At 58.2% G+C, this 113,301-nt stretch carries 112 protein-coding genes and 6 tRNA genes (2 of these 118 running past the window's edge); 38 read left to right on the top strand and 80 right to left on the bottom strand.

Going from position 1 to position 113,301, the window contains the following annotated elements:
• The 5 genes in view from KI614_RS08110 to KI614_RS08090 are tightly spaced (at most 46 nt apart) and all read left to right on the top strand, a layout consistent with a single transcriptional unit that may run on beyond the window.
• Positions 1 to 501 carry the 3' portion of an ABC transporter substrate-binding protein gene (locus KI614_RS08110; protein WP_226404367.1) on the top strand. Its footprint begins 492 nt before the window's first position, so 501 of the gene's 993 nt are visible here — the last part of the coding sequence; its start codon lies off the left edge, out of view; it ends in the stop codon at positions 499 to 501.
• On the top strand, positions 498 to 1,313 hold the full coding sequence (locus tag KI614_RS08105) for an ABC transporter permease (protein WP_226404364.1): 816 nt from the start codon (positions 498 to 500) through the stop codon (positions 1,311 to 1,313). Before KI614_RS08110 ends, KI614_RS08105 begins: the two co-directional genes overlap by 4 nt.
• Positions 1,283 to 2,041, top strand: coding sequence for an ABC transporter ATP-binding protein (locus KI614_RS08100; RefSeq protein WP_226404362.1), 759 nt, complete (start codon positions 1,283 to 1,285; stop codon positions 2,039 to 2,041). Before KI614_RS08105 ends, KI614_RS08100 begins: the two co-directional genes overlap by 31 nt.
• Positions 2,038 to 3,288 carry an NnrS family protein gene (locus KI614_RS08095; protein WP_226404359.1) on the top strand — a complete coding sequence of 417 codons (1,251 nt, stop codon included), beginning with the start codon at positions 2,038 to 2,040 and terminating at the stop codon, positions 3,286 to 3,288. Before KI614_RS08100 ends, KI614_RS08095 begins: the two co-directional genes overlap by 4 nt.
• Positions 3,289 to 3,334: 46 nt before the next feature.
• Positions 3,335 to 4,828 carry an NAD(P)H-hydrate dehydratase gene (locus KI614_RS08090; protein ID WP_226404345.1) on the top strand — a complete coding sequence of 498 codons (1,494 nt, stop codon included), beginning with the start codon at positions 3,335 to 3,337 and terminating at the stop codon, positions 4,826 to 4,828.
• Here KI614_RS08090 and KI614_RS08085 read toward each other — a convergent pair.
• Positions 4,794 to 6,275: an FMN-binding glutamate synthase family protein gene (locus tag KI614_RS08085; RefSeq protein ID WP_226404343.1), complete on the bottom strand. Its 1,482-nt coding sequence runs from the start codon at positions 6,273 to 6,275 to the stop codon at positions 4,794 to 4,796. The two genes, KI614_RS08090 and KI614_RS08085, sit on opposite strands and share 35 nt — an antisense overlap.
• 54 nt (positions 6,276 to 6,329) lie before the next feature.
• On the opposite strand from KI614_RS08085, the gene nadC reads away from it, so the two are divergent.
• Entirely contained in the window at positions 6,330 to 7,193 is an 864-nt protein-coding gene (nadC, locus tag KI614_RS08080) for a carboxylating nicotinate-nucleotide diphosphorylase (RefSeq protein WP_226404341.1), read from the top strand.
• Positions 7,194 to 7,272: 79 nt separating this feature from the next.
• On the opposite strand, the gene KI614_RS08075 is transcribed toward nadC, so the two are convergent.
• Positions 7,273 to 7,755 (bottom strand): bacteriohemerythrin, encoded by a 483-nt coding sequence (locus KI614_RS08075; protein WP_226404338.1) that lies wholly within the window; start codon positions 7,753 to 7,755, stop codon positions 7,273 to 7,275.
• 202 nt (positions 7,756 to 7,957) lie between these two features.
• Here KI614_RS08075 and KI614_RS08070 point away from each other — a divergent pair, with 202 nt between their 5' ends.
• Entirely contained in the window at positions 7,958 to 9,091 is a 1,134-nt protein-coding gene (locus KI614_RS08070; RefSeq protein WP_226409186.1) for a response regulator, read from the top strand.
• 33 nt (positions 9,092 to 9,124) lie between these two features.
• On the opposite strand, the gene thrC is transcribed toward KI614_RS08070, so the two are convergent.
• The 3 genes from thrC to KI614_RS08055 form a co-directional block, all read right to left on the bottom strand.
• Positions 9,125 to 10,552 (bottom strand): threonine synthase, encoded by a 1,428-nt coding sequence (gene thrC / locus KI614_RS08065; protein WP_226409184.1) that lies wholly within the window; start codon positions 10,550 to 10,552, stop codon positions 9,125 to 9,127.
• A 32-nt stretch (positions 10,553 to 10,584) separates the two neighbouring features.
• A complete protein-coding gene (locus tag KI614_RS08060; protein ID WP_226409182.1) occupies positions 10,585 to 11,718 on the bottom strand; it encodes a hypothetical protein in 1,134 nt (377 codons plus the stop codon).
• A 123-nt stretch (positions 11,719 to 11,841) separates the two neighbouring features.
• Positions 11,842 to 12,111 (bottom strand): DUF2249 domain-containing protein, encoded by a 270-nt coding sequence (locus KI614_RS08055; protein WP_226409180.1) that lies wholly within the window; start codon positions 12,109 to 12,111, stop codon positions 11,842 to 11,844.
• A 218-nt stretch (positions 12,112 to 12,329) separates the two neighbouring features.
• Here KI614_RS08055 and KI614_RS08050 point away from each other — a divergent pair, with 218 nt between their 5' ends.
• A complete protein-coding gene (locus KI614_RS08050; protein ID WP_226409178.1) occupies positions 12,330 to 12,569 on the top strand; it encodes a hypothetical protein in 240 nt (79 codons plus the stop codon).
• A gap of 48 nt (positions 12,570 to 12,617) precedes the next feature.
• Here the strand turns inward: KI614_RS08050 and KI614_RS08045 are convergent, their stop codons facing one another.
• Positions 12,618 to 12,947 (bottom strand): hypothetical protein, encoded by a 330-nt coding sequence (locus KI614_RS08045; RefSeq protein ID WP_226409176.1) that lies wholly within the window; start codon positions 12,945 to 12,947, stop codon positions 12,618 to 12,620.
• 186 nt (positions 12,948 to 13,133) lie between these two features.
• Between KI614_RS08045 and KI614_RS08040 the strand changes: the two genes are divergently transcribed.
• The gene (locus tag KI614_RS08040) at positions 13,134 to 14,576 is read left to right on the top strand and encodes a PLP-dependent aminotransferase family protein (protein WP_226409174.1); all 1,443 of its coding nucleotides are present in this window, start codon (positions 13,134 to 13,136) and stop codon (positions 14,574 to 14,576) included.
• A gap of 113 nt (positions 14,577 to 14,689) precedes the next feature.
• Entirely contained in the window at positions 14,690 to 15,460 is a 771-nt protein-coding gene (locus KI614_RS08035) for a substrate-binding periplasmic protein (RefSeq protein ID WP_226409172.1), read from the top strand.
• A gap of 46 nt (positions 15,461 to 15,506) precedes the next feature.
• Here the strand turns inward: KI614_RS08035 and KI614_RS08030 are convergent, their stop codons facing one another.
• The 9 genes from KI614_RS08030 to KI614_RS07990 all read right to left on the bottom strand — a co-directional run bounded on the left by KI614_RS08030 (position 15,507) and on the right by KI614_RS07990 (position 19,998).
• A complete protein-coding gene (locus KI614_RS08030) occupies positions 15,507 to 16,034 on the bottom strand; it encodes a hypothetical protein (protein WP_226409170.1) in 528 nt (175 codons plus the stop codon).
• A gap of 258 nt (positions 16,035 to 16,292) precedes the next feature.
• Positions 16,293 to 16,378: transfer RNA gene (locus KI614_RS08025), tRNA-Leu, on the bottom strand.
• Between the two features lie 75 nt (positions 16,379 to 16,453).
• Positions 16,454 to 16,529 (bottom strand) — tRNA-Gly (locus KI614_RS08020).
• Positions 16,530 to 16,580: 51 nt separating this feature from the next.
• Positions 16,581 to 16,656 (bottom strand) — tRNA-Gly (locus KI614_RS08015).
• 7 nt (positions 16,657 to 16,663) lie between these two features.
• Positions 16,664 to 16,737 (bottom strand) — tRNA-Cys (locus KI614_RS08010).
• Positions 16,738 to 16,786: 49 nt separating this feature from the next.
• Positions 16,787 to 16,862 (bottom strand) — tRNA-Gly (locus tag KI614_RS08005).
• A gap of 54 nt (positions 16,863 to 16,916) precedes the next feature.
• Positions 16,917 to 17,495, bottom strand: a complete 579-nt coding sequence (gene pgsA / locus KI614_RS08000) for a CDP-diacylglycerol--glycerol-3-phosphate 3-phosphatidyltransferase (RefSeq protein ID WP_226409168.1) — start codon at positions 17,493 to 17,495, stop codon at positions 16,917 to 16,919.
• A 4-nt stretch (positions 17,496 to 17,499) separates the two neighbouring features.
• Positions 17,500 to 19,311, bottom strand: coding sequence for an excinuclease ABC subunit UvrC (gene uvrC / locus KI614_RS07995; protein WP_226409166.1), 1,812 nt, complete (start codon positions 19,309 to 19,311; stop codon positions 17,500 to 17,502).
• 12 nt (positions 19,312 to 19,323) lie between these two features.
• Positions 19,324 to 19,998, bottom strand: coding sequence for a uracil-DNA glycosylase (locus tag KI614_RS07990; RefSeq protein WP_226409164.1), 675 nt, complete (start codon positions 19,996 to 19,998; stop codon positions 19,324 to 19,326).
• On the opposite strand from KI614_RS07990, the gene earP reads away from it, so the two are divergent.
• The 3 genes from earP to argC all read left to right on the top strand — a co-directional run bounded on the left by earP (position 19,997) and on the right by argC (position 22,769).
• Positions 19,997 to 21,079: an elongation factor P maturation arginine rhamnosyltransferase EarP gene (gene earP, locus KI614_RS07985; protein ID WP_226409162.1), complete on the top strand. Its 1,083-nt coding sequence runs from the start codon at positions 19,997 to 19,999 to the stop codon at positions 21,077 to 21,079. The two genes, KI614_RS07990 and earP, sit on opposite strands and share 2 nt — an antisense overlap.
• Before the next feature lie 39 nt (positions 21,080 to 21,118).
• The gene (gene efp, locus KI614_RS07980; RefSeq protein ID WP_203466583.1) at positions 21,119 to 21,676 is read left to right on the top strand and encodes an elongation factor P; all 558 of its coding nucleotides are present in this window, start codon (positions 21,119 to 21,121) and stop codon (positions 21,674 to 21,676) included.
• Between the two features lie 142 nt (positions 21,677 to 21,818).
• Positions 21,819 to 22,769 (top strand): N-acetyl-gamma-glutamyl-phosphate reductase, encoded by a 951-nt coding sequence (gene argC, locus KI614_RS07975; RefSeq protein WP_226409160.1) that lies wholly within the window; start codon positions 21,819 to 21,821, stop codon positions 22,767 to 22,769.
• Between the two features lie 258 nt (positions 22,770 to 23,027).
• Here argC and nagZ read toward each other — a convergent pair whose 3' ends face one another.
• From nagZ to rpoE, 13 genes are read right to left on the bottom strand one after another with little or no spacing between them, the layout of a single operon-like run.
• Entirely contained in the window at positions 23,028 to 24,047 is a 1,020-nt protein-coding gene (gene nagZ / locus KI614_RS07970; protein WP_226409158.1) for a beta-N-acetylhexosaminidase, read from the bottom strand.
• Positions 24,044 to 24,421, bottom strand: coding sequence for a holo-ACP synthase (gene acpS, locus KI614_RS07965; protein WP_226409155.1), 378 nt, complete (start codon positions 24,419 to 24,421; stop codon positions 24,044 to 24,046). The genes nagZ and acpS overlap by 4 nt, the downstream gene beginning before the upstream one ends.
• Positions 24,418 to 25,173: a pyridoxine 5'-phosphate synthase gene (locus tag KI614_RS07960; protein WP_226409153.1), complete on the bottom strand. Its 756-nt coding sequence runs from the start codon at positions 25,171 to 25,173 to the stop codon at positions 24,418 to 24,420. The genes acpS and KI614_RS07960 overlap by 4 nt, the downstream gene beginning before the upstream one ends.
• Complete coding sequence (gene recO, locus KI614_RS07955; RefSeq protein ID WP_226409151.1) at positions 25,170 to 25,898, bottom strand: DNA repair protein RecO; 729 nt, start codon at positions 25,896 to 25,898, stop codon at positions 25,170 to 25,172. Before recO ends, KI614_RS07960 begins: the two co-directional genes overlap by 4 nt.
• Positions 25,895 to 26,779, bottom strand: a complete 885-nt coding sequence (gene era / locus KI614_RS07950; protein WP_203466576.1) for a GTPase Era — start codon at positions 26,777 to 26,779, stop codon at positions 25,895 to 25,897. The genes recO and era overlap by 4 nt, the downstream gene beginning before the upstream one ends.
• Complete coding sequence (rnc, locus tag KI614_RS07945) at positions 26,776 to 27,444, bottom strand: ribonuclease III (protein ID WP_226409148.1); 669 nt, start codon at positions 27,442 to 27,444, stop codon at positions 26,776 to 26,778. The genes era and rnc overlap by 4 nt, the downstream gene beginning before the upstream one ends.
• 3 nt (positions 27,445 to 27,447) lie before the next feature.
• Positions 27,448 to 27,801: a DUF4845 domain-containing protein gene (locus KI614_RS07940; protein WP_226409146.1), complete on the bottom strand. Its 354-nt coding sequence runs from the start codon at positions 27,799 to 27,801 to the stop codon at positions 27,448 to 27,450.
• 8 nt (positions 27,802 to 27,809) lie between these two features.
• Entirely contained in the window at positions 27,810 to 28,598 is a 789-nt protein-coding gene (gene lepB, locus KI614_RS07935) for a signal peptidase I (protein WP_226409144.1), read from the bottom strand.
• Positions 28,599 to 28,609: 11 nt separating this feature from the next.
• Positions 28,610 to 30,400: a translation elongation factor 4 gene (gene lepA / locus KI614_RS07930; protein ID WP_226409142.1), complete on the bottom strand. Its 1,791-nt coding sequence runs from the start codon at positions 30,398 to 30,400 to the stop codon at positions 28,610 to 28,612.
• 60 nt (positions 30,401 to 30,460) lie between these two features.
• Positions 30,461 to 30,706, bottom strand: coding sequence for a glutaredoxin family protein (locus KI614_RS07925; protein WP_226409140.1), 246 nt, complete (start codon positions 30,704 to 30,706; stop codon positions 30,461 to 30,463).
• Entirely contained in the window at positions 30,696 to 32,114 is a 1,419-nt protein-coding gene (locus tag KI614_RS07920; RefSeq protein ID WP_226409139.1) for a DegQ family serine endoprotease, read from the bottom strand. Before KI614_RS07920 ends, KI614_RS07925 begins: the two co-directional genes overlap by 11 nt.
• Positions 32,115 to 32,135: 21 nt before the next feature.
• Complete coding sequence (locus KI614_RS07915) at positions 32,136 to 32,573, bottom strand: SoxR reducing system RseC family protein (protein WP_226409138.1); 438 nt, start codon at positions 32,571 to 32,573, stop codon at positions 32,136 to 32,138.
• Positions 32,570 to 33,169, bottom strand: coding sequence for an RNA polymerase sigma factor RpoE (gene rpoE, locus KI614_RS07910; RefSeq protein ID WP_203466568.1), 600 nt, complete (start codon positions 33,167 to 33,169; stop codon positions 32,570 to 32,572). The genes KI614_RS07915 and rpoE overlap by 4 nt, the downstream gene beginning before the upstream one ends.
• Positions 33,170 to 33,339: 170 nt before the next feature.
• Between rpoE and nadB the strand changes: the two genes are divergently transcribed.
• Entirely contained in the window at positions 33,340 to 34,917 is a 1,578-nt protein-coding gene (gene nadB, locus KI614_RS07905) for an L-aspartate oxidase (RefSeq protein ID WP_226409137.1), read from the top strand.
• Here nadB and KI614_RS07900 read toward each other — a convergent pair.
• From KI614_RS07900 to KI614_RS07860, 9 genes are all read right to left on the bottom strand, one after another.
• Entirely contained in the window at positions 34,892 to 35,329 is a 438-nt protein-coding gene (locus KI614_RS07900; RefSeq protein WP_226409136.1) for a protein YgfX, read from the bottom strand. The genes nadB and KI614_RS07900 overlap by 26 nt on opposite strands.
• A gap of 26 nt (positions 35,330 to 35,355) precedes the next feature.
• Entirely contained in the window at positions 35,356 to 36,591 is a 1,236-nt protein-coding gene (fabF, locus tag KI614_RS07895) for a beta-ketoacyl-ACP synthase II (RefSeq protein ID WP_203466565.1), read from the bottom strand.
• A 72-nt stretch (positions 36,592 to 36,663) separates the two neighbouring features.
• Entirely contained in the window at positions 36,664 to 36,900 is a 237-nt protein-coding gene (acpP, locus tag KI614_RS07890) for an acyl carrier protein (RefSeq protein ID WP_203466564.1), read from the bottom strand.
• Positions 36,901 to 36,973: 73 nt separating this feature from the next.
• Positions 36,974 to 37,714, bottom strand: a complete 741-nt coding sequence (gene fabG, locus KI614_RS07885) for a 3-oxoacyl-ACP reductase FabG (RefSeq protein ID WP_226409134.1) — start codon at positions 37,712 to 37,714, stop codon at positions 36,974 to 36,976.
• A gap of 2 nt (positions 37,715 to 37,716) precedes the next feature.
• The gene (gene fabD / locus KI614_RS07880) at positions 37,717 to 38,643 is read right to left on the bottom strand and encodes an ACP S-malonyltransferase (RefSeq protein WP_226409132.1); all 927 of its coding nucleotides are present in this window, start codon (positions 38,641 to 38,643) and stop codon (positions 37,717 to 37,719) included.
• 16 nt (positions 38,644 to 38,659) lie between these two features.
• Positions 38,660 to 39,619: a beta-ketoacyl-ACP synthase III gene (locus KI614_RS07875; protein WP_226409130.1), complete on the bottom strand. Its 960-nt coding sequence runs from the start codon at positions 39,617 to 39,619 to the stop codon at positions 38,660 to 38,662.
• On the bottom strand, positions 39,619 to 40,650 hold the full coding sequence (gene plsX, locus KI614_RS07870) for a phosphate acyltransferase PlsX (protein ID WP_226409128.1): 1,032 nt from the start codon (positions 40,648 to 40,650) through the stop codon (positions 39,619 to 39,621). The genes KI614_RS07875 and plsX overlap by 1 nt, the downstream gene beginning before the upstream one ends.
• A 53-nt stretch (positions 40,651 to 40,703) precedes the next feature.
• Entirely contained in the window at positions 40,704 to 40,883 is a 180-nt protein-coding gene (gene rpmF, locus KI614_RS07865) for a 50S ribosomal protein L32 (protein ID WP_203466559.1), read from the bottom strand.
• 18 nt (positions 40,884 to 40,901) lie between these two features.
• Positions 40,902 to 41,465, bottom strand: a complete 564-nt coding sequence (locus KI614_RS07860) for a YceD family protein (protein ID WP_226409126.1) — start codon at positions 41,463 to 41,465, stop codon at positions 40,902 to 40,904.
• Positions 41,466 to 41,501: 36 nt separating this feature from the next.
• Here KI614_RS07860 and KI614_RS07855 point away from each other — a divergent pair, with 36 nt between their 5' ends.
• On the top strand, positions 41,502 to 42,083 hold the full coding sequence (locus tag KI614_RS07855; protein ID WP_226409124.1) for a Maf family nucleotide pyrophosphatase: 582 nt from the start codon (positions 41,502 to 41,504) through the stop codon (positions 42,081 to 42,083).
• Entirely contained in the window at positions 42,083 to 42,790 is a 708-nt protein-coding gene (locus KI614_RS07850) for an SAM-dependent methyltransferase (RefSeq protein ID WP_226409121.1), read from the top strand. The genes KI614_RS07855 and KI614_RS07850 overlap by 1 nt, the downstream gene beginning before the upstream one ends.
• A 4-nt stretch (positions 42,791 to 42,794) precedes the next feature.
• Here the strand turns inward: KI614_RS07850 and KI614_RS07845 are convergent, their stop codons facing one another.
• From KI614_RS07845 to KI614_RS07830, 4 genes are read right to left on the bottom strand one after another with little or no spacing between them, the layout of a single operon-like run.
• Positions 42,795 to 43,757 carry a S49 family peptidase gene (locus KI614_RS07845; RefSeq protein ID WP_226409119.1) on the bottom strand — a complete coding sequence of 321 codons (963 nt, stop codon included), beginning with the start codon at positions 43,755 to 43,757 and terminating at the stop codon, positions 42,795 to 42,797.
• On the bottom strand, positions 43,750 to 44,109 hold the full coding sequence (locus tag KI614_RS07840; protein WP_226409117.1) for a Rieske (2Fe-2S) protein: 360 nt from the start codon (positions 44,107 to 44,109) through the stop codon (positions 43,750 to 43,752). The genes KI614_RS07845 and KI614_RS07840 overlap by 8 nt, the downstream gene beginning before the upstream one ends.
• On the bottom strand, positions 44,088 to 44,738 hold the full coding sequence (locus KI614_RS07835) for an HAD family hydrolase (protein WP_226409114.1): 651 nt from the start codon (positions 44,736 to 44,738) through the stop codon (positions 44,088 to 44,090). Before KI614_RS07835 ends, KI614_RS07840 begins: the two co-directional genes overlap by 22 nt.
• Entirely contained in the window at positions 44,735 to 45,751 is a 1,017-nt protein-coding gene (locus KI614_RS07830; protein WP_226409112.1) for an RluA family pseudouridine synthase, read from the bottom strand. Before KI614_RS07830 ends, KI614_RS07835 begins: the two co-directional genes overlap by 4 nt.
• 396 nt (positions 45,752 to 46,147) lie before the next feature.
• Here KI614_RS07830 and KI614_RS07825 point away from each other — a divergent pair, with 396 nt between their 5' ends.
• A complete protein-coding gene (locus KI614_RS07825; protein ID WP_226409110.1) occupies positions 46,148 to 48,841 on the top strand; it encodes an Rne/Rng family ribonuclease in 2,694 nt (897 codons plus the stop codon).
• A 115-nt stretch (positions 48,842 to 48,956) separates the two neighbouring features.
• Here the strand turns inward: KI614_RS07825 and KI614_RS07820 are convergent, their stop codons facing one another.
• From KI614_RS07820 to uvrB, 3 genes are all read right to left on the bottom strand, one after another.
• Complete coding sequence (locus tag KI614_RS07820; protein WP_226406905.1) at positions 48,957 to 50,429, bottom strand: IS1182 family transposase; 1,473 nt, start codon at positions 50,427 to 50,429, stop codon at positions 48,957 to 48,959.
• 102 nt (positions 50,430 to 50,531) lie between these two features.
• Entirely contained in the window at positions 50,532 to 51,014 is a 483-nt protein-coding gene (locus tag KI614_RS07815; RefSeq protein WP_226409107.1) for a low molecular weight protein-tyrosine-phosphatase, read from the bottom strand.
• Positions 51,015 to 51,020: 6 nt separating this feature from the next.
• On the bottom strand, positions 51,021 to 53,084 hold the full coding sequence (gene uvrB, locus KI614_RS07810) for an excinuclease ABC subunit UvrB (RefSeq protein WP_226409105.1): 2,064 nt from the start codon (positions 53,082 to 53,084) through the stop codon (positions 51,021 to 51,023).
• A gap of 75 nt (positions 53,085 to 53,159) precedes the next feature.
• Between uvrB and KI614_RS07805 the strand changes: the two genes are divergently transcribed.
• A complete protein-coding gene (locus KI614_RS07805; RefSeq protein ID WP_226409102.1) occupies positions 53,160 to 54,365 on the top strand; it encodes an amino acid aminotransferase in 1,206 nt (401 codons plus the stop codon).
• A 59-nt stretch (positions 54,366 to 54,424) separates the two neighbouring features.
• Here KI614_RS07805 and KI614_RS07800 read toward each other — a convergent pair whose 3' ends face one another.
• Positions 54,425 to 55,822, bottom strand: coding sequence for an AsmA family protein (locus KI614_RS07800; protein ID WP_226409100.1), 1,398 nt, complete (start codon positions 55,820 to 55,822; stop codon positions 54,425 to 54,427).
• A gap of 321 nt (positions 55,823 to 56,143) precedes the next feature.
• On the opposite strand from KI614_RS07800, the gene KI614_RS07795 reads away from it, so the two are divergent.
• Positions 56,144 to 56,219: transfer RNA gene (locus KI614_RS07795), tRNA-Asn, on the top strand.
• Positions 56,220 to 56,309: 90 nt separating this feature from the next.
• Here the strand turns inward: KI614_RS07795 and KI614_RS07790 are convergent.
• Positions 56,310 to 56,837 carry a superoxide dismutase family protein gene (locus KI614_RS07790; RefSeq protein ID WP_226409098.1) on the bottom strand — a complete coding sequence of 176 codons (528 nt, stop codon included), beginning with the start codon at positions 56,835 to 56,837 and terminating at the stop codon, positions 56,310 to 56,312.
• Positions 56,838 to 56,945: 108 nt separating this feature from the next.
• Between KI614_RS07790 and moaA the strand changes: the two genes are divergently transcribed.
• Together moaA and KI614_RS07780 are read left to right on the top strand one after the other, a co-directional pair.
• Positions 56,946 to 58,019 carry a GTP 3',8-cyclase MoaA gene (moaA, locus tag KI614_RS07785; RefSeq protein ID WP_413464182.1) on the top strand — a complete coding sequence of 358 codons (1,074 nt, stop codon included), beginning with the start codon at positions 56,946 to 56,948 and terminating at the stop codon, positions 58,017 to 58,019.
• Positions 58,020 to 58,035: 16 nt separating this feature from the next.
• Positions 58,036 to 59,937 carry a putative bifunctional diguanylate cyclase/phosphodiesterase gene (locus KI614_RS07780; protein WP_226409092.1) on the top strand — a complete coding sequence of 634 codons (1,902 nt, stop codon included), beginning with the start codon at positions 58,036 to 58,038 and terminating at the stop codon, positions 59,935 to 59,937.
• A 167-nt stretch (positions 59,938 to 60,104) separates the two neighbouring features.
• On the opposite strand, the gene typA is transcribed toward KI614_RS07780, so the two are convergent.
• The 3 genes from typA to KI614_RS07765 form a co-directional block, all read right to left on the bottom strand.
• Entirely contained in the window at positions 60,105 to 61,946 is a 1,842-nt protein-coding gene (typA, locus tag KI614_RS07775; RefSeq protein ID WP_226409090.1) for a translational GTPase TypA, read from the bottom strand.
• Between the two features lie 70 nt (positions 61,947 to 62,016).
• Positions 62,017 to 62,406, bottom strand: a complete 390-nt coding sequence (locus KI614_RS07770) for a group II truncated hemoglobin (protein ID WP_226409277.1) — start codon at positions 62,404 to 62,406, stop codon at positions 62,017 to 62,019.
• 90 nt (positions 62,407 to 62,496) lie between these two features.
• Positions 62,497 to 64,623: a YgiQ family radical SAM protein gene (locus KI614_RS07765; RefSeq protein ID WP_226409275.1), complete on the bottom strand. Its 2,127-nt coding sequence runs from the start codon at positions 64,621 to 64,623 to the stop codon at positions 62,497 to 62,499.
• A 164-nt stretch (positions 64,624 to 64,787) separates the two neighbouring features.
• Here KI614_RS07765 and KI614_RS07760 point away from each other — a divergent pair, with 164 nt between their 5' ends.
• The 3 genes from KI614_RS07760 to KI614_RS07750 are packed head-to-tail and all read left to right on the top strand — an operon-like array spanning position 64,788 to position 68,223.
• Positions 64,788 to 65,135: an STAS domain-containing protein gene (locus KI614_RS07760; protein WP_226409088.1), complete on the top strand. Its 348-nt coding sequence runs from the start codon at positions 64,788 to 64,790 to the stop codon at positions 65,133 to 65,135.
• Positions 65,132 to 66,094: an MBL fold metallo-hydrolase gene (locus KI614_RS07755; protein WP_226409086.1), complete on the top strand. Its 963-nt coding sequence runs from the start codon at positions 65,132 to 65,134 to the stop codon at positions 66,092 to 66,094. Before KI614_RS07760 ends, KI614_RS07755 begins: the two co-directional genes overlap by 4 nt.
• Positions 66,091 to 68,223, top strand: coding sequence for a CHASE2 domain-containing protein (locus KI614_RS07750; RefSeq protein ID WP_226409084.1), 2,133 nt, complete (start codon positions 66,091 to 66,093; stop codon positions 68,221 to 68,223). Before KI614_RS07755 ends, KI614_RS07750 begins: the two co-directional genes overlap by 4 nt.
• Here the strand turns inward: KI614_RS07750 and KI614_RS07745 are convergent.
• The 6 genes from KI614_RS07745 to KI614_RS07720 form a co-directional block, all read right to left on the bottom strand.
• Complete coding sequence (locus tag KI614_RS07745) at positions 68,210 to 68,794, bottom strand: OmpA family protein (protein ID WP_226409082.1); 585 nt, start codon at positions 68,792 to 68,794, stop codon at positions 68,210 to 68,212. The genes KI614_RS07750 and KI614_RS07745 overlap by 14 nt on opposite strands.
• Positions 68,787 to 69,245, bottom strand: a complete 459-nt coding sequence (locus KI614_RS07740) for a FecR domain-containing protein (protein ID WP_226409080.1) — start codon at positions 69,243 to 69,245, stop codon at positions 68,787 to 68,789. Before KI614_RS07740 ends, KI614_RS07745 begins: the two co-directional genes overlap by 8 nt.
• Before the next feature lie 65 nt (positions 69,246 to 69,310).
• The gene (locus KI614_RS07735) at positions 69,311 to 71,797 is read right to left on the bottom strand and encodes an ABC transporter permease (RefSeq protein WP_226409077.1); all 2,487 of its coding nucleotides are present in this window, start codon (positions 71,795 to 71,797) and stop codon (positions 69,311 to 69,313) included.
• Between the two features lie 39 nt (positions 71,798 to 71,836).
• A complete protein-coding gene (gene radA, locus KI614_RS07730) occupies positions 71,837 to 73,195 on the bottom strand; it encodes a DNA repair protein RadA (RefSeq protein ID WP_203466519.1) in 1,359 nt (452 codons plus the stop codon).
• On the bottom strand, positions 73,196 to 74,290 hold the full coding sequence (gene alr, locus KI614_RS07725) for an alanine racemase (RefSeq protein ID WP_226409075.1): 1,095 nt from the start codon (positions 74,288 to 74,290) through the stop codon (positions 73,196 to 73,198). It lies immediately after the preceding gene.
• Positions 74,287 to 75,189 carry a LysR family transcriptional regulator gene (locus KI614_RS07720; RefSeq protein WP_226409073.1) on the bottom strand — a complete coding sequence of 301 codons (903 nt, stop codon included), beginning with the start codon at positions 75,187 to 75,189 and terminating at the stop codon, positions 74,287 to 74,289. Before KI614_RS07720 ends, alr begins: the two co-directional genes overlap by 4 nt.
• 293 nt (positions 75,190 to 75,482) lie before the next feature.
• On the opposite strand from KI614_RS07720, the gene lplT reads away from it, so the two are divergent.
• Positions 75,483 to 76,748, top strand: coding sequence for a lysophospholipid transporter LplT (gene lplT / locus KI614_RS07715; RefSeq protein WP_226409071.1), 1,266 nt, complete (start codon positions 75,483 to 75,485; stop codon positions 76,746 to 76,748).
• Positions 76,749 to 76,774: 26 nt separating this feature from the next.
• Here the strand turns inward: lplT and KI614_RS07710 are convergent, their stop codons facing one another.
• The 4 genes from KI614_RS07710 to KI614_RS07695 all read right to left on the bottom strand — a co-directional run bounded on the left by KI614_RS07710 (position 76,775) and on the right by KI614_RS07695 (position 79,203).
• The gene (locus KI614_RS07710; RefSeq protein ID WP_226409069.1) at positions 76,775 to 77,581 is read right to left on the bottom strand and encodes a uracil-DNA glycosylase; all 807 of its coding nucleotides are present in this window, start codon (positions 77,579 to 77,581) and stop codon (positions 76,775 to 76,777) included.
• Positions 77,578 to 78,039: a ribosomal protein S18-alanine N-acetyltransferase gene (gene rimI, locus KI614_RS07705; protein ID WP_226409067.1), complete on the bottom strand. Its 462-nt coding sequence runs from the start codon at positions 78,037 to 78,039 to the stop codon at positions 77,578 to 77,580. Before rimI ends, KI614_RS07710 begins: the two co-directional genes overlap by 4 nt.
• Positions 78,036 to 78,725 carry a tRNA (adenosine(37)-N6)-threonylcarbamoyltransferase complex dimerization subunit type 1 TsaB gene (gene tsaB / locus KI614_RS07700; protein WP_226409065.1) on the bottom strand — a complete coding sequence of 230 codons (690 nt, stop codon included), beginning with the start codon at positions 78,723 to 78,725 and terminating at the stop codon, positions 78,036 to 78,038. Before tsaB ends, rimI begins: the two co-directional genes overlap by 4 nt.
• A 148-nt stretch (positions 78,726 to 78,873) precedes the next feature.
• Complete coding sequence (locus KI614_RS07695; RefSeq protein WP_226409063.1) at positions 78,874 to 79,203, bottom strand: DUF3106 domain-containing protein; 330 nt, start codon at positions 79,201 to 79,203, stop codon at positions 78,874 to 78,876.
• A gap of 159 nt (positions 79,204 to 79,362) precedes the next feature.
• Between KI614_RS07695 and ompR the strand changes: the two genes are divergently transcribed.
• Together ompR and KI614_RS07685 are read left to right on the top strand one after the other, a co-directional pair.
• Positions 79,363 to 80,091 (top strand): two-component system response regulator OmpR, encoded by a 729-nt coding sequence (gene ompR, locus KI614_RS07690; RefSeq protein WP_203466511.1) that lies wholly within the window; start codon positions 79,363 to 79,365, stop codon positions 80,089 to 80,091.
• Positions 80,088 to 81,392 (top strand): ATP-binding protein, encoded by a 1,305-nt coding sequence (locus tag KI614_RS07685; RefSeq protein WP_226409061.1) that lies wholly within the window; start codon positions 80,088 to 80,090, stop codon positions 81,390 to 81,392. The genes ompR and KI614_RS07685 overlap by 4 nt, the downstream gene beginning before the upstream one ends.
• Here KI614_RS07685 and KI614_RS07680 read toward each other — a convergent pair.
• The 6 genes from KI614_RS07680 to ispD all read right to left on the bottom strand — a co-directional run bounded on the left by KI614_RS07680 (position 81,382) and on the right by ispD (position 87,984).
• Complete coding sequence (locus KI614_RS07680; RefSeq protein ID WP_226409059.1) at positions 81,382 to 82,224, bottom strand: HDOD domain-containing protein; 843 nt, start codon at positions 82,222 to 82,224, stop codon at positions 81,382 to 81,384. The two genes, KI614_RS07685 and KI614_RS07680, sit on opposite strands and share 11 nt — an antisense overlap.
• Complete coding sequence (locus KI614_RS07675; RefSeq protein WP_226409057.1) at positions 82,221 to 82,541, bottom strand: hypothetical protein; 321 nt, start codon at positions 82,539 to 82,541, stop codon at positions 82,221 to 82,223. The genes KI614_RS07680 and KI614_RS07675 overlap by 4 nt, the downstream gene beginning before the upstream one ends.
• Positions 82,538 to 85,459: an EAL domain-containing protein gene (locus KI614_RS07670; RefSeq protein ID WP_226409055.1), complete on the bottom strand. Its 2,922-nt coding sequence runs from the start codon at positions 85,457 to 85,459 to the stop codon at positions 82,538 to 82,540. The genes KI614_RS07675 and KI614_RS07670 overlap by 4 nt, the downstream gene beginning before the upstream one ends.
• A gap of 24 nt (positions 85,460 to 85,483) precedes the next feature.
• Positions 85,484 to 86,710 (bottom strand): HD-GYP domain-containing protein, encoded by a 1,227-nt coding sequence (locus KI614_RS07665; protein ID WP_226409053.1) that lies wholly within the window; start codon positions 86,708 to 86,710, stop codon positions 85,484 to 85,486.
• 102 nt (positions 86,711 to 86,812) lie between these two features.
• On the bottom strand, positions 86,813 to 87,301 hold the full coding sequence (ispF, locus tag KI614_RS07660; protein WP_226409051.1) for a 2-C-methyl-D-erythritol 2,4-cyclodiphosphate synthase: 489 nt from the start codon (positions 87,299 to 87,301) through the stop codon (positions 86,813 to 86,815).
• Entirely contained in the window at positions 87,298 to 87,984 is a 687-nt protein-coding gene (ispD, locus tag KI614_RS07655) for a 2-C-methyl-D-erythritol 4-phosphate cytidylyltransferase (RefSeq protein WP_226409048.1), read from the bottom strand. Before ispD ends, ispF begins: the two co-directional genes overlap by 4 nt.
• Positions 87,985 to 88,025: 41 nt before the next feature.
• Here ispD and KI614_RS07650 point away from each other — a divergent pair, with 41 nt between their 5' ends.
• Together KI614_RS07650 and KI614_RS07645 are read left to right on the top strand one after the other, a co-directional pair.
• A complete protein-coding gene (locus KI614_RS07650; protein ID WP_226409046.1) occupies positions 88,026 to 89,282 on the top strand; it encodes an MgtC/SapB family protein in 1,257 nt (418 codons plus the stop codon).
• 22 nt (positions 89,283 to 89,304) lie between these two features.
• Positions 89,305 to 89,898 carry a hypothetical protein gene (locus KI614_RS07645; protein WP_226409044.1) on the top strand — a complete coding sequence of 198 codons (594 nt, stop codon included), beginning with the start codon at positions 89,305 to 89,307 and terminating at the stop codon, positions 89,896 to 89,898.
• A gap of 12 nt (positions 89,899 to 89,910) precedes the next feature.
• Here the strand turns inward: KI614_RS07645 and KI614_RS07640 are convergent, their stop codons facing one another.
• Positions 89,911 to 90,099 carry a hypothetical protein gene (locus KI614_RS07640; RefSeq protein WP_226409042.1) on the bottom strand — a complete coding sequence of 63 codons (189 nt, stop codon included), beginning with the start codon at positions 90,097 to 90,099 and terminating at the stop codon, positions 89,911 to 89,913.
• An 18-nt stretch (positions 90,100 to 90,117) separates the two neighbouring features.
• Positions 90,118 to 90,306, bottom strand: coding sequence for a hypothetical protein (locus KI614_RS07635; RefSeq protein ID WP_226409040.1), 189 nt, complete (start codon positions 90,304 to 90,306; stop codon positions 90,118 to 90,120).
• A gap of 140 nt (positions 90,307 to 90,446) precedes the next feature.
• On the opposite strand from KI614_RS07635, the gene mfd reads away from it, so the two are divergent.
• Genes mfd through serB form a run of 3 tightly spaced genes read left to right on the top strand, consistent with a single transcriptional unit; the run spans position 90,447 to position 95,811 of the window.
• Positions 90,447 to 93,884: a transcription-repair coupling factor gene (gene mfd / locus KI614_RS07630; RefSeq protein ID WP_226409038.1), complete on the top strand. Its 3,438-nt coding sequence runs from the start codon at positions 90,447 to 90,449 to the stop codon at positions 93,882 to 93,884.
• Positions 93,885 to 93,887: 3 nt separating this feature from the next.
• The gene (locus KI614_RS07625; RefSeq protein ID WP_226409036.1) at positions 93,888 to 94,961 is read left to right on the top strand and encodes a 3-deoxy-7-phosphoheptulonate synthase; all 1,074 of its coding nucleotides are present in this window, start codon (positions 93,888 to 93,890) and stop codon (positions 94,959 to 94,961) included.
• Positions 94,962 to 94,971: 10 nt separating this feature from the next.
• Complete coding sequence (serB, locus tag KI614_RS07620; protein ID WP_226409034.1) at positions 94,972 to 95,811, top strand: phosphoserine phosphatase SerB; 840 nt, start codon at positions 94,972 to 94,974, stop codon at positions 95,809 to 95,811.
• 46 nt (positions 95,812 to 95,857) lie between these two features.
• Here the strand turns inward: serB and KI614_RS07615 are convergent, their stop codons facing one another.
• The 12 genes from KI614_RS07615 to cysE form a co-directional block, all read right to left on the bottom strand.
• Entirely contained in the window at positions 95,858 to 96,508 is a 651-nt protein-coding gene (locus KI614_RS07615) for a ribonuclease HI family protein (protein WP_226409032.1), read from the bottom strand.
• A gap of 112 nt (positions 96,509 to 96,620) precedes the next feature.
• Positions 96,621 to 97,955, bottom strand: a complete 1,335-nt coding sequence (locus KI614_RS07610) for an FAD-dependent oxidoreductase (protein ID WP_226409029.1) — start codon at positions 97,953 to 97,955, stop codon at positions 96,621 to 96,623.
• A gap of 260 nt (positions 97,956 to 98,215) precedes the next feature.
• Positions 98,216 to 98,410, bottom strand: a complete 195-nt coding sequence (gene iscX, locus KI614_RS07605) for a Fe-S cluster assembly protein IscX (protein WP_203466494.1) — start codon at positions 98,408 to 98,410, stop codon at positions 98,216 to 98,218.
• Entirely contained in the window at positions 98,407 to 98,751 is a 345-nt protein-coding gene (gene fdx, locus KI614_RS07600) for an ISC system 2Fe-2S type ferredoxin (RefSeq protein ID WP_203466493.1), read from the bottom strand. The genes iscX and fdx overlap by 4 nt, the downstream gene beginning before the upstream one ends.
• Positions 98,748 to 100,628: a Fe-S protein assembly chaperone HscA gene (gene hscA / locus KI614_RS07595; protein ID WP_226409027.1), complete on the bottom strand. Its 1,881-nt coding sequence runs from the start codon at positions 100,626 to 100,628 to the stop codon at positions 98,748 to 98,750. Before hscA ends, fdx begins: the two co-directional genes overlap by 4 nt.
• A gap of 3 nt (positions 100,629 to 100,631) precedes the next feature.
• Entirely contained in the window at positions 100,632 to 101,159 is a 528-nt protein-coding gene (gene hscB / locus KI614_RS07590; protein WP_226409025.1) for a Fe-S protein assembly co-chaperone HscB, read from the bottom strand.
• Positions 101,159 to 101,482 carry an iron-sulfur cluster assembly protein IscA gene (gene iscA, locus KI614_RS07585; RefSeq protein WP_226409023.1) on the bottom strand — a complete coding sequence of 108 codons (324 nt, stop codon included), beginning with the start codon at positions 101,480 to 101,482 and terminating at the stop codon, positions 101,159 to 101,161. The genes hscB and iscA overlap by 1 nt, the downstream gene beginning before the upstream one ends.
• A gap of 2 nt (positions 101,483 to 101,484) precedes the next feature.
• A complete protein-coding gene (iscU, locus tag KI614_RS07580; RefSeq protein ID WP_153149973.1) occupies positions 101,485 to 101,868 on the bottom strand; it encodes a Fe-S cluster assembly scaffold IscU in 384 nt (127 codons plus the stop codon).
• Between the two features lie 11 nt (positions 101,869 to 101,879).
• Positions 101,880 to 103,091, bottom strand: coding sequence for an IscS subfamily cysteine desulfurase (locus tag KI614_RS07575; protein WP_226409021.1), 1,212 nt, complete (start codon positions 103,089 to 103,091; stop codon positions 101,880 to 101,882).
• A gap of 25 nt (positions 103,092 to 103,116) precedes the next feature.
• Positions 103,117 to 104,274: a cysteine desulfurase family protein gene (locus tag KI614_RS07570; RefSeq protein WP_226409019.1), complete on the bottom strand. Its 1,158-nt coding sequence runs from the start codon at positions 104,272 to 104,274 to the stop codon at positions 103,117 to 103,119.
• A gap of 5 nt (positions 104,275 to 104,279) precedes the next feature.
• Entirely contained in the window at positions 104,280 to 104,786 is a 507-nt protein-coding gene (gene iscR / locus KI614_RS07565) for a Fe-S cluster assembly transcriptional regulator IscR (RefSeq protein ID WP_226409017.1), read from the bottom strand.
• 56 nt (positions 104,787 to 104,842) lie between these two features.
• Entirely contained in the window at positions 104,843 to 105,598 is a 756-nt protein-coding gene (gene cysE / locus KI614_RS07560) for a serine O-acetyltransferase (protein WP_226409015.1), read from the bottom strand.
• A gap of 140 nt (positions 105,599 to 105,738) precedes the next feature.
• Between cysE and KI614_RS07555 the strand changes: the two genes are divergently transcribed.
• Together KI614_RS07555 and KI614_RS07550 are read left to right on the top strand one after the other, a co-directional pair.
• On the top strand, positions 105,739 to 107,505 hold the full coding sequence (locus KI614_RS07555; RefSeq protein ID WP_226409013.1) for a serine hydrolase domain-containing protein: 1,767 nt from the start codon (positions 105,739 to 105,741) through the stop codon (positions 107,503 to 107,505).
• A gap of 3 nt (positions 107,506 to 107,508) precedes the next feature.
• Positions 107,509 to 107,778: a phosphopantetheine-binding protein gene (locus KI614_RS07550; RefSeq protein ID WP_226409010.1), complete on the top strand. Its 270-nt coding sequence runs from the start codon at positions 107,509 to 107,511 to the stop codon at positions 107,776 to 107,778.
• Between the two features lie 39 nt (positions 107,779 to 107,817).
• On the opposite strand, the gene lexA is transcribed toward KI614_RS07550, so the two are convergent.
• Entirely contained in the window at positions 107,818 to 108,423 is a 606-nt protein-coding gene (gene lexA / locus KI614_RS07545; protein WP_203466483.1) for a transcriptional repressor LexA, read from the bottom strand.
• Positions 108,424 to 108,545: 122 nt separating this feature from the next.
• Here lexA and KI614_RS07540 point away from each other — a divergent pair, with 122 nt between their 5' ends.
• The 4 genes from KI614_RS07540 to KI614_RS07525 all read left to right on the top strand — a co-directional run.
• A complete protein-coding gene (locus tag KI614_RS07540; RefSeq protein ID WP_226409008.1) occupies positions 108,546 to 108,851 on the top strand; it encodes a hypothetical protein in 306 nt (101 codons plus the stop codon).
• Between the two features lie 106 nt (positions 108,852 to 108,957).
• Positions 108,958 to 109,404, top strand: a complete 447-nt coding sequence (locus KI614_RS07535; RefSeq protein ID WP_226409006.1) for a universal stress protein — start codon at positions 108,958 to 108,960, stop codon at positions 109,402 to 109,404.
• Positions 109,404 to 112,181, top strand: coding sequence for a phosphoenolpyruvate carboxylase (gene ppc, locus KI614_RS07530; RefSeq protein WP_226409004.1), 2,778 nt, complete (start codon positions 109,404 to 109,406; stop codon positions 112,179 to 112,181). The genes KI614_RS07535 and ppc overlap by 1 nt, the downstream gene beginning before the upstream one ends.
• Before the next feature lie 107 nt (positions 112,182 to 112,288).
• Positions 112,289 to 113,301: the 5' portion of a CHASE2 domain-containing protein gene (locus KI614_RS07525; RefSeq protein WP_226409002.1), read on the top strand. It continues 532 nt past the right edge of the window; 1,013 of the gene's 1,545 nt are visible here — the first part of the coding sequence; the start codon lies at positions 112,289 to 112,291; its stop codon lies beyond the right edge, outside the window.

The raw sequence follows: 113,301 nt of genomic DNA, 5'->3' as shown, positions 1-113,301 counted from the left end.
TCGCCGCTCGACGCCATGCAATTGCTGGTCAGCCGACGCGTTGACCACGCCCTGCTGGCCGAGCCGGCCGTATCGATGGCGCTGCGCAAGACCCGGTCCTTCCCGGTCAGCCTGATTGCGCCCGAACTGCATCGCAGCGTCGACCTGCAACAGGAATGGGGCCGCCTGTTCAAGCGCGAAACCCGCATTCCGCAAGCCGGTATTGCGGTCATCGGCAAGGCCCTGAAAGACGAGGCGCTGCAGGCGAAGATCATGGCGGCTTACGAACAGTCGCTGCTCTGGTGTCAGAAAAATTCCCTCAAATGCGGCGAAATGGTCGCCAAGCGGATCGACCTGCTCAGTCCTGAGGCGGTGGCCGATGCCATGGCCGTCAGCCAGACGCGACATGTGACGACGGCGCAAGCCAGGCCGGAACTCGAATTTTTTCTCGGCCAGTTGCATGCCCGGAACCCGGCCCTGGTCGGCGGCAAAATGCCGGATGACGCTTTCTACGCCCGATGAGTCAAGCCGGACGTAAAGCAATCGGCGCGTGGCTGGCCGCCACCGGCCACTACCTGTGGAGCGGCTGGGGCTCGCTGGCCAGCTTGTGCATTTTCATGGCGGTCTGGACGTTGACCGCGGAGGCCTTCGGCCCGCTGATCCTGCCGACCCCGCTCGAAGCCTTGAGCACGCTAGGCGGCTTGTTGAACGATGGTCGTGCGTGGACTGAAATCGGCATCACGGCACGCCGGGCGCTGGCCGGTTTCGGGCTTTCGGTCGTGGTCGGCAGCCTGCTCGGGCTTGCTGCCGGGGTTTCGATGACGGCGTCGATGATGTCACGCCCGATTATCACCGTACTAGTCGGCATGCCGCCGATCGCCTGGCTGATCCTGGCGCTGCTCTGGTTCGGGGCGGGCGACGGTACGCCGATCTTCACCGTCTTCATCGCCTGCTTCCCGATCATCTTTGTTGGTGCGATGCAAGGCACGCGCACGCTGGATGGCCAGTTGAAGGAGCTGGCCCGGATGTTCGGGCTGTCGACCTGGATGAAGCTGACCGACATTTATCTGCCGCACGTTGTTTCCTATCTTTTCCCGGCCTGGATCGCGGCGCTCGGCATGTCGTGGAAAATTGTCGTGATGGCCGAATTGCTGTCCACCGAGGACGGCATCGGTGCGGCGCTCGCCGTATCACGCAGCCATCTCGACACGGCGGCGTCGATGGCCTGGATCGTGGCGCTGGTCGGCACCTTGCTGGCCATCGAATATCTGTTGCTCGAACCGGTCAAGCGCAAGGTCGAGTCGTGGCGGGAGTTGGCATCATCAAGCAATTAAGCATTTCGGCGCTGAATCATCGCTTCGGTTACCAGCGCGTCCTCGACAACATCAATCTGACCGTTCATGCTGGCGAAGCCGTTGCCCTGGTCGGCCCGTCAGGTTGCGGCAAGACAACCTTGCTCAACCTGGCTGCCGGTCTGCTGGCTCCCTGGGAAGGCCGGATCGACAACGGTTTTTCACGGCCGGCGATGATGTTCCAGCAACCACGCCTGCTGCCCTGGAAACAGACGCTGGAAAACATCGCCCTCGGCCTCAAGGCCCAAGGCATCGCACGACCCGAGCGAACAAGCCGGGCGCGGCAACTGGCCTTGAGCATGGGGCTGAATGAAGATGATCTCGACAAGTTTCCCGGTGCGCTTTCCGGCGGCATGCAAAGTCGGGCGGCCCTGGCCCGGGCCTTTGCTGTCCAGCCCGATCTGCTATTGCTTGACGAGGCATTTTCAGCACTCGACATCGGCCTGAAAAGCGAGCTCTACGAGCTGCTGGCCAGGGAGCGCGCAGCGCATGCCAGCGCCGTACTGATGATTACTCACGACCTGATGGAAGCGATTCGTCTGGCCGACCGGATCTTGATCATGACCGGCTCGCCGGGTGCCATCGTGGCCGAACACCTTCTTGAAACGCCGGTCACCGAGCGTGATGAAAGCTGGGTCTTCGCCCATACCGCCGAGTTCATCCAGTGGCCGGATGTCCGTGCTGCCTTTTCTCTGGTGGCGCGAAAATGAAATTCAATTTTGGCCATTTTTCGCGGTCGACCGGAGCGAGCGGCGAAACCGCCCCGCTGGCCGCCCTCTGGTGCTGTCCGTTCCGCCCGTTCTTCCTGCTTACCGCGCTCTCCGCCCTGCTCGCCATGAGCTACTGGCTGGGTGTGCTGGGCGGCCTGTTACCGCTGCCCGACTTGCCGGGGGGCGCCATCGTCTGGCATGCCCACGAACTGATCTTCGGCTTTGCCGGTGCATCGATTGCCGGCTTTCTGCTCACCGCCATCATCGAGTTTACCGGGACGGCCCCGGTCCGCCCGAACACCGTTCGCCAGTTGCTCGCGCTGTGGTTTGGTGGCCGCCTGGCTTATCTGCTGGCCGGCTGGGTCGGCGTGATGCCGGCCGCAATCTTCGACCTGGGTTTCCTGGCCCTGCTGACCGCTCGCTTGAGCGGCCCGCTGTGGCGCGCCCCGAATCGCCGCCACCTTGCCTTTTTCCACGCCTTGCTTGGCTTGATCGTCGTGCATGGCGGCTTCTATGTTGCCCTTTTCCGTCAGGCGGATGCGCTGGCCTGGTTGCGCCTGGGCATTGGCTTGATGATGATCCTGATCGTGGTCGCGCTGTCGCGTATCTCGATGCGCCTGGTCAATGACGTACTCGAAGCCCAGGGCGGCATGGCGGCGCCTTATCTGGCCCGTCCGCCCCGCCGCAACCTGGTCATTTTCAGCATTGCTGCCTACAGCGTTACCGAATTTCTGCTCCCCGGCAGCCACGCCAGCGGCTGGCTGGCGCTGGCCGCAGCGGCCGGCATATTCAACCTGCTCAACGACTGGCACGTCGGCCGCGCCCTGTTGCAACGCTGGGTGCTGATTCCCTACCTGGTTTATGGCTGCATGGCACTCGGCTACGCCACGATAGGACTCGGCCTGCTCAACGGCCACAACCTGATCAGCGCCGGTCATCACCTGCTGCTGGCCGGTGCGCTCAGCCTCTCGATCCTCATCGTGATGGCCGTTGCCGGTCGTCTGCACAGCGGATACCGGCTGGATCAGCGCCGTTGGCTGTTGATTTCAGCCGGCTTGCTGCTCAGCGCGGCGCTGATTCGCGGTAGCGCCGGTCTGCCGGCTTTTTCCGCCGCCTATCCCTTGCTCATCCTGCTGGCCGGCGTGAGCTGGCTGGGCGGCTGGCTGCTTTATCTGACTTACGCGTGGAAGGTGCTGGCCGGGCCTCGCCCCGACGGCGGCCAGGGCTGTGATGAAGCAGTGAAATAGGGCTGGCGCAAAATCCTGCCGATTCATTTCGGCTAGAATGAAATCCATGAATACAGCCCTTTACCTGAGCAGCACCCTGCGTCAAATCGAATCCCGCCATCGCGACGAACCGCTGATGCAGCGAGCCGGCGCAGCCGCTGCCGACTGGGCGAACGAACTGGTCAGCGACAATGGACTGCCGGTGCTGGTGCTGGCCGGCCCGGGCAACAATGGCGGCGATGCCTTCGAAGTGGCGCGGCTGTTGCGTCAGCGTTTCTTGAGCGTGTATCTGGTTTTCTCCGGACAAGCCAGCAGTTTGCCGGACGATGCCGCTGCCGCTTTTGAACGCTTCAGTTCGGCCGGCGGCACATGGCTTGAACATATCCCCGAACAACAGCGCTGGGGACTGATTGTCGATGGCCTGTTCGGCATCGGCCTGAGCCGGCCAGCCAGCGGCAGATACGCGGAACTGATCGAAGCGACCAATCGCCTGCGGCAACGGGATAACTGCCCCGTGCTGGCACTCGATTGTCCCTCCGGGCTGAATGCCGATACCGGCCAGGTCTTCGAGCCGGCCATCGAGGCCACGCAGACGATCACCTTCATTTCGGGCAAAGCGGGCTTGTTGACCGCAGCAGGGCCGGATCATTGCGGGGAAGTCCGGGTGGCGACTATCGGCATCGATCCGTCGATCAATTTCCCACCAACCGCCTGGCAACTGGACCGGACGCACTTCGCCGACAGTCTGAAGCCTCGCCGGAAAGACAGTCACAAAGGCAATTTCGGCAGCGCAGGGATACTCGGCGGTGCTCATTCGATGGTCGGTGCGGCCTTGTTGAGCGGACGTGCTGCGCTCAAGCTGGGGGCCGGACGCGTCTATCTCGGCCTGCTCGACAGCGCGGCTCCCGCCTGCGATCTCCAGCAGCCGGAATTGATGCTGCGTACGGGCAAGGACCTGTTGCTCACCGAACTGGCCGCCCTCGCCTGCGGCCCCGGTCTGGGCATGTCGTTGCAGGCCGGCGAATTACTGGAGGCGGCAATCAGCCTCGATCAACCGCTGGTCCTCGATGCCGATGCCCTCAACCTGATCGCCCGCGAAGGCAATCTGCAGGTGGCGCTGGCCAGCCGTTCAAACCCGGCAATCCTGACCCCGCATCCCGCCGAAGCCGCCCGTCTGCTGGCCTGTTCGACCGAAGCGGTGCAGGCTGCCCGCCTCGATGCCGCGTGTGATCTGGCCGAACGTTATCGCTGCCACGTGGCGCTGAAAGGCTGCGGCACGGTGATTGCTGCGGTCGACGGGCGTTTCTGGATCAATTCCACCGGCAATCCGGGCATGGCCACCGCCGGCATGGGTGATGTGCTGACCGGGTTGATCGTTGCCCTGCTCGCTCAGGGCTGGCCGGCGCTTGAAGCCTTGCTGGCCGGGGTGCATCTGCACGGTGCGGCGGCCGACCGCTTGCTCGCCCAGGGCTGCGGCCCGATCGGCATGACGGCCGGCGAAACGATAGCGCCGGCCCGCCAGTTGTTCAACGAATGGGTGGGTACGGGTAGAGCATATTGAGTGAGATGCTCTGGCCGTTGGGCTGAACCATGCGCACGTGCTCCCGCTTGAACTCCCCGGCATGCTTCAGGCCGCAAGCGTGGGCGATCATTTCGATTTCCTTGTTCATGTTGCGCGTGTAGCCGGCCACGCGTTCGGCCTTGTCCTCGACCACCAGGCCGCGCTGCAGACGCGGGTCGTGCGTCGTGATCCCGGTCGGGCAACTGTTCTGATGGCAACGCAGGGCCTGGATGCAGCCGAGCGAAAACATGTAGCCGCGCGCCGTATTGACCAGATCGGCACCACAGGCCAGCGCCCAGGCAACCTTGGCCGGGGTGATCAGTTTGCCGGAGGCAATCACCTTGATCCGGTCGCGCAAACCGCTTTCGATCAGCGCATCGACGACACGGGGCAAGGCTTCGTTGATCGACAGCGCCATGTGATCGGCCAGCGCTTGCGGCGCAGCCCCTGAACCGCCTTCGCCGCCATCGATGGTCAGGAAGTCCGGCGCACAGTAGAGGCCACGTCGACGGACTGCCTCGATCAGTTCATGCATGAATTGCCAGCCGCCAATCGCGGTTTTGATACCAACCGGCTTGCCCGTGATTTCTCGTACCTGGACCACCATGTCGAGCAATTCATCCATGTTCCCGGTTTCCGGGTGACGATTCGGCGAGATCGAATCGACGCCGAAGGTAATGCCGCGGATTCGCGCAATTTCCTCGGTAACCTTGGCTGCCGGCAAGACGCCGCCTTTGCCCGGCTTGGCGCCTTGCGAAAGCTTGATTTCAAAGGCACGCACCGTTTCGTGTGCCGCCATTTCACGCAGCTTGGCCGGGTCGAGCTTGCCCTGGCTGTCGCGCACCCCGTACTTGGCCGTGCCGATCTGAAAAATCACATCGCAGCCACCTTCAAGGTGATAGGGACTCAAGCCGCCCTCGCCCGTATCCATGTAACAACCCGCCATGGCCGCACCGTGCGACAGGGCCTGGACGGCCGGACGGGAAATCGCGCCATAGCTCATGCCGCTGATGTTGATCCGCGAGCGGGCTGAAAATGGCTTGTCGCACCAACCGTCACCAATCAGTACCGCAGGTGTCGGCTGATGTTCGGCTTCGAGCACGGGGAAAGCGGCATTGACGAAAATCAGCGCCCCGGACTGGTTGATGTCGTAAGTCGAACCAAAACCCAGGATGCCGCCTTCGTTCTTGGCCAGACGATAGACCCAGGCCCGGGTGGCCCGGTTGAAGGGCATTTCCTCACGGTCGCCGAGGAAAAAATATTGCCTGAAATACTCGCCCAGGCTCTCGAAAAAGAACCGCAGATGCCCGATGACCGGGAAGTTGCGCAGAACGGTATGACGCTTTTGGGTGATATCGCGCAGATACCAGTAGCTGAGCAGGATGGCCAGGATCAGCGCAACAAGCACGCCGATGCTGACATGAAAAACACCGATCATCTCGGACATGCAGGCTCCTCAAACGGTACAATTCCGCTCCCAGCATGCCGACTCAACGCTTCCATGTCCATCGAATTTGATTTCCCGCTCGCCTCCGAAATTACCCGCAACGTCGATGCCGCCCTGCTTGAGGATATCGGTGCCGGCGACATCACCGCCGAACTGGTTCCCGCCCGGCGCATTGCCCAGGCCACCGTGGTTTCCCGCGAGCCAGGCGTTTTGTGCGGCACGGCCTGGTTCGATCAGGCCATTCTCAAGCTTGATCCGAATGCGACTGTCGTCTGGTGTGCCGCCGATGGCGACCGGATTGCCGCCAATCACGTTCTTTGCCAGATCAGCGCCAATGCCCGTGCCCTGCTTTCGGCTGAACGTACTGCCCTGAACTTCCTTCAACTACTCTCGGCGGTTGCTTCCAAGGCCCGCATCTACGCCGATGCGATCGAAGGCACCAAGGCCCAGGTGGTCGACACCCGCAAGACCTTGCCCGGTTTGCGCATTGCCCAGAAGTATGCCGTTCGCGCCGGTGGTGGCGGCAATCACCGCCTGGCCCTGTGGGATGCCATCCTGATCAAGGAAAACCATATTCACGCCGCCGGCAGCATAGTCGGTGCGTTGACCGAAGCCCGACTGGCTGCCGAACGCGCTGGTTCGCGCTGCAAGTTCATCCAGATCGAGGTCGAATCGATCCGCGAACTGGAAACCGCCCTCGATGCCGGGGCCACGATGATCCTGCTCGATAATTTCTCGCTCGGCATGATGCGCGAAGCGGCCCGGATCAATGCCGGCCGTGCGGTGCTCGAAGCTTCCGGCAACGTCACGTTGGAAACCATTCGTTCCATTGCCGAAACCGGCGTCGACCGCATCTCGGTCGGTGCCTTGACCAAGGATGTCAAGGCGCTCGATCTCTCGATGCGCTTTATTGACTGAAACCCTCCTGGCCTGCAGTTTCTCTGCGGCTTGAAGGCCGCCAGCCTCGTACAGGCGGCGGCCCTGAATTCTCCGGGTTCTAGCGGAAAAAGCGCCCGAGCAAGCCTGAAATGATGCCAGGCTTGCTGCTTTGCACCGGTGCCTGCGGCGTGGCCGCAACCGGTTCGGCATTGACCATCTGCTTGACCAGCATGGCGTAATCCCGGTCTTCGTTGGCAATGTGGTTGAGCAGCCATTTCGCCAGCATGCTGTGCAATTCATCGGCAATGTCTTCACCCTTGGCTGCCCGCATGGTGAATTCGGTAATGCGCTTGATGAACAGTTCATGCACTTTCTTGTGCGGCTTCAAGAATTTGTAGCCAGCCTCTTCCAGCATGGCCTCCTCAAAACCGAAGTGCGACTGGGTGTAATCAATCAACTGCTCGATCACTTCCGTCACCAGATGCCGATCGCCCTTCTGCTTGGCGATTTCCAGATCGTTGATGTAACCGACGATTCTCTTGTGCTGGGCATCGATCACTTCAATCCCGGTATCCAGTCTGCTATCCCATGTAATAGGCACTTTTGTTCCCCTTTGATTCTTTGCCGGTATCAGTCCGGCAATCCTTTAAATCGAGGTAGCAAGTAAATATCACTTTAGTCATGTCACTATTGACCTTAGTCAATCGACTGTTGCATGGCATAAGGAATAGTCCTGATAAAACACAGGTGTAATTTATCAAAAATTACATTTGTGTTAATATTTTCGGATAAAAGGAGAGGCGATGAACAGCAAACACCGGATTGCGATTATTGAAGACAACACGCCGCAACGTGTCATCCTGAGTCGCCTGCTCTGCACCGATTACGAAGTCACGGAATTTGCCGGTGGTGAGGAGTTCCTGGCCTGTCATGAGCAGTTCGATGTTTTACTGCTCGATATCGAGATGCCGGACATCAACGGCTACGACACCTGCCGCTCCTTCCGCACCCGGCCGGGAAGCGGCCACATCCCGGTTATTTTCGTCTCGGCACACGACACGGCACCCGAGCGTGTTGCCGCCTACGAGGCCGGCGGCGATGACTTTGTGACCAAACCGATTGCCGTGCATGAGTTGAAGCACAAGATCAAAGGGGTGATCGATCAGGGCGATCGCTTGCGCCAACTGGCCGATCAGTCTTCAAACGCACAAAAAATAGCCTTTGCCGCAATGACCGGCATGAGTGATCTGGGGGTGGTCATTGAATTCCTGCGCGAGTCCGCCAGTGGTCACAGCTATGACTGCATCGGGCGACAGCTGATTCAGGCCATGAAGGCCTGGGGGCTCAAGGGAGCCGTCCAGATTCGCGGTTGCAATGAACTGCTTGTTCTCTCGACCGAGGGAGAAATGTCGCCTTTGCAATCCTCCGTGCTCGACACGTTGAAGGATATTGGCCGTATTTTTGAGTTCGGCTCGCGGGCGGTGCTCAATTACGCGCATGTTTCATTGCTCGTGCAAAATTTGCCCACCGACAACCCGGAAAAAGTCGGACGTTTGCGCGACAACCTGGCGGTCCTGGCAGAAAGTGCGGATATCAGGATTGGCGGGCTGGATGCCAGCAAGGAACGCGACTTGCAGAAACTGGGCATCGAAGGCGTGCTGGCCGAGTTGCGCGGTGCGCTGGCGCGAATCAATGACAAGTCGCGCGACAATCGCAGCAATGGTCAGCACCAAATGGTCGAAATGATCGAAGGCCTGAGCCGGACCATCGTGACGCTTGGCTTGACTGAAAGTCAGGAAAGCTACGTTGAAGATCTGCTCAAGGAGGCGCTGGATGAAACGCACCATTTCTTCGATCAGGCCATTTCGATCGAAGGCGAGTTCTCGGAAGTTCTTGCCCGCCTGCAGCGGCTGGCCGTTTCGGATTACCGCGTATAAAAAGAAGGGGCCGCAGCCCCTTCTTTCAATCACTTAAACGCGTTCGACCAGGAAGCGCTTGATGGCCTCGACATCGGGCGCCATGACCACGACGTGCTGGGACAGATTTTCGATCCCGGCCAACTCCGCCGGACGCACCGGCTCGGTACCCAGTGCCTCGCGAATGGTTTCCTCAAACTTGGCCGGTTGAGCCGTTTCCAGCACGATCATCGGAAGCCCTGGCTGACGATGCTCCAGTGCCACCTTCAGGCCATCGGCCGTGTGGGTGTCGAGCATGACGTTGTAGCGGCCTTGCGCGAAACGGATGGTATTGATCCGGTCGACATGCGTGCTCTTACCGGAGACAAAACCGAATTCGGGCATTTTTTGCCAGTGGACCGTGGCACTCAGATCGAAGGCTTCGCCCTTGTCGACCTTGGCCCACAGCGCCTTGACGACCGCCGGGTCGCGGCCGACCAGATCGAAGACGAAGCGTTCGAAGTTGGAAGCCTTGGAAATATCCATCGACGGGCTGGAGGTCACGCTGGTTTCGACCGAGGTGCGCGGACGATAGACGCCGGTCTTGAAGAACTCGTCGAGCACATCGTTTTCGTTGGTGGCGAGCACCAGTTGCTTGATCGGCAGCCCCATCTGGCGGGCAATGTGGCCGGCGCAGATGTTGCCGAAATTGCCGGACGGCACGGTGAAGGCAACCTGCTCGTCGTTGTTTTTAGTGGCCAGGAAATAGCCCTGGAAGTAATAAACGATCTGTGCCGCAACACGTGCCCAGTTGATCGAGTTGACCGCGCCGATCTTGTATTTGGCCTTGAACTCGGCGTCGTTGGAGACGGCCTTCACGATGTCCTGCGCATCGTCAAACATGCCGGTGACGGCGATGTTGAAGATGTTGGCATCCTGCAGCGAATACATCTGGGCGCGCTGGAAGGCGCTCATCTTGCCATCCGGCGAGAGCATGAAAACCTTGACGTTATGCTTGCCGCGCATGGCGTACTCGGCCGCCGAACCGGTGTCGCCCGAGGTCGCGCCGAGGATGTTGATCGACTCGCCGCGCTTGTCGAGCACGTACTCGAACAGGTTGCCGAGCAGTTGCATCGCCATGTCCTTGAAGGCCAGCGTCGGGCCATTGGACAGTTCCTGCGTGTAGAGCCCCTCTTCGAGCTTGGTCAGCGGCGTGATTTCAGCTGCATTGCCGCCGTTGCGGGTATGGCGATAGACATCGGCCGTGTAGGTTTTGGCGACCAGTGCCTTCAAATCGGCAGCCGGAATGTCGGTGATGAATTTGGCGAGGATTTCGTAGGCCAGATCGGCGTAAGACAGCTTGCGCCAGGCGTCCAGTTCGGTACGGCTGATCTGCGGATAGCTTTCCGGCAGATAAAGGCCGCCATCCGGCGCCAGACCGCCGAGGAGGATGTCGCAGAAAGCCTGGGGCGCGGCGTGACCGCGAGTCGAAAGATAGCGCATGGCGAAAACCTGAAAAGCGAAAAACAGTGATTTTACCGCGTCGACCGCGAGACGCGCATAGCTTGCAGCAAGCCAAATGCAAAGAGCACTACGCCAGCCATCAAAAACACCCCGGCCAACGCGTCCTGATTGGCCAGAAGCGCAATCGCTGAGAGGATGAACAAGCCGCCCCGCCAGGCGCCACTCGCCGCCAGTTTCTGGCGCATGATCGGCCGGGCCGGCAACATCGGTCCGGGCCAGCGCCAGACGGGCAGCAATTGACTGAGCGCCCCGGTGATCAACGGTAACAGGAAGCCGGCCCCCCAGGCATAAAGGCTGGGCCGCCCCTGCAACAGGCCGGCGCCATGCGCGACGCCGGCAGCAAGCGTCAGCAATAATCCGCAGACTGCGGCGAGCAGTGACGCGGCAACGCCGTCAGCCAGCATTTCGCGCAGGCCGAAACGCCTGGCCCACTGGCCGATCAGGCCGAGAGCGGCGACCAGCAACAGTGCTGCGCCAGGGACGGCAAAAGGCCACAGGATTGCGGTGCCGGAAGCAATGACCAGTGCGCCGCCGGCTACCAGCCAGAGCCGCCGCCGCAACCAGCCGGCGGCTTCGGGGTCGGGCTTGCCGAGTGCCGTTGGCAGCAGGACAGGCAGTGTTCCCAGTGCCGCCAGGCCGACCAGGCCAATGGTGTTCAAATGCAGGTGAAAAAGACGCAAGGCCCGCCAGTAGGCAGGAAAGAATCCGATCAGGATGGCGGCCAGCAAGGCCAGCATCAGGCAGCCGAGAGCGGCGCCGTACCAGCGCCAGCCGGGATGAGGCGACCCCAGGGTTGCTCTTGCCCGTCCGGCAATCCAGTTGAGCAAAATGGCGGCCAGCGCGAGGTCGACCGTGGCAGCCAGATACAGCAGGCTGCGCGGCAGCCAGCCCTGCATCGAGAGCACAGCCACGCCACCAACGATCTGGGCGAGGAATGGCAGGCGGATTATCCAGCGACTGGGGTCGCCCGTGCGGGTCAGCACGGGCACAAAATGGCTCATCGCAGCGAAAATCAGCGGGACGATACCGATGGCAAAAGCCAGGTGTGCCACCGCCAGTGGCGTTCCCCAGCCGGCCAGTGTGCACACGGCACTGCCGAGCAAGGCAAGAAGCGACAAGCCAGCAAGGGCAAGGAGTCTGTTCACGGTGGGGTAAGCGTTGCCGGTCGGTTTTACCGGCTCAAGTCGTCAAGGCGTGCACAGTAACATTGCCCGGGGTCGGGCGGCGGAGGGCCGCCCGCCGGAGAGCAAAGATCAGTTGCCGGGTGTTCAGGCGACAACGGCAAAATCGATCACGATGGCACCCGGTTCACGCTGCTTGTACTCGATGCTCAGACGTGCGCCGTAACGTTGTTGCAATTGGGCCAGCAGCGGCAAGGGATCGTGGTCATTGCAAAAGCGCATCGTCTCGCCCGGCATCAGCGCATCGAGTGCACCGAAGATGGCGGCGTGACGAAAACGCTTGGCGATACCGCGAGCGTCGAACGGATAAAGCGCTTCCGGGGTGGTGTGATTGCAGGCGTGGATGGGTTGCATCATGGTTCCTTTGAAGGGCATGCCGGATTGGCATTCAGGAAGGATTGTGCCGAGCGGCGCAGATCATTTCCTTGATCCGAATCGGAATAAACATGACTGTTGTGGGGGCTTCAATTCGCTCCGATATTTGCCCGGGAAAAACTGCCTGTCGCTTTTCCCGGAGCCTGCTATAAAAAATGAACAAGGGGATTTTTCAACGATCCGGATACAAGGAGCCAGTCATGTTCAGCGAACTGCTCAAAAAAATCGGTTACCACGGTATCGAGGATGCCGTTGAATTCCTGATGTGCGGCATCGCCATCGTTCCGGCCCTCCTGATGCTGTCCGGATTCATGCTTGGCGGCGCGATTTCGATGGTTGTCCTGCTGCTCCTGACCATGCTGGTGGGCATGCAGGCGCCGCCGCTTCCGCCACGAGCTGAGAAGAAGGACAACCGCCCGGACAATTTTCCTCGGCACTGAACAAGCGGGCGATTGTGTCGCCCGCTTGCCAGGCCTCTTGGTGGTCAATTACTTTGCTGCGGTCAACCGCCGGTTTGCGAGCATTTTCTCCAGGCTACGGACCAGTGACGACCACAAGGGCATCGTGTCGGGCGGGAGTACGACAAACTGTGCGGCGCTTCGGCCCGACAGTTCGATCCATCCGCCCTGCTCGACCGCCACACTGCTTTCTGCATCCAGTTGCGTCCGCGTCTGGTGGATGTTTTCTGCCAGCCAGCCAAATGGGCTGCACACTTCCGCGCAGCCGCTCAGCAATAGCAAGGTGCTGCCGCCTTCGACCAGGATCTGCCTGGACTCGCCTGCTGCCAGGTCGATTTTCATCATCTGCTGGTCATCCATGTTGCCACTCCTTGTCGCTATCCCGATCGCCGGGAGATGACACATCGTAGCCAGCCCGACAGATGCAAAACAGTGACAGGAAAGATGTGTCTGAACCGAAGCAGATATGAATTTTTGCAACTGCTATGGTTCAATAAACACTCATCTATATCTGTTCCACGATTTGTCGCCAAGGGATGATCAGGCATGGACAAGCTACCGATTTATCGCCGTCTGGCGAAGCACTACCAGGAAGCCATCGAAACCGGCACCTTGAGTCAGGGAGATCGTTTCCCATCGATTCGGGTGCTCATGGCGCGACACGAGATCAGCCTGTCTACTGCGCTGCAAACCTGTCGGCAACTTGAAAGCGATGGCTGGCTTGAGGCTCGGCCACGCTCGGGTAATTTTGTCCGCCAACCCCGTCGCCTCAGTGCACCATCGCTCGAAGAGCCTCGCCACGGTCAACCGCTCGATCCGGCCCAATATGTCGGCATTCATGCACGGGTCTCCGATTTCGTGGCCCGCGGTCGCCAGTACCCGGTCAAGGTTAATTTTTCCAGTGCCCGCAGCGCCCCGTCGCTGTACCCCGGCGAAGCCCTGAAAAATGCCGCGACACGAGCTTTGCGCCTGAACCCGGATCTATTGGTCAAGCCGGCCCCGGCAAACGGCAATGCGGCATTCCGTACCGTTCTGGCCAAACGGGCGATGATGAACGGCATGCTGCTTGCGCCGGAAGAAATCGTCGTTACTCAGGGCTGTATCGAAGCGCTCAACCTGGCACTGCGCGCCGTGACCCAGCCCGGCGATATCGTCGCGGTGGAATCGCCGACTTTTTATGGCTTGCTACAAGTGCTCGAGACACTTGGTTTGCGGGCACTGGAAATTCCGACCAGTCCGCACACCGGCATTTCACTGGAGGCGCTTGAACTGGCGGCACGGACTCACGAGCACATTAGTGCCATGGTTGTCGTCCCCGTTCTGCAAAACCCTCTCGGTAGCATCATGCCGGATGCCAACAAGGAAAGACTGGTCGAATTCTGTGCCGCACAGGATATTGCCTTGATCGAGGACGACACCTACAGTGCGCTGACCAATGGCGATACCCCGCAGCGTGCACTGAAAAGTTGGGATCGCAACGGGAATGTCATTCATTGCGCCTCGCTGCACAAAATTCTCGCCCCGGGAATGAGGCTGGGCTGGATGAATGCCGGCCGCTGGCACTCCCGGGTGGAAATGCTCAAATACGTACAAAGCCGGAATAACGAAGAACTGGCTCAACTGGTTGCCGCCGAATTCATGGCATCCAGCGCTTACGACCGCCACCTGCGCCACCTGCGCAGCAACCTCAAATCGCAACGCGAACGGAGTGCGGAAGCCATTGCCGCTTATTTTCCGGAAGGCACGCGCCTGACCGAACCGGCCGGCGGACTGGCGCTGTGGGTTGAATTACCTGCCGGCTGTTCGTCGAAGCGCATATTCGATGCCGCATTGGCCGAGGGCATTTTCATTGCGCCAGGGCTGATGTTTTCCAACTCAAACCGTTTTGATGGCTACATTCGCCTCAATTGCGGCGCCCCGTTTACCCGTGAAATCGACAGCGCACTCAAGCAACTGGGAAAAATAATCACCCTCTCCGCGCCTCCCTGATGCGGTAGCAAGTCTGGTAACCAGCCTGGGTTGCTGCGGTCAACACGCCGTTTGGTCATAAAACCGACTCGTCGCTGTTTTATACTCGCAACAACATCACCCGTCGGACTTCCATGAATCTCAGGCATCGGCTTTTCGTTGTTTTGCTCACCTCGCTCGTTGGCCTTGCTCCTGCAAGCCGGCTGGCAGCCGTAGAATTGAGTGCCTTGACGGAGCCCTTGCCGCCGCTCAATTACGAGCAAAACGGCAAGATTGTCGGTTTCTCCAGCGAGTTGCTCGACATGCTGGCGAAAGACTGCGGCCTGACCCTGCACAAAAATATCCTGCCCTGGGCCCGCGCCTATCAAATGGCCCTGCAGCAAAAGAACACCATACTTTACTCACTGGTGCGGACCCCCGAGCGTGAATCCCTCTTTCAATGGGTTGGGCCGATCAGCAAAAGGCGTATCTACCTCTACAAATCAAGCCGGAGAACTGACATCTCGCTGGCCTATATCGAAGATGCAAAACGTTTTCAGATCGGTGCCGTTCAGGAGTCCGCGGCAGTAAAAACCTTGTTCAAGCGAGGTTTCCAGGTCGGCAAGGAACTCGATCTGGCAATTGATGACGATAAAAACATGCGGAAGTTCAAGGCCGGTCGCTTCGATCTATTGCTGTCGCTGGATTGGGCGGCGATGTACAACGCCAAACAAAACAACATGAGTGTCGACGAACTGGAGCCTGCCATCCTGGTTGATGACAGCTCGGAGTACTGGTTTGGCATCAGCCTTGAAACCAGCCCCCAAATCGTTGCCCAACTCAATGGTGCATTGCTGCAGGTAAAAAAAGACGGCCGTTTGACCGCCTTGACCCGGCGCTATCTGCCCGAGAACAGAACCCATTGAACCTCGCCCACCGGGGCTTGGTGTGGCTCTCCGGATTTACAACGAATTATTTTTGTGCGGACACGTCGGCAATTACTTCATTCCAAGCCGAATCAATCGCTCCCATCAGCATGCCTGGGGCGCTACCGCCGAATCCCCCCATCCGCAAAGAACCCTTGGCGTTCTTCGAGGCGATCAGTTTTCCAGACGTGGACTCCACCGCATCGATTGTCACGTCGGCGCTAGCCTTGCCAGCGCCACCAATCCCCCCAATCCACCGCAATGCACGATTGCCTGCATTGAAAAGTGCTTTGGTGTTGATGATTAACAGTCGCTCGTTATTGGAATCGGGCGCTTCCACAACCGTGTAGCCCTCACCCTTGAACCATTTGGCAAGATTTGCAGTTGCCTCTGTTTCCAGGTCTTCGTAATACTTGACCTCATCCGGGCTATTTCGATCCATATCAGCCTCAATGGCCACCCTGGCGACATATACAACCTGGTATCGCTTGCTGGAATCCTGCTCCCCAGACCAAGCGCAACTCATCGACAGGGTTGCTAGGAAAATAATTACAAATTTCATCAACTTGTTCATGAAGCTTGCTCGCAAGGAGAAAAGAGAGGGGGAGATTCTCTACGGATACTCACCAATTCAGCAATCATCCAAAAGTTATAGAGAGCAACCAGAATGAATGGCTTGTCGTCGCAACAAGCACTTGGATGCGGCATTGGTTGGCATCCAAGTGATGCTTGGAACGGTGCCGTGCGTAAAAATGGGGAGTACATGCCGATGCTCCGATGCCAAAAAAAATACGCATTGATGCGGTTTTTCTGGCGTATCGAGTAATCAAGTTGGTGCCCGGAGCGGGAATCGAACCCGCACAGCCATAAGCCGAGAGATTTTAAGTCTCTTGTGTCTACCGATTTCACCATCCGGGCTGGCTGGCCGATTATATCGATCGGTGCCGGGATATGAAAAAGGGAAAGCATGCATGCTTTCCCTTTTTCTATATTTGGAGCGGCAGAAGAGTCTCGAACTCTCGACCTATACCTTGGCAAGGTATCGCTCTACCAACTGAGCTACTGCCGCATATTCTTTCGGTACAACTTTATTGCACCAAAATTCATGCTACTGAATTTTTGGAGCGGCAGAAGAGTCTCGAACTCTCGACCTATACCTTGGCAAGGTATCGCTCTACCAACTGAGCTACTGCCGCATCTTTTTGGAGGCGCGAGCCGGAGTCGAACCGACCTACACGGATTTGCAATCCGGTGCATAACCGCTTTGCTATCGCGCCTTCGCACTACTTTTACTGCTTTGGAAAAGCTGAGCTTTTCCGGTGAAACTGGAGCGGCAGAAGAGTCTCGAACTCTCGACCTATACCTTGGCAAGGTATCGCTCTACCAACTGAGCTACTGCCGCGTCAAACAGAGCGCGCATTATAGGCCAAGGGCGCGCGATGTCAACAGCGTCTTGCTATTTTTCTCCACTACGGCGGGCAATCTCAGGCCAGGCCATGCGCATGTAATACCCCATCGACCACAGAGTCAGCAATGCTGCGATCCACATCAACCAGTTACCCAACTGCTTCACATCCATGCCGAACAGCGGTACGTAGTAAAGCAAAAGTGGAATCGCCAGCATTTGTGCGGCGGTTTTGATCTTGCCGAGCATCGAAACAGCAACGCTCTTGGCTGCACCGATCTTGGCCATCCATTCGCGCAGCGCAGAAATGGTAATTTCTCGGCCGATGATGATCGTTGCGACGATGGCATCTGTTCGCCCAAGCTGAACAAGGATGATCAGCGCTGCGGCAACCATCAACTTGTCGGCAACCGGGTCAAGAAAGGCACCGAAAGCCGAGGTTTGATTCAGTTTGCGTGCCAGGTAACCATCTGCCCAGTCAGTCAGTGCTGCCGCCATGAAAATCAGTGTTGCCGCCACATCCCGCTCACTGAGCGTGGCCCATGGCTCGGGCATGTAATAGACGGCGATAAGCAGCGGTATCGCAAGGATGCGCAGCCATGTCAGCAGGATGGGTAAATTCAGAGGCATGCGTTCAGTGTAGCGCTATATAAATTTTTTCGGCCAATTCCCGACTGATGCCAGGCACTTCTTCCAATTGATCCATGCTTGCCGCCAGCACGCCCGGCAAGCCGCCGAAGCGGGCAACCAGCGCTTTTCTGCGAGCCGGACCAATCCCCGGCAAGCTTTCCAGCGTTGACGTCTTGCGTGCCTTGCTGCGCTGAGCCCGCATGCCCGTAATGGCAAAACGATGGGCTTCGTCGCGAACTTCCTGAATCAGATGCAATGCAGGGTGGTCCGGGGGCAATTGTAGCGGCTCGCGCTGGTCAGGAAAAATCAGGGTCTCAAGCCCGGCCTTGCGCCCTTCCCCCTTGGCCACGCCTATCATCGGCAAGTGGGCCAAACCGAGATCCGCCAGAGCGGCATGTGCGGAAGCCACCTGCCCTTTGCCGCCGTCGATCAAGATCAGGTCGGGAGCCACGCCATCACCATTGGCGACGGCATCATAGCGACGAAAAACAGCTTGTCGCATGGCGGCGTAGTCATCGCCGGGCGTGATGTCGCGAATATTGAAACGACGGTAATCGGCTTTTTTCATCCCGTTACCATAATAAACAACGCACGATGCCATCGTTGCCTCACCTTGCGTGTGGCTGATATCGAAACACTCGATACGGACAATCGCCTCCGGCAGACCCAATGCATCCTGGAGCGCGGCAAGCCGTTGCTCTTGCTGGGCCGTTGCCTGGTTGCGCGCCAGAATCGCCAGCCGGGCATTTTGCCTGGCCATATCGACCCAGGCGCGATGCAGCACGGAACGACCTTCCTGAATCGGCACAGGCCGACCAGCCAGTTCTGCCATGGTGCTTTCTGTTTCAGCGCGCTCTTCATCCTCTGGCAACGGAGATACCAGCAAGCGGGCCGGTGCCGGATGCGCGGCATAGTGCTGATGAATGAAGGCCGTTGTGGCATCGGCGACCGAAGACTCACCTGCGTTACTGGGAAACAGCGGCCTGTCGCCAAGATGTCGCCCACCCCGGACCATTGCCAGATTGACGCATAGCTGCCCGGCTTCCTTCAGGGCAACAATGATATCTACGTCTTCGCCTTTGCTGCTGGAGATGAACTGCTTTTCCTGGACCTGGTGCAAGGACTGGATCTGGTCGCGATAGACCGCAGCCAGTTCGAAAGCCAGTCGAGCCGAAGCCTCCTCCATCGCCGTATTGAGGCGCTTGGTGACTTCCTGCTGCTTGCCGAGCAGGAACATTGCTGCCATCTGTACGTCGCCAGCGTAATCTTTGGGTGAAACATGTGCCACACAAGGGCCGCTGCACCGTTTGATCTGATACAGCAGACAGGGGCGCGAGCGATTGGCGAATACCGTGTCTTCACAAGTGCGCAGCCGGAACATTTTCTGCAGCAGGTGAATGCTGTCGCGCACTGCCCATGAAGAAGGATATGGCCCGAAGTAATCCGCCTTGCGATCCGGGTTGCCCCGGTAAAAACCCAGCCGTGGGTATTCGTCACGCGTCAAAACGATATAGGGGTAGGACTTGTCGTCGCGAAACAGGATGTTGTAACGCGGCGCCAGTGACTTGATCAGGTTGTTTTCAAGCAGCAGCGCTTCGGCTTCGGTACGCGTTGCAGTTGTTTCGATATGGTCGATCTGGCTGACCATGTGCGCGATCCGCAGGCTCGGCAGATTCTCGCGAAAATACGAAGTCACCCGCTTCTTGAGATTCTTGGCCTTGCCGACGTAAAGTACCGTGCCTTCCGCATTGAGCATGCGGTAGACGCCGGGCAATTCCGTCAGGGTGGCCAGGAAGGCCTTGGCATCGAAGCTCATGGAACGATGCGGCTAGCCGAGAAAAGCCTTGATGCCGGCAAAGACGCCTTCGAAGCTCTCGCGCGTCAAGCGCCCGGTCCGCCAGTTGTAACCACTGCAATGGTAACTGGCCACCAGACGACGGCCATCCGGCAACGTGTGGGTGACGTTGTGGCCGAAGGGGTAATCCTTGACTTTCAGACCGTAGGTCCAGAGCAGCGCCTGATGGGCAATGGCCCCAAGAACGATGATCACCTGCAGATTCGGCATGGCTGCCAGTTCAGCCTTGAGATGGCCATTGCACTGGCGAATTTCCGCCGTTGTCGGCTTGTTGGCCGGCGGTAGGCAGCGCACCGCATTGGTAATTCGGCAATCGCTCAGGCTCATGGCCGGATTGGCCCACATATCCTTGCCCAGTGGCTCGCCTGCACTGGCGTAGCCAAAGCGATGCAAAGCCGGGTAAAGCAGTTCGCCGGCCACGTCGCCAGTGAATGGCCGGCCGGTGCGATTGGCGCCTTTTTCACCCGGCCCGAGGCCGACAACGAGCAAGCGGGCATCGAGCGAGCCGAAGGCGGGAACGGGAAGTGCGTGCCACTCAGGGTCACGTCGACGGATATTGGCAAGGTGCTCGGCCAGCCTTGGGCAGGCGGTGCAGTCTTGGGGATCTTTGAACTCAGGCATGGCCGGAATGTTAGCATGGCGCCCCATGAAGCCTCATTGGGACATCTTTTGCCGGGTCATCGACAACTTCGGCGACATCGGCGTGTGCTGGCGTCTTGCCCGGCAACTGGCAGCCGAGCATCATCTGGCGATCCGTCTGTGGGTCGATGACCTGAACAGTCTGAAGCCGCTTTGCCCGATGCTGGATACCGAGCTCCCGGCGCAAAACATCGCCGGCGTCGAAGTTTGCCAATGGGCGGCAGATTTCGCGGTCGACCGTGTCGCCGGGGTGATTATCGAAGCGTTTGCCTGCGAACTGCCGGTTGCTTATATCGAAGCAATGGCTGGGATGACGCCGAAGCCGCACTGGATCAATCTTGAATACCTGACGGCAGAAAGCTGGGCCGACGGTTGTCACGGCATGGCCTCTCCCCACCCTTCCCTGCCATTGGTCAAACATTTTTTCTTTCCCGGATTTTCTGCTGCGACAGGCGGGTTGCTGCGCGAAAAAGGATTGCTCGCCGCCCGCGCCGCGACAGCCGCGAAAAAAACAGCGGATGAATCGCTGGAAATCAGTCTGTTTTGCTACGACAGCGCGCCTGTTGCCGAGTTGATCGACCTAATGGCCGGTTCGACGCAGCCGATTCGCTGCCATGTTTCGCCCGGCAAACCCCTGGCTGCAGTGACGGCACATCTCGGCGGCAGCGGCCCGTGGCAATTGGGGCAACTGTCGATCGAGCCAATTCCGTTCCTGCCCCTGGATGAGTATGACCAGTTGCTCTGGCGCTGCGATATCAACTTCGTGCGCGGCGAAGACTCTTTCCTGCGCGCCCAGTGGGCCGGCAAACCCTTTGTCTGGCAGATTTACGAACAGGAAGACGAGGCGCACCTGATCAAGCTGGAGGCTTTCGTCGAACGCTACACCGAGGCCTTGCCGCCTGATCTTCAATCCAGTCTGAAGACGATTTTTAGCGCCTGGAACACCGGCCAGGGGCTTGCTTCAGCCTGGGCTGATTTTCTCGCCAACCAGGCTGAAATCGAAGCCCACACCCAGGATTGGGCGGCAAGGCTGGCAAAAAGCCCGGACTTGGCGACTGCGCTCGTCAATTTCTGCCGCCCCAAGGTATAATTTAACGTTTTTCTTTTTTCAGCTTTCGGGAATCTCAGTATGAAAACCGCAATGGAACTCCGCTCCGGCAACGTCATCATGGTCGGCGCCGACCCGCTCGTCGTCCAAAAGACCGAGTACAACAAGTCCGGCCGCAACGCTGCGGTCGTCAAAATGAAGCTCAAGAACCTGTTGACCGCAGCAGCTTCCGAAGCTGTTTACAAGGCTGACGACAAGTTCGAAGTTGTCCAGCTCGACAAGAAGGAAGTGACCTACTCCTACTTCGCCGACCCGATGTACGTGTTCATGGATGCCGACTACGAGCAGTTCGAAGTCGAAGCCGAAAACATGGTCGACGCACTGAAGTACCTGGAAGACGGCCTGGCCTGCGAAGTCGTTTTCTACAACGGCAAGGCAATTTCCGTCGAACTGCCGAACAGCGTCGTTCGCGAAGTGGTCTACACCGAACCGGCCGTCAAGGGCGACACCTCCGGCAAGGTCATGAAGCCGGCCAAGCTGGCTACCGGTTTCGAACTGCCGGTCCCGGCTTTCGTTTCGATCGGCGACAAGATCGAAATCGACACCCGCACCGACGAATACAAGAACCGCGTCAAGTAATCCAGCGGTTTTCGGCAGTGTGATCGGGCAGCTTCGGCTGCCCGATTCTTTTTTACCAAGCTGAATTGTCGGCTGTCACCAAACTGACCTGTTTTTCTGCCAGAATTCCGCTTTCGAACAACACCAGACTCTCGGATTCAAGATGACCTATAAAGTCTTTGTCGATGGACAGGAAGGCACGACCGGCCTGCGGATCAACGAATATCTCGCCAAGCGTGCCGATATCACGCTGCTCAAGATCGATGCCGACAAGCGCAAGGATGTCGCCGAGCGCAAACGCCTGATCAACGAATCCGACATCACCTTCCTCTGCCTGCCGGATGATGCCGCGAAGGAATCGGTCGCTCTGGTCGACAATCCGAATACCTGCGTGATCGATGCCTCGACGGCGCACCGGATCAATCCGGCGTGGACATTCGGCCTGCCCGAAGTTGCCAAGGATCAGCGCGAGAAAATTCGCCGCAGCAAACGCATCGCCAATCCGGGTTGCCATGCTTCGGCCTTCATCCTGGCCATCAAACCGCTGGTCGCCGCCGGCCTTCTCCCGGTCGACACGCAAATTGCGGCCAATTCCATCACCGGCTATTCCGGTGGCGGCAAGAAGATGATCGCCGATTACGAAGCGGCCAGCGCCAGCACGACGCAACTGAAGGCACCGCGCGCTTACGCCCTGGCATTGGGCCACAAGCATCTGCCGGAAATGTGTGCCTACACCGGGTTGACCGTGGAACCGATCTTCCAGCCCATCGTCGGGCCGTTCTATAAGGGCTTGGCCGTTACTGCCTACCTGCACCCGAAGCAATTCACCCGCAAGGTTACGCCGGCCGATGTGCAGAAGATCATCGCCGATTACTATGCCGACGAAGCCTTCATCCGTGTCCTGCCGGTCGATCTGGATGCCACGACTGAAGGCGGTTTCTACAATGTTGAAGCGAATAACGATACTAACCGGGTCGATATCGCCGTGTTCGGCAACGAAGAGCGCATGCTGATCATTGCGCGCCTCGACAACCTGGGCAAAGGCGCCTCGGGCGCTGCAGTCCAGGCCATGAACGTGCATCTGGGCGTTGATGAAAGCCTTGGGCTGGTTTGATCGCTGATTGATCACTTGACCCGCCGTAGCGTTGGCTCCGGCGGGTTTTTATTTGCAGAATGGAATGAATACCGACTCTCCGGCACAGGCACCCAACTGCATGCGCTGCCGCCACCATCAGATCACCTACGATGCGAACTTTCCCTACGCCTGCCAGGTGCTAGGGTTTCGCAGTCGCCGACAACCTAGTCGCGACGTGCTGGAAAATTCCGGGATGATTTGCCAGTGGTTCGAGCCGCGCCAAGTGCGGCCCTGATTTCAGGCCTGAGCGGCAAACAATGCGCTAGCCACCGTTTGCGCAGCGAGCAGCCTATCCGGAGGGAACGCGATATCCTGCCCGGCATTGGCCGCCAGTTGCTCGACCCGTTGCCGACGTGCCGAGTCAATTTCCGGATGCCAGTTTTCAAGGACCAGCGCAACCGAATCCGGTGAGTTGCAGACCAGCAACATGTCGCAACCGGCACCATATGCTGTTTGTACGCGAGCCAGCATGTCACCGACCACGCCAGCCCCAGCCATTGATAAATCGTCGGTAAAGACGACGCCATTAAATTTAATGTCGTTTCTTAAATAGTCGATCCATCTATTTGAAAAAACAGCCGTATTGCAGTCGAAACACTCATAAATAACGTGCGCCGCCATGATCGCATCAAGCGGCAAATGGCGGTATGGCAGCAGATCATCCTGCATCGCATCCAGCGGACGATCATCGATCGGCAACTCGACATGCGAATCCGGAATGACGTAACCATGCCCCGGATAATGCTTGCCGCAAGTGCCCATGCCGCCCAGCTTCAAGCCCTCACCCAAGGCACTCGCCAGCGCAATGATTGCAAGCGGATCACGGTGGAAGGCACGGTCGCCGATGACTCGCGAAGGGCCGTAATCGAGATCGAGCACCGGGGTGAATGAGTAATCGACACCGCAGGCACGCAATTCAGCGGCCAGCACAAAGCCGACATCGCGCGTCGCAGACAGCCCGGCTTCAGGGTCACGCTCGTAAAGCTGACCCAATGTCCGCATCGAGGGCAGGCGGGTAAACCCTTCGCGGAAGCGCTGTACCCTGCCCCCTTCATGATCAACGGCGATCAGCAGCCTGGGTTGGCGCAGCGCATGAATTTCTCGGGTTAGCGCGGTCAACTGCTCGCGATCGGCATAATTGCGCGAAAACAGGATAATGCCGCCGACCAGCGGATGGCAGAGTCGCTCGCGATCAAGATCGGTCAATGTGTGGCCGGCGATATCGATCATCAGCGGGCCGAGCGGGATGTACTTCATGCGTGCTCCAGAATGACATAAGCGATGGCGTAATCCGCTTCATCGCTGATCGACAGATGGGCTTTCAATTGCTTGTTTTTGATCATTTCAGCCAGTTGACCGTGCAAGACCAGCATCGGCTTGCCGAGCTCATCATGACCGACGGCAATGGCAGGTAAAACCGCTGGTGGACGCACACCGGTGCCAAGCGCCTTGCTGAAGGCTTCCTTGGCCGCAAAGCGCTTGGCGAGAAAACGCCCCTTGTCGGTAGCGCGTTCGAAATCAGCCCGTTCGTCAGGTGCCAGCAGCCTGTCCAGCGTCTTTTCCCCGTGCCGCTCCCACATGGTCTGCAGGCGGGCAACGGCAACGATATCGGTGCCGATGCCGTAAATCATTCGCCGCGCTGCGCCGCTTCGCGCATCAGTTGCTTCATTTCACGGACGGCTTCGCGCAGGCCGACGAAAACCGAGCGGCTGACGATGGAATGACCAATGTGCAGTTCGCGAATGCCGGCCAGTCGGGCAACCGGCTGCACGTTGTAAAAATTCAGCGCATGCCCGGCGTTGAAGCGCATGCCGAGTTGCTGGATAGCCATGCCGGCCTGACGGATCTTTTCCAGCTCGGCCAGTACAGCCGGCGCTTCGGCATCGCGTCCATGCGCATGGAAAGCGTGAGCGTAAGGACCGGTATGGATTTCGCAGACACGGGCACCAATTCGGGCTGCCGCCTCGATCTGGGCCACTTCGGCATCGATAAAGACGCTGGTCACGATGCCGGTATCGGCCATGCGCCTGATCACGCCTTTCAGGCGTGCCTCCTGGGCGAGCACATCGAGACCGCCTTCGGTCGTCACTTCATGTCGTCCTTCCGGGACCAGCATGGCCATTTCCGGCTTCAAGCCACAGGCAATGCCAACCATTTCATCCGTTGCCGCCATTTCGAAATTGAGCTTGATCTGCGTCGTATCGCGCAGGCGGCGAACGTCATCATCCTGGATGTGACGGCGATCTTCACGCAGATGCACGGTAATCCCGTCGGCACCGCCGAGATGAGCCTCGACGGCCGCCCAGACCGGGTCCGGCTCATAGGTCATGCGCGCCTGGCGCAGCGTGGCTACATGGTCGATATTGACGCCAAGTTCGATCATAGTTCCTGTAACTCCTTGAATATCTTTCGTGTTTCGAGTTCGACACCGGCCAGGTAATAGGCCATCAGGCTGCGCATCAGCATTTTTGCCTCGCTGCGCGAACGCGGATTGGAAAAATCCTCTGCATCAAGATCGAGCAAGGTTTGGCCGCAAACAATTTGCGCCGCAGCCTCGTCGTGTGCCATGCGCACAGGCCCCTGCTCCATCCGGTAGCTGTAGAAAGCATCAGGCACAATCGCCTGGCCTTCGCTATCGTGATTCAGCGTCAGGCCATAACCTAGTTCCTGCAGCAAGGCTTTTTCGAAACTGCGCAGGTTGGCTTCGCGGACTTTGCCGGTCGGATCGGCCGCAAGGCGAGCGAGCATGTCGCCATAGCGCTCGAAAAGATGCTCATGGGCATCTTCGCGGGGCAACAGGTGCATCAGCAATTCATTGAGGTAATAGCCGCAAAACAGGGCTTCGCCGGCCAGCAGCGGCAAACCGCCCTGCCATTCGGCCTTCATCAGCGTGAGTACTTCACCCTTGCCGGCCCAGGCCACTTCGATTGGCTGAAATGCCATCAGCAGCCCGCGAATCGCGGCACGCGGGCGGCGCGCGCCACGGGCCAGCAGCGACATCCGCCCGAAATCGCGGGAAAACACTTCAACGATGAGACTGGTTTCCCGAAACGGGTAGGTGTGCAAGACGTAGGCCGGCTGGCCATCGACTTTGCCGCGCAGGTTCATTCGTAACCAAGACTCTTGAGCAGGCGCTCGTCATCGTTCCAGCCAGATTTAACCTTGACCCAGATTTCAAGGTAAACCTTGCCGTCGAACAGGCGCTCCATGTCCTGGCGGGCTTCGCTGGCGATACGCTTGAGCGACTCGCCGCCCTTGCCGATAACGATGGCCTTGTGGCCTTCGCGGTCGACAACGATGGCGGCGAAGATTCGACGCAGGTTGCCTTCGGTTTCGAATTTCTCGATCTCGACGGCGGTGGCGTACGGCAACTCATCGCCGAGCAGACGGAAAACCTTTTCGCGGATGTATTCCGAGGCCAGAAAACGTTCGCTCTTGTCGGTCAGTTCATCCTCCGGGAACATCAAGCCTTCGTTTGGCAGATGCTTGCGTGCGGCAGCCAGCAAATCGTCAGTCTGACGGCCTTTGGCGGCACTGACCGGAACGACGGCCGCGAAATCATATTCAGCCGAAACCATGGCAACGAAGGGATACAACTCGGTCCGATCCTTGATCTGGTCGGTTTTGTTGATCACCAGGATGACCGGCCGGTCTTTCGGCAGCAGGCGAATGACCGCCTTGTCCTTGTCGTCGAAACGGCCCGCTTCAACCACGAAGAGAACGACATCGACGTCCGCCAGGGTTTGCGTCACACCACGGTTCATCGTGCGATTCAGCGCATTCGAAAACTTGGTCTGGAAACCCGGCGTATCGACGAAAACAAACTGGGCATCATCGTTTGTCACGATGCCGGTGACACGATGGCGGGTGGTTTGCGCCTTGCGCGAGGTAATGCTGATTTTTTCGCCCACCAGGCGATTCAGAAGGGTCGATTTCCCAACATTCGGGCGACCGACGATGGCGATATAGCCGGAGTGCATTTTTTTCATGCCTTGAGTACTTTCAGTGCGTTGTCAGCAGCAACTTGCTCAGCGATACGGCGACTGGTGCCGTGACCGATCGTACGCAAGGGCGGATTTTCGATTTCGCAGGCAACTTCGAAACGTTGTTCGTGCGCAGCGCCCGTCGCTTCAAGCAAGTGATATTTGGGAAGGGCTTTTTTACGCCCCTGAAGCCACTCCTGCAGGCAGGTCTTGGCGTCCTTCTTAACCTCGCCGGGCGTCAGCGCCTCGAACAAGGGTTGATAGAGGCGATTGATCACCGCATCGACCGCTTCGAAACCGGCATCGAGATAAATGGCACCGAACAGGGCTTCCAGGGCGTCGGCCAGAATCGATGGACGCTGGGCGCCACCGCTTTTGAGCTCCCCCTCGCCCAGACGAAGGAATTCGCCGACCTTGAGCTTGAGTGCCAGGCCATGCAGCGCATCCTGTCGGACAAGATTCGCTCGCTGACGTGACAAATCGCCTTCCGGCATTGCTGGAAAACGCCTGTACAAGGCGGCGGCAACCACACAATTCAGCAGGCCATCACCGAGAAACTCAAGTCGCTCGTTATTCGGTGAGCCGAAACTACGGTGCGTCAGTGCCGTCTTGAGCAAGCTCGGGTCGGCAAATCGGTGACCGATGGCCTGGGCCAATGCAACGGCGCTCATGCCTTAGTTTCCAGCGGTCGTTCCCTTGTAGTCGATCAGCAGGCTGACGTTCGCAAAGAGAGGAATACGTTTTTCATAGGCAAATTCGATCACGATCTTGCCGCTATCCTTGAAGATTTCGAGCTGGCTTGACGGTATGGCCAGATGATCGATCTCGGCATATTTGTCAAAAGCCTTGCGCACATCGGTCACGCTGGCATCCGGCGCCACTTGTGCAACGACAGCCTTCGTATCCTTGAGCGTCTTGGCATACTCGATGTAGGTTGGAGCAACCTTTATCCCCAGAACAGCCACAAGTACCAGAACAATGCTCCAGAACAGCAAACCGGAAAGCGCAACGCCACGTTGTTTTTTCATATTCACTCTCAGCGGAATGAACCGATACGGCTCAGGTCACTTAAATTCAACCAGATAAAGAAGGCTCTGCCAACGATATTTTCTTCTGGCACGAAACCCCAGGCACGGCTATCCCGGCTGTTGTCACGATTGTCGCCCATCATGAAGTAATGACCTGCCGGAACTTTGCAAACAACGCCTGCGGCATTGTAGGTGCAGTTTTCACGATGAGGAAAATGTGCCGGGTCGGGAATGAAAGCCGGTGCGTCCTTGTCGTTCAGGAAACGGTGTTCAACCTCACCCAGTTTCTCGCTGAACTGATCGGAGAAATAAAGGCGTTCCTTGTGCTCGAAATCGGCCTGCTTGTTTGCGTCGACCGCCTGACCATTAATCGTCAGTCGCTTGTTTTGGTAGGCAATCGTATCGCCGGGCAAGCCAACAACACGCTTGATGTAATCCAGCGAAGGATCTTCCGGGTAACGGAAAACCATCACGTCGCCGCGCTGCGGGTCGTTGATGCTGATGATTTTCTTGTTGATCACCGGCAGGCGAATACCGTAGGTGAATTTGTTCACAAGGATGAAATCACCCACCAGCAAGGTCGGGATCATTGAACCGGAAGGAATCTTGAACGGTTCGAACAAAAAGGAACGCAGCACGAAAACGATCAGGATGACCGGAAAGAAGCTGGCGCCCCACTCCACCCAGAGCGGTTCCGGTGCATTGCGAGCCCGCAATTTACGGCATTTGAGGACGTCGACCGCGTAAAGCGCACCCGTGATCAACAGCAGGACAAAAAGAATCAGCGCAAAGTTCATTGTTCGGTTTCTTAGTTATCGACGCGCAAAACGGCAAGGAAGGCTTCCTGCGGGATTTCAACACTACCCACCTGTTTCATCCGCTTCTTGCCGGCCTTTTGCTTCTCAAGCAGCTTTTTCTTCCGGCTGATGTCGCCGCCATAACACTTGGCCAGCACGTCCTTACGCATTGCCTTGACGTTTTCACGCGAGATGATGTGCGAGCCAATCGCAGCCTGAATAGCCACGTCGTACATCTGGCGGGGAATCAGTTCGCGCATCTTGCTGGCCAGTTCGCGGCCGCGATACTGCGCATTGGAGCGGTGCACGATCAGGGAAAGCGCATCAACCTTTTCGCTGTTGATCAGGATGTCGAGCTTGACCACATCGGCCGCACGATATTCCTTGAAGTCGTAGTCGAGCGAGGCGTAGCCTTTTGAGCACGATTTCAGCTTGTCGAAGAAGTCCATCACCACTTCGGCCATCGGCATTTCATAAACCAGTTTGACCTGGCGGCCGTGGTAATGCATGTCGACCTGATTGCCACGCTTCTGATTGCACAGCGTGATGACGTTGCCGAGGTAATCCTGCGGAACAAAGATGGTCGCCGTGATGATCGGCTCGCGAACCTCTTCTGTCTTGGTGATTTCCGGCAGCTTGGCCGGATTTTCAACCTGGACCACGGTTCCGTCACGCAAAACAACTTCATAAACGACGGTTGGGGCCGTCGTGATCAGATCCTGGTCAAACTCGCGCTCAAGACGTTCCTGGACGATTTCCATGTGCAGCAAGCCGAGGAAGCCACAACGGAAACCGAAACCGAGCGCCTGGGACACTTCCGGCTCATATTGCAGGGAAGCGTCGTTCAGCTTGAGCTTTTCAAGCGATTCGCGCAGCGAGTCGTACTGGTTCGATTCAACCGGATACAAGCCGGCAAACACCTGCGGCTTGATTTCCTTGAAACCGGGCAAAGCTTCGCTCGCCTTGTGGTCGACCGTAGTAATCGTGTCGCCGACCTTGGCAGCCTTCAGTTCCTTGATGCCGGAAATGACGAAACCGACCTCACCCGCACGCAATGAGGGGCGCTGCTCGGATTTCGGGGCAAAAACGCCGACCTGTTCGCACAACTGAGTGGCCTCCGTTGCCATGAAGAACAGCTTGTCTTTGGGCTTCATTTCGCCTTCGACCACGCGCACCAGCATGACCACGCCGACGTAGTTATCGAACCACGAGTCGATGATCAAAGCCTTGAGTGGCGCGCTACGATCACCCTTGGGTGGCGGCACGCGGGCAATCACGGACTCAAGGATATCGGCAACACCGAGACCGGTCTTGGCTGAGCAAAGCACTGCATCGGTTGCATCAATCCCGATCACATCCTCGATTTCCTGGCGGGCATTGTCCGGATCGGCCGATGGCAAATCGATCTTGTTCAGTACCGGCACGACCTCGACATCAAGATCGAGCGCCGTGTAGCAGTTGGCGACCGTCTGCGCCTCGACGCCTTGAGAAGCATCGACAACAAGCAAAGCCCCCTCGCAAGCTGACAGCGAACGGGAAACTTCGTACGAGAAGTCGACGTGTCCCGGCGTATCAATCAAATTGAGGTTATAAATCTTGCCATCCCGCGCCTTGTATTTCAGGGCGGCAGTCTGAGCCTTGATGGTAATGCCGCGCTCGCGCTCGATATCCATCGAGTCAAGCACCTGCGCTTCCATTTCGCGATCGGAAAGGCCACCACAAAGGTGGATGATGCGATCTGCCAGCGTCGACTTGCCATGGTCGATATGCGCGATGATCGAAAAGTTTCTAATTAGATCCATTGATGCTAGTAAAAAAGGGCGCTTTCACGGCGCCCTTCCCTGTTCAGAAGACCCTGAATTTTAGCGGATTTTGGTCAAATATTCACGGACTTTAGGGGCGTCCAGGAAGTAATGGCAGAGTTCAACCTCGCCATGCAGCAGCACAGGCACCAGTTCATCGTAGCGAGCTTCCAGTTCAGGATACGCATCGACATCGATAACGAGCACGGTTGCCCCGAGTTCAGCGGCAATCGGGGCCAGTGCCACCTCCATGTCATGGCAGAGATGGCAGTAGCTGCGACTCAATAATTTGAGTTCAATTGCCATTCAAGCCCTTTATCGTCACAAAAGTCTGCAATTCACCGCGCCGAATCAGCAACGTGACGTTGCTGCCCTTCTCGAACTGGGCAAGCAACTTGTTGAATTGCTCGACGGTGCGGGCTTCCGTGGTTGCCCCCTTGCTGATCAAGGCAACGATGATGTCCCCCGCCCGAAGCTCAGACCGCGCTCCGGCGCCACGCACATCCTCGATAAGCAAGCCTGACTGGAGTTTCAACTCGCGCTTTTGTTCGGTCGTCAGTTCGCTGACCACCAGACCAAGCCGATTCGCTGCCTGCTCTGCGGGCTTGCTGCCGCGCTGCGGTCGACTGGCCGCTTGTTTCTCGTCAGCCATTTCACCGACAACGACTGGAATATCGCGTGTTGCGCCCTTGCGCCAGATTTGAAGCACCGAACGCGTACCTGGCCGCGTTGCACCGACCATGCGTGGCAGGTCGGCTGAACTGCCGATTACCTTGCCCTCAAAACGGAGAATGACATCGCCCGCCTCCAAACCAGCCTTGTCTGCCGGCCCGCCTTTTTCGACGGCATTGACCACAGCCCCCATCGGCTTGCTCAAGCCAAGCGAGTCAGCAAGCTCCTTGCTGACCTCCTGAATCACGACGCCCAGTCGACCGCGACTGACCTTGCCAGAGGCGCGCAACTGATGCTGAACATCCATCGCCACATCGATCGGAATGGCAAACGAAACGCCCATATAACCACCGCTGCGGCTATATATCTGCGAATTGATGCCCACCACTTCGCCACGCATGTTGAACAGGGGGCCACCAGAGTTACCCGGATTGATGGCCACGTCAGTCTGGATGAACGGCACATAATTCTCTTGCGGCAGCGAGCGCCCCTTGGCCGAAACAATCCCGGCCGTCACCGAATTATCGAAACCGAAAGGCGAACCGATCGCGACCACCCACTCGCCAACCTTCAATTGCGCCGGGTCGGCCAACTTGACGACAGGCAGATTGCTGGCCTCGATCTTGATTAACGCGACATCCGTCCGCTTGTCGGCACCGATGATTTTGGCCTTGAACTCACGCTTGTCCGTCAGGCGAACGGTGACCTCATCCGCGCCATCGACAACGTGAGCATTGGTCAGGATATGCCCGTCGGCACTGATCACAAAACCGGAACCGAGCGACTTGTTTTCAAATTCCCGAGGTGCGTTCCCACCAGGAGCACGCGGGATGAATCGTTTGAAAAACTCGAAGGCCGGGTCGCTTTCATCAAATGGGAAAGGCGTTGCCTGAGCGTTACGGGCCACTTGTGTCGTACTGATATTGACGACGGCTGGCCCCTGCTTCTCAGCCAATTCGGAAAAATCCGGCAAACCGCGAGACTGTGCGCTGGCCAGAGAGAAGAACAGACAAAGGGAAATCAAAACCATGAAACGTTTCATGGGCAGTTACCTCCTGATCAACTAGGAACGGGAAATAATATGGGGACGAGCCGCGTAATTTCCAGCGCCGTCCCGCGAACAAAAACGAACGTACAGCACCGCGAGCAGCAATGCGGAAACTGCGCCGAGCATCGAGCCGACATCGCCGTATTGGGCGCCGAGTGCGGCGCCGGCGATTGTCGCGGTCAACGGCACACCATAAGCCAGATTGGCCACTCGACGGACACTCCCGGGAGCAATGGCAACGGTTACCCGATCACCAACGGAAGCTCCGATTGCGTTATCGACACGATAGGTTTTGGGTCCGGCACAAAACATCTGGGTCAGATTCTGACCGCCACAGCCCCCCTCTTCATGGCAACGACCACAACCGCCGGACTCAACCTCAACAACGGCCTGTGTTGCATCCAGCGCCCGGACAACCGCCCGGACGGTACTCGACTCGGTCGGCGTGCTCACCAGCGACGATCCGGCGCAATATCGAGCAAGGGCCGCAATTTGGCAGCCACAGCTTCGCGCGCCCGGAAAATACGGGAGCGAACAGTACCTATCGGGCAATCCATGATCTCGGCAATCTCATCGTAGGACATGCCGTCGATTTCGCGCAGGACGATGGCCTGGCGCAATTCATCGGGCAAGGCATCCATTGCGGCATTGACTGTCTGACCGATTTGTTTCGACAGCAAAAGGCTTTCCGGCGTGTTGATATCGCGCAACAGGCCGGCATCCTCGAAAGTCTCGGCCTCCTCGCTATCGAACTCGGTACTGGTCGGCGCACGCCGGCCTTGTGACACCAGATAGTTTTTGGCGGTATTGATACCGATCCGGTAGAGCCAGGTATAGAAAGCACTGTCCCCCCGGAAGGAAGGCAAGGCACGGTAAGCCTTGATGAAAGCCTCCTGGGAGACATCCTCCACTTCGGCAGGATCGCGAATAAAGCGCGACAGCAAACGCCCCAGCTTGCGCTGATATTTGCTAACCAACAGGTCGAAGGCGTGCTTATCTCCGCCTTGCGCCTTCTCGACCAGTTTTTGATCGACTTCGCGCTCAGTCATGGCTCTCGTGTTTCCCGGGGAAATCATTGGTATGTTTATGGAGCGCAGTATAGCGCAGGCGTTTTATGGCTGCCGATAGGTAATTATCCTTAATTGTGACGTTATGTAACGGGATGAATCGTTGGCTGCGTGCTATATTTCGCGCGAAATAAACCCACCAAAGAACAGCCGTGCAGAATTTTGATGTCCTTATCATTGGCAGTGGCCTTGCCGGTCAGTCAGCCGCTCTTCGCCTGGCAAAGCATTGCCGCGTGGTTCTTGTCAGCAAACGGAGCCTTGAAGACTCTGCATCTGGCTGGGCCCAGGGCGGCATTGCCGCGGTCCTCGATAGCCAGGACTCAATCGAAGCACATATCCTGGACACACAAATCGCCGGTGCCTGGCTCAACGATGAGCCGGCAACCCGCTTTGTCGTTGAAAACGGGCGTCGCGCAATCGATTGGCTGATCGAACAAGGCGTTCCCTTCACCAAGGATGCCGCCGGCTACCACCTGACCCGCGAAGGCGGTCATAGCGCACGTCGGGTCATTCACGTCGCAGACGCAACCGGTTTTGCCGTGCAGGACACGCTGACCAAAAAAGTCCGTGCCAATCCGAATATCACTATTCTTGAAAGCCACATTGCCATCGACCTGATCACCGGCGACAAACTCGGCACGGGCGAAAACCGATGCTTTGGCGCCTATGTGCTCGATAGCCGCAGCGGTGACGTGATCACGATCAGTGCAGGCAATACACTGCTTGCCACGGGCGGTGCCGGCAAGGTTTATCTCTATACAACCAATCCGGACACTTCGACGGGCGACGGTATTGCCATGGCCTACCGTGCCGGATGCCGCGTCTCGAACATGGAATTCATCCAGTTCCATCCCACCTGCCTGTATCACCCGCAAGCCAAGTCATTCCTGATCTCGGAAGCGGTACGCGGCGAAGGCGGCCTGCTTCGCCTGCCTGACGGGACTCGTTTCATGCTCGACCACGACGAACGCGCCGAACTGGCACCACGTGACATCGTGGCCCGCGCGATCGATTTTGAAATGAAAAAACGCGGCCTCGATTGCGTTTTTCTCGATATTTCGCACAAAGGCGAAGAATTCATTCGCACCCACTTTCCAAACATTCACGCCCGTTGCCTCGAACTCGGCATCGACATCACCAGCCAACCGATTCCGGTCGTTCCTGCCGCGCACTACACCTGCGGCGGCATCGTCAGCGACCTGCATGGCCGAACCGATGTTGCCGGCCTGTATGTCGCCGGTGAAGCATCATGCACCGGCCTGCATGGAGCGAATCGCCTGGCCTCGAACTCCCTGCTTGAATGCCTCGTTTTTGCCGAAGCTGCGGTCAACGACATTCTGGCAAGCAAAACCATGGACGCCCCTGCGCTTCCCCAGTGGGACGAGAGCCGCGTCACGGATGCCGACGAAGAGGTTGTCATTTCACACAACTGGGACGAATTGCGTCGTTTCATGTGGGATTACGTCGGAATCGTCCGGACAACCAAGCGCCTGAAGCGTGCCAAACACCGGATTGGCTTGTTGAAACGTGAAATTGACGAGTTTTATGCCAACTTCCGGGTCAGTCACGACCTGATCGAGTTGCGCAACCTGGTGGTAACGGCTGATTTGATTGTTCGCTGCGCCATGCAACGCAAGGAAAGCCGCGGCCTGCACTTTTCGCGCGACTACCCGGAAATGCTGTCAAAAGCAAAAAACACCGTTCTCAAGCATCGTCGCTCGGGGCGTTGAACGAAGCCCGCCAGCGCAAGAAAGTGCGCAGGCGGCGAAAATTTTGCTTATCAAGGCTGTCGACCGTGGCAATCATCACGATCGCTCCGGTTTGCCGGGATTTCAAACGAAATACCGTCAGCCACGGATGCACAATGGCGCCGGGCAATAATTGCATGGTGACAGCCTCTGATGCTGACACCGAAAGCAGGTTTATATCGCCGTTATGCTCAAGGCGAATGCAAGGTATTGGTGTTTTGTAGCGACGCCATGCGGTGATGACAAATGCGCCAAGCACTGCCAATCCAGCCAGACGAAGCGCCAGGTCCACGGGCATCAAAATGACCGTAACCCCTGCCAGCACGGCAGAAAATTGCAGCGCGATACCGATAAAACGAGAACGGTGCAGCCCGATGGTGATCGGAAGCTGCACCGTTCTATTCCCTTCGGAAACCGCTTTTAGATACGCTTGAAAACCAGCGATCCGTTGGTCCCGCCAAAGCCGAAGTTGTTCTTCAGCGCATATTCAATATTCATTGGCCGTGCCGTGTTGGCACAGTAATCAAGATCGCACTCAGGATCCTGATTAAAGATATTGATTGTCGGCGGGGAAATCTGGTTATGCAGTGCCAGCACGGTAAACAGTGACTCGATACCGCCCGCACCACCCAGCAAGTGACCGGTCATCGACTTTGTCGAATTGACCACCAGCTTGTAGGCAGCATCACCAAAGGCAGCCTTGACTGCATCCGACTCGTTCTTGTCGCCCAAAGGCGTCGACGTACCATGGGCATTCAGGTACTGAACATCGGATGGAGCAATGCCGGCATTCTTCAGTGCATTGACCATGGAGCGACGCGGGCCGTCCATGTTCGGTGCGGTGATGTGATAAGCATCGGCACTCATGCCGTAGCCAACCAGTTCAGCGTAAATTTTGGCACCGCGGGCCTTGGCGTGTTCGTATTCTTCAAGAACAAGAACACCGGCTCCTTCACCCAGCACAAAACCATCACGATCCTTGTCCCACGGACGGCTGGCCGTACTGGGATCATCGTTGCGCGTCGACAAGGCGCGAGCAGCACAGAACCCCCCCATGCCGAGCGGCGAAACGGTCGATTCAGCACCACCGGCCACCATCACGTCGGCATCACCGTATTCGATGATACGTGCGGCATCACCGATCGAATGCGTGCCTGTAGTGCAAGCGGAAACCAGGGCAATATTCGGCCCCTTGAACCCGTATTCAATCGACAGATTGCCGGAGATCATGTTGATGATCGAGCCCGGCACAAAGAACGGCGAGACCTTGCGGACACCACCGGCGGTATATTCTTCCTTGGTTTGCTCGATCAGCGGCAAGCCGCCGATACCGGAACCAATGGCCACACCGACGCGTTCCAGGTCGACAACGTTTTCCTTGTCCAGACCTGCATCACGTACAGCCTGCATGCCGGCAGCCAGGCCGAAATGGATGAAATCATCCATCCGCCGCGCATCCTTGGCAGAAATGTATTGGGTGATATCAAAGTTCTTGACCTCACCGCCAAACTGAACCGGGAAGGTGGATGTATCGAACTTGGTGATGGGGGCAATACCGGAACGACCTGCCAGAATATTCTGCCAGGCTTCTTCGACGGTATTTCCGACCGGACTGACAATGCCCAGACCGGTGACTACGACTCTGCGACGCGCCAAGGTGCACTCCGAAAGCAAATGTAGCAAGGCCGGCCATGGGGGCCGGCCTTGCCTGGTTCAACCAGAATTGGATTACTTCTTGTTGGCGAGGATGAAATCGACAGCCTGTTGAACCGTCGTGATCTTTTCAGCCTGGTCGTCCGGAATTTCGGTCTCGAATTCCTCTTCCAGTGCCATGACCAGTTCAACGGTGTCCAGGGAATCCGCGCCCAGATCGTCCACGAAGGAGGACTCGTTCTTGATGTCCGCTTCGTTCACGCCCAGTTGTTCGGCGACGATCTTCTTGACGCGCTCTACGATGTTATCCATTAGAAAAGCTCCTTCCCCTGAGGGGTACGAAAAAAAACGTTATAAGTTTACCAAAAGCCGGGGCTTCGGGGAATTAATCCATGAACATGCCGCCATTCACATGCACTGTCGTGCCGGTGACATAGGCAGCTGCCGGGGATACGAGGAAACTGACAGCACCGGCGATATCCTCCGGTGTGCCAGCACGGCCAAGCGGAATGGAAGCCAGCATGGCTTCCTTCTGCTTGTCATCGAGTGCATGCGTCATGTCGGTTGCAATAAAGCCCGGCGCAACGCAGTTGACCGTGATGTTGCGGCTACCCAGTTCGCGTGCCAGCGAACGGGACATGCCGGCGACGCCAGCCTTGGCGGCGCAATAGTTAGCCTGCCCGGCATTGCCGGAGTAGCCCACCACGGAAGTAATATTAACGATACGGCCAAAACGGGCTTTCATCATGCCGCGCATGACGCCGCGCGAAAGCCGGAATACCGCTTTCAGGTTGGTATCGATGACGGCATCCCATTCATCGTCGCCCATGCGCATGGTCAGATTGTCGCGGGTAATTCCGGCGTTATTGACCAGAATCCCGATTGCGCCAAATTCCTTGGCAATATCAGCCAGTGCCGCATCAGTCTGCGGCACATCGCAGACATCGAGTGCAATACCTTTGCCCTTGATCCCAGCTTCAGCCAGGTAGGCAGAAATTTTTTCTGCGCCATCGGCGCTGGTTGCAGTACCAACGACAGTTGCGCCCTGCTTTCCCAGTTCGAGCGCAATGGCACGACCGATACCGCGGGTGGCACCGGTAACCAGTGCAATTTTATCGTTCAGCATGATTATTCCAGCCCAAGATTTGCTTCAATCGAGGCGGCATCAGCCAGTGCGACGCCACTGACCCCGTCGGCACAACGCTTGGTCAGGCCGGCAAGAACTTTGCCCGGACCGCATTCGGCAACAGTAGTCACACCCAGCGCAGCCATGGCCTGAATGGTTTCCACCCAGCGAACAGGGTTGTAAGCCTGGCGAACCAGAGCATCCTTGATGCAGGCCGGATCGTTTTCGATGGCAACATCAACGTTGTTGATTACCGGAATATTCGGCACGTTCAGCGTCAATTCGGCCAGACGTGCGGCCAGCTTGTCGGCGGCCGGACGAATCAACGAAGAATGGAACGGGGCAGACACCGGCAATGCCTTGGCCATCTTGGCGCCACGAGCCTTGCAGGCTTCCATGGCGCGTTCGACTGCCGCCTTGTGGCCGGCAATGACGGTCTGGCCGTTGGCATTGAAATTAACCGGTTCGACCACCTCACCTTGCGCAGCCTCGGTGCAGGCCGCGACGATACCGGCATTATCAAGACCCAGCACTGCCGCCATTGCACCGGTTCCCACCGGAACGGCTTCCTGCATTGCGGCGGCGCGCAGACGCACTAGCGGTACAGCATCCTTGAACTCAATCACACCAGCAGCAACCAGTGCGGAGTATTCGCCCAGGCTATGTCCGGCAAGAACAGCAGGTTGGCGGCCGCCTTTTTCCTGCCACAAGCGCCATGCAGCGATTGCTGCGGTCAACATGACTGGCTGCGTATTAACGGTCTGGGTAAGAATTTCAGCCGGACCTTCGGCAACCATGGTCCACAGATCATCGCCCAATGCCGCCGAGGCTTCGTCAAAAGTGGCGCGAACAACAGCGGCATCGCCGTAGGCGGCCATCATGCCCACACTTTGTGAGCCTTGGCCGGGAAAAACGAAAGCAAAAGACATTCTTCGGTCTCCTGTATCAGAATTCAAGCAGGGCTGCGCCCCAGGTGAAGCCGCCACCGACGCCTTCAAGCAAAACTTTCTGGCCGCGCTGGATGCGGCCATCGCGCACAGCTTCATCGAGAGCTAGCGGCACCGAAGCTGCCGAGGTATTACCGTGGCGATCGACGCTGACAATCACTTTGCTGCGATCAATGCCCAGGCGCTTGCCGGTCGCTTCGATGATCCGGATATTGGCTTGATGCGGAATCAGCCAATCGACATCGCTTGTTGCGCAGTTCGCAGCAAGGCAGACTTCTTCGGCAATATCAGCCAGAACGCGCACGGCAAACTTGAAGACAGCCTGTCCGTCCATGCGCAGGAAAGGATCGCCAGTCACCTGCCCGCCACAAATCTGGCCCGGCACGTTGAGGATTCCGTTCTGGCTGCCATCAGCATGCATTGCAGTTGCAAGAATGCCGGTTTCCTCGGAAGCTTCAAGAACAACTGCACCCGCACCATCACCAAAAAGTACACAGGTGCCGCGATCATTCCAGTCAAGAATGCGCGAAAAAACCTCTGCGCCGATCACAAGCGCCCGCTTGTGGCTGCCGGAACAAATGAACTTTTCAGCAATGCCGAGAGCGTAGGTGAAGCCGGCACAAACAGCCTGGACATCAAATGCCGCAGCCCCCTTGTTACCAAGCTTGCCCTGAATCAAACAGGCGGTGCTCGGAAAAATAAAATCCGGCGTCGATGTGGCAACGATAATCAGATCAAGATCACCGGCTGAGACGCCCGCCATTTCGAGCGCACGTTGTGCAGCAATCAGACCTAATTCACTCGAAGTTGTACCCGGCGTGGCCAGGTGGCGACTGCGAATACCGGTCCGCGTCACAATCCATTCGTCATTCGTATCAATACCACGTGCTGCGAGGTCATCATTGCTGACAGGCTCACCGGGCAGGTAGCTACCAGTACCGATCAATCGTGCAAACATTAGATACTCTCTCCGGCCTCAGCCGGTGCAGCGCTGGTCATCTCGGCGATACGACCGGCGATTCGCTCCAGTACACGGTTCTCTGCAGCATCATACGCACGACCAATCGCATTGCCGAATGACAGAATGTCAGCCGACCCATGGCTCTTGACGGAAATGCCTTTCAAGCCAAGCAGGATCGCACCGTTATAACGGCGATGATCGAAGCGACGCTTGAAATTATTCAGCACGGATATGGCGATCAGTGCGGCAAATTTGGTCAGCCAGTTACGCTTGAATTCGCTGCGCAAGGAAGACGCCAGCATCTGCGCCAGGCCTTCTGATGTTTTAAGTGCCACGTTACCCACAAAACCGTCACAGACAATGACATCTGCTTCACCTTTGTAGATGCCATCGCCCTCAACGTTGCCAATGAAATTCAGATCGGAGGCCCGGAGCAGTTCAGCCGCCGCTTTGACGACCTCATTACCCTTGATTTCCTCTGTGCCAATATTGAGGATGCCGACGCTTGGCCGGTCCTTCTGCTCCATGGCAGCAACCAGCATGGCCCCCATGATGCCGAACTGAAGCAAGTGCTCGGGGCCGCAGTCAACATTGGCCCCCAGGTCAAGCATGTGGGTATGGCCGTTAACCGTCGGCAATGGCGCACAAATCGCCGGCCGCTCAATGCCTGGCAGCATTTTGAGAACGAAACGTGAAATCGCCATGAGTGCGCCTGTATTGCCCGCAGAAACGCAGGCATCAGCCTCGCCAGACTTGACGAGATTGACGGCGACACGCATGGACGAGTCTTTTTTGTTGCGCATGGCGAGCGCGGGCGATTCGTCCATCTCCACAACTTCGGAGGCGTGAACGATGCGCAGACGCGGATTTTCGGCCTCAGCACCAAGCAAAGGACGTAAAACGTCCTCCTGACCAACGAGGATCAGATGAGCTGCCGGATGCTGTGCCAGAAATTGGGTAGCCGCAGGTACCGTCACTGACGGACCGTGGTCTCCCCCCATGCAATCAATAGCGATGCGGGATGTCATGGCAAAATAAAAGGCAGGCGACTCATCAGAGCCGCCTGCCCTTCAATGAACGATTACTCGCCCTTGGCCTTCAGGACCTTCTTGCCACGGTAGAAACCGTTGGGGGAAATGTGGTGGCGCAGGTGCGTTTCGCCGGTCGTCGGCTCAACAGCCAGCGGCGGGGCAACCAGGAAGTCGTGTGCGCGGTGCATGCCACGCTTGGAAGGGGATTTTTTGTTCTGTTGAACGGCCATGTTGATACTCCAATAAAATCAGTTCGGCTTGCCTTTAAGCCCAGCCAGCGTAGCAAACGGGTTAATCCGCTCACCAGCATTGGCTGTACCAGGCAAACCACATTTTTCATGCCTCGGTGCGAACGGCAGCGTCAGAAGAATCTCATCCTCCACCAATTCGACCACATCAAGTTCGCCTGCCACCGGCAGGAAATCACGGGTATCGTCTTCCAGTTCGTCTTGCGACATGTCGGCGCCTTCCGGGATCAGCTCCAGCAGACTATCGACATCAAGCTCAAATGGAATTGCCTGCAGGCAGCGCTGGCATGCCAGCGGGAGAATCCCGCTCACTTCCAAGTGCAGCATGTACTTTCCGTGCTCGGCCTTGTAGCCATGAAGCTGGAACTCCAGATCGCCAGTTGTTTCAACCAGCAAATCCTCCAGGCGTTCAAAGCTCGAGACAGGCAGTGTTCCCTTGAGAACTCGACCATCCCGGGCAAAGACAAAAGCGTCAGTAATTCTTTTCAATCTCGAACCGTTACGACTTAAACGCGAGATGATATTATTTTTGGCTTTCCAAGTCAAAACAAAGTGCTGCTTCAAGAAGTCGGCGCAACACATTGTTGTAACTAAACTTTCATGACCCAGCCACTTATTCTCGCCTCTACCTCACCATATCGCCGCGAACTTCTGGAGCGACTTGGCCTGCCATTCACCGTCGCCAACCCCCAAACAGACGAAACCCCCCTCCCCGACGAGGCACCGCAGGCACTCGCCCTGCGCCTGTCCGAAGCCAAAGCACGGGCCGCCGCCGCAAACCACCCTGATGCACTGATTATTGGCAGCGACCAGGTTGCCACGGTCGACGGCAAAATCTATGGAAAACCCGGCACACACGAGCGCGCCGTTGCGCAGTTGCGCGCACTCTCGGGAAAAACCGTCAATTTCTTTACCGGCCTTTGCCTGTACAACGCTCGCACCGATCAAGCCGAGGTGCGCGGCGTTTCGACACTAGTCAGCTTTCGTGAGCTCAGCGACAGCGAAATCGAAAACTACCTGCGTCGCGAGCCTGCCTATAACTGTGCCGGCTCGGCAAAATCAGAAGGACTGGGGATCGCACTACTTAATAGCATGCAGGGTGACGATCCGAATGCACTGGTTGGCCTACCCCTGATCGCTCTCTGCGACCTGCTGCGCCAACAAAACGTGGCCATCCTGTAATGTCCGGCACGCTATATCTCATTCCGGTCCCGCTCGGCCCAACAGCGCCGGAACACTCTTTGCCAGCCAATGTTCTGGATACCATTCGCCCGCTCGAACATTTTGTCGTTGAGCAGGCAAAAACCGCCCGCGCCTTTCTTAAAGCAGCCGGGACGAACAAGGCGCTCCAGGAGTTGCAACTAGAAGAACTCAACGAGCACACCAAGTCCGACGCCCTTGATCACCTGCTGACCCCGTTGCGCCTCGGGCACGACGTGGGCCTGCTTTCCGAAGCGGGCTGCCCGGCCGTCGCCGATCCGGGAGCCAATCTCGTTGCCCTCGCCCAGAAGGAAGGAATCCGCGTTGTTCCACTGATTGGCCCATCGTCGCTACTCCTGGCATTGATGGCCTCCGGCCTCAACGGCCAGCGTTTTGCCTTCCAGGGATATCTGCCCGCCAAGGAAGTCGACCGCAGCAAGGCGCTGCGCGACCTTGAAAGCGAATCCCGAAAGCGTCAGCAGACTCAGTTGTTTATCGAAACACCTTACCGTAACCGGGCGATGTTCGATGCAATCCTGCAAACTTGCCAGCCGGCAACCCGCCTTACCGTTGCCACCGATCTGACACTTCCGGGCGAGTCAGTCCTGACCCGAACGATTGCGCAGTGGAAAAAACAAGCGCCGCCCGAAATCGAGCGGCGTCCAACTGTTTTTCTGATGCTAGCCTGAAGTCTTAACGAAAGCGTGCATCCTGCGCGCTTTCGGAAATACCTTTCCACAAGCCGTTGACCGCGCCAGCCCCAAGACGCTTGGCAAAACGCTCGGCGATATTGTCCTTAACCGAATAATCGAGGACCTTCTCCGCCTTGATGACATCGCGCGCCACGGAATCGACGCTACCGAATTGATCCGCCAAACCCAGCTGGATACTCTGCGCGCCGGTCCACATCAAACCGGAGAACATGTCCGGCGACTCCTTGAGACGCTTGCCACGCCCGGTCTTGACGACATCGATGAACTGCGCGTGAATATCGTTGAGCAAAGACTGGGCATGCTGCTTGTGCTTTTCAACCTGCGGCGAGAATGGATCAAGGAACCCCTTGTTTTCACCGGCAGTCAGCAAACGACGCTCGACACCAAATTTATCCATCACGCCATTAAAACCAAAACCATCCATCAGTACACCAATCGAGCCGACGATACTGGCTTTGTTAACATAGATTGAATCCGCCGCGACAGCCACGTAATAGCCACCCGAGGCACACATATCCTCGATCACCGCGTAGATTGGCTTATCCGGATGCTTGGCCCGCAAACGACGAATTTCGTCGTTGATCATCCCGGCCTGCACCGGGCTTCCACCAGGGCTGTTGATGCGCAGAATGACGCCAGCCACATTTTTTTCTTCATAGGCGGCATGCAGGGCGGCAATCAGATTTTCAGCCGTAGCCTCGCCTTTTGACTCGATCACCCCGGAAAGGTTGATCAGCGCGGTATGGCGCTCCTCGTGCTGAGCCCCGGATCCCCAATCGACGACCGCAAAAAGCACAACCAGCAAGTAGGCAAAGCCCAGAGCCTTGAAGAAAATCCCCCAGCGACGCTTGGCTTTTTGCTCATCGAGCGCAGCAAAGGCGAGTTTTTCGAGCGTCTGACGCTCCCATGTAGGGGTATTGCCGGGGAGTTGGGAATTATCCATTTATCGTTTCTTGATCCAAAAAAACCTGCCCGTTGATTTCGCAGACCGCCAGGGGTTTCAAACCCTTGCCCTGACAGCGTCCGCCCAAGCAGCGCCCGGTTTCAGGAGCATAAAGCGCGCCATGTATCGAGCAGATCAAGTATAGCTTGGAATCATCAAAGAACTCACCGGGCTGCCAATCCAGCTGCGCCGGAACGTGCGCACATTCATTGAAATAAGCAAAGACGCCTCCCCGGTAGCGAATCACGAAGGCAGGTACGGTTCTGCCATAACGCTCAACAGAAAAACGAACGCCCTTGCCCGACTCGACCACCGCCGAGCCGTCACAAATTAGCCGTAAGTTTTCAGCCACTGATCGAGTTCCCGAACATCGTGCACACAGGCTTTAGGCTGGCATTCCTGCAAATGCACCAGCGGATGGGCGCCGTACGTCACAGCTAAGCCGTCAACGCCTGCATTTTTCGCCATTAGCAGATCATGCGAGGTATCACCGATCATCACGGTCGACTCGCTCGTAACGCCAAATTCGGCCATCAACTCCTCAAGCATTTGCGGATGCGGTTTCGAGTGACACTCATCGGCGCAGCGCGACGCCTGGAACAATGCCCCCAAGCCTGAATGCGCGAAGGCACGATCCAGCCCGAGGCGACTTTTACCCGTTGCAACTGCCAGCATGTGTCCCGCAGCCTGCAGGCGAGCAAGCATTTCGCGAACGCCGGGAAACAGCACCAGCTGATGATCGGCGGAAAGGTAATGGAAGCGATAGCGCTCAACCATTTCGTGAATCCGCTCAGGTGGCAGGCTTGGCACGGCATGCCGCATGGCATCCATCAGCCCGAGGCCAATCACATGCCGCGCCTGCGCATCGCTCGGCTCTTCCAGGCCGAGGTCGCGACACGAGGCCTGAATCGCATTGACAATAGCCCCTGCGGAATCAAGCAATGTGCCATCCCAGTCAAAAACAACAAGTTGGTATTTCATGAATTCGAGTTCTGCCAAGAAAGAATCTGGTCGTAATTGTCCGCCGTGAATTCCCTCACGTTTTGCGCGTCGACCGCAGCAATATAGCTGCGAATGCCATCCGGCATGGGTGCAAACGATTCGAGCGGATCACCGGTTATCGGATGCTTGAATGCCATACGCCAGGCGTGCAGCGCCATGCGCTTCAAACCATCGCGCTTGAGCACTTTGTTGAGTGCAAAATCACCATATTTCTCGTCACCGAAAATGGGAAACCCCAGATGCGACAAATGGACGCGAATCTGGTGTGTCCGACCAGTTTTCAACTGTGCCTCAAGCAAACTCATGCCCGGCCAGCGAGCCAGCAGGCGGAAAACAGTATGCGACGCCTTGCCATCATCGCGCACCATGACGCGACGCTCACCGCTTTCGGTCAGGTATTTGTACAAAGGCAGCTTGACGTGCTGGGTGTTGTTCATCCAGCGCCCCTTGACCATTACCAGATAGCGCTTGTCAGCACCGGCACCGTGTTCACGGAACATGTCATGCAGCGCCGTCAGCGCCAGGCGTTTCTTGCCAACAAGCAAAATCCCCGAGGTCTCCCGATCGAGACGGTGTGCCAATTCAAGAAACTTGGCTTGCGGACGTTGGCGACGAAGCGCCTCGATCACACCAAAGCTGACCCCGCTGCCGCCATGAACAGCGATTCCCTCTGGCTTGTCGATAATCAGCATTGCGTCATCTTCGTAGATGATCGGCAATTCGGTACGCTGCTTGGCGGCTTCGTCGACTTCATTCTGGGGACGCTCGGCAATCCGCATGGGCGGAATCCGGAGGTTGTCGCCGGTGCACAGGCGGTAGGTTGCATCAACCCGGCGGCTATTTACCCGTACTTCGCCGCTGCGCAAGATGCGATAAAGGTGGCTCTTCGGCACCCCTTTGCAACGTCGTATCAAAAAGTTGTCAAGGCGCTGGCCCTGCTCTTCTTCACTGATTACCACATAGGCAACCGAATTGTTCCCAGCCCCATTCATTTTCTAATATACTGCCTACGTTTTGCGTCTCGGTTTGCAAGAGATCCTGAACCGTCAGACCGTTTGCCTCGCGCTACAAGCGCGACCGCCATGCGGCAGGCTCCGAAGTCTCACTTGCGCCACTTGCACAAGCCAGACCAACGCAAAACGACTGGTTAAGTTCACTCACCAAAAGTAGTGATGTTAATGGATTAGCCCGCCTTAAGCACGCACGGATTGCCCGTTGCAGGAATTATCAGGTTGCGAATTTCAATAAAAAACACGCAGCCATTTGTTGATCAGCACTTTCTTCGTCGCATTTGCCATTTATTTATGACGCAATCCGCTAACTGAAACTGTCGCTGCCTGAACGGGCGCTTCCTTGCCGTGAACCCAAGCGCGCTGGAGCCCCAATAAATGAAACGCATGCTTTTCAATGCGACACAGGCTGAAGAATTACGTGTCGCCATTGTCGATGGTCAGAAACTGATTGATCTCGACATTGAGTCAGCCGCCAAAGAGCAACGCAAGAGCAATATCTACAAAGGGGTCATCACCCGTATCGAGCCATCTCTCGAAGCCTGCTTCGTGGACTATGGTGCAGACCGGCATGGTTTCCTTCCTTTCAAGGAAATTTCCCGCTCTTATTTCCAGCCCGGCGTCGACGTAGGTCGCGCCAAGATCAACGAGGCCTTGAAAGAAGGCCAGGAGTTGATCGTTCAGGTCGACAAGGACGAACGTGGCAACAAGGGCGCCGCCCTGACCACCTACGTTTCCCTGGCTGGCCGCTATCTGGTCCTGATGCCGAACAATCCGCGTGGTGGCGGTGTCTCCCGCCGCGTAGACGGTGACGAGCGCGCCGAACTGCGTGAAACCATGGATCAGCTCGCCGTACCGCAAGGCATGAGCCTGATCGCCCGCACCGCCGCCATTGGCCGCCAGGCTGAAGAGCTGCAGTGGGACTTGAACTACCTGCTGCAACTGTGGACCGCCATCGAAGGTGCTGCCAAACAGCAAAGCGGCGCCTTCCTGATCTACCTCGAAGGCAGCCTGGTTATCCGCGCCATTCGTGACTATTTCCATTCCGAAATCGGCGAAATCCTGATCGACACCGACGATGTCTACGAGCAAGCTCGTGCCTTCATGGGCACCGTCATGCCAGGCAACGTCAACCGCGTCAAACGCTACCGCGACGACGTACCGCTCTTTTCACGCTTCCAGATCGAACATCAGATCGAAACCGCCTTCGTGCGTCAGGTCAACCTGCCGTCCGGCGGCGCCATCGTGATTGACCACACCGAAGCACTGGTTGCGGTCGACGTGAACTCCGGTCGCGCCACCAAGGGGGCCGACATTGAAGAAACCGCCTTCAAGACCAATCTGGAAGCTGCTGAAGAACTGGCCCGCCAGCTTCGCCTGCGCGACCTGGGCGGTTTGATCGTGATCGACTTCATCGACATGGAAAACCAGAAGAACCAGCGTGAAGTCGAGAATCGCCTGCGCGATGCGCTGCGTTTCGACCGCGCCCGCGTCCAGATGGGCAAAATCAGTCGCTTCGGCCTGATGGAGCTGTCACGCCAGCGTCTGCGTCCTGCCCTGGCTGAAACCAGCTACATTTCCTGCCCGCGCTGTACTGGTACCGGTCACATCCGCTCTACCGAATCTGCCGCACTGCACATCTTGCGCATCCTCGAAGAGGAAGCGATGAAGGAAAACACGGCAGCAGTCAATGTCCAGGTTCCGGTCGATGTTGCCACCTTCCTGCTCAACGAAAAGCGCCCGGATATCCAGGCCATCGAATTGCGCCACAAGGTAACGATCCTGCTGATTCCGAACATCAATCTGGAAACACCGGCACACACCATTGTCCGCCTGCGCCATGATGACCTGAATCATGATGATGCACGCGCCCCGTCCTACCGGATGGTTGATGCACCGGTCGAAGAGGTCACCAAACTTGGCAGCAGCAAGGACGATACCGCCAAGCCGCGCCAGGAAGCCGTCATCAAGGGTATCGCGCCGGAACAGCCGGCCCCTAACCTCCCGGAAAAGACACAGGAACAAGCTGCTCCGGTCAACAAGTCGGAGCCGGGTCTTTTGGCCCGCATTGCATCCTGGTTCCGTAGCGAACCCAAAGCCGAAGAACCTGCACCGGCACCGCAACCCGCCCAGAAAAAGGGGCGTGACGGACGCAGCGAAGGTCGTCGCGAAAGAGGCGAAGGTCGTGACGGCCGTCGCGGTGGTCGCAACAACCGTCGTGACGAGGAACGTGGCGAACGTCAGGAACGCGGCAATCGCAACGAGCGCAATTCGGCCGAGAAATCACCGCGTGAAGAGAGCGCACCGACCGCCAATACCGAACCGCGCCAGGAGCGTCGTCCGCGTGGCGAACGCAAGGAGCGTAAGGAGCGCGTACAAGTCGAGTCAGCCGAAATCAGCAAATTGAACGCCGACGTTGCTGCACTTGAGGTTTCTGCACCCGTTGCGACAGCCGCTCCGGAATCATCCGGCGGTGAAGAGCAAGGCAGCCGCCGCCGTGGTCGTCGTGGTGGCCGCGGACGCGGCGAACGCCGTAACGAAGCCGAAGGCACCCAGTCTCAGCCGGAAACGCTGGTCGCAACCTCCCCTGAACTTGCCCCCGCAATCTATCAGGAACCGGTCGTTGTCATCATTCCTGCCGCAGAACCAGCGCCGCAACCCGTAGAGACCGCCCCTGCCGCCGCTATCGCAGTCGAACCGGCTGTCGAAGCCGCTCCGGCACAGGAAAACGTGCCGGTAGTTGAAATCGCTCCGGCAATCCAAACTGCGCCGGTTGAGATCGCAGCACCGGCCGAAGTGACTGCTCCAGTTGAAGCTCCGGCGCAGGTTGCTACGGTCGACGTGCCTGTCGAGCCCGAAATCACGCCAGCCGCACCTGTTTCGACGCCAGCACCTCAGCCTGTTGATCTTGAGAAGACACTGAACGATAGTGGTCTGGTCATGGTTCAAACGACATCGGCCGTCGTCGTTGCCCAACCGGAAGCTCCAGTCAAGCTGGGACGTCCGCGCAAGCCGAAGGCTGTTGTTGAACAGGCCGAAGAAGCACTGGTCATGGTTGAAACCGGCAAGTAAGCGGTCATGCAGGAAACAAAAAGGGGCACCTGCAGGTGCCCCTCAGACTGCTGACGAACCCCCGATTTTTCGGGGGTTTTGTTTTTCTGGTTGGAAATCAGGGAGACTCCTGGCTTCAAGCCGAAGCGAGGCGGATTCTGAAATTCAGGTTAGGAACCCCGATCTGCCAAAGATGGCGGGCGAATGGGGCGGCAAAACGGGTTCGTGCGAGGATTTTGGCCAATAAGGCTGCCGCCTTGCGGGCCAGCAACAGGGCCATCTTCTTCATGTTCTGACAGGCCGCCGAGAGCAGGCACTGCGCTTGCACCTTGGCCAAGCCACGGAAACGGGCGTAACGGTGGCCGTGCAACTCCTTGGCATCGGCAAAACTGCGCTCCACCGTTTCCTTGCGCCGGGCGTACAGCCGTTTGCCCAGGTCGCTCAGGCGATTGGCGTTGATCGCTTCCTTGAAACCTTCCCAGAGATGTCGGGTCACGAGCTTCTGATGGTTCCGGCTCTGCGTGCATTGCCCGCGCACGCCGCAATCGGCACACCGCGCCGGGTTCGAGGCGTATTCGCGATAACCCAGCCGGTTGGTCGTCCGGTACGGTAGAACCTCCCCGGCCGGGCAGCGGTAGCAGTCCTGGACCGCATCGTAGAGATAGTCCCGTTTGTAGAAATAGCCATCGCGGTGTGTGGGTCGCTTGTAGCCCATCACCCCGAACAGTGCCCGCTCGAGGAGGCCCTTGCAGACTTGCGGGGTGAAATACCCGGCATCCAGCCCGACGGCGCCCACGGCCAGATCAAAGCGCTCCATGACCCGATCCAGGCGGGCAAGGTAGGGCTGGCTGTCATGGACATTGCCCGGCGTGACATGGGTATCGACGATCAAAGCATGCACGCCATCGACAGTCCGGTGATCCAGATAGAAGAAGCCGGTCGGCTTGTTGTCGCGGGCCATGAAACCTGCGTCGGGATCGACCGTGCTGACCTTGACCTCCTTCATCGGCGGTGTCGAATCATCGTCATCACGCTTGAGCGGCTTCTTGCCCGCGGCGGCTCGGTCCGTTTCGATGGCTGCATCCAGTTCGGCCAGGTAGGCCGCAGGGGTTTGCTCGACCTGATGCACCTCAAAATGCCGTTTGTTGGCATTCGCCTTCAGATGCGTGCTGTCCGTGTAAAGCACCCGCCCGCCAATCAGCTTATGCTCAATGGCTTGCTCGACAATCCCGTCGAAGATGCGTTGCTCAATGTCCGTCCCGACAAAGCGGCGACGCCGATTCTGCGACAGCGTCGAGGCATCCGGCACTTTGTCCGTCAGTCGAAAGCCGAGAAACCAGCGGTAAGCCACATTGACCTCGATTTCCTTCACCAGCCGTCGCTCGGAGCGAATCCCGAACAGGTAGCCAATGAACAACATCTTGAACAACACCACCGGATCAATCGCTGGTCGGCCATTGTTCTCGCAATACAGGTGCTGGGTCGCTTCACGAATGAAATCAAACCGGATGTGCTGGTCGAGCAGCCGGAGCAAGTGGTCTTTCGGGACCAATTGCTCCAACGTCACCATCTCCAGTTCCGTTTGGGCAGGGTAGACAGGCTTGAGCATACCTGCATTATAAAAAATAAAGCCCCCAATCGCTTGGAGGCTTTGTCAGCAGTCTGAGGGGCACCTGCAGGTGCCCCTTTTTTATTATTCAAAGCTGAAAAATCAGCGGCGCCCCAAGGTCGCCTTGATTTCTTCAACCAGTCCTTTTGAAGCATCCTCGACCATATCGAGCACCAAATCGAAACCGTGGCCCAAGCCATAATAAGGATCAGGCACCTCTTCATCTTCGAAGTTCTTTGAGTAATCCATGAACAACTTGATCCTGCCTTGCTGCTCAGGGGTTGCCAGTCGCATCAGATTGTCCAGATTGCTTTTGTCCATCGCCAAAATCAGATCAAAATAATCAAGATCCTGTCGTGCCACTTTTCGGGCACGCAACTGCGACAGGTTATAGCCACGAACCATGGCCGCCCGCTGGGTTCTTGAGTCAGGCGCCTCGCCTACGTGGTAGCCATGCGTTCCTGCAGAATCAACCTCAACCTTGTCGCCCAGATTATTGGTCCGTATAAAACTTCTCAACACTCCTTCAGCCGTTGGCGAACGACAGATATTGCCCATGCAAACAAGCAGAACGCGGAAAGTCATTTTGTCTCATCCTCCGTCAGGGTCGTGCGGCACTACACCAAAGATCCGTTCCCTGAGCCGGAACAAATCGTCGCGGGCCGCCGCCGCTTTTTCGAATTCAAGGTTCTTGGCGCACTCGAGCATCAATTTTTCGAGGCGCTTGATCTCCCTGGCTACCGTCTTCTCATCCATTGCCTCGTAGGCAGCCTGTTGCTGCGCTGCCTTGAGCTCGGTCTGGGCTGACTCGGCATCGTACACACCGTCGATGATGTCCTTGATCTTCTTGGATACACCGCGTGGCGTAATGCCATGTTCCGCATTGAACCGGACCTGCTTTTCGCGCCGCCGTTCCGTCTCGGCAATCGCTCGCTGCATGGATTTGGTAATCGTATCAGCATAGAGGATGGCTGTGCCATTGATATGGCGTGCCGCACGACCAATTGTCTGAATCAACGAACGCTCGGAACGCAGGAAGCCTTCTTTGTCGGCATCAAGAATGGCAACAAGCGACACTTCGGGAATATCCAGTCCTTCACGCAGAAGATTGATCCCGACCAGAACATCAAATTCACCAAGACGCAGATCACGGATAATTTCGACGCGCTCGACGGTATCGATATCCGAATGCAGATAGCGTACCCGAATTGCGTTATCCGCCAAAAAGTCAGTCAGATCCTCGGACATTCGCTTGGTCAGCGTCGTGACCAGTACGCGCTCCCCGGCATCGACCCGCAGCTTTATTTCGGACAACAGATCGTCGACCTGCGTCGAGGCAGGTCGAACCATGATCTTCGGGTCGATCAACCCGGTCGGTCGGACCAGTTGCTCAACCACCTGCCCGGCATGAATATTTTCGTATTCGGAAGGCGTTGCCGAGACAAAAACCGTCTGGCGCAGATGCGACTCGAATTCGTTGAACTGCAACGGCCGGTTATCAAGCGCCGACGGCAGGCGGAAACCGTAATCGACCAGATTTTCCTTGCGTGACCGGTCGCCCTTGTACATGCCGCCCACCTGGCCGATGCTGACATGCGACTCATCGATGAACATCAGTGCATCGGCAGGCAAATAATCGATCAGCGTCGGCGGCGCTTCCCCGGCCTTGCGCCCGGAGAAATGGCGGGAGTAGTTTTCGATCCCCTTGCAAAAACCAATCTGATCGAGCAATTCCAGATCGAAACGGGTGCGTTGCTCGATACGCTGCGCCTCGACCAGCTTGTTGTTGTGGGTGAAATAATCAATGCGCTGGCTCAACTCGCTCTTGATCGCCTCGATGGCCCGCACCACCGTATCGCGCGGCGTCACATAGTGCGAGGCTGGAAAAACCGTAAAGCGGAGCGCCTTGTGGAGCAGATGACCGGTCAGCGGATCGAAAAACTGCAGGCCCTCGATTTCATCATCGAACAAGGAAATACGAATGGCGTGCTCGGCGTGCTCGGCCGGGAAGACATCGATGATGTCACCACGCACCCTGAAGGTGCCGCGGTGAAAATCGACATCGTTGCGCTCGTACTGCATCTCGGTCAGCCGCTTGACGATGGCGCGCTGATCGAGACGATCACCGACACGCACGGTCAGGATCATGTTGTGATATTCATCACGGTCACCGATGCCGTAGATGCAGGAGACTGTCGCAACGATCACCACGTCGCGCCGTTCGATCAGGCTTTTGGTCGCCGAGAGGCGCATCTGTTCGATGTGGTCGTTGATCGAACTATCTTTTTCGATGAACAGGTCACGCGACGGTACATAGGCTTCCGGCTGATAGTAGTCGTAGTAGGAAACAAAATACTCGACGGCGTTTTCAGGGAAAAATTCCTTGAACTCAGAATACAGCTGGGCCGCCAGCGTCTTGTTGGGAGCCAGGACAAGCGCCGGACGCCCGGTTCGGGCGATGACGTTGGCCATCGTGTAGGTCTTGCCTGAGCCGGTCACGCCAAGCAAGGTCTGGAAAGAAAGTCCGTCATCGATTCCCTCGACCAGCAGGCGAATCGCTTCAGGCTGATCACCGGCCGGAGGAAAGGGTTGGTGAAGTCGATATGGGCTGCCTTCGTGGCAGACGACCGGTGTGCTGGCTGTGGTTTCTATCATGCTAAAATTGTACGGTTTTTCTCGTGCAGCAAGGTTGCTGCACGAACAATGTGCCTATTATTCCATGGAGTCTTTATGTCCTCTTCGATCTTTGCTGCGGTGGAAATGGCCCCGCGTGATCCGATCCTCGGCCTGAACGAGTCTTTCAACGCAGATACCCGCAGCACCAAGGTCAACCTCGGTGTTGGCGTCTATTTCGACGACAACGGCAAGATTCCCCTGCTGGCTGCTGTCAAGGCTGCCGAAGACGCCCGTGTCAAATCGGCCCTGCCGCGCGGCTACCAGCCGATCGAAGGCTCCCCGGCCTACAACCAGGCTGTCCAGAACCTGCTGCTGGGCAAGGATTCTGCCCTGATCGCCAATGGCCAGGTCATCACCGCCCAGGCTCTCGGCGGCACCGGCGCCCTGAAAATCGGTGCCGACTATCTGAAGCGCCTGTCTCCGAATGCCAAGGTTTACATCAGCGACCCGTCCTGGGAAAACCACCGCGCCCTGTTCGAATCGGCCGGTTTCGTTGTTGAAAACTATCCGTACTACGACGCTGCCACCCGCGGCGTGAACTTCACCGGCATGATGGCCTGCCTGAACAGCCTGGATGCCGGCTCGATCATCATCCTGCACGCCTGCTGCCACAACCCGACTGGCGCCGATCTGTCTGATGCGCAATGGCAGGAAGTGGTTGATGTCTGTCGCGAACGCGGTCTGGTTCCGTTCCTCGACATGGCCTACCAGGGCTTTGCCGATGGCATCGATGCCGACGCTGTCGCTGTTCGTGCCTTCTCCGCCTCCGGCCTGCAGTTCTTCGTCTCCAGCTCTTTCTCGAAAAGCTTCTCGCTCTACGGCGAGCGCGTTGGCGCACTGTCGATCATCACCGCAGGCAAGGACGAAGCCGGCCGCGTCATGTCGCAAGTCAAGCGCGTCATCCGTACCAACTACTCCAACCCGCCGATTCACGGTGGTGCCCTGGTTGCTGCCGTGCTTTCCTCGCCGGAACTCCGCCAGCAATGGGAAGATGAGCTTGGCGGTATGCGTGATCGCATCCGCGCCATGCGCACCGGCCTGGTTGACGCAATCAAGGCCCAGGGCGTTGCCCAGGACTTCTCCTTCGTCATCAAGCAGCGCGGCATGTTCTCCTACACCGGCCTGACGGCTGCCCAGGTTGAGCGCATGAAAGACGAATTCGGCATTTACGCAGTGTCGACCGGGCGGATCTGCCTGGCCGCGCTGAACACCAAGAATGTCGATTACGTTGCCAAGGCTATTGCCGCGGTGATCAAGTAAGCAACACAAAACTCCTGAAGGAGTTTGAGCAAGGGCAGGACTTCGGTCCTGCCCTTTTTTTATTTACCGTTCACCACACTCAATTCAGGAAGCTGCCCCTGAACATGCAGCGGAATCCTCAAGGTAGACACGGATGTCTGCAGGGTGACCATCAATGCGGCATCAACTTGCCGATCCTTGGCCGAAAAATGGCCGGCGGCAGTCATCATGCCGGACTCAAGGCGAAGGTCGCGCGCCGAGATTCGGCCCGGAGCCACAGCCAGGACGGCAAGAAAACGATCAAATTTTGTCGCACCGGCACGCACAACCGAGCCAGGTCCCTTGCGCGTAGCCTCACCCAAATCGACGCCGTGCAGCAAGCCCCTGGAAATATCGACATCAAGCGTCGCTTCAACATGCCTCAATAGCTCAGCCCAATTGCTCCCTCGGCCACGCAAGGCCAGATTCCCACTGAAGTCGCCCTCCAGTTTCAATGACGGGGCAAAGGCGTTTGTAACCCGCCGACTATCGAGCAAGCGGAAAGCGCCATCCCCAGCAGTGACCAAATCACTACTCCAGTCAAGCAACCAGGTTCCCTTGAAAGTCCCGCCCAGCAAAAAGGCATCGACACTTTGGATCAGCAATCGATCCTTCAGAAGCAGCCCTTTGGCTTGCAATGACTCGAATTTCAACGGCGTACCGGGAATAGCCAGCACCGCACCTTCGATATTCAAGGCAATCCCCTGAGCTGTTGGCACAGCCTCCAGCGAAATACTGCGGTCAACTGTCTGTAGCGATGTCTTTTCAAGATGCCCGTCCAACTTGAAAAGCAGATCTCCCGACAGATCGCTGATTGACAGGTCGCGTGCATTGACCTGCATTCGTTCAATTCTGACTCGACCAATGCCCGGCACCGGATTGGCCGCGACAGCAAACATCGGCAAACCAGCAATCTTTTGAACGCCGACTTTGACCTCGGACAATTCAACCCTTGGAATTACCCGTTTGCCAGAGAGCAGCAGGGATGCCGGAGAGTCAACACGCGCTTCGTGGATATAAAAATCATTGCCACCTCCGATCGTCAGGCCGCTCAGGACCAATTGCGGCCGCGGCCAAAGCTCCACCCCGACTTTTTCAATGACAACCCTGTCCTGCAACCAGCGCCCTGCCGCCACCTCCAGATCGGGCTTGAAGCGATCGTAAGGAAACAACAGAACGATAGCCAGCAGCCCTCCAAGGAGCAAAACAACGCCTGCCAACAATCGGAAAACAATGAGTTGTCCGTGCCTTACCGGCGAATCGGAAAGAGGCTCAGATTCAAGCTCAAGCTGAGGCGGTGGAATCTGAACATCAGGCGCGCGCAGAACGGAGAAACGACTCCTCGCGTCAAATTTCTCCTTGGTTTCATAAGACAACGTCGATTTGGGGACAAATCCCGAAAATCTGGATGATGCAGACAGCGCCCCATCGGCCTCCATCCGGCTGTGCTCCCAGACAGCCACTGCACTTTCCGATGGCGCAACCAGGCCGCGCTGCTCAAGATCAGCCAAAGCCCCCTCGACCATGACCCGATTGCCAAGCTTGGCCGAAAGCTGCTCAACGGTCACCTTGCCATCAACCTGAACGAGGACCATCCGGAGTTCGCGCTTGACGACATGGGCACTTTGCCTGATTGCCTCATCGCCGGTCGGCGTTTTCACATAGATAAGCTTGGGATCCATAAATCAGTATTTATTCTTCTAAATCGATCAGATTATTTGACGAGCAGCAATCTTGCCCCTATAATGCGCACCTTCTGTTCCTCGATAGCTCAGTCGGTAGAGCGCCGGACTGTTAATCCGTAGGTCCCTGGTTCGAGCCCAGGTCGGGGAGCCAGTATTATAAAGGCCAGCACGAAAGTGCTGGCCTTTTTCATTGGCAAAATAAAAGACATTGGCATTACATCAAAGCAACGCCAATTGATTCTTAACGGGCAAGCACTACCCCGCAAGCTTGGCGCGCACCGGAGTTACCGGTGGGTTGAGTTTTAAAATCATCCGGTGCCGCATGGACAATAACCCCCCGTCCGATAATCCCGGAAGCCCCCTCGGCAATAAGCACACCATCGAGATAAGCTGTCAGGCGAGCCGTACCATTCGCCCCGGCAACAAGTTGCGGCATATCTCCCGCATGATGTTCCGCATGATCCGGATTGCCGTGCGAACGCCCGGCTGGATTGAAGTGACCGCCAGCGCTTGTGCCGTCCGGCGCGCTGCAATCACCTTTATCGTGAATATGGAAACCATGCATCCCAGGCGACAAACCCTGCACTTCAGCCACAACTCGAATCTTGTCCCCGGCCTGCGTAAACGAAACAACGCCCGAAACGGTATTGCCTTGTGTTGCGTTCAACACAGCTTCGGCGCGTAGCGGAGCACTACTGACCAACCCCCCGTGACACCCGGCCAGCAAGCCGCTGGCGCCCAGCATTAGAGGAAAAATGAACTTTTGCATTTTTGATGTCTCCACTTGTCTGTTGGCATTTGAAAATCGATAATCCAGAGTCCGACACTACTGGCCGGGCTCCGACATTCTGGGCCGCTAAACAAACCACTGCAAGCCATGCACAACGAAACACTGAGGCCGGAATCATCACCTGCCGGATTGGCCGAATTCAAACCAGCCGTAAATTTTGGCGAACTTAAACACGCGCCTGGAACGCTGGTGGACAAGTACGGCCGGCATATCACCTACATCCGGCTATCAATCACAGACCGCTGCGATTTTCGTTGTACGTATTGCATGGCAGAAGAAATGACCTTCCTGCCGCGCAATGAAGTCATGAGCCTGGAGGAATGCCTGCGCGTTGCATCGACTTTCGTTGAGCTGGGTGTCAGCAAGGTACGCTTGACCGGGGGAGAGCCACTGGTTCGCAAGGATGCGATGTGGCTGATCGAAAAGCTGGGCGCCCTGCCCGGCCTCGAAAATCTTGTCCTGACCACTAACGGCTCCCAACTGGAGCGTTTCGCCACGCCACTCCGCAATGCGGGGGTCAAACGACTCAATATCAGCCTGGACACACTGCGTGCTGACCGCTTCAAGGCAATCACCCGGATTGGCGATATCGGTAAGGTACTCAGCGGCATTGAGGCAGCCCAGGCAGCCGGGTTTCAACGAACAAAACTCAATACTGTGATGATGCGCGGCACCAACGATGACGAATTCAATGATCTGGTGCAATTCGCTATCGACCACGAACTTGATATTTCATTCATCGAGGAAATGCCACTCGGCGACATTCACGGTCGGGAAAACACCTACATCTCATCCGAAGAGGCGCGAAAAATCCTGAGCGAGCGCTTTGCGCTCATTCCATCGACCGAATCCTCCGGCGGCCCGGCCCGCTACTGGCGTGTCGCAGGCTCGGAGTCGCGCATTGGTTTCATTTCGCCGCACAGCCACAATTTTTGTGACACCTGCAATCGCGTCAGGATCACCGCCAAGGGAGAGCTTTACCCTTGCCTCGGGCAGAATGATGCCAGCCAGCTGCTGCCACTGCTGCGCACGGAGAAAAGCAATGACGCCTTGCGCCAGGCAATTGTTGAAAGCATGGGCATAAAGCCATACGGTCACGACTTCTCGCAACAAATGAATTCGCCGCAAGTCGTCCGCTTCATGTCCATGACCGGCGGCTGACGGAACCGGTCTGCTGATGCCACGCTTACGCCACGGCTGGATATCGTCGCTGCAAAGTAGCCCAGGAAATCGCCGCCCCCAAACGCTGGTCCTGATTGCAGCAACGCTGGCCAGCCTCGTAGCGATTTTCATTACTCCGGGCATGCCGGCCAGCCTCCTGATGCTGGCAACACTCGGCGGACTAAGCTGGCTGGCCTACAGTGAAAAACGGCACTTCCAGTCCATTCAGCGGGCTTACAACATGGCCATGCTGGCGGCTCACGACGGATTCTGGGAATGGAATCCGATCTCGAAAAAACTCCACGTCGGAACGCGCCTGCTGGAGATTCTCGGTTATCAGGAGGATTTCCTGCCCGATACCCACGCCTGGTTGAGACTGGTTCACCCTGACGACATCGCAAACTACAACGCTGCTGTTGCCCGACACCTGAAAGGTGAAAGCGAATACTTCTATTGTGAGTACCGGGTCATGTCAAGCAGCGGCCTGTACCGCTGGATCGCATCGCGCGGCCTTGCCGTTCGTGATCGCCATGACAAGGCGTACCAGATGGTTGGCTCGGTTACCGACATTACCGAAAGACGGCAGCACCAGGAGGAAATGGAGTTTCTTGCCCAGCACGATGTGCTGACCGGCCTGCCCAACCGCCTGCTTTTTGCCGAGCAACTCCAGGAAGCCATTCGCCACGCCAAAACGGAAAATCACCGCCTGGCAGTCCTGTTTATTGATCTCGACCGCTTTAAAAATATCAATGACACTCTCGGGCACCGAGCTGGCGACCAATTGCTTCAACTGGTTGCTCAACGCCTGCGCAGCGAAATGCCCGAAGGTTGCGAGTTGTACCGCCAAGGCGGTGACGAGTTCATTGTCCTGATCAACCCGATCGCCGATGCGCATGTCGCGGTCGACACTGCCATTCTCCTCAAAGAGCTGATCACAGCACCACTCAGCGGTGGTGAAAATGATTTCTTCACCAGCGCGAGCATCGGGATCAGTCTTTTCCCCGAAGATGCCGGCGATGGTGAAAGCTTGCTCCGCCATGCCGATACGGCCATGTACGAAGCCAAGGCCGCCGGCGGGAATGCCATCCGGGCACACACGCCGATGATGAATCAACGCGTCACTTTCCGGATGTCACTTGAAACCAGGCTGCGCCGCGCCCTGCACGAAGGGCAGCTCGACCTGCATTTCCAGCCCCAGGTTGACGCGCACAGCGGCAAGCTGATTGGTGCCGAAGCACTGATTCGCTGGCACGATGGCGAAGCCCAGATACCGCCGGATCACTTCATTCCGGTCGCCGAGGAATGCGGGTTGATCATTCCCATCGGAGAATGGGTCATCGAGCGGGCCATTGCGCAAATTGCCGAATGGCACCATCGTTTTGGGGAAATCCCGCCGATTGCGATCAATCTTTCACCTCGGCAGTTTTGGCGCCCCTCCGTCTCGCGCTTCATTCTCGGCAAGCTCGAACAAGCCGGCCTGCCTTGCTCGGCGCTCGAAGTCGAAGTTACCGAATCCGTACTGCTCGATGCCGATGGCGGCAGCATCGAGGAACTGCTCCAACTGCGCAACGCCGGGATCGCAATTGCGCTGGACGATTTTGGCACAGGCTACTCATCGCTCTCATACCTTCAACGGTTACCGATCGGCACCCTGAAGATCGATCGATCCTTCATCAACAACCTGATACTTGACGATGGATCGATCGGCAGCGAGCCCCTCGTTCGGGCCATCATCGCCATGGCCAAAAGCCTGTCATTCAGAGTGATCGCCGAAGGGGTCGAAACCCTACCCCAGCAGCGCCACTTGCAGGCACTGGAATGCGATGTCATTCAGGGCTACCTGATCAGCCGCCCGCTACCGGCCCATGAATTTGCCGAAAAATTCCTGGTTGACCGCAGCACGAGCCAAGCCATCTAGGCTCAGCGGTACAAACCACAATCCCCCGGTTGGGCAGGCAAGACAGGTAGCGCAGCCCCCAGCACCACCAGACACAAAACCAGCAGCAACAAAAAAGCGACCCATCGGGTCGCCTTTTCGTGTTGCCTTACCCAGTTAAGACAGGGCTGGCAGAGTTTCATTGCTTTTTACAGACCGCGCACAGCACGCTTGCGTTCGATTTCGGTCAGGTAACGCTTGCGCAGACGAATCGACTTCGGCGTCAGTTCGACCAGTTCATCTTCCTCGATGAACTCGACGGCGGCTTCCAGGCTCAGCTGAACGGCCGGCACCAGGCGGACGGCTTCGTCAGTACCGGAGGCACGAACGTTGGTCAGCTGCTTGCCCTTGATCGGATTCACAACGAGGTCGTTTTCACGGCTGTGGATACCGATGATCATGCCTTCGTACAGCTTGTCGCCCGGCACGACGAACATGCGGCCGCGATCCTGCAGCTTCCACAGCGCATAGGCGACGGCTTCGCCGTTGTCCTGGGAGATCAGCACGCCATTGCGACGCTCGGCAACATTACCATCCTTGATCGGGGCATATTCGTCGAACACGTGGCTCATCAGGCCGTTACCACGGGTCAGGTTCATGAACTCGCCCTGGAAGCCGATCAGGCCACGGGCCGGGATACGGTATTCGATACGAACGCGACCACGACCATCCGGCACCATGTCCGTCAGATCGCCCTTGCGCATGCCCAGGCTTTCCATGACGCCACCCTGGGTGTCTTCTTCGACGTCCACCGTCAGCAGCTCATACGGTTCGCATTCGACGCCATTGATCGTCTTCTTGACGACGCGCGGACGACCGACTGCCAGTTCATAGCCTTCGCGACGCATGTTTTCGAGCAGGATGCCGAGGTGCAGTTCGCCACGACCGGAAACGTCGAAGACGTCGCCGTTGCCCGTGTCATGCACGCGCAGCGCCATATTGGTCAGCAGTTCTTTATGCAGACGATCGCGGATCTGGCGGCTGGTCACGAACTTGCCTTCGGTGCCGGCCAGCGGGCTGGTGTTAACCATGAACTGCATGGACAGCGTCGGCTCGTCGATCTTGAGCAGCGGCAGCGATTCCGGTTGCTCCGGATCCGTCACGGTACAACCCAGCACGAGGTCTTCGATGCCGGTGATCTGGACGATGTCGCCGGCGTGGCCTTCGTCGAGCTCGATCTTGTTCAGGCCCTTGTAGCCGAAGACCTGGCCAATCTTGGCCTTGATCGGGGTGCGCTCGTGTTCGGCGGCTTCTTCTTCGGTACCGAACATGACCAGTACGTTCTGGCCGGTCTTGACCTTGCCGCGATTGATCTTGCCGACGCCGATGCGACCGACGTAGGAGGAGTAATCGAGGGCGGTGATCTGGAGTTGCAGCGGAGCTTCGATATCGGTATCCGGCGCCGGCACATGGCGCAGGATGGTGTCGAACAGCGGCTTCATGTTTTCACGCGGCTGGTCGAGTTCCATCGCAGCCCAGCCGTTCAGGCCGGAAGCGTACACAATCGGGAAATCGAGCTGCTCGTCGGTGGCACCCAGCTTGTCGAACAGGTCGAAAGTCAGATTGACGGCCTGGTCAGGATCGGCGCCATCACGGTCAACCTTGTTAACCAGCACGATCGGACGCAGACCGAGGGCCAGTGCCTTCTTGGTCACGAAGCGGGTTTGCGGCATCGGGCCTTCAGCGGCATCGACCAGCAGCACCACGCCATCGACCATGCCCAGCACGCGCTCGACTTCACCGCCGAAGTCCGCGTGACCCGGGGTGTCGACGATATTGATGTGCACACCTTCGTACTCGACCGCAGTGTTCTTGGAAAGAATCGTGATGCCACGTTCTTTTTCCAGGTCGTTGGAGTCCATGACGCACTCGACCAGCTGCTGGTGAGCGGCAAAAGTACCGGACTGACGGAGAAGCTGGTCAACCAGGGTAGTTTTACCGTGGTCAACGTGAGCAATGATGGCGATGTTGCGAATCGGACGAGCGGACATGGGAAGGCCTGAAAAATCAAAGGCGAGATTCTATCACCCCATGCTGCAACGCAACATCCCCAAGCAGCTTTTATCCTTCTTTATTACGCATGAAATCAGCAGTATTGAAGAAATTTTCCAGCAGCTTGGCCCGAATACTTTCTTCAATACCAACCGATTCCATGGCCAGCACCATGCAGGCAACCCACTGATCGCGTTCCTTGACGCCGATGGCAAAAGGCATGTGACGACCGCGCAGACGGGGGTGACCAAACTTTTCGACGAACAGATCAGGGCCGCCGAACCAGCCGGAAAGGAACATATAAAGCTTGTCGCGCGATCCTTTCAGGTCTTCCGGATGCATGGAACGCAATTCGCTGAATTGCGGCACGCTAGCCATGAATTCGTAAAAACGGTCGCAAAGCAGTGCAACGGCGGCATCGCCGCCAATTTTCTCGTAAGTTGTCGTGCTGTGATCCATCATCCTGCTCTCAATAATTCAAATAATCCCAACATCATTACCGCTGGCGGTTTTTTACGCAATGCTGCGGTCGACCGCAGCATTGCGTCGTTAACGCACCTTTGGCTTGCGGGCCGGCAAGTTACGGGCTGCAGCCAGTGCCGGACGTCCGGGACGCTGCGGCTCGCCGCGTTTGGGCGGCGTCGGTTTGCGCAAACCACTCGAAGCGACGGCACCACTGCCGCACTTGCCCACGGTACCGGCCGGTTGCCAGGCTGGAATCAGATGCTTCTTGCCGTTGCCGATCAGGTCGGCACGCCCCATTTCCTTGAGTGCCTCACGCAATAGCGGCCAGTTGGCAGGGTCGTGGTAACGCAGGAAGGCCTTGTGCAATTTGCGCTGACGGCCATTGCGTACCGTACCGACAATTTCGCTGGCACGATTGACCTTGCGCAGCGGATTACGCTCGCTGTGGTACATGGTTGTCGCCATTGCCATCGGCGTCGGAATGAAGGTCTGCACCTGGTCGAGCCGGAAGTTGTTCTTCTTGAGCCAGAGCGCCAGGTTGAGCATGTCTTCATCCTCTGTTCCCGGATGGGCCGCGATGAAATACGGAATCAGGTACTGCTCCTTGCCAGCCTCGCGCGAGAAGCGATCGAACAGTTGCTTGAAGCGATCGTAGGAGCCAATGCCCGGCTTCATCATTTTGGACAAGGGGCGCTCTTCAGTGTGCTCCGGTGCAATCTTGAGATAGCCGCCAACGTGGTGCGTAACCAGCTCCTTGATGTATTCGGGAGAACGAACGGCAAGGTCGTAGCGCAGCCCGGAGCCGATCAGCACCTTCTTGACGCCTTTCAGGGCTCGCGCCTTGCGATACAGGGAGATCAACTTGCTGTGATCGGTTCCCATGTTCTCGCAGATGTCCGGATAGACACAGGACAAGCGGCGGCAGGCCGACTCGATCTTTTCGTCCTTGCACTTGAGGTGGAACATATTGGCCGTCGGGCCGCCGAGGTCGGAAACAATCCCCGTGAAACCGGGCGTCTTGTCGCGCATTTCCTCGATTTCCCGGATGACAGAATCCTCCGACCGACTCTGGATGATGCGCCCTTCGTGCTCGGTAATCGAACAGAAAGTGCAACCGCCAAAACAGCCACGCATGATGTTGACCGAGAAGCGGATCATTTCCCAGGCCGGGATCTTTGCCTCGCCGTAAGCTGGGTGCGGCCGACGGGCATAGGGTAATTCATAGACACCGTCAAGTTCTTCGGTGGTCAGCGGGATCGGCGGCTGATTCAGCCAGACGTCGCGCTCACCATGCGCCTGGACCAGGGCGCGTGCATTGCCGGGGTTCGATTCAAGGTGGAAGGTGCGCGAGGCATGGGCATAGAGCACCGGATCGTCTTTGACCTGCTCGTAGGATGGCAGGCGGATCACGGTATGCGCCCGACGCTCGCGACGCCCCGCCAGACGCTCTTCGCGCGACACAATGCGCACGGCTTGCTCGCCGGGCTTTGTTGCTGCGGTCGACGTGCCGTTCTGGCCGGTTTCCATGGCATACGGATCGGGATGACTGATCAGCGGCCCCGGCGTATCGACCGAGCTTGAGTCCATGGCCTCCCAGTCACTGGAAGGCAGCCAGCCGGACGGCACCATGAATGCCGTCCCGCGCAGGTCACGGATGTCACCGATCTTCTCGCCTTTGGCCAGGCGATGCGCCAATTCGACGATGGCCCGCTCGGCGTTGCCGAAGAAAAGCATGTCCGCCTTGGAGTCCGGCAACACCGAACGACGAACCTTGTCGGACCAATAATCAAAATGGGCAATGCGCCGCAAACTGGCCTCGATCGAACCAACGATCACGTTGCAGCCGGGAAAAGCCTCGCGGCAACGCTGGGCATAGACCGTCACCGCCCGGTCGGGCCGTTTGTTCGGCTCGCCGTTCGGTGTGTAAGCGTCATCGGAGCGAATCTTGCGGTCAGCCGTGTAGCGATTGACCATCGAGTCCATATTGCCGGCGGTCACCCCGTAAAACAGATTGGGTTTGCCGAGCTTTTTGAAGTCGACCGCGGAATTCCAGTCTGGCTGGCAAATGATGCCGACGCGAAACCCCTGCGCCTCAAGCAGGCGACCAATCAGGGCCATGCCGAAACTTGGGTGATCGATGTAGGCATCGCCGGACACCAGAATAATGTCGCAGGAATCCCAGCCTAAAGCATCCATCTCCTTGCGGGACATGGGAAGAAAGGGGGCCGGGCCAAAACGCTGGGCCCAGAATTTACGATGGCCAAACAGCGGGCGTGAAACAGAATGAGTCGAATCCATGCGCTATTTTACCCGAGCCCGCCAGCCCTCAGGGCATGGCATAATCACACGACAAGTCACAACATCTCCAAGAAACAATGATTTTTCCAACCCGCGAGCAATCCGGTGTATTGATCCTCGCCATCAGCGGCCGTATTGACCACGTTGGCAGCGAAACGTTCGCGACATCGCTCAATCCCTTCCTGGAACAATGCATGCCGGGCAAACCCGGCGTATTGCTTGATTTCTCGGCGGTCGACTATGTCAGCAGCGCCGGCTTGCGCGCCCTGATGCTGGCCTCGCGCCGCGCCAAGATACAAGGAGGCGTTTTCGCCATTGCCTGCCTGCAACCCCTGGTTCAGGAAGTTTTCTCGATCAGCCGCTTCAACCTGATCATGCCTTGCTATCCCAACATCGAACTGGCCTGCAAAGTCATGGGCTCATGAAAAAAGTCACTTTCTGGGGAACACGCGGCTCTTTGCCCGTATCGCTGTCAAGCCGCGACATTCGTGAAAAAATCATCGCCGCACTCACCGCCGCCAATGGCAAGAATTTCAAGACACCGGCAGCATTGGCCAGCTTCGTAGACACACTGCCTTTTGCGACGAACAGTACATTCGGCGGCAATTCCTCGTGCGTCGAAATCATCGGCAACAGCCCGGAGCATGTCATTTGTGACATGGGCAGCGGTGCCCGCCCGCTGGGCAACGCCAGGATCGCCCAGTTCGGCGTCAACCAGCCGCAGACCTACCATATCTTCATGTCCCATCTGCACTGGGATCACCTGATGGGCTTTCCGTTCTTTGCCCCGATGTACATTCCGGGCAACCGCATCATCGTTCATGGCTGCCACCATCAGCTCGAAGACGCCATACGCCTGCAGATGCGCACGCCTTGCTTCCCGGTCGACTACTCGCAAGCCGGCGCCAGCATCGAATTCGATATCATGACACCCGGCCAGACTTATCAAATTGCCGGGATGAAGGTCACCGCCAAGCAGCAACTCCATGCCGGAAAATCATTCGGCTACCGCTTCGAAAGCGACAAACGCAGCGTGGTTTATTCGACCGACTCGGAGCACAAGCTCGACGATGTCGCTGAATACGAAGCCTTTGTCCACTTCTTTGCCAAGGCCGACCTGGTGATTTTTGATGCCATGTATTCACTGGCAGAAGCTGTCTCGGTCAAATCGGACTGGGGACATTCAAGCAACGTGATCGGTGTCGAGCTGTGCCAGGCGGCGGCGGCACGTCGGCTCGCCCTCTTTCACCACGAACCGGTCAATGACGACAAGCAGCTCAGTCGCTTGCTGGCAGAAACGCGTCGCCTGGAAGAAATAACCCGGGGCGGCAACGCGGTTCTCGAAGTCATCTCGGCCTACGATGGCCTGACCATCGACTTGTGAGCAAGGCCACCCGGATCATTCTTGCCTTGATCCGGGCCGGTCGTGGCCGAGCCCTGCCCCTGGTTTTCCTGGCGCTGGCCAGCCTGGCACTGGTTCAGATCGACCAGACACCCCTCGCCAGTCTGCGCAATGCCCAGTTTGACCGCTACCAGCGCCAGATGCCGCGACCGCGACTCGACGAACCGGTCATTGTCGTCGGTATCGATAGCAACAGCCTGCACCAATACGGCCAGTGGCCCTGGCCGCGCGACCTGATGGCGCAACTGGTCACCACGATACAAGCCAGCCAGCCGCTGGCTATCGGCCTGGATATCATCTTTGCCGAGCGCGATCGTTACAGCCCGGACATTCTCGCCGCCAGAATGCCCCATCTGAATCGTGAATCCTTGAACCGGCTGCCAAAACCGGACCAATTGCTGGCTGAGGCAATCAAAGGAAAAACACCAACCGTCCTAGCACTGGCCGGATTGAACAATCCACTACCCGGCGCCCGCCTGCCCGGAAAATACCCCGCGATGCCTGCGCTGGACGAAAAAACTCGCGTCGAACTGAGCCACTATGAAAGCGCCTTGAGCAGCCTTTCCGCGCTTGAAGCCGCGGCCGGCGGCGTCGGCTTGATCAATAGCGGCCCGGACAGGCTTCACCAGGAAAACGAACGCGGCATTGTCCGGCGCGTACCGGCACTGGCCATGGTCGGCGATCATCCCTTGTTCTCCCTGCCGCTGGAAATGGTCAGGCAGGCACTCGGCGAGGACAGTTCGCCCATCGTGGAGTTTGACCGGCATGGCATGACGGCAATCGCGCTTGGCAGTTACCGCCTGCCGACTCAAAGCAACGGCGAGCTGTTGTTGCACTATGGGCGGGCCAATTCGAATTACTACCTTTCGGCGGCCGACGTTCTGGCCGGCAAATACTCCCCCGAGTTTTTCCAGTCGCGTTTCGTGATCATCGGCTTCAATACCACCGGCCTGCAGGATCGCATCATGACCCCGCTGGGCGACAGTTTGCCGGGCATCGACATTCACGCGCAGGTCATCGAGAGCTTGCTCAGCGGCTCGGCACTGCAACGTCCCTTCTGGATGGAAAAACTGGAACTGATCGCCTTGCTGCTCGGCGGAATTTTCCTGATCCTGGCGGTCCCGGCACTCAAGCCTCGCTATGCCATTTTCAGCTTTGCCGGATTGGGCGGCCTGATCATCGGTGCCGGTTATCTCGCTTTCTTCACGGGTCAATGGCTGTTCGATGGCCCGACGCTAGCCCTGATGCTCAGCCCGGTATTCACCTCGCTGCTGAGCAACACCCTGATCACGGCCGACGCACAGCGTCGCGACAACGCACGCCAGTTACAGGCCAGTCGTGAGGAAGCAGCCAGAATCAATGGCGAACTGGATGCCGCACGACGTATCCAGATGGGTTTGCTGCCCGATCCGCAGCGTCTCTTTGGCAACGAGCCACGTTTTTCGATTGCTGCCCTGCTTGAGCCGGCTCGCGCCGTCGGTGGAGATTACTACGACTGTTTCATGCTCGATCCGCAGCATCTTTGCCTGGTGATCGGCGACGTATCCGGCAAGGGGGTGCCTGCCAGCCTGTTTATGGCCATTTCAAAAACACTGACCGGCACATTGACACGTCAGGGCACATCGCTGGCCGAGGCCGTGCGGCATCTTGAAACCGAGCTGAGCAGAGCCAACCCGGAATACCTTTTCGTCACTTCATTCATGGCTGTTCTGGATGTCGAATCCGGTTGGCTGGACTATGTCAGCGCCGGCCACGACGCGCCGCTGCTTGTCCGCCGGGGATGCATTTCACGGCTTGACACCGCCGAACAGGGCGGCCCGCCGCTCTGCGCGCTCGGTGACTATCCATTCGAGTCAGCCCGTACCCGATTGGAAGCCGACGATTTACTCTGTCTGTTCACCGATGGTATTACCGAAGCTGACAACGGCTCGACGATGTTCGGCAGCCAACGTCTCGAAGAACAATTGCTGGCAGCAAGCGAGCGCGATCTTGTCGAGCTTGCCGGCCAGCTACGTGACAGCGTCCGAGCATTCGAGTCAGGCCAACCGGCAGCGGATGACCTGACGCTGATGCTCTTACGCTGGCACGGTCGACCGCTCAGCGAACGCTGATTTCAACGCGCCGGTTTTTGGCTTCGGCCACTTCATCTTCCGTTGCAACCAGCGGATCGCGCTCGCCTCGCCCGATGGCTTCGAGTTTCTCGGCAGGAACGCCGGCCTCGATCAACATGCCGCGCACGGCCTCCGCCCGCTTGGCCGACAGACTGTCATTGGCCTGCAGGCTGCCGACACGATCGGTGTGGCCGATGACCATCACCTCAACCGCAGGACGCTCGGCAATTTCCTGACGGACACGGACAAAATCTGCCTGTGACTCAGGGGTCAGGACATTGCCGCCTTGCTGAAAATAAAGCAGGTAGCTGCTCGGACGGATCGGCTGGGCGGCCAGTGCGGCCCCAAAGCGCTCCTGGACCTCTTCAGGCGTCGAGCGATAGCTGTCATTGCTTCCACCCCGGCGATAAGTCCCGGCATAAGGCTCATTGAGCAACAACTCACCCTTGGCATCACGCACGACCACCGCACTCGGGCGGCCGTCGGCAGACGGCAACAAGACCACTCGTTCGCTGGTGCACGCCGCCAGCAGCAGACTCACCAGGCACATCGGCACAAGAATCTTATTCATCGTCACTCCCATCAACCTCGATGACGAATTCCGTACCGCGCACACCCAGCACTGAAGTCGGCGTATGGAAATCGACCGACTCCGGTGTCTGCTTGGCTATCCGGCCAGAGGCCACAAGCAAGGTCCCTTTACGGATCAGGATGGAGATCGCGCCAGCCTGCGTCGTGTTGTCAAAATTGAATTTATCGACCGCGACCAACGAGTTTGGCCCTGCCGAAAGAATGGTCTGGTCGCGCAAGGTTACCCCGACCGAACCATCGCCACCGGTACGCAAGCGATCCGATTGATACACCGGCGTGCCTACTGCTGCGGCCAGCTTCTGGCCTGAACGCTCGATATTGACGGTGCCGTTGGCCGTCTTGACCATCCCGGCCGGCACTTCGGCCGATGCCGGCTGGGCGCACAGCACCATCCCGACAGCTGTTGCGCAGAGTACTTGCTTCATTGTCATGCTCGACTCCAAATCAATTCAGCCCGTTATTTTACGGACAATACAGCAAGAAACTATTCAAGCTTTCAAAGCCCGTTCCGCAAGACCTGCAAAGGCGGCGTCGCCAACAAGGCGCGCAGGGCCAGCCAGCCCGTTGAAGTCGACAAGGCTGCACCAACTAGGGCCGTCCCGAAAAACAAAGTGAAATTGGTCGCCAACGCCATCTGAAAAACCTGCCTGGCGATCAGTTGACCGAGCAACTCGGCCCCCAGGGCTGCAATCAAACCTGCCAACGCACCCGTTGCGGCCAATTCGACGATCATCGCTTGGCGCAATTGCCGGCGCTGCGCACCGAGCGCACGCATCAGCGCCAAGGTATGCCGGCGTTCATCGAAGGCACTGAACAGGGCTGAATAAAGGACTACGCCACCCGCCACCAAAGTAAACAGAAAAATAAACTGGATGGCCGCAGACACCTGGGACATGACCGTTTCAAGCTGGCGCAACACGGTACTGACATCGATCAGCGTGATATTGGGAAACTGCGCCAGTAGTTGGCCATTCAAAGCGCTGTTCCCGGGTGGCAGATGAAAACTGGTGATATAGCTGGTCGCCACTTCATCCATGATGCCCGGCGGTGTCAGGACGAAAAAATTGACCCGCATCGACTCCCAGTCGAGCTTGCGCAAATTGACCACCCGAAGTTTTTTCTCGATGCCGGCAACGCTGAACAGCAAATCATCACCGAGCTGTATCCCCAGCGTCCTGGCCAAGCCAGCCTCGACCGAAGCGACGCCCTGCCCCGACTCTTCCGGCGCAAACCAGCGACCGGCCGCGAGCGTGTTTCCCGGTGGCAAGCTTTGCCGCCAGGATAAATTGAACTCACGCTCAACCAGTCTTTGCGCCCGCTCATCCTCGGGAAAACTGGCCGCACTGACGCGCCGCTCGCCGATTTGCAACAAACGGGCCCGCGCCATCGGTGCCAGTTCGGCCTGAATGCCGGCATCAGCCAACAAATGGACCAAGGCATCGCGTTGGTGCGGCTGGATATTGATCAGGAAACGATTCGGCGCATCCGGCGGCGTTGCCTTGCGCCAGGCATCAAGCAATTCAACCCGGGTCACCGTCAGCAAAAGCATGGCCATCAAGCCGATCGCCAGCGCAACAATCTGGATGCTGCTCGCTGTGCCATGCCGTGACAAATTGGCCAGTCCCTGACGCCAACCAAATCCGCCGCCATGCCGAAATGGTGCCGCAGCACGCACCGCCAACCGGGCGATCAGCCAGAAAACACCGAAGGCGCAAGCAAAGCCGGCCAAAGCCAGACAGCCCATGCGCCAATCGCCGGCAACCAGCACGACCAGCGCCGCCAGCCAGGCCAGGCCGAACAAATAAGCCCCCAGCAAGGAAGCCTTGGGCGCACCCAGTTCGCGGCGCAGGACCCGCAAAACAGGCACTTGCCCCAGTTGGATCAACGGCGGCAAGGCAAAACCGAACAACAGGACAGCCGCAACAGCGCACCCCTGCCAGACAGGAAGCCAGCCCGGCAGCGGCAGGCTGATACCCAGCCAACCGGACAGTGACTGAAGCAACGCAAAATGGGCAAGGAATCCGAGCAGACACCCGCAAGCCGCCGCCAGAACGGCCAGGCCGCAATAAATCAGGAAATGCAGGCCGACCAGGCGCCGTTGCGTTAAACCCAGACAGCGCATGACGGCGCAGGCATCGAGATGGCGCTGCATGTAGCGACGAGCCGCCAAGACCACCGCTACGGCAGCAAGTATCACGGTCAACAGGGTCGCCAGGCCCAAAAAGCGCTGCGCCCGATCCAGCGCGCTGCGAATTTCAGGGCGGGCATTTTGCGTGTTTTCAAGACGTTGACCGCGCAACAAACGCGGCTCCAGCCAGTTTTTGAAAGCAGCAATGCGCTCGGGTTCGCCGGCCAGCAACAAGCGGTAGCTGATGCGCGCACCTTCCTGAATCAAGCCACTCGCCGGCAGGTCATCAAGATGCATCATCAGGCGCGGCGCCAGGGTAAAGAAATTGACGCCGCGATCCGGCTCCTGGAGCAGGATGCCGCCCACCTTCAGGTGGAGCAATCCGACGGTCAACGTTCCCCCGACATCAATTTTCAGCGCGCCGGCCAGACGCTCGTCGAGCCACACGAAACCGGGCTCGGGACCATGGTCGACCGCGGCACTCCCGGCTCCGGACTGTGTCGTCACGGACAATTGCCCACGCAAGGGATAGCTGCTGCCGACCGCCTTGATATCGGCCAGTTGTACCTGCTCGCCAGCCATGACCATGCTGGGGAAAATCAGGGTTTCAGCCAGCTGCAAATCCTGCTGTCGCGTCTCGGCGAGCACCTCAGGCGACCAAGCCTGATCCGCAATCAACAACAAATCGCCGCCCATCAGTTGCTGCGCCTCGCGCTCAAGCGCCAGCCGAATCCGGTCGGCAAAGAAGCCGACGGCCGTCACCGACGCAACCGCAATGACCAGGGCAGCAAACAACAAGCGCAACTCGCCGGAGCGCAGTTCGCGCCCGAGTAGCCGCCAGGCCAGACGTATCATCGACCAGCTCCGGGCCAGCCCGGCAGCAATGCGGCGAACTTAATCAAGCTCGCGCAGCCGCGTCACGGCCTCTTCAACACGGCGCACGGCAATCACCTCCATACCGGGAATCGCCTGTTTCGGGCGATTGGCTTCGGGAATCAAGGCACGGGTAAAGCCAAGCTTGGCAGCCTCCTTGAGACGCTCCTGGCCACGCGGCGCCGGGCGCACCTCACCCGCTAGACCAACCTCACCAAACACAATAAGTTTCGATGGCAATGCTTTGTTTTTCAAGGAAGATGTGATTGACAAAATCACCGCCAAATCAGCAGCTGGCTCGGCAATCTTGACCCCACCGACCGCATTGACGAAGACATCCTGATCAAAGCAAACCACGCCGGCATGGCGATGCAGCACCGCCAGCAACATGGCCAACCGTTGCGCATCCAGCCCGACAGTCAGGCGACGCGGATTGCCATGCGCAGTATCGACCAATGCCTGAATTTCAACCAGCAACGGTCGCGTTCCTTCCTGCGTCACCATCACACAAGAGCCTGGCACATCCTGACCATGCTGCGACAAGAACAGGGCCGAGGGATTGTTCACGCCTTTCAATCCCTTGTCGGTCATGGCAAAAACCCCGAGTTCGTTGACCGCGCCAAAGCGGTTCTTGACGGCCCGGACCAGGCGGAAACTCGAATGTGTATCGCCTTCAAAATACAGTACGGTATCGACGATGTGTTCGAGCACGCGCGGCCCGGCCAGCGCCCCGTCCTTGGTCACATGTCCGACCAGAATGATCGTGATGCCGGCCTGCTTGGCCAGCCGGGTCAGTTGTGCGGAACACTCGCGCACCTGAGCAACCGACCCCGGCGCACTGGACAATTGATCGGACCACAAGGTCTGGATCGAATCGATCACCGCCACCTGGGGTAGCTCGGCCTGCAGGGTGGACAGAATTCGCTCCAGGTTAATCTCGGCCATCAACGTCAGTTTCCGGGTTTCGAGACTCAGGCGCCGGGCCCGCAAGGCAACCTGCTCGCCGGACTCCTCGCCGGTGACGTAAAGCACCTTGTTCGACTCGGCCAGGTGCGCCAGCGCCTGTAACAACAAGGTACTTTTACCGATGCCCGGATCGCCACCGATCAGCACGACGCCGCCCGGCACCAGACCACCGCCCAGCGCCCGATCGAACTCGCTGATTCCGGTCGGAATGCGTTCGGTTTCGCGTGCTTCGATCTCTGAAAGATTCTGCAACCGGGCCGTCGGGGCCAGCGACTCGAAGCGATGCCCGGTCACCTTCTCGGCCACGCTCTCGACCAGGGTGTTCCATGCATTGCAGCCAGGACACTGGCCTTGCCATTTCGGACTCGTGGCACCACATTCGGTACAGCTGTAAATCGACTTCGCCTTGGCCACTCAAATATCCCCAATGCTGACCGGCACACGGGGCGCCAGCGCACAAAACAGTTCGTAGGCAATCGTACCGGCTGCCGCAGCAACCTCGTCAGCCGGCAGTTCACCGGCAATGCCGCGGCCCCAGAGCGTCACCGGCGAACCGAGGCCGGCAGCCGGAATCTGACTCAGGTCGCAGGCCAGCATATCCATCGAAACACGACCAACCGTCCGCGTCCGCTGCCCCATGACCATGATCGGCGTACCGCTGGGCGCATGCCGTGGATAACCATCGGCATACCCGCAAGCAACGATACCGATGCGCATCGGTTGGTCTGCGGTAAAACTGCCGCCATAACCGACCCGATCTCCCGGAAGCAGGTTCTGGATACCGATGATGGCACTTTCCAGCGCCATTGCCGGCTTCAGCCCAAGTTCAGCCGCAGTTTGATCATCAAACGGACTGGCACCATAAAGCATGATGCCCGGCCGGACCCAGTCGGTATGGCTTCCCGGATGGCGCAGAATGGCCGCCGAATTTGCCAGGCAGACCGGTCCCGGCCAGTTGCCTGCCATGGCGCTGAAACGCTCCAGCTGCCACTCAACGCCCCGCTCGCCATCGGCTTCGGCAAAGTGACTCATCAAGGTCACCGCAATACCGGGAAACCCAGCCAGCGCCGTGAGTGCCGCTTGCAAGCCCGGCGCATCGAATCCCAGACGATTCATCCCAGTATTCAGTTTGAGACAGATATCGAGACGGGTTTCCGGTGTAGCCGAGCCGAGCAGCATCTCAAGTTGCTCGGCACAATGAATGACTGTCGTCAAACGATGCTCGATCACCGCACGAACATCGCGCGCGCTGAAAAATCCTTCGAGCAGCAGAATCGGCTGCGTGATGCCAGCTTCACGCAAAGCCAGCGCGTTTTCGCACTCAAGCACGGCAAAACCGTCAGCCACCTCGCGCAATGCCTCGACGGCACGCCATTGACCATGGCCGTAGGCATTGGCCTTGATCACCGCCCAGGCTTTCGAGGCGGGCGCGATTTTTTTGGCCAGTTGGTAATTGTGACGAATGGCCTCCGGAGAGATTCGGGCACGGATCGGACGAGATGTTTTCATGAAGCCAGTTCTTTCAGCTTGCTCTTGGCAAATTCGATAAAGGTACCGGTCACCCGGGACTGGAAACGGTCGTTCGGATGAACCAGATAAAGACTGCGTGTCAGCGGTGGATCGAGAGGAACCGAAGCAAGCACGCCCAGTTGGGTTTCCTTGTCGACCACGGCACGCGAGACGATGGCAAAACCGAGCCCGGTGGATACAACGCCCTTGAGCGCCTCCGGGCTACCAAGTTCCATCTGGACCTTGAGCCCTTCCGGCGCCACCTTGTTGCGGCGGAAATAATCATCGGTAATTTCACGTGTACCGGAGCCCGGCTCGCGGGAGATATATTCGTAATCGGCCAGCATGCGCGGAGTAACCGATTTTTTATCAGCCAGAGGATAGTCCGGGGCACAAATCACCTGCAACTCATCCTCACAACAGATCTGGCTGTTCAAACCGGCGATTTTGGCCGGCGCCTCAATCAGGCCGACATCCAGCGTATGTTCGGCAACACGGCCTTCAATGCTTTCCGAATTGGCAACGATCAGCCGGGCCCGAACCTGGGGATACAGCGCATTGAATTCGCCGAGGACGCGCGGCAGCATGAATTCGGCAATCGTCGTACTGGCGCCAACCAGCAAGGGGCCGCGCATTTCGCCGGTCATTTCCGACAGGCGGGTTTCCATTTCGTCCGACAACGCAAGGATCTTGACGGCATACCCCAGCACCAGCTCGCCGGCCGGCGTCAGGGAAATGCTGCCGTGGCGGCGCTCGAAGAGACGCGTGGCAAATTGCTCTTCCAGTTGCTTGATCTGGAAAGTAACCGCCGGTTGGGTCATGAACAAGGCATCGGCCGCCCGGGTAAAACTCAAGTGCTTGGCTACGGCATGAAAAACCTGCAAACGCCGATCGGCCATGGCTGAATCTCCTCGTGAATACGCGCATCAGGCGCGCCCGCTATTCAATCACAAGAGCCCGCGAAGTGACCACAGAATCACCATTGCAAGATCAAAATTGGCCTTGATCAAATGTCGACCGCGGCAATCCAGCCAGCCAGACATCCCGCCGTAGCGCCAGCAATTTGCGGTACATCAAATGACGTGCGACAGACTTTGAACCGTGTTGAACCACTCACCGCTCGGCAAGCCTTGCATCCTGACAAAACCGTGGTATAACCCTGCACCAAAGTCATAACGAGACAAGAGTTCCTGTGCCTTTCGGCTTCTATATCATCATGGCCGCGCAGTTTTTTTCCGCGCTGGCCGACAATGCCCTGCTCATTACTGCTATTGCTGCGCTGCGTGAAATGCACGCACCGAGCGAATACGAGCCATTGCTCAAAACTTTTTTCACCGTCTCCTACGTCCTGCTGGCTGCCTTCGTTGGTGCCTTCGCCGATTCGATGCCCAAGTGGCGCGTCATGTTCATCAGCAACGGAATCAAGATTGCCGGTTGCAGCATGATGTTCTTCGGCGCTCACCCACTGCTCGCCTACGCCGTCGTCGGCCTCGGCGCCGCAGCCTACTCACCGGCCAAATATGGCATCCTCACCGAATATCTGCCAGCCCGCCTGCTGGTTGTCGCCAATGGCTGGATCGAGGGCCTGACCGTCGGAGCAATCATCCTTGGCGTAGTTATCGGCGGCACGCTGATTCGGCCTGAAATCGCCCAGCATCTGCTTGCTTTTGACTTTCCGCTGATTGACACCGGGGTAGACACCACCGGCGAAATGGCCCTGAGCATCGTGGCCGTGCTCTATATTCTGGCCTCGATCTTCAACCTCTACGTCCCGGACACCGGCGTAGACCACAAGCAGTTGAAGAAAAATCCGCTCTTCCTGATCCACGAATTCAATCACTGCCTGGCACTGCTCTGGCGCGACAAGCTCGGCCAGATTTCACTGGCTGTTACCACGCTCTTCTGGGGGGCAGGCGCAACCCTGCAGTTCATCGTCATCAAGTGGTCGGAGGTTGCCCTCAATCTCGACTTGTCAAAAGCATCGATGCTGCAAGGCGTTGTTGCGGTCGGCGTCGCTGCCGGGGCGATCATTGCGGCGAAGTTCATCACCCTGAGAAAGTCCGTTCGCGTCATCCCGCTGGGCATCGCCATGGGCCTGATCGTTCTGGTCATGAATTTCGTCAACAGCCTCTGGCTGGCAATCCCCCTGCTCGTCCTGATTGGCGGACTGTCGGGCTTCTTCGTGGTGCCGATGAACGCGCTGCTCCAGCATCGCGGTCACATCCTGATGGGCGCAGGCCATTCGATCGCCGTTCAGAATTTCAACGAAAACATTTCCATCCTGATCATGACCGGCTTGTACTACCTGATGATCAAGATGAACCTGTCAATCTACTGGGTTGTGACGCTCTTCGGCATCTGTGTCAGCGGCCTGATGTACCTCATCCGGCAGCGCCACCTTGCCAACCAGGCGTCGCGTGATGATGTCCAGCATCTTGACGACAGCAGCCACCACTAGCCACGCACAGGGACCCGCCTAAGCGCCTAGAACGGCAAGTTCGGCGAAGCGGCCTGCCGCAGGATTCGACGGGCAAACAGCAAATCCTCCCAGGCTTTGGCTTTTTCGGGAAGATTGCGCAGCAAATAGGCGGGGTGATAAGTCACCACCACAGGCACACCACCATACTCGAATGGCTGGCCGCGCAACGATGCCAGCGATTTGTCCTCGCCAAGCACGGCATGTACCGCGGCCTTGCCCAGCAGAACGATGATTTTGGGTTTGAGCAGTGCGATCTGGCGCTCAAGATATGGCCGGCAACTGGCCATTTCACCCGCTTCCGGTGTTCGATTGCCGGGCGGACGGCACTTTACAGCATTGGCGATATAAACCTTGTTGCCGCGTGCAATATCGAGCGACGCCAGCATGGCATCAAGCAACTTGCCCGCTTGACCGACAAAGGGCTCGCCCTTGACGTCCTCATCGGCGCCCGGCCCTTCGCCAACAAACAGCCAGTCAGGATTGAGATCGCCCACCCCGAGCACGGCCTGCTTGCGCTGCTCGCACAATGAACAGGCGCGACAGTTGGCCACCGTACGTGTCAAATCCGGCCAATCCAGGCGGTCGACCGCGACACTGGATGACGACACCTCCGGTGCCTTGGGAGAAACCGGCATGGCCACCGGAGCAGCTATTTCAGGTGCTCTCACGGAAACCGGGACAGGCTCGGCAACAACAGCGCACTGATCAGGTTGATCGGGCACTGCCGCCGGCCGCAACGGAGAATCCTCACGCAGCACCCAGCGTGGCGTAATGCCCATTTCGGCCAACATTTGCTCGCGGCTCAGGCTCATGCCAGATCCTTGTCAAAAATCAGTGCATCCTCACGTCCATCAATCGCTGGGTAATACCCTTTACGCAAGCCGATCTGGCGAAACCCGAAATGGCGGTACAAGGCAACCGCACGCTCATTGGATGGACGAACCTCTAAAAACAGTTTCCCCGCACCGCCCAGTCGGGCCGTTTCCATCGCATGACGAAGCATCCGCGCCCCGTAACCCTGCCCCTGGTAACGGCGATCGATGCCGATCGTCAGCAAGTGCGCTTCATCGATCACCGACATGACTATCGAAAAACCAACCAGATCGCCGCCCAGACGACATACCCAGACGCTATGGCCAGCCACCAGTGAGTCGGCAAAATTGGCCCGCGACCAGGGAAACGCCTGCAGCGACGCTTCAAGAGCAGCAACGCTATCGAGATCGCGCTCATTCATCGGAAAGAATTCGGCAGAAAACATCGCCTCGCTCATGCCCGCCCTCCCTCGCTCAAGCGTTCGGCCACTGTTTTGGCCACCTTGTTGCGCACATAAAGCGGCGCAGCATCCGCTGCACTGATCCATTCGCCACGCTCGGCCCGTTTCGCTGCCAGGCGGGCCAGAATAGCCGCCTGCGGCATGATGCCACGGCGCACAGAAATGCCGGCATCGTCGAGCCCTTGCTGCAACAGCGGATAGGCTTCCGGACCATTGCCACACGCCAGCCAGCCGGCTCCGACCGGAAAAACCAGTTCGGCCGGCGGTGAAACACGAATATCGCCCAGCAACGAATATTTTCCGTCGTCCAACTGATAACACCCGGCGTAAACCTCGCCCATGCGCGCATCAAGCAGGGCCAGCACGCGCTCGGCGCCCACCGCTGCGGCCATGGTTTCAAGACTGGAAACGGGGATCACCGGGAGATCGGCTGCCACTGCCAGGCCTTGTGCGGCAGCACAAGCCACGCGCAATCCGGTGAATGCACCGGGGCCGGCCCCAAAAGCGATCGCATCGAGTTGCGCCAGCTTCAAGCCAGCGTCCGTCAACAACTCGCGCACCAGTGGCAACAAGGTTTCGGAGTGCGAACGCCCCAGCGGGCAAATTCGCTCGGCAATTTCACCGTCGCGCCAAAGGGCGCACGAACCAAGTTCGGTCGAGGTTTCCAGAGCAAGGATAAGCATAGATGGACATTTTACCGGAGCTTCAGCCCGGCATGCCGCCTGGCGCTCAGGATTTCAGGCAAAAGCCTGCGGTTGCGACGCCCACCAGGCCAAACCCCGCGCTGCACCCAAAGGCAAGCAGAACACCCGGCGAGCACTGAAGCCTGGGTTAATAACGATTGCCACCCAGGCTGTTTTGCGGCCCATGGCGCTGCGAACCGCCATCGGGACTTTCCCGGCGACTGCGTAACTCGTCACGCAGACGACTGCGATCATCCGGCGCCATTTGCTGAAAATTCTCCCGGCGCTCCTGGCGTTGTTCGCGCCAGCGCTGCCGATCTTCCGGTGGCAACTCACGCCAGTGTTCGCGCATTTGCTGGCGCATTTGACGGCGCTCATCGGGTGGCAGCTCCCGCCAGTAGCCTTGCGCCCAGACGCTGCCAGCCGAGCCAAGCAGACTCAGAAGCAGCAAAATCAGGGGAAGGGAACGGCGTTTCATGGCGATGGCTTTGTACGGTGATCCAGTGCTTGTCATTGTCCATCGCCAACCGGCGGGCAAGAACGGTTATTTGTAAGAAAATGTTTCACTGCCGGCCTGGGCAATGCCTTGTTACCAATTGACTCGCTTCATTCACTTTCTGCATTTATGCTTGGCAGCATGAACGAAAACAGCAACCACATACTTGTTGTCGACGACGACACCCGACTGCGCGAACTGCTGACCCGCTACCTCGGGGAACAAGGTTTCGAGGTCAAGGCCGTGGCCGATGGGCAGCAGATGGACAAACTGCGCAGTCGCGAGCATTTTCACCTGATCGTGCTCGACCTGATGATGCCGGGCGAAGATGGCCTGACCATTTGCCGCCGCCTGCGTGGTACCGGCGACCAGACACCGATCATCATGTTGACGGCCAAGGGTGACGAGGTCGACCGCATCGTCGGGCTTGAAATGGGGGCCGACGATTATCTGCCGAAACCCTTCAACCCACGCGAATTACTCGCCCGCATTCACGCCGTGCTGCGTCGCCAGGGCAACCGCCCGCCAGGCGCCCCCGACGAAGAAAGTGAAACGATCCGTTTCGGCAACATCGAAGTCGATCTTGCCGCTCGAACACTCAAGCGCGGCGAGGAATCCCTGCCCTTGACCACCGGCGAATTCGCTGTCCTCAAGGTCTTGCTGCATCACCCACGCCAGCCGCTATCGCGCGACAAACTGATGACGCTGGCTCGTGGCCGCGAACAAGGGCCGTTCGACCGGGCGATCGACGTTCAGGTATCGCGCCTGCGCAAACTCATCGAAAGCGACCCAACCCAACCGCGCTACCTGCAAACGGTCTGGGGATTCGGTTACGTTTTTGTTCCGGACGGCACCAGTCGCGAGGCATGATGCCGCGCACCCTGCTGGCCCGTACTTTTTTGTTGCTGGCAACGCTGGTCCTGCTGACCACCGCTGCCTGGCTTAGCCTTTTTCGCTATATCGAGGCTGAACCGCGAGCACGCGAAACCGCGCAACTGGCGGCTTCCGCGGTCAACCTGATCCGTGCCTCACTTTTCGCTGCCGCACCTGAAAAACGTCTGGGCCTGTTCAATGAGTTTTCGACGCGTGAAGGAATTCGCCTGCTGCCGGCGGAACCAGAGGACGAGATCGAAACCATGCCGGACCACCGTTTTGTCCACCTGCTGCAACGCGAACTGAGCGCCAGACTCGGCCCGCACACCCGGATTGCCGCCAGCGTCGACGGCGTCAACGGTTTCTGGATCAGTTTCCGGCTCGACGAGCATGATGATGAAGAATACTGGCTGGTTCTGCCCAGCGAACGAGCCGCACGCAATATTGCCGGACATTGGCTGATCTGGGGCACACTGGCCTTTGTGCTAGCCCTTGGCGTTGCCTGGTTGATTGCTTCGCGGATCAGCCGCCCGCTCAAGGCCATGGCCCGCTCAGCCGAAGCGGTCGGACGCGGCCAGATTCCGACCCCCCTGCCGGAAGACGGGGCCGAAGAACTTTCCCGGCTGGCCTCCGCCTTCAACGCCATGGCAGATGACCTGGCACGCCACGAAAAGGATCGCTCCGAAGTGCTGGCCGGCATTTCGCATGACTTGCGCACGCCACTGACCCGGCTGCGTCTCGAAGCCGAAATGAGCATCGCCGACAATACGGCGCGTCAGGCTATCGTTTCCGACATTGAACAGATGGATACCGTGATCTCGCAGTTCATGGATTACGCCCGTACAGAATCCGGCGAGACCCCGCTGACCTGCGACCTGACCGCAATTTTGACCACCATCGGCGAGCGCCAGGGTTATCTGGGCCGGCACTTGAGCATCGAAGCCGAGTCGCTACCGATGACTTCAGCCCGCCCCATCGCTTTGGGCCGGGCGATCGGCAATCTGATCGATAACGCCTGGAAATACGGCGCCACGGAGGTCAGCCTGCACGCTGCTGCGGTCGACGACCAAATACGCATCGAAATCATCGACAACGGACCGGGAATTCCAGCAACTGAAGTTGAGCGCCTGAAACGGCCATTTACACGACTCGACAATGCACGTACCAATGCCGGCGGTACCGGACTGGGGCTGGCCATCGTCGAACGCATTGCACGTTTGCATGGCGGCCAGCTCGACTTGCTGCCGGCGCCCTCAGGCGGACTGCTGGCCCGCCTGAGTGTTCCTGTCAGGCATTGAGCGCCTGGCAGGTCTCATCCATATCCGCCACCACCTGGGTCAATACACGGGTCAGCTTTTCGCTGTTCATCCCCAGGCGCAACCAGGCAGTCGGATCAACCGGCATGACCATTTCATCCGGCGAATTGGCCAGGCCGAGACCGTGCGTCATGGCATCGGCCAGATGGATGAGACCGGCCAGCGAACCTGCCGCAGAAGCGGCCGGCGCATGGTGTTCGGCCACCGCTTCATAGAGCGCAGGTGGGAAACGCCAGGCTTCGGCCAGCAAACCGCCGACCTCGGCGTGATCCATACCGAGGACATCGCGCTCGGCAAGCACCATGAAACAATCGTGCTTCTTGCGATACGCCAGCGTTTCAGCGTACTGCGCCGAAAAATTGGATGCCAGGACCAGTTTGCCAATGTCGTGCAGGATGCCGCCAGTAAAGGCCAGTTCCGGATTGTGACCGGTCAACTGGGCCAGACTGCGCGCCGCCAGACCGACACCGACGCAATGCCGCAAATAAGCCTGCGCATCGAATCCCGGACATTGATCAACGCGCAGCACGCTGTTCATGCCAACGGCCAGGACCATGCTGCGTACCGCCCGAAAACCGAGCACGACCACCGCATCGTTGATCGTTCCAACCTTGCTTTGCAAACCGTAAAACGAAGAATTGGCCACCCGCAGGACTCTGGCGGTCAGCCCCTGGTCACGCGATATCTTGTGGGCAATTTCACCGATATCGACATCTTCGTTGCCGAACGAAGCCAGCAGTTCGGAAACGGCAGACGGCAGAGAAGGAAGCTGCTTGAGCTTGGTGACAACCTGGTCACGGTTCAGCAAGGTCATGAACGATGCTCCAGACGAAAATCGAGAATGGCCTGATACAGGGTACGGGTTTCCTGCCCTTCGCCGGCCTTGCGAAACAAGGGATCGAGCCGGGCAACCAGTTGCGCCCTGTACGCTTCACGTTCGGCCGGATCTTCCTCGACGTCGCGCTCGACCGTCACCTCGGTCACATCGCGTCGAATCAGGCTGTGCAACATGCTTTCAGTCACTTCGGCACCAATCGGCACCAATACACGTCCGCCCTCGTCGGTCACAGCCTGGGCGATGTGCATGCCAGGCAGCACGTCGCCAATGGCCAATGTCGCTACTATTTTCATGTTCTTTTTTCCTCGAGCAAGAGCAGGCGTCCGCTGGCCGAACAGCCAAACATGACACGTCGCGAGCGATACGAATATTCACGGCCACCTGCTTGCAGGCATCCATTGTCACAAAACTGGTTCGTCCCTGGCAATAATTCATCAAGCGGCATACCCGGGTAAGCTGCAAGACAGACCTGTGCAGCGTCATTGACCAAGACCACCATATTGTCGTCATCGAGACCAATCACCGGGTTGGCAAGCTCGGCAAGCACTTCCTGGAGAATCTGATAGCCCTGCCCCTCGCGCTCCTGCAAGGCAGCATTCTCGCTGGCCAGTCGACGACGCTCCTCTTCGATACGTACCAGTTCGCGCTCGGCAATTTCAACCTCGTGCGACAAGCGTTGGTATTCGTCGCTGACATGGCGCCTGGCGAGTGCATCTTCGACAACCTGCCCAAAAGCCTCCACAGCGACCGGCAGGTGAATGGTTCGATGAATCAGGCTGGAGCACGCCAGCGCGCTGACTGCCTGATCAGCCTGCCGCGCCGTGCTGGTGACCAGGATGCGCTCACAAAGCGGCTGAAGCTGCTCGGCGCGCAGAATGACCGCGGCCGCATCGAAATCGGCACTCGGTTCGGCGCAGACCAGGACATCGGCCACGTTGTCCCCCAGCCAGGCCATCGCTGACGGATAGTCTACGGCGACGCAGACGCGATGATCGTCGCGCTTGAGCAGCGAAATCACCTCGTCGAAGCCGTCGACCGCGACAAACAGCACCATCGGCGAACGAGTCGTCGAACGCAACAAATTGGCCGGCAAACGCTTGTCTTCGGCCAGCAGCAAAGCCAGTGCATCGGCAGCCAGCGGACGGGAGAAGAAATACCCCTGGATCATGTCGCATTGATGTGAGATCAACAGGGCCAGTTGCTCTGAGGTTTCGACACCTTCGGCAATCACCTTGAGCTTGAGGTGATGCGCCATGGTGATCACGGCCCGCGTGATCGAAGCATCATCCGGATCGGCCGCAATATCCTGCACGAAGGAGCGATCGACCTTGAGCGCGTCGAGCGGAAAACTCTTGAGGTAAGCGAGGCTTGAATAACCAGTTCCAAAATCATCGAGCGAAAGCGTGACCCCCATGCGTTTCAGCGCATTGAGCCGATTGATCGCAGCCTCAGCGTTCTGCATCAGCATGCTCTCGGTGATTTCCAGATCGAGGCAAGCGGCATTCAGCCCACTGAGCGCCAACGCTTCGGCCACATCGTCGATCAACGTATCAGACTGCAGTTGGCGGGCCGACAGATTGACCGAAATGCCAGGCAGGTTGTAACCCATGCCTTGCCAGGCAGCCAGCTGGCGGGTGGCCTCCTCGATGACCCAGCGCCCGACCGGCACAATCAAGCCGGTTTCCTCAAGCAGCGGAATGAAATGGTCAGGCGGAACCAGGCCGCGCTGCGGGTGATGCCAGCGGATCAATGCCTCGACCCCGGTGATCCGGCCACTGCTGCAGCAGACTTTGGGCTGGTAGTGCAACACGAATTCCTGTCGCAAAACGGCATTGCGTACTTCTGTTTCAAGAAACAGGCGGTCGCGAAGATCCTCGTGCATCATCGTCGAATAAAACTGGAAATTATTGCGCCCGAGGCTTTTGGCATGACGCATGGCAATTTCGGCGTTGCTCACCAGTTCATGGGTGTCATGCCCGTCCTGCGGATGAAAGACCACGCCGACACTGGCCGTCGCAAAAATTTCATGTCCTTCAATGCACACCGGCTGCGTCAGCGTTTCAATCAAGCGACGAACCACGATACCTGCCTGGGCGGAATCACTGACATCCGGCAGGAGAATCGAAAACACATCCCCGCCGAGACGCCCCAGGATGTCCGACTCGCGTAACGACTCACCCAGGCGCCCGGCCACCTGGCGCAGGAATTCATCGCCCGACGTGCGACCGAGCATCTGGTTAACATCGTGAAAACGATCAAGGTCGATCACCACCAGCCCGACCGGCAGTTTCTTGCGCTTGGCGAGTGCGATCAGGCGACGTGCCTGATCGTAGAACATCAACTGGTTGGGTAGCGCGGTCAACGCGTCAAAATGGGCAAAATCGTGCACTTGTTTGTGATCGCCGAGCAAGCGGGTAACGTCACTGGCGACACCACCGACGCTGACAATCCGACCCTCTTCATCGCGTACCGCAAAGTTGCGGGCATGCAGCCAGCGAACCTGCTCACCGGGACGCAACACCCGGAAATTGAGATCCATGCCACCCAGTCGATGAACGTGCATGGCATCGCTCAAACGCTGGCGATCTTCTTCATGAACAAAGGTGAACCAGTCCTGATTATCGGCATAAAGCGACTCGACGCGGTGCCCCCAGATCTGCTCGTAGGCTTTGCTGACATAGGTGACACGTTGCGTTTCTGCATCGACCAGCCAGTAACATTCCGGGCTGTTGCTGGCCAGTTGCATGAAGCGCGCCTCACCCTCGTCGATGTGGGCGGATGAACCGTGAGCGCCGCCGCGCCGGTCGCTGACCCGACGCAACATCAGGCCGGGACATTCGCGACGGATGGCCGCCAGCAACCGGGTCGGATTCGATTTGAAGGCAAAATCGCGTGCTCCGCCTTCGAGCACATCGCCGGGAAAGGTAGTCGCCCCCCGTTCGATGGTCAGGACAACAGGTGTCGTCGGAACCATCCGGCGCAGCAGGTCCATCGCTTGCGTTGGCGTCAGGTCGGGCAGATCGCAACTGAGCAGGATCAGATCCCAGGTCTCGGCAGTCAGTGCAGCCTCGATGTCTGCACGCCGGTCGTGCCGCCGAAAGTGCACGCTATAGCCATTGTCGCGAAGGATGGCCAGCCATGGCTCACCTTCCCCCTCGATCAAAAGAACCCTGAGGGGGCCGGACAATTCGTGCTGCTGATGGACCTCCAAACCCTCTCCTTTCCGGCTCAAGTACTAAAGCAAAAAGCGTGAGACATCGATACCCAGTTTGTCCGGTATCTCGTAACCGACAATCCGGTCCGCCCCGCCCGCCCCCATGGGCCGCGAAAGATCGACCACCTCCGGCGCGATGTAGTGCATGCGTTTTGCATCGTACATGACCCGAACGCGTGGCGTCAGCAAATGCGCATCGGACTGCTCGATCACCACGCCCAGGCGCCCGCTTTCCAGCCGGACCAGTGTCCCGACCGGGTAAATCCCGACGCTCTTGACGAAAACCTGGGTCAGCGCCGGATCGAAGTGAAACTTGCTCCACTCGAAGAGTTTCTGGACAGCGGCGGCAGGCGACATGCCCTTGCGGTACACCCGGTCGGAAGTAATCGCATCATAGACATCGACGATGCCCGACATCCGGCCAACTTGCGAAATTTCATCGCCTTTCAGGCCGCGCGGATAACCACTGCCATCATAGCGTTCGTGGTGCAAATCCAGCGGCTCAAGGGCCAGCGCCGGAATGCCCGGTAACTGCCGGATGTAGTCGGAGCCGAGGACAACGTGCGACTTCATGTGCCGATATTCTTCTTCCGACAGACGCGCGGGCTTGTTGAGCACAGCCTGCGCGACACGCATCTTGCCCACGTCATGAACCAGTGCGCCGAGCGCCAGATCGTGGATGGCGTTCATTTCCAGATCGACCACCTTGGAAAAGGTGACCAGCATGGCGCAGACGCTAACCGAATGGAGAAAGGTGTAGTCATCCAGACTTTTCAGCCGGCGCATGGTCATCATCGCATTGCTGTTGCGCATGACCGAGGCGACGATTCTTTCGACCGTCGGCCGGGTTGAAGCCAGTTCGACCTGGTGGCCGAGACGGATGTCATCCATCAAGTGGCGGATGACGCGCGTCGCCTCGCCGTATGCCGCGTGAGCGCGGTTCATCTCCTCGGCCAGTGAAACTTTCGCCTCGGCAACCACAGGACGGCTGGTCGTTGCCATCCGGTCAAGCTGCTCGGCGCTTTCGCGAGTAGCTTCGGCCGCCGTCGGAACACCATCGCCGACATCCCGCCCCCGGTCCGTGTCGATGAACAGTTCGCGAATACCCGCCGCCCTGACCTTGGCAAGATCAGCCTCGCTGCTGATCAACATGCTGTTGAAAGCAAACGGATGATTCAGCCAGCCCGCATTGAAGTCGCTGACATACATGCCAGGCTCAAGCAGATGGACGGGGATTTTTTTGATCATGAACCGGTCGGGACTCTGTAAAGGTCAGCAATTCTGAAAAGAAAGCAGAATCGACAGCGTACCAGAACACATGCAGCTCAGGGCTGGCATGACACATCGGTACTAGCCGCCAGGCATTTTTTCAACCAGCACCACGGCCTGGGCCTCAATCGCTTCTTGACGCCCGAGATAGCCCAGCTTTTCGTTGGTCTTGCCCTTGATATTGACCGAATCGATCGAAATACCGAGGTCGACCGCGATATTGGCAACCATCGCCGCCGCATGCGGTGCAAGTTTCGGCTGCTGGGCAATCAGCGTCGCATCGACATTGACCGGACGCCAGCCCTTCTCGGCGAGCAAGGCAACTGCTCCGCGCAACAGGGCACGACTGTCGGCGCCCTTGTAGCGCGGATCGGTATCCGGGAAATGGCGACCGATATCGCCCAGCGCAACGGCGCCGAGCAAGGCATCGGTAATTGCATGCAGCAGCGCATCGGCATCGGAGTGACCGAGCAAACCGGTGGCGTGCGGAATCTCGACGCCACCGAGAATCAGCTTGCGGCCGGCAACCAGTTGGTGAACGTCGTAACCCTGCCCGACCCGGATATTCATTTTCGTCCCCTGAGAATCATGGCGGCCAGTACCAGGTCGGCCGGATAAGTCACTTTCAGATTGGTCGCATCGCCGCGCACCAGTTTCGGCTGCAAACCAAGGGCTTCGATGGCACCGGCCTCATCGGTAACTTCGCGGCATTTTTCGAGTGCTTCGAGCAGTCGACCGTAGCGGAACATCTGCGGCGTCTGCGCCTGCCACAAGCCGTCACGCGGCTCGGTTGCGGCAACGCGTTGTTCGGCATCGGCCCGTTTCAACGTATCGGCGACCGGCACGGCAAGAATGCCGCCAACCGGATCTTCAGCCAACTGACTGAAAAGGGCAGCCAGCATCTCGGCACTAAGACAGGGGCGCGCCGCATCATGGACCAGCACCCAGTCTTCCGGCGAGGCGACCATGGCTGCGGCCTGCAAGCCATTATTGACGCTGTCGGCTCGGGTTGCCCCGCCACAGCGCAGTGTTTCGAGCTTGGCACCGAGGTCGGACCAGTCGTACTGGCCCCAGTACGGGTCATCCGGCGAGAGCACGACCCAGACACGATCGATGTCCGGACAGGCAACCAAGGCGGCCAGCGTGTGATAGATCAGCGGCCGGCCAAGCAGGCTCAGGTACTGTTTGGGTTTTTCTGCGCCGAAGCGGGAGCCGCTGCCGGCAGCGGGTACGATTGCGAATTGACGTGGCATGGCTTAATTTTACTGAATAACGCCAACAAAAGAGGAATCGCATGAGTTTCGTCGTTCCGGAACTGGCCGCCCCCGTTGAAGCCTTCGCAACGGCGCTTGGCATTGGTCTGCTGATCGGCCTCGAACGCGAGCGTCGACCGGACTCAGCGGCCGGCCTGCGGACATTTGCGCTGGTCGCGATGCTCGGCTGCCTGTTTGCCCTGCTCAGCGAAAGAACGGGCGGGCCATGGATGCTGGCAACCGGACTGCTAGTCGTCGCCGGCGCAATGATCGCCTCGAATTTTTCGACCCAGCAGGAAGAACAATATCGCGGCTTCACCTCGGAAGCGGCCATCGTCATCACCTATGGACTGGGTGCCGCCACCTGGTATGGTTATGCAACGCTGGCTGTGATGCTGGCCATCGCGACGACCATCCTGCTTTATTTCAAGGCTGAGCTGCGTCGATTCAGTGAGCGGACAACGCAGAAAGACCTGAATTCGATACTCCAGTTTGCCGTACTGTCGCTGGTCATCCTGCCGATTCTGCCAAGCGCCGACTTTGGCCCTTACAACGCCATCAATCCTCGTCAAATATGGTGGATGGTCGTATTGATTTCCGGCCTGGCACTTTCCGGCTACCTCGCACTGCGCATCATCGGCGCCCGGCACGGTGCGGCCCTGCTCGGCATTTTCGGCGGTTTGGCCTCGTCGACCGCAACCACCATGATGTTTTCGCGCCACGCCCGCGATCACAACCACTTGATCCGCATGTCGGCCATCGTCATCCTGATCGCCAACGTCATGGTCATGCTGCGCCTCGGCCTGATTTCCAGCGTTGTCGCCCCCAATCTGCTGGCCCAGATTGCCGTCGTTTTTGCCTGCGGCATCATTCCCGGCGTACTGATGGCGCTCTACGGCTGGAAGGTACTCAATGCCGGGGGCGAACTGCCGATGCCCGAAGTCAAGAATCCGACCGAACTGAAAACAGCCATTTCCTTCGGCCTGCTCTACGCCTTCGTTCTGCTCGCCTCAGCCTGGCTGCAGGATGTGGCCGGCAACAGCGGCCTGTATATCGTCGCCCTTGCCTCCGGCCTGACCGACGCCGATGCCAGCGTGCTGTCCACACTGCGCATGTTCAATCTCGAGAAAATCTCCCACGGCCAGGCTGTCATTGCCATCACCCTGGCCTTACTGGCCAACCTTGTTTTCAAGATCGGGCTGGTCATCAGCATCGGTGGGCACAAACTGGCACGTCATGCACTCCCCGGCCTGTTGGCCATCGGTGCAGGCATGGCTGGCGGCTTGTTGCTGGTCTGACAAACGGAAACGCCCGAATACCATGAACCAGAATCTTACGATCCAGACACCCCAGGGGCCGCTGCACGGCCATATCGACATGCCGGACAATCCCCACGGATTGATCCTGCTGGCCCGCGCCCATCATGCACCGGCCGACACCTTCATTACCGCCAACCTGGCAGCCCGCGGCTACGCAATATTTTTCATGGAGTTGCTGTCGGCCCGTGAAGCCCAGTTTGCCGATGCGTCACAAAATGTACCAAAATTGACCCAGCGTCTGATCGACATGCTCGATCTGATTCGCACCCACGGCGCCACACAGGATTTACCGCTGGCCATTTTTGCTTCGGGTGACGCCACCCCGGCAGCAATCCGCGCGGCAGCCCAGCGCGACATTCAAGTCAGGGCACTTGCCGGGCACGGCGGCATTGTCGACCGCGCCGGATTACAAGCACTCAATCTCCTGAGTGCGCCGTTGATGATGCTGTTTGACAGCGACGACAGTCCGGGGCGCAATGCATTTCAGCGCGCGACACCGCATTTGAACTGCGCCCATGAGATGCACACGCTGAATCCCGGTGATGATCCGGTTCCCCATGTGGCAGCGTGGCTGTCGCTGCATCTGGGCAACTGACAACAGACGGACTTACTGCCCGCCCTGCGGCTCTTCCGTGCGGGGAGCCTGCAACCAGTCGTGCAGACTGAAAACCTCGATATTGAACAAGCGGCGTTCGATATTGATCCGCCGTTCGGTGCAACCAGCCGGCGGCCCCAGGTTTTCCCGGCAACGCCTATCAACCTTGCGCCGTTCGCTGTTCTTTGCCTTATCAACCATTCCCGCCCGCCCTTTTCATTACTCAAATCCTTCCATCGGGTTTCCTTGCTGGTAGCGAGCAAAATGCGATGCCCATTCCCTGAACGAAATTTCGCTGATCGTCGTCTGGCGTCGCTCGCTTTGCCGCCGCTCCTTGAAGTCATGCGGAATCTTTTTGCTGTGCCGACGACGATCCAGACCCCGCCTTTTTTCATCGACGATAGACATGAAGCACCATCCGGAAAGTCAAAATCAGCGGCGGATGATAGCACCATTGCATATGCATTTATTCTTTAATGGTGTGCAAAAAAACAGCCTGTTCCGAAGCGGCTATAATTCCAGCCCCGCAACGCTGCGCCTGCGCCACCGTGTCTGCCAACAAACCCCTGCTTTCCCTCCCCGCCCTGCCCAAGCCCGGCGCCCGCATTGACCTGCCGGCCCTTTCCGGCTCATCGGATGCCCTCGCCCTGGCTGAACTGGCTACCCGGAGCAAGGGCCAAACACTGGCGGTTGTCACGGCCAGTGCGGCCGATGCACAACGTCTGCTGGAGGAGATTCCATGGTTTTCATCCAGCCTGAAGGTTCGCCTGCTGCCTGACTGGGAAACGCTGCCCTACGACCACTTCTCGCCGCATCAGGATCTCGTGTCCGAACGCCTGGCCACCTTGTGGGCGGCCTTGCAGGGCGAAGTCGATATCCTGCTGGTCCCCGCCTCTACCGCGGTCAACCGCCTTGCACCGCCGGAATTCATGGCGGCCTACACCTTCGAGTTCAGCAAGGGCCAGAAACTGGACGCCGAGAAATTCCGCGGCCAGGTCACGCTGGCCGGCTACGCTCATGTGACGCAAGTCGTCTCGCCGGGCGAATACTCGATTCGCGGCGGGCTGATCGACCTTTTCCCGATGGGTTCGCAACTGCCTTACCGGCTCGATCTCTTCGACGATGAGATCGAAAGCATCAAAACTTTCGATGTCGACACGCAACGCACGGTCTATCCGGTGGCCGAAGTTCGCCTCTTGCCAGCCCGTGAGTTTCCGATGGACGACAAGGGCCGCACCCATTTCCGTCAGGCATTCCGCGAGAAATTCGAAGGCGATCCGGCCAAGTCCGGCATTTACAAGGATATCTCCACCGGCATTGCCAGCGCCGGCATCGAGTATTACCTGCCGCTGTTTTTTGACGAAACGGCGACGATCTTCGATTACCTGCCGAAAGACGCGCTGTTCGTCACCCACGGCGACGCACCGGCGGCGATTGCTGCGTTCTGGAACGACACCCGTTCGCGCTACAACCTGCTGCAGGGCGACAAATCGCGCCCGCTGGTTCCGCCCGAAGAATTGTTCCTGAGCGACGAAGCCTTTTTCACCGCCGCCAAATCCTACGGTCGACTGGCGCTGGACGGCAAAAATGCCGACGCCGGAAAACGGCCCAATGTTGCGGTCGACCGCCGCAGCGACGATCCAATTGGCGCGCTCAAGAACCATCTGGCCAGTTTCAAGGGACGCGTGCTGCTCGTCGCCGAAACCGCCGGCCGGCGCGAAACACTGGCCGCGATGTTCGCCGAGCACGACCTCAGACCGGCAGCCTCAGCCGATCTCGCCGCTTTCCTGGCGGGCGACGCCAAGTTGGCCCTCGGCATTGGGCCGCTGCAAACCGGTTTTGCCCTCGACACACTGGCGTTCATCACCGAAACCGAACTGTTTGCCGGTTCGCCGCGCCGCACCCGACGCGAAGCCGCCAAGAAGGCTAGTTTCGATAACTGGCTGAAGGACCTGACCGAACTCAAGGTCGGCGATCCGGTGGTCCACGAAAGTCATGGCATCGGGCGCTATCGCGGCCTGGTGCGGATGGATCTCGGTCTCGGCGAGCAGGAATTCCTCGAACTGCATTACGCCAACGAAGCCAAGCTTTTCGTGCCGGTCGCCCAGCTTCACGTCATCTCGCGCTACTCCGGCGCCGATCCGGAAAGCGCGCCGCTGCACACGCTAGGTTCCGGCCAGTGGGAAAAGGCCAAGCGCCGTGCCGCCGAGCAGGCGCGCGACACTGCCGCCGAACTGCTCGCGCTCTACGCCGCCCGTGCGGCGCGCCAAGGTCATGCTTTTGCCTTCGAAGAAAACGATTACGAAGCCTTCGCCGACGGTTTTGGTTTTGAGGAAACGCACGACCAGGCCAGCGCAATTGCCGCCGTGATCGATGACATGCGCTCCGGCAAGCCGATGGACCGGCTGGTCTGCGGCGACGTCGGTTTCGGCAAGACCGAAGTTGCGCTGCGTGCCGCCTTCTGTGCCGTGGCCGGCGGCAAGCAGGTGGCCGTGCTGTGCCCGACCACCCTGCTCTGCGAACAGCATTACCAGACCTTCGCTGACCGCTTCGCCGACTGGCCAGTCAAAATCGCCGAAATTTCGCGCTTCAAGACCGCCAAGGAAACAACGCAAGCACTCAACGATCTGGCAGAAGGCAAGATCGACATCATCATCGGCACGCACAAGCTGATCAGCAAGGATGTCAAATTCAACCGCCTCGGCCTGGTGATCATCGACGAGGAACACCGTTTCGGCGTACGCCAGAAGGAAACGCTGAAATCGATGCGCGCCGAGGTCGATGTCCTGACCCTGACCGCAACACCGATCCCGCGTACCTTGGCGATGTCGATGGAAGGTCTGCGCGATTTCTCGGTCATTGCCACTGCGCCGCAGAAGCGCCTGGCGATCAAGACCTTCGTCAGCAAGTTCTCCGACGGCATCATCCGCGAAGCGGTGCTGCGCGAACTAAAGCGCGGCGGCCAGGTGTACTTCCTGCACAACGAAGTCGACACAATCGAGAACATGCAGGAAAAGCTGGCCAAGCTGGTTCCCGAGGCGCGCATCGTGATCGGCCACGGCCAGATGAACGAGCGCGAACTGGAACGTGTCATGCGCGACTTCACCGGCCAGCGGGCCAACGTGCTGCTGTGTACGACGATTATCGAAACCGGGATCGACAATCCGCACGCCAACACTATCCTGATCAACCGCTCGGAAAAATTCGGCCTCGCCCAGTTGCACCAGTTGCGCGGCCGGGTTGGTCGCTCGCATCACCAGGCTTACGCCTACATGCTGGTGCAGGATGAAAAAGCGCTGACCAAGCAGGCCAAGCTGCGCCTTGAAGCGATTCAGGCGATGGAGGAACTCGGTTCCGGCTTTTTCCTGGCGATGCACGACCTCGAAATCCGCGGCGCCGGCGAAGTGCTCGGCGACAATCAGTCAGGCGAGATGCAGGAAGTCGGCTTCACCATGTTCAGCGAAATGCTCAACCGCGCCGTCGCCCATTTGAAGCAGGGCAAGACGATTGACGCGGTCGACCTGACCCAGCCGCTCGGAATCGGCAGCGAAATCAACCTGCGCACGCCGGCCCTGCTGCCCGATGGCTACTGCCCGGACGTCCATGAGCGCCTGACGCTCTACAAGCGCCTGGCCAATTGCGAGGCCGACGACGAAATCGACATCCTGCAGGAAGAGTTGATCGACCGTTTCGGTGAAATGCCGCTCCAGACCCAGTCGCTGCTCGCCACGCACCGCCTGCGTTTGCTGGTCAAGCCGCTGCTCATCCAGAAGCTGGATGCGACCAGCGACCAGATCACGCTGCAGTTCAGCCCGGAATTCTCGAAAAATCCGCCTATCGAACCGATCAAGATCATTAATTTGATTCAGAAAAACCGCAGCTATAAGCTGGCCGGACAGGATAAAATTTCCCTTTTACGCCACTGCCCGACGCTCACCGACAAGGTCGCCGCAGTGAAAGACATGATTCGACAGCTGACAAACTAGATTATGACGACTCCAGACATCGACAACGTAAACGTAGCCGCCTTCGACACCATGCCGACGCCGGCCGACATCCAGGCCCGCCTGCCACTCAGCGCCAAGGCGGCCAAGACGGTCACGCAGGGCCGCAACCTGCTGCGCAAGATCATCGACCGGAAGGATCATCGCCTGTTCGTTGTCGTTGGTCCGTGCTCTATCCATGACCCGGTGGCCGGCCTGGATTACGCCCGCCGCCTGAAAAAGCTGGCCGATGAAGTCGGCGACACGCTGCAGATCATCATGCGCGTCTATTTCGAAAAACCGCGCACCACCGTCGGCTGGAAGGGTTACATCAACGACCCCTTCATGGACGACTCCTTCCAGGTCAATGTCGGCATGGAAAAGGCGCGTCAGTTCCTGCTCGACGTCAATGAACTCGGCCTGCCGGCCGGCACCGAGGCGCTCGACCCGTACGGCCCGCAATACTACGGCGACCTGATCGCCTGGACCGCGATCGGCGCACGCACCACCGAATCTCAGACGCACCGCGAAATGTCCTCCGGCCTCTCCACCCCGGTCGGTTTCAAGAATGCGACCAGCGGCGACCTGACCGTGGCGACCAACGCCATTCTCTCGGCCTCCAACCCGCATTCCTTCCTTGGTCTGAACAGCGAAGGCCGCGTTGCCATCGTGCGCACCAAGGGCAACGCCTACGGACACGTCGTGCTGCGCGGCGGCGACGGCAAGCCGAACTACGACACCGTTTCCGTTGCCGTTGCCGAACAGGCGATGGCCAAGGCCAAGCTGCCAGCGAATATCGTGGTCGACTGCTCGCACGCCAACAGTTCCAAGAAGCCGGAACTGCAACCGCTGGTCATGGCCGACGTGGTCAGCCAGATTCGCAATGGCAACAAGTCGCTGCTCGGCGTGATGATCGAATCCAACCTCGAAGCCGGCAACCAGGCTATCCCGGCCGACCTGTCGCAACTCAAGTACGGCTGCTCCGTCACCGACGGTTGCGTCGGCTGGGAAGCGACCGAAAAAATGATTCGCGATGCAGCCGTAATGCTGCGCGATGTGTTGCCGGAACGTATTGCCTGAGTCTGCACCGATGAATCTGATTATCCAGGGCGGCGCCCTTCCGACTTTCCTGCTTGAACGCATTTTGGCGGCCACCGGCACGTCGACCGTGGAACCGTTGCCGCCGCAGGTCGTCCGCATCAGGGGTGCGCAGCGGACGCCCGAGTTCGATGCGCTGATTCCCTTGATCGAAGCCGAGAAGCTCGACTGGGCCTTCATTGAAGCCGGCAAAAAATTTTCGGACTTCGGCCTGATCTGTTTCGATATGGATTCAACGCTGATCACGATCGAATGCATCGACGAACTGGCTGACTTCGCCGGCAAGAAGGAAGAGGTTTCAGCCGTTACCGAAGCAGCCATGCGCGGCGAAATCGATTACCGCGAAAGCCTGCGCCGCCGCTTGTCGCTGATGGCCGGTCTGGATGCCCGTGTTCTGGCGCGTGTTTATGGCGAACGCCTGCTGCTCTCCGACGGTGCGCGCGAGCTACTCGAAGCTGCGCAGAATGCCGGCCTGCGCACGGCCATCCTCTCGGGCGGTTTCACCTACTTTACCGAGCGTTTGCGCATTGAACTCGGCTTTGACTTCGCCACCTCGAACGAACTGGAAATTTCCGGCGGCAAGCTGACCGGCCGGGTTGTCGGCGACATCGTCGATGCTGCAGCCAAGGCGCATCATCTCGCTCGCCTGACCGATGAACTGGGCCTCAAAAAGGAACAGGTCATTGCCTGCGGCGATGGCGCCAACGATTTGATGATGATGGCCCAGGCCGGACTATCGGTCGCCTTCCACGCCAAGCCGGCAACACGTGCCAAAGCTGACGTCGCGATCAATTTTGGTGGCCTGAACTCCCTGCTCAACCTGTTCGACTAAGTCACGATCAGCCCTGGCTGACCGCCAAGCGCGTCAGTCAGGCCGATCAATCGAGCAGCATGGCTTCCCTGAGCGCTGCAGGAAGCAGTTTGCGGTGCCAGAAATCCTCGTGCCCAAAGTTGTTCTCCACCCTCAGGGCACACCCTTTGTCCAGCGCTAGTTGCGTCGGCTTGCCACCTTCGCGCAATTTGGCTGCATCCATGCGTTTGCCCAAGGCCACGCCGGACAAACCGAAGGGTTTACCGATCTCGGTAATCTTCATCCACACCGTCCGATCAAGCGGCACGGCCGCGACCACACCGATCGCACGCTTCGAGAGCGCATCAGCCTCGATATTCTGCTCCCTCGGAATCCAGCGCAAATGCACCTCGGGAATCTGTGCTTTCAGCTTGAGCACGGTTTTGCAGAGCGGCACCAGGCTCTCGGAATTGATCAACCACTCGCCGCTGACCTGCTTGATGACCAGCTGACTATCGCCATAGACGACAAGGCTTTTGACGCCGGCATCTGCAGCAGCATCAAGCACAGCCATCAGCGCGCAGTATTCGGCCTCGTTGTTCGTGCCGTGACCGATTTCCTGGGCAATTTCGACAAGCTCGCCGGCAGGCCCCTTCAGAATGGCACCAATACCCCGTATTCCCGGATTGGCGTGTTTCGTCGCCCCGTCAAACCAGGCCTGCCAGGTCATCGCGTCCATCTGATTCTTTCTCCTTCGGTGAGCCCGCTACGGCGGGCAAGCATGCCAGACAATCCGGCGTGTGCCACAAGCGTCCGCCGCATGCGGCGACGAACGCTCTTGCTGCGACAGATCAGCCGAACATGTCCTCGTACATCCGGCCAGCCCAGGCAAAGTCTTCGGTCACCAGTTCATCGCGCCGCAGATTATCGTCGTCCTGATCCTGGATGATAATGCCCTTGTCGTTGACGTAGTACTTGAAGCGCACAGCCACATCTTCGCGCGGTGCCGTATTGACCATCATGAAACACAGATTATCAGGCAAGGCGTACTTCGGCTCACGGCCCTTGACGCGTTCGCTGATGTATTTGGCAACGATCTTGGCATGGGCGTTGGCGACGTGGCCGGCCTTCGGATAAAAATTAAACTGTGGCGAGACGACACCAACCGCATCGCCGATCACGTACACATCCGGGTCATCCTTCATGTTCAGGAAGAAGGGATCGACACCGGCCCAGCCAGTCGGCTTGCCTTCGGCATTCTTGCCGATCAGCCCGGCCTTCCAGGCCATGTCGCCCGCCTGGTGCGGCGCCATCAGGATGCTGTGGTCGAAGTTAAAATCGCCGGCCGAGGTCTTGATCTTCTTGTTGAACGGGTCGACTTCCTTGATCACGGCCTTGGGCACATAGACGATCTGATCCTTGTACAGATTATCGAAAGCCTCCTGGAAACCACCGGTAATCGGGCGCGGGCTGTCTTTCGGGTCGAGGATGATGACCTTGCCCTTGATGCCGCGTTCCTTGATCAGGCCGGCGATCAGACAGGCGCGCTCGTACGGTGACGGCGGACAACGATGCGGCGGGGGCGGCAGCGTCATCACCAAGTCGCCACCCTTGAAATTCTGGATGCTCTGCTTGAGCTGGAAATGTTCGGCATTCGGAATGTAGGCCGCCGGAAAATGCGCCCGGGTGTATTCCGCAGCCTTGCGGTCATTGCCGAACCAGGCTTCGTAGTTGTAGCGGATGCCGGCACCGACGATCAGGTAGTCATAATCGATCCAGCCCTGGGCGGTGATGACCCGCTTCTTGTCTCGCTCGAAGGCGGTCACTTCGGTCTGGATGAATTTGTAGTCGTATTTCTGCGCGACCTTGAGGTAGCTGAACGTCAGGAAGTTGGTATCAACCACATCGACCAGCCACTTGTTGCTCATCGGGCAGGAAAAGAAAACCGGATTGCGCTCAAGAACAACAACGTCGAGCGTCGGATCGAGTTTCTTCAGATGTTTGGCGGCGCTGATCCCGCCCCAGCCACCACCGCAAACAACGACTCGCTTGCCATTGGCTTTCGGCAACAGCGGGTCGGACTGCATGGTGATCAGGAAGGGCAACGGACTGGTCGGCTGGGCCATGGCAGTTGTCGCGCCCAGCACCGAACCGGCGGCCAGAAACTGGCGGCGGTTGAAGGTCATGAATGTCTCTCCATTTTATAAGCCATCCGGACACGGAGATGCCCGGATTTACAGTAGCGTCAGTGACGCGCGGAATACAGCAGGCCGTACGCAGACGGCCATCAAGGCTGCTTCGAACATTGTAAACAAGAAAACGGCCGGATCACTCCGGCCGCTTCAAGTGCATTCATTTTTGTGCCTCGGTCGAGGTAGACCGCAGCTTTCCGGTGCTGACTCAAAACGTGCAGGCTGTTTTGGGTCAGTTCCGGCCAGCATGAATTTTACGAAACCTCGTCGATCCAGGCTTGCTGGATGGCTTCAAGGATTTTCTCGCCCGAACGATTGGGTTCATCGTCAAAGCCGGGCAAGGCCATCACCCAGTTGCGCAGGTCGACAAAGTTGAGCTTGAGCGGATCCTTATCCGGATGCGCTTCGCTCAGTTCGATGGCGATATCGTTGATGTCGGTCCATTTCATTTGCGGTGCCCCTCTTTCGCCATGTTCAGGCTATATCGCGGAATCTCGACAACCAGCGGTGTCTTGCCAACGATGGCCTGGCAACCCAGGCGGGAATTCGGCTCCAGGCCCCAGGCCTTGTCGAGCAGGTCTTCTTCGGCATCCTCAGCAGCTTCGAGCGTATTGAAACCTTCGCGTACGATGACGTGGCAGGTCGTGCAGGCACAGGACATTTCGCAGGCATGGTCGAGCTCGACGCCATTAGCCAGCAGGTTTTCGCAAATCGACTTGCCCTCTTCCGCCTCGATGACAGCACCGTCCGGGCAGTTTTCGAGGTGCGGCAGAACGATCAGTTGAGTCATGCGTCTTCTCCCATTTTGATGTCGTCGACCTTGCGACCAGACAGCACTTTCTTGATACTTTGATCCATCCGGCGATGGGCAAAGGCCTGTGTTTCGTAGCCAAGATCATCCATGGCGATATTGATCAGGCGGCGGTTATCGCCCTTCATCGTCTCGGCCAGCTTGGCAATGGTGTCATTGATCTTGGCTGTTTCGGCCGCATCAAGCAGGTGTGGATCTTCCTTCAGCGCCGCTTCGGTCGCCTCGATCATGCGCTGGGCTTCGACAATGGCTTCCTTGAGGGCGCGGTTGATCGCGTCATCCTTGGCGTGTTCCATCGAATCCTTGAGCATGCCGGCGATTTCATCATCGGACAAGCCGTAGGATGGTTTGACGGTGACGTTTGCTTCCACGCCTGTCGTTTGCTCACGTGCGCTGACCGACAGCAGACCATCCGCATCGACCTGAAAAGTAACGCGGATGCGTGCCGCACCGGCAACCATCGGCGGAATGCCGCGCAGTTCGAAGCGCGCCAGCGAACGGCAGTCGGAGACCAGTTCACGCTCGCCTTGCACGACGTGGATCGCCATCGCCGTCTGGCCATCCTTGAAGGTGGTGAACTCCTGGGCGCGGGCGGTCGGGATGGTCGAATTGCGCGGAATGACCTTCTCGGTCAAGCCGCCCATCATTTCCAGGCCGAGCGACAGTGGAATCACATCAAGCAGCAGCCAGTCGTCCTTGCCGGTCTTGTTACCGACCAGCAGGTTGGCCTGGGTTGCGGCGCCGAGCGCAACAACCTTGTCCGGATCGAGGTTGGTCAGCGGCTCCTGGCGGAAGAAATCGCCGACAGCCTTCTGGATTTGCGGCATGCGCGTTGCGCCGCCAACCATGACGACACCCTTGATGTCCTCGGCCCGCAGGCCGGCATCGCGCAGGGCCTTCTTGACCGGCTGCAGCGTTTTCGAAATCAGCGTCTGGGTAATGGCCGCGAAGGTCGCGACATCGAGCTTTATATCGACCATTTCGCCGGTGGATAAGCGAGCCGTGATCGGCGCTTCCGGGTTATTGGTCAGGAATTCCTTGGCTTCGCGGCAGCGCATCATCAACAGGCGGCCGTCTTCCGGCGAAAGCGGCTGCAGTTTCGCCTGCTCGATCACCCAACAGAAAATGCGGTGATCAAAGTCATCGCCGCCGAGCGCCGAGTCGCCACCCGTCGCCATGACCTCGAAAACACCCTTGGTCAGTTTCAGAATAGAAATATCGAAAGTACCGCCACCCAGGTCGTAGACCGCGTAAACGCCTTCCGCGCCGTTATCGAGCCCATAGGCGATGGCGGCAGCGGTCGGTTCGTTGAGCAGGCGCAGCACATTGAGGCCGGCCAGACGGGCGGCATCCTTGGTGGCCTGGCGCTGGGCGTCGTCGAAATAGGCCGGCACGGTAATCACGGCACCGACCAATTCACCGGCCAGGGCCGTTTCCGCCCGGATTTTCAGGGCTTTCAGAATATCCGCCGAGACTTCGACCGGGCTCTTTATACCGGCGATCGTCCGCACCTTGACCATACCCGGCGCTTCGACGAAGTCGTAAGGCATCGACTCGACGTGGGAGATATCCTTCAGGCCACGGCCCATGAAACGCTTGACCGAAACAATGGTGTTACGCGGATCAACCGCCTGCTTGGTCTGCGCGTCGTAACCAACTTCGGTGCTGTTGTCAGCGTGGTAGCGCACGACGGACGGCAGTAGCGGACGCCCCTGCTCATCGCTCAGGCAGATCGAGATGCCGCTGCGTACGGTAGCCACCAGTGAGTTGGTTGTCCCGAGATCGATCCCGATGGCGAGTTTGTGCTCATGCGGTGCAGCCGACTCACCCGGTTCGGCAATTTGAAACAAGGCCATTTTCTAGTCTTCCAGCGACGCCAGTGCGTCGTCGATTTCGTACAGCAATTTTTCCAGGAACATCAGCCGGCGAACCATATCAACCGCTTCGGCATAGTCGACCGCAGCATCGAGCTTTTGCCCCAGATCGTCGTAGCGGCTGTTGATATCTCCGCGCAGGCGGTTGTGCAGATGCTCGAGTTCGTGGTGATCGCCACCCTGACGGGCATCCATCACCGCCTCGCGCCACTCCATCTGTTCCATCAGGAACTCGGGCGCCATCGCGGTATTGGTTTCGGCCTGAATATCGTGACCGGCCAGATGCAGCAGGTATTTCGCCCGTTCGAGCGGTTTCTTCAGCGTCTGGTAAGCCTCGTTGGCCCGCGTCGCCCATTGCATCGACAGGCGCTTATCAGCCTCGCCACTACTCGCGAAACGGTCCGGATGAACCTGGACCTGGACATCGCGATAGCGCGAATCAAGGTCTGCCGCATCGATCTTGAACTGACGCGGCAGATTGAACAGGGCAAAGTGGTCTGAATTGAAATCCATCAGACGTTGAAGGATTCGCCGCAGCCGCACTGATCCTTGACGTTCGGGTTATTGAACTTGAACCCTTCGTTCAGGCCTTCACGGGCAAAGTCGAGCTCCATGCCTTCGAGATACGGCATGCTCTTGGCGTCGACAAACACCTTGACGCCGTTACTCTCAAAAACCAGATCCTCGGGACTCACCTCGTCGACAAATTCCAGCTTGTAGGCCATGCCGGAACAGCCGCTGGTCCGTACGCCGAGGCGCAGGCCGACACCTTTGCCGCGCTTGGTCAGGTAGTTGGCGACGTGCTTGGCCGCCTTGTCGCTCAAGGTGACACCCATGCTTATTCTCCGTGCTTTTTCTTGTAATCCGCCACGGCTGCCTTGATGGCGTCCTCGGCGAGAATCGAACAGTGGATTTTAACCGGCGGCAGGGCCAGTTCTTCAGCAATTTCGGTGTTTTTGATCGCCAATGCCTGGTCGACCGTCTTGCCCTTGACCCATTCGGTCACCAGCGAAGACGAAGCGATGGCCGAACCGCAGCCGTAGGTCTTGAACTTGGCATCTTCAATCACGCCGGACTTGTTCACCTTGATCTGCAGCTTCATCACGTCGCCGCAAGCCGGTGCGCCGACCATGCCGGTGCCGACGCCATCGTCTTCCTTGCCGAAGGAGCCGACGTTACGGGGGTTTTCATAGTGATCGATGACTTTTACGCTATAGCTCATGTGTATTCTCCTTAGTGCGCGGCCCACTGGACGGTGTCCAGATCGATGCCGTCCTGAACCATTTCCCACAACGGGGAAAGTTCACGTAACTTGCCAACTTTGGCTTTCAACAGATTGATTGCATAGTCAATTTCCTCTTCCGTCGTGAAGCGACCAATGCTGAAACGAATCGAACTGTGGGCCAGTTCGTCGTTGCGACCAAGGGCGCGCAGCACGTAGGAAGGTTCCAGGCTGGCCGAGGTGCAGGCCGAACCGGAAGAAACGGCCAAGTCCTTGATCGCCATGATCATCGACTCGCCTTCGACATAAGCAAAGCTGATATTCAGATTATGAGCGACGCGCTGGGTCATGTCGCCATTGATGTAGGTGTGCTCCATGTCCTTCAGGCCATTGAGCAGGCGGTCGCGCAAGGCGCCGACGCGGGCATTTTCTTCGGCCATTTCTTCCTTGGCCAGACGGAAGCTTTCGCCCATGCCGACGATCTGGTGCGTGGCCAGCGTGCCGGAGCGGAAACCGCGCTCATGGCCACCGCCGTGCATCTGGGCTTCAAGACGGATACGCGGCTTGCGACGCACGTACAACGCACCAATCCCCTTCGGGCCGTAGGTCTTGTGGGCCGAGAAGCTCATCAGATCAACCTTGAGCTTGCTCAGGTCGATCTCGACCTTGCCGGTAGCCTGGGCTGCATCGACGTGGAAGATGACGCCCTTCTCGCGGCAGATTTCGCCGAGTTCGGCGATCGGCTGGATGACGCCGACTTCGTTGTTGACGAACATCACCGAAGCCAACACGGTATCGGGGCGAATCGCCGCCTTGAAAACCTCCAGATCAAGCAGGCCGTCTTCCTTGACGTCAAGGTAAGTGGCTTCGAAGCCCTGGCGTTCCAGTTCGCGCACCGTGTCGAGCACAGCCTTGTGCTCGGTCTTGACGGTGATGATGTGCTTGCCCTTGGTGCCGGCGTAGAAATTGGCAGCACCCTTGATGGCGAGATTGTTGGACTCGGTGGCGCCGGAGGTCCAGACGATTTCCTTCGGATCGGCATTGACCAGCGTCGCGACCTGCTCGCGTGCTTCTTCGACGGCTGCATCTGCAACCCAGCCAAAGCTGTGCGAACGCGAAGCCGGATTGCCGAAATCCTCGCAGAGGAACGGAATCATTTTGGCCGCGACACGCGGGTCGACCGGCGTCGTTGCCGAGTAATCCAGATAGATGGGGAGTTTCATCTTTATTCTCGCTAAGTCGGGTTATTCAAACGGCAATTGCCGTCAGTCCCTGCAGGCGTCCGACTGTAACCCGCAAGGCGTTAATGAACTGTTCCACATCAGCCTCGGTATTGCTCGCACCAAGACTGACTCGTACTGCACCGCGTGCCACTTCCGGCGCCACACCCATGGCCTGCAAAACATGCGACGGCTCAGAATTGGCACTCGAACAGGCCGCTCCGCTGGCGACGGCAAATCCGGCACGATCCAGCTTGCCGACCAGCGTTTCACCGTCGATATCCGGCAAGGCAAAATAACTCGTATTTGGCAGTCTTTCGGCGTCGACCGCAAAAATCCGCGCACCCAACGCCACCAAGCCAGTTTCCATATTTTGCTGCAAGACACGCATGCGGTGCGGCAATTCGGCAACGCGTTGCGCCGCAAGTTCCGCAGCAATGCCAAATCCGACGATTGCCGGCACATTTTCAGTGCCTGACCGCAAGCCTCGCTCGTGGCCACCACCAGCAATTTGCGCCTGCAATTCAACACGTTTATCGACCACCAACGCAGCGGCCCCTTTGGGACCGTTGATTTTGTGTGCCGACAGGGTCATTGCATGCAGCCCTGTAGCATTCAGGGTCCGAAAATCAAGCGCCATTTTACCGAAAGCCTGCACTGCATCGCTATGAAACCAGCTGCCAGCAGCCTTTGCCACCTGCAACAGAAGATTCATATCCTGAATGACGCCGGTTTCATTATTGGCCGTCATGATTGAAACCAGACGCGGACGCTGCGCAACCAGTGCTTGGAAGCCCGGCAAATCGATACGACCTTTGGCGTCGACCGCGACAGACCGAAGATCCCACCCCTGCCGCAGCAACTGCGCCGCCGGACGGGTCACACAGGGGTGCTCGGTTGCGCCAATGGCAATCAGACCGGGCTTCAACGATGCCGCAGCACCTTTGATGAAAAGGTTGTTGGCCTCGCTGCCACCACTGGTAAACACGATTTCGGTCGGGTGCGCATTGACTGCCGCGGCAACCTGCTGACGCGCCTGATCGATCGCACTGCGCGCCGCCCGACCGTACTCATGCCGGCTGGAGGCATTGCCGCAGCACTGTTCGAGCCATGGCAGCATGGCCGCCAGCGCCGCAGGATCAAGCGGCGTCGTGGCATTGTGATCGAGGTAGACAGGTTGAAACATGACGATCAGACCAGAGCGCCGGCCTTTTCCCGAACACCCCGGGCGCGAGGCTGCGGCCCGAGACGACGCTTGTCTTCCATCACGACTTGCCCTGCGCCAGCAAGCTTGGCCTTTTGTTTTTCAACCAGTTCGGCCAGCGTTACCGACGAGAGATATTCGTACATTTTTGCATTGAGCGTAGACCACAGATCATGCGTCATGCAGCGGTGCTCATCGTGACAATTCTCACGACCACCGCATTGCGTTGCATCAAGCTGCTCGTCGACTGCACGAATGATATCGGCCACCGCAACCTGGGCAATCGGACGGGCGACACAATAGCCACCACCCGGACCGCGCACGCTGTCGACCAGCTTGTAGCGGCGCAACTTGCCAAACAGTTGCTCAAGATAAGAGAGAGAAATCTTCTGGCGCTCGCTAATGCTGGCCAAAGTCACCGGGCCTTCATCACAACGCAGCGCCAGATCGATCATGGCCGTTACAGCAAATCGCCCTTTGGTGGTAAGTCGCATGATATCTCCTGCCTATAACCTAGTATTACGGTCAACTATACAGAAAGCCGACAAAATCAGTCAACTATTTTGCTCAGATACTGGGCATCGAAAGAATCAGCCAACTGCACCTCCTGATCACACTTCACGCCTTGCTGTTCAAGCTCCTTGAGCAGCGAAGCGAGACGCCGATCGGTCTCGGCAGCGTGATCCAGCAGGCCATGAATGGCCTTGGCCAGGGGATCATCCTGATCACGCCCGACAGCGTAGGCCGAGAAACCCATCTTTTCGGCCTGCTCTTCGCGCTGTTTGCTCTGTTCGGAATGATCGAGAATCCGTGCCGGATTGCCGACCGCAGTCGCACCGGCCGGCAAAGGCTTGGTCACGACGGCATTCGACCCGACCTTGGCGCCTGCCGAAATCGTGATCGGCCCAAGCACCTTGGCTCCAGCTCCGATCACGACGCCATTTTCCAGCGTCGGATGACGCTTGCCCTTGTTCCAGGACGTACCGCCCAGCGTAACACCGTGATAAAGCGTGACATCGTCACCGATCAGCGCAGTTTCACCGATCACAACGCCCATCCCGTGATCGATGAAGAAACGGCGACCGATGGTCGCACCGGGATGAATTTCGATGCCGGTAAAAAAGCGGGAAAGATGTGCGGTGAAGCGAGCCAGCCAGCGCAGACGATGGGCCCACAGCCAATGCGCGACACGGTGCAGGATCAGGGCGTGGATGCCGGGATAACAGGTGAGCACTTCCCAGAACGAACGGGCTGCCGGGTCACGGTCGAAAACCGCACGGATATCCTCACTCAACTGCCGGAACATGAAGCTGAATCTCCCTTTTTTTCCAAGGGTGAATTTTAAAATACTCGACTGAATTTGTCAGCTATTTTGCCGAAAGGCGGCCGATTCATCTGACTTATAATCGCGCCTTGCTGTGCCTGCCCATCTCGCCGAAAGTCCCCATGTTCTGCCATCGAATCATTTCCGCCGCCTGCGCCCTGCTCCTCCTGGGTGCCTGCGCCACTCCGCCACCGGTTTCCGGAGGCAGTGCCCGTGGAGATTACCGATATGTCGAAAAATACCTGGATTGGCTGGTCGACCGCGAAATGTCGGATAACGACATCACTGGCCTGAGCATTGCACTGGTCGACGATCAAAGAGTGATCTGGCAAAAAGGCTATGGATACGCCGACCTGGAAAACAAGATTCCTGCCACACCGGAAACCGTGTACCGCGCCGGCTCGATCGCCAAGGTCTTTACCGCGGCAGCAACCATGCAACTGGCCGAGCAAGACAAGCTCGACATCGACCAGCCTCTGGTGGCTGCCTTGCCTGATTTCGCCATCAAGACCCGCTTCGCCAAAGCCGGTCCGGTCACGCCCCGCAACATCATGACGCATCACTCCGGCCTGCCCTCCAACTTCCTGCGCGGCATGTTCGTCCGCAATCCCGGCCACTTCGAAACAGTCGTCGAAGGACTGCGCGAAGAGCACCTGACTTTTCCGCCAAACTACGTTTTTTCTTACTCCAACGTCGGCATGGCGCTCCTCGGAGCAACCGTCCAGAAAGTCAGCGGCGAACCCTTCGAAAGCTACATGACTGAACATTTCTTCAAGCCGATGGAGATGAATCAGAGTCGTTTTGCATCGCGTGCAGTCGCGAAAGCATACGAAAACAATAAAGAAATCGAAGTTTTCTCTTTGCGCGACATGCCGGCGGCCAACCTGCTGAGCAACGTGATCGACCTCGGTCACTTCCTCAAGATGCAGTTTGCCGACGGGCACTATGGCGGCAAAAACATTCTCTCTGCCCGATCCGCCCATGAAATGGTGCGCATCCAGAATGCCAGCTTTCCCCTCGCCTTCAATTCCTACGTCGGACTCGGCTGGATGATGCACGGCATCGAAGTCCCCGGTGGCGGCCCGGTGGCCAGCCACGGTGGCTCGCTGCCCGACTCGCACAGCATGATGGCGATCCTGCCGGAGCACAAACTGGGCGTTGTCGTCCTCTCGAACTCCGCCAGCGCCCACCTTGCCGTCTCCAAAATCTCGGCCGAAGCCCTCCGCCTGATGCTCGAAGCCAAAACAGGCATCCATCAGGAGCCGGCCAAAACGGCTAAAACCAAAGAACGCGAACCGACTCCGGAAGAATTGCGTCAATTCAACGGCTACTTCGACACCCTGGTCGGCCTGAGCAAGATTTCGACAGACTCCGGCAGCATCGACGTCGACGTGGTTGGCCATCGTTTTCGCCTGATCGCCCATGAGGATGGACTGTTCAGCCTAAAATACAAGCTCTTCGGCATCATGCCGGTCAGCGTCGGTGCGTTCGAAGATATCCGCGTTTCGATGACGACCATCGATGGCCGCCAGATCGTTGTCGGACGCCTTGGCGGCGAATCAATGATGTTTGGTGAAAAGCTCAAGCCCGGCATCATTCCGGAACAGTTCCTGCAGCGCATCGGGCAATACGAGATCGTCGAGAAAATCGACGGCCCCACCCCCGAACGCATTGAACTGAAAGAAGAAAACGGCTTGCTGGTTGGCGAAGTACGTTTCGCCGAAAAACCAGACTTGCTGTTGCGGATCGGTTTCCAGCCGGTATCCGAAAATGAGGCCGTCACTGCCGGCCTGGGGAGTGGGCGCGGCGATACGCTGCGCCTGATTTATCAAGATAACGAAGCGCGCCTGGGCTTTTCAGGCCATCAACTTCGCAAAAAACTGAACTGAACCATGACCAACCTGCACCTTGAACTCAAGCAATTCATCATTGAAGCGATGAATCTCGAAGACATCTCTGTTGACGATATCGGGGATGACACTTCGCTTTTTGGCGATGACGGCCTGGGCCTCGACTCGATCGATGCACTTGAACTCGTCCTTGGCCTGAAGAAAAAGTACGGCATTGTGATTGAAGCCGGGGATGAAAAAACCCGACACTATCTGCGCTCGGTCAATACGCTGGTTGAGCTGATTCAATTGCGCGGCTCGACTGCAGCCTGACCCCGGTCAAAACACGACGCGGGGCCGGCTGCCACCTGTTCAGGACAGGGTGCTGATGGCTCCGCGAATCAAGCCGACTGCAATGCCTTCGATGGCGAAGTCGATTTCTTCGGGATTCACGATGATTGGCTGGTAATCGGGGTTTTCTGCGATCAGTTCAATCACGCCGTTCTTGCGCTGCAACCGCTTGACGGTAACCTCTTCATCGAGACGGGCAACGACAATCTGGCCATCGCGCGCCTGATTCGTTTTGTGCACGGCGATCAGGTCGCCGTCGAAAATCCCGGCGTCGATCATCGACAAGCCACGCACCTTGAGCAGAAAATCAGCCCGCGGGCTGAATAGCTGGGCATCGAGTGCATAGCGACCTTGAACATTCTCGACAGCAAGGATTGGAGAGCCGGCAGCAACACTGCCGATCAGCGGCAAACCCAGTTGTTCGATCAGGCGAATGCCGCGAGCCGAGCCTGGCTCCAGTGTAATAGCCCCTTTTTTGGCCAGCGCCTTGAGGTGATCTTCAGCCGCATTAGGTGAAGCAAAGCCAAAGGCGGTCGAAATCTCCATGCGGGTTGGCGGTGCGCCAAGAACCTCAAGCGTGTTTTTGATGAAATCGAGAATTTCCTGCTGCCGCGGCGTAAGTTTCATGGCCTGATCCCGTAAAATCCATTGGCTGTATTTTTGTACAGTATCGTTTTTTTGGCAAGCAAAGAATCCACTTCCGGGCAAACTGCTACCATTTCCAGCCCAGCGCTCCTGAACTTACAAACATGAAACTGCACGATATCGCGACAGGCTCCCGGTTCGAATACGACGGCCAGGTTTTCGTCAAAACCGGCCCGTTGACCGCAGCATCCGAGAATGGCGGCCAGCGAATCATTCCGCGCTATGCCGTGCTCAAACCACTCGACACCGCCACACCGGCAAGCACTGCCGCAGCCCGTGGGAAACTTGACAAAAAAACCGTTCTGGCGGCTTTCGACCATTTCTACCAACGCTGCAGCCCCTTGGTTGACCGTGCTGCGCTCCCGGAACTGGAAAGCGCCCGCCAGCGTTTCATTGCAGCACTCAAATAGCCCCTGCGAACCAATCCAGGCCGCATGTTGAGGATTTCCCTAACTGGCGGCCGGCTTTTCTTTTGCTAAGGTATGCGCCAAGCAAAAACTTAACTGGAGAACTGCCATGTACAAAACCATTCTGGTCGCCATTGACGACAGCGAAACCTCGCGCAGTGCCCTGGCCGAAGCCCTGCACATTGCCCGCACCAGCAATGCCAAGCTCTACATCAGCCACGTGGCCGATGAAACGATGCTCAATATGCACGGCCACGCGCTGACCAATGTCGTCAACCTTGAAGGCGCCGTTGCCAACATCATCCAGGCCGGACGTACCCTGCTCGACAAGGCCATGGCCCAGGCCGAAGGCGTCAATGCCGAGGCGCTGATTCTCGAAGCACGCAACCGCCGCGTCTCCGAAACCATTTCCGAAAAAGCCAAGGAACTCAATGTCGACCTGATCGTCATTGGTCGCCACGGTCAACGCGGCCTGGCCACCCTTATTCTCGGCTCGGTTGCCGAACAACTGGCCAAGATCGCCGACGCCTCTGTACTTCTCGTCAGGAAACACTAATGCCCCAGGACGCACGCCACAACGACCAAGACAACTTCTCCAAGGACGAACCTCTGCGGACCGACATCCGGCTGCTCGGCCGGGTACTCGGCGATACGGTCCGCACACAGGAAGGTGACTCCGTCTTTGAAATAGTGGAGCGCGTCCGCCAGACGGCCGTTCGCTTCGCCCGCAACGGCGACCCCGCTGCACGCGACGAACTGGCTGCCCTGCTTGATCCGCTGCCGCGCGACACGACCCAGTCCGTCGTTCGCGCCTTCAGCTATTTTTTGCAACTGGCCAACATCGCCGAAGACGAGCATCACATCCGTCGTCGCCGGGCTCATGACCTGGCCGGTTCTCCACCCCGCGAAGGCAGCCTGATTTTTGCCCTCGACGCACTGTCGACCGCGAAAGTTTCGCCCGAAGCGATTGCCGATTTCTTCGCCCACGCACTGGTTGCCCCGGTGCTTACCGCGCATCCAACCGAAGTCCAGCGCCAGAGTTTGATTCGCAATCACCGCGACATCGCCCGCCTGCTTGATCAGCGTGAACGCCTGCAGATGACGCCGGAAGAGGAGGCCGAGAACGATCTCGGGCTGGCCAATGCCGTATTGACCCTATGGCAATCGCGCATGCTGCGCCCGGTCCGCCTCAAGGTGCTCGACGAAGTGCGCAACGGCGTCACCTATTTCAAGGAAACCTTCTTCACCGAGTTGCCGCGCCTGTACATTCAGGCGACGCAGCAACTGCAGAAACGCTACCCGGAGAAAATCTGGGCCCTGCCGCCCTTCTTCCGTGTCGGCAGCTGGATCGGCGGCGATCGCGACGGCAATCCCTTCGTCACCGCCGAAATCCTGCGTGAAGCCCTGCGCCTGCAATCGGCCGCGGCACTCAATCACTATCTCGAAGAAGTTCATGAGCTGGGCGGCGAACTGCCGCTCTCCGACCTGCTGATCAAGGTCACACCGGAACTCGTGGCACTGGCCGAGCACTCGACCGACCATTCGCCGCAGCGCGCCGACGAACCGTATCGCCGCGCCCTCTCCGGCATTTACGCCCGCCTCGCCGCAACGGCCCGCAGCCTCGATCAGGTCGAGCCGGTGCGCCATGAAATCGGACAGGCTCCGGCCTACGAAACCCCGGAAGCCCTGCGCGCCGATCTCAAGGTACTGGCCAATTCGCTCAAGCTGAATGGCAGTGCCCAACTGGCCGGTGGTCGCCTGCGCCGCTTGCTGCGTGCTGTCCAGGTTTTCGGTTTCCACCTGGCGCCGATCGACCTGCGCCAGAACTCCGAAGTTCACGCCCGCAGCGTCGCCGAACTGCTCGCCGGTGCCGGTCGCTGCGCCGATTATGAGGCCCTGGCCGAGGTCGACCGCATCAAGCTGCTGGTCGAAGAAATCGCCACGCCGCGTCCGCTGTATTCGCCCTACCTGAATTATTCGGAAGAAACACAGGGCGAGCTGGCCATCTTCTTTGCCGCGCACGAACTGCGCCAGCGCTACGGTACGGCCGCATTGCCGAACTGCATCATCTCGAAAACCGACGGCGTTTCCGACCTGCTGGAACTGGCGCTGCTGCTCAAGGAATCCGGCCTGCTGCTGCCCGGCGCGACGCCGCGCCTGGATGTGAATATCATCCCGCTGTTTGAAACCATCGAAGACTTGCAAAAGAGCGCGGCGACGATGGCCGGCGTTTTCGACATTCCAGCCTACCGCGCCCTGATCGCCGGTCGGGGCGACGAGCACGAAGTCATGCTCGGCTACTCCGACTCCAACAAGGATGGCGGCTTCCTGACCTCGGGTTGGGAACTCTACAAAGCCGAAATCGAACTGGCCCAGGTCTTTGCCCGGCACCAGGTCCGTCTGCGCCTGTTCCACGGTCGCGGCGGCTCGGTTGGTCGCGGCGGCGGCCCGACCTACCACGCCATCCTGGCCCAGCCGGCCGGTGCTGTTTCCGGCCAGATTCGCCTGACCGAACAGGGCGAAGTCATCTCGACCAAGTACGGCAACCCGGACACCGGCCGCCGCAATCTGGAAGTCCTGCTCGCCGCCACGCTGGAGGCCAGCCTGACCGACCATGAAAACCAGGTCGAGCCAGCCCAGCAATTCCATGTCGTCATGGATGAATTGTCGGCCCGTGCCTTCAACGCCTATCGCGGTCTGGTCTATGAGACGCCCGGCTTTACGACCTATTTCCGCCAATCGACCGTTGTTTCCGAAATCGCCTCGCTGAACATCGGCAGCCGCCCGGCCTCACGCAAGGCTTCCGAGCGCATCGAAGACCTGCGGGCCATCCCTTGGGTTTTCAGCTGGGCACAATGCCGCCTGATGCTGCCCGGCTGGTACGGTTTCGGTTCCGCGGTCGACGGCTATTTGCAGGGCAATTCCGATGGCTTGGCAACGCTGCGCCGGATGGTCAAATCCTGGCCGTTCTTCAAGAGCCTGCTCTCGAACATGGACATGGTGCTGGCCAAAACCGATCTTGCCATTGCTTCGCGCTACGCCGAACTGGTTACCGATGCCGGCTTGCGCCAGCGCATCTTCAGCCGGATCGAAACTGAATGGGCGCTGACCCGCACGCATCTGCTGGCCATTCTCGAACAGGACGACCTTCTGGCTGAGAATCCGATGCTCAAGCGTTCACTGCAACTGCGCTCGCCCTACATGGATCCGCTCAACCACCTGCAAGTCGAACTGCTCAAGCGCCATCGTGCAGGCGACACCGACGAACGACTGGCCCGCGGCATCCACCTGTCGATCAACGGGATTGCTTCAGGTTTGCGGAACAGCGGTTAAATCGTCACTTTGTTACGGATATTTGATAATTCCGCATTTCCCTGAATATTTGTTTGGTTTATGCTCGCGCGCTAACCAAAAACAATATTCAGGGAGTGTCGGCGGTCATGGTCAATCACAAGGCCACCCGTTGGGTACGGGTACTGCTGCTAGCCACGATCGGCTACGGCTTTTTTGTCTTCCACGGGCTATCCAGCCACCTCAATCCATGGTCGCAGGCATTGATCAATGCGGCGGTCAAATACATCTACCCAGATGACGGACAAAAAGAGATCAGCGTTCTACTCTTCCGCGAAGAGAATCTAGCCGAATTAGGCACGCACTACCCTGTCCCTTACAAGCTTCACGCTGAAATTATCGAATCCCTGGCCAGCTATGGCCCGAAGGCTGTTTTCATCGATTTTGCATTCGTGGACAACCGTGACGACAAGAGTATCCGCGAGCTTTCTGCGGCACTATGCAGCCTGCACAATTCCGAACGCAAACCGAACATCTACCTGGCCGCCCCGGTTCTTCCCGACGGTTCGCTCAACATTGCCAGCGAACTACTCGATTGCGTCATTCCGGTCACCCCGGAGATGGATAGCAAGACAGGCGAAAGTGGTGTCCTGACCTATTTCAATGGTCGTGAATCGGATAAAAAATCCGGAAAATTCGTTCCCTCCGCAGCATTCGCCCTGGCCGAAGATCGTATCGGCCCTGCCAGCAAAGACTCTGAAAAACTGGAAATTGTCTGGGGCAAAGGCGTTGCACCACTGAACCTGAAGTGGATGGACTGTCGTGAAAAAGCCGACTGGGAATTGATCAAAGGACTGCTTTCCGATAACCCGAGCACGAACAAACTGCTCTGCCCCTACCATCGCACACTGAGCGTCAACCACTTGCTCAACTCTGCCGGCGACAAAGACATCGAGGCCGCACTTGAAGGCAAAACGATTTTCTACGGCGCCGGTTTCCGATTTACCGGGGATCGCGTCGAATCGCCGGTCTACGGCGAAATGCCCGGTGTTTACCTGCATGCAATGGCCTACGACAACCTTCTCACGCTGGGCAAGGATTACAAGCGCGCCGAACGCCATGGACTGTGGGTTGTCCTGATCGATGGCATCCTGCTGTTCAC

Source organism: Dechloromonas denitrificans, assembly GCF_020510665.1.
In the GTDB taxonomy this organism is placed as follows: domain Bacteria; phylum Pseudomonadota; class Gammaproteobacteria; order Burkholderiales; family Rhodocyclaceae; genus Azonexus; species Azonexus denitrificans_B.
Note: the sequence above shows the minus strand (reverse complement) of the source record. Positions and strands in the feature narration are given on the sequence as shown.

Excerpts from the sequence above, each read along its gene's own strand:
- KI614_RS08035 (WP_226409172.1), top strand. The coding sequence starts at position 14,690 with ATGAATCTCAGGCATCGGCTTTTCGTTGTTTTGCTCACCTCGCTCGTT.
- serB (WP_226409034.1), top strand. The coding sequence starts at position 94,972 with ATGAATCTGATTATCCAGGGCGGCGCCCTTCCGACTTTCCTGCTTGAA.
- KI614_RS08030 (WP_226409170.1), bottom strand. The coding sequence starts at position 16,034 with ATGAACAAGTTGATGAAATTTGTAATTATTTTCCTAGCAACCCTGTCG.
- rpoE (WP_203466568.1), bottom strand. The coding sequence starts at position 33,169 with ATGACTGAGCGCGAAGTCGATCAAAAACTGGTCGAGAAGGCGCAAGGC.
- KI614_RS07855 (WP_226409124.1), top strand. The coding sequence starts at position 41,502 with ATGACCCAGCCACTTATTCTCGCCTCTACCTCACCATATCGCCGCGAA.
- KI614_RS07695 (WP_226409063.1), bottom strand. The coding sequence starts at position 79,203 with ATGAAACGCCGTTCCCTTCCCCTGATTTTGCTGCTTCTGAGTCTGCTT.
- KI614_RS07625 (WP_226409036.1), top strand. The coding sequence starts at position 93,888 with ATGACGACTCCAGACATCGACAACGTAAACGTAGCCGCCTTCGACACC.
- iscX (WP_203466494.1), bottom strand. The coding sequence starts at position 98,410 with ATGAAATGGACCGACATCAACGATATCGCCATCGAACTGAGCGAAGCG.
- lepB (WP_226409144.1), bottom strand. The coding sequence starts at position 28,598 with ATGAACTTTGCGCTGATTCTTTTTGTCCTGCTGTTGATCACGGGTGCG.
- rimI (WP_226409067.1), bottom strand. The coding sequence starts at position 78,039 with ATGAGCGAGGCGATGTTTTCTGCCGAATTCTTTCCGATGAATGAGCGC.
- fabD (WP_226409132.1), bottom strand. The coding sequence starts at position 38,643 with ATGTCTTTTGCTTTCGTTTTTCCCGGCCAAGGCTCACAAAGTGTGGGC.
- hscA (WP_226409027.1), bottom strand. The coding sequence starts at position 100,628 with ATGGCCTTGTTTCAAATTGCCGAACCGGGTGAGTCGGCTGCACCGCAT.
- KI614_RS07780 (WP_226409092.1), top strand. The coding sequence starts at position 58,036 with ATGCCACGCTTACGCCACGGCTGGATATCGTCGCTGCAAAGTAGCCCA.
- era (WP_203466576.1), bottom strand. The coding sequence starts at position 26,779 with ATGAAAAAAATGCACTCCGGCTATATCGCCATCGTCGGTCGCCCGAAT.
- alr (WP_226409075.1), bottom strand. The coding sequence starts at position 74,290 with ATGAAAACATCTCGTCCGATCCGTGCCCGAATCTCTCCGGAGGCCATT.
- tsaB (WP_226409065.1), bottom strand. The coding sequence starts at position 78,725 with ATGCTTATCCTTGCTCTGGAAACCTCGACCGAACTTGGTTCGTGCGCC.
- nadC (WP_226404341.1), top strand. The coding sequence starts at position 6,330 with ATGTCCATCGAATTTGATTTCCCGCTCGCCTCCGAAATTACCCGCAAC.
- KI614_RS07710 (WP_226409069.1), bottom strand. The coding sequence starts at position 77,581 with ATGAGCCTGAGCCGCGAGCAAATGTTGGCCGAAATGGGCATTACGCCA.
- KI614_RS07990 (WP_226409164.1), bottom strand. The coding sequence starts at position 19,998 with ATGGGGCGCCATGCTAACATTCCGGCCATGCCTGAGTTCAAAGATCCC.
- cysE (WP_226409015.1), bottom strand. The coding sequence starts at position 105,598 with ATGTTCCGGCAGTTGAGTGAGGATATCCGTGCGGTTTTCGACCGTGAC.
- rpmF (WP_203466559.1), bottom strand. The coding sequence starts at position 40,883 with ATGGCCGTTCAACAGAACAAAAAATCCCCTTCCAAGCGTGGCATGCAC.
- KI614_RS08095 (WP_226404359.1), top strand. The coding sequence starts at position 2,038 with ATGAAATTCAATTTTGGCCATTTTTCGCGGTCGACCGGAGCGAGCGGC.
- KI614_RS07745 (WP_226409082.1), bottom strand. The coding sequence starts at position 68,794 with ATGAATAAGATTCTTGTGCCGATGTGCCTGGTGAGTCTGCTGCTGGCG.
- KI614_RS07760 (WP_226409088.1), top strand. The coding sequence starts at position 64,788 with ATGATTTTTCCAACCCGCGAGCAATCCGGTGTATTGATCCTCGCCATC.
- KI614_RS07755 (WP_226409086.1), top strand. The coding sequence starts at position 65,132 with ATGAAAAAAGTCACTTTCTGGGGAACACGCGGCTCTTTGCCCGTATCG.
- KI614_RS07645 (WP_226409044.1), top strand. The coding sequence starts at position 89,305 with ATGAACCAGAATCTTACGATCCAGACACCCCAGGGGCCGCTGCACGGC.
- KI614_RS07535 (WP_226409006.1), top strand. The coding sequence starts at position 108,958 with ATGTACAAAACCATTCTGGTCGCCATTGACGACAGCGAAACCTCGCGC.
- KI614_RS07845 (WP_226409119.1), bottom strand. The coding sequence starts at position 43,757 with ATGGATAATTCCCAACTCCCCGGCAATACCCCTACATGGGAGCGTCAG.
- KI614_RS08090 (WP_226404345.1), top strand. The coding sequence starts at position 3,335 with ATGAATACAGCCCTTTACCTGAGCAGCACCCTGCGTCAAATCGAATCC.
- uvrC (WP_226409166.1), bottom strand. The coding sequence starts at position 19,311 with ATGAGCTTCGATGCCAAGGCCTTCCTGGCCACCCTGACGGAATTGCCC.
- KI614_RS07640 (WP_226409042.1), bottom strand. The coding sequence starts at position 90,099 with ATGGTTGATAAGGCAAAGAACAGCGAACGGCGCAAGGTTGATAGGCGT.
- KI614_RS07720 (WP_226409073.1), bottom strand. The coding sequence starts at position 75,189 with ATGGCCGATCGGCGTTTGCAGGTTTTTCATGCCGTAGCCAAGCACTTG.
- typA (WP_226409090.1), bottom strand. The coding sequence starts at position 61,946 with ATGTCCGCTCGTCCGATTCGCAACATCGCCATCATTGCTCACGTTGAC.
- KI614_RS07815 (WP_226409107.1), bottom strand. The coding sequence starts at position 51,014 with ATGACTTTCCGCGTTCTGCTTGTTTGCATGGGCAATATCTGTCGTTCG.
- KI614_RS07575 (WP_226409021.1), bottom strand. The coding sequence starts at position 103,091 with ATGAAACTCCCCATCTATCTGGATTACTCGGCAACGACGCCGGTCGAC.
- KI614_RS07635 (WP_226409040.1), bottom strand. The coding sequence starts at position 90,306 with ATGTCTATCGTCGATGAAAAAAGGCGGGGTCTGGATCGTCGTCGGCAC.
- KI614_RS07740 (WP_226409080.1), bottom strand. The coding sequence starts at position 69,245 with ATGACAATGAAGCAAGTACTCTGCGCAACAGCTGTCGGGATGGTGCTG.
- iscA (WP_226409023.1), bottom strand. The coding sequence starts at position 101,482 with ATGGGTGTCACCTTGAGCGACAAGGCGGCCAAGCACGTCGCCAACTAC.
- KI614_RS08055 (WP_226409180.1), bottom strand. The coding sequence starts at position 12,111 with ATGATGCAACCCATCCACGCCTGCAATCACACCACCCCGGAAGCGCTT.
- KI614_RS07550 (WP_226409010.1), top strand. The coding sequence starts at position 107,509 with ATGACCAACCTGCACCTTGAACTCAAGCAATTCATCATTGAAGCGATG.
- uvrB (WP_226409105.1), bottom strand. The coding sequence starts at position 53,084 with ATGATAGAAACCACAGCCAGCACACCGGTCGTCTGCCACGAAGGCAGC.
- KI614_RS07940 (WP_226409146.1), bottom strand. The coding sequence starts at position 27,801 with ATGAAAAAACAACGTGGCGTTGCGCTTTCCGGTTTGCTGTTCTGGAGC.
- KI614_RS07960 (WP_226409153.1), bottom strand. The coding sequence starts at position 25,173 with ATGATCGAACTTGGCGTCAATATCGACCATGTAGCCACGCTGCGCCAG.
- KI614_RS07665 (WP_226409053.1), bottom strand. The coding sequence starts at position 86,710 with ATGATCAAAAAAATCCCCGTCCATCTGCTTGAGCCTGGCATGTATGTC.
- KI614_RS07615 (WP_226409032.1), bottom strand. The coding sequence starts at position 96,508 with ATGGACGCGATGACCTGGCAGGCCTGGTTTGACGGGGCGACGAAACAC.
- KI614_RS07790 (WP_226409098.1), bottom strand. The coding sequence starts at position 56,837 with ATGCAAAAGTTCATTTTTCCTCTAATGCTGGGCGCCAGCGGCTTGCTG.
- ompR (WP_203466511.1), top strand. The coding sequence starts at position 79,363 with ATGAACGAAAACAGCAACCACATACTTGTTGTCGACGACGACACCCGA.
- fdx (WP_203466493.1), bottom strand. The coding sequence starts at position 98,751 with ATGACTCAACTGATCGTTCTGCCGCACCTCGAAAACTGCCCGGACGGT.
- hscB (WP_226409025.1), bottom strand. The coding sequence starts at position 101,159 with ATGGATTTCAATTCAGACCACTTTGCCCTGTTCAATCTGCCGCGTCAG.
- KI614_RS07765 (WP_226409275.1), bottom strand. The coding sequence starts at position 64,623 with ATGTCCCGCAAGGAGATGGATGCTTTAGGCTGGGATTCCTGCGACATT.
- ispF (WP_226409051.1), bottom strand. The coding sequence starts at position 87,301 with ATGAATATCCGGGTCGGGCAGGGTTACGACGTTCACCAACTGGTTGCC.
- KI614_RS08045 (WP_226409176.1), bottom strand. The coding sequence starts at position 12,947 with ATGGATGACCAGCAGATGATGAAAATCGACCTGGCAGCAGGCGAGTCC.
- KI614_RS07805 (WP_226409102.1), top strand. The coding sequence starts at position 53,160 with ATGTCCTCTTCGATCTTTGCTGCGGTGGAAATGGCCCCGCGTGATCCG.
- ppc (WP_226409004.1), top strand. The coding sequence starts at position 109,404 with ATGCCCCAGGACGCACGCCACAACGACCAAGACAACTTCTCCAAGGAC.
- efp (WP_203466583.1), top strand. The coding sequence starts at position 21,119 with ATGAAAACCGCAATGGAACTCCGCTCCGGCAACGTCATCATGGTCGGC.
- moaA (WP_413464182.1), top strand. The coding sequence starts at position 56,946 with ATGCACAACGAAACACTGAGGCCGGAATCATCACCTGCCGGATTGGCC.
- KI614_RS07850 (WP_226409121.1), top strand. The coding sequence starts at position 42,083 with ATGTCCGGCACGCTATATCTCATTCCGGTCCCGCTCGGCCCAACAGCG.
- KI614_RS08040 (WP_226409174.1), top strand. The coding sequence starts at position 13,134 with ATGGACAAGCTACCGATTTATCGCCGTCTGGCGAAGCACTACCAGGAA.
- KI614_RS07875 (WP_226409130.1), bottom strand. The coding sequence starts at position 39,619 with ATGTTTGCACGATTGATCGGTACTGGTAGCTACCTGCCCGGTGAGCCT.
- lepA (WP_226409142.1), bottom strand. The coding sequence starts at position 30,400 with ATGGATCTAATTAGAAACTTTTCGATCATCGCGCATATCGACCATGGC.
- thrC (WP_226409184.1), bottom strand. The coding sequence starts at position 10,552 with ATGCGCTATCTTTCGACTCGCGGTCACGCCGCGCCCCAGGCTTTCTGC.
- KI614_RS08050 (WP_226409178.1), top strand. The coding sequence starts at position 12,330 with ATGTTCAGCGAACTGCTCAAAAAAATCGGTTACCACGGTATCGAGGAT.
- KI614_RS07735 (WP_226409077.1), bottom strand. The coding sequence starts at position 71,797 with ATGATACGTCTGGCCTGGCGGCTACTCGGGCGCGAACTGCGCTCCGGC.
- iscU (WP_153149973.1), bottom strand. The coding sequence starts at position 101,868 with ATGAGCTATAGCGTAAAAGTCATCGATCACTATGAAAACCCCCGTAAC.
- recO (WP_226409151.1), bottom strand. The coding sequence starts at position 25,898 with ATGAACCTGCGCGGCAAAGTCGATGGCCAGCCGGCCTACGTCTTGCAC.
- KI614_RS07685 (WP_226409061.1), top strand. The coding sequence starts at position 80,088 with ATGATGCCGCGCACCCTGCTGGCCCGTACTTTTTTGTTGCTGGCAACG.
- acpP (WP_203466564.1), bottom strand. The coding sequence starts at position 36,900 with ATGGATAACATCGTAGAGCGCGTCAAGAAGATCGTCGCCGAACAACTG.
- earP (WP_226409162.1), top strand. The coding sequence starts at position 19,997 with ATGAAGCCTCATTGGGACATCTTTTGCCGGGTCATCGACAACTTCGGC.
- KI614_RS07830 (WP_226409112.1), bottom strand. The coding sequence starts at position 45,751 with ATGAATGGGGCTGGGAACAATTCGGTTGCCTATGTGGTAATCAGTGAA.
- nagZ (WP_226409158.1), bottom strand. The coding sequence starts at position 24,047 with ATGAAGTACATCCCGCTCGGCCCGCTGATGATCGATATCGCCGGCCAC.
- KI614_RS07800 (WP_226409100.1), bottom strand. The coding sequence starts at position 55,822 with ATGGAGGCCGATGGGGCGCTGTCTGCATCATCCAGATTTTCGGGATTT.
- KI614_RS08105 (WP_226404364.1), top strand. The coding sequence starts at position 498 with ATGAGTCAAGCCGGACGTAAAGCAATCGGCGCGTGGCTGGCCGCCACC.
- KI614_RS07825 (WP_226409110.1), top strand. The coding sequence starts at position 46,148 with ATGAAACGCATGCTTTTCAATGCGACACAGGCTGAAGAATTACGTGTC.
- KI614_RS07820 (WP_226406905.1), bottom strand. The coding sequence starts at position 50,429 with ATGCTCAAGCCTGTCTACCCTGCCCAAACGGAACTGGAGATGGTGACG.
- KI614_RS07680 (WP_226409059.1), bottom strand. The coding sequence starts at position 82,224 with ATGACCTTGCTGAACCGTGACCAGGTTGTCACCAAGCTCAAGCAGCTT.
- KI614_RS07925 (WP_226409140.1), bottom strand. The coding sequence starts at position 30,706 with ATGGCAATTGAACTCAAATTATTGAGTCGCAGCTACTGCCATCTCTGC.
- KI614_RS07650 (WP_226409046.1), top strand. The coding sequence starts at position 88,026 with ATGAGTTTCGTCGTTCCGGAACTGGCCGCCCCCGTTGAAGCCTTCGCA.
- plsX (WP_226409128.1), bottom strand. The coding sequence starts at position 40,650 with ATGACATCCCGCATCGCTATTGATTGCATGGGGGGAGACCACGGTCCG.
- argC (WP_226409160.1), top strand. The coding sequence starts at position 21,819 with ATGACCTATAAAGTCTTTGTCGATGGACAGGAAGGCACGACCGGCCTG.
- KI614_RS07610 (WP_226409029.1), bottom strand. The coding sequence starts at position 97,955 with ATGACCTTCAACCGCCGCCAGTTTCTGGCCGCCGGTTCGGTGCTGGGC.
- KI614_RS07675 (WP_226409057.1), bottom strand. The coding sequence starts at position 82,541 with ATGAAAATAGTAGCGACATTGGCCATTGGCGACGTGCTGCCTGGCATG.
- KI614_RS07920 (WP_226409139.1), bottom strand. The coding sequence starts at position 32,114 with ATGAAACGTTTCATGGTTTTGATTTCCCTTTGTCTGTTCTTCTCTCTG.
- acpS (WP_226409155.1), bottom strand. The coding sequence starts at position 24,421 with ATGATTTACGGCATCGGCACCGATATCGTTGCCGTTGCCCGCCTGCAG.
- KI614_RS08085 (WP_226404343.1), bottom strand. The coding sequence starts at position 6,275 with ATGTCCGAGATGATCGGTGTTTTTCATGTCAGCATCGGCGTGCTTGTT.
- KI614_RS07570 (WP_226409019.1), bottom strand. The coding sequence starts at position 104,274 with ATGTTTCAACCTGTCTACCTCGATCACAATGCCACGACGCCGCTTGAT.
- rnc (WP_226409148.1), bottom strand. The coding sequence starts at position 27,444 with ATGAGCGCCGTTGCATTGGCCCAGGCCATCGGTCACCGATTTGCCGAC.
- ispD (WP_226409048.1), bottom strand. The coding sequence starts at position 87,984 with ATGCCACGTCAATTCGCAATCGTACCCGCTGCCGGCAGCGGCTCCCGC.
- KI614_RS07540 (WP_226409008.1), top strand. The coding sequence starts at position 108,546 with ATGAAACTGCACGATATCGCGACAGGCTCCCGGTTCGAATACGACGGC.
- lexA (WP_203466483.1), bottom strand. The coding sequence starts at position 108,423 with ATGAAACTTACGCCGCGGCAGCAGGAAATTCTCGATTTCATCAAAAAC.
- fabG (WP_226409134.1), bottom strand. The coding sequence starts at position 37,714 with ATGCTGAACGATAAAATTGCACTGGTTACCGGTGCCACCCGCGGTATC.
- KI614_RS08070 (WP_226409186.1), top strand. The coding sequence starts at position 7,958 with ATGAACAGCAAACACCGGATTGCGATTATTGAAGACAACACGCCGCAA.
- iscR (WP_226409017.1), bottom strand. The coding sequence starts at position 104,786 with ATGCGACTTACCACCAAAGGGCGATTTGCTGTAACGGCCATGATCGAT.
- KI614_RS07555 (WP_226409013.1), top strand. The coding sequence starts at position 105,739 with ATGTTCTGCCATCGAATCATTTCCGCCGCCTGCGCCCTGCTCCTCCTG.
- pgsA (WP_226409168.1), bottom strand. The coding sequence starts at position 17,495 with ATGCCTCTGAATTTACCCATCCTGCTGACATGGCTGCGCATCCTTGCG.
- KI614_RS07835 (WP_226409114.1), bottom strand. The coding sequence starts at position 44,738 with ATGAAATACCAACTTGTTGTTTTTGACTGGGATGGCACATTGCTTGAT.
- KI614_RS07770 (WP_226409277.1), bottom strand. The coding sequence starts at position 62,406 with ATGGATCACAGCACGACAACTTACGAGAAAATTGGCGGCGATGCCGCC.